Source organism: Marinobacter sp. RI1, from assembly GCF_041155085.1.
GTDB classification, from domain to species: domain Bacteria; phylum Pseudomonadota; class Gammaproteobacteria; order Pseudomonadales; family Oleiphilaceae; genus Marinobacter; species Marinobacter nauticus.
The window spans coordinates 3153634-3268976 of the sequence record NZ_AP031605.1 but is presented as its reverse complement, the minus strand read 5'-3'; the positions used below and the strand labels follow the sequence as shown (position 1 = coordinate 3268976).

The following is a 115343-nucleotide window of genomic DNA, read 5'->3' as shown; positions in this document are numbered from 1 at the left end:
ATCTGCACGACCAATGGCGGTACATGGAAAGAACGGGGCAGTGGCGCTATACGCCGCCGACCCATGTGGTCGCCGCCTTTTTGCAGGCCCTGCGAGAACACGAGGCCGAGGGCGGTGTGGCCGGTCGTCTTGCCCGTTACAGCCGAAACCGCGACCGACTGGTGGCGGGCCTTCGCGAGCTAGGATTCCAGACTCTGCTGGCCGATGAATGGCTGTCTCCAATCATTACGACTTTCCTGTCTCCAGACAGCCCGGATTTCGATTTTCCCCGTTTTTACGAGGCCATCAAGGCCCGAGGTTTCCTGATCTATCCCGGCAAGCTGACGGTCGCGGAGAGCTTCCGGCTTGGCTGTATTGGCCAGCTTCATGATCCGCAGATTGATGCAGTGGTGGCGGCGATTGCCGACGCCTGTCAGTCGCTGGGAATGCCGGTGCCGGTACCTCCTCCGGCTGCTGCGCCAGACAATCTCGAAAACCAATGATCTCACTCTGATCGAAAAAGGAAGAAGCGCTATGCACAGCTACACCCGTCGTTACACCGGTCCTCTGCAAGCGGTGATTATGGACCTTGCCGGAACCTGCGTGGATTTCGGTTCACTGGCACCGATTCAGGCCTTTCTCCAGCTGTTCCGGAACGAGGGCATTGATGTCTCCGAAACCGAAGCCCGGGAGCCCATGGGGACCGAAAAGCGTGAGCATATCCGTTGTTTGCTGGCGATGCCCCGCATTCGGAGCCAATGGCTGGAGGCTCATGGTAAGGCGCCGGAGGCCGCTGATGTCGATCGCCTCTATGAGGCATTTCTGCCCCTTCAGACCGCGGCGATTGCCGAACGGGCAACACTGATTCCGGGTGCTCTGGCGCTTCAGGATCTGCTTCGTGAAAAAGGCATCAGGTTGGGGGTGAACACCGGATATAGCCGAGACATGGTGAACGTTATGCTGCCGGGGCTCGCGGATCAGGGGTTTATGCCGGAAAGCGTGGTTGTGGCGACAGAAGTGCCGGCCGGTAGGCCGGCACCCCACATGAGCCTGAAAAACGCACTCGAACTGGGCATTGGCGCAGTTCAGGCCTGCGTCAAAGTGGACGACACAGGGACGGGTATTGAGGAAGGTCTGAATGCGGGTATGTGGACGGTGGCCGTAGTGGCCTCCGGTAATTCAGTCGGATTGAGTGAAGCTCAGTTTTACGCCCTTCCGGAGAACGATCGCGAAGCGTTGCTGGCCCGTGGTCGCCAGGTGATGGCGAGATCGGCAGCCCACTATGTCATCGATTCGATACAGGACCTGCCGGGCGTTATCCGCGATATCGAGAGGCGTCTGGCAGCGGGAGAGCGCCCCTGAGGGACCGACAAGGAAACGTCATTGATCTGTCACGTCTTTGCAATCAAATGTCCCTAAGGTGGTGGTTAGCGAATCTGGTATAGACCAGAAAGCCTAACCGAACTGATGCCGTAAAAGGAGAGTAGCGTGAAACACCTGAAAAAAGCCCTGGCCCTGACCGCCCTGATGGCGGCCGTTAACGCCAACGCCCAGACCGAACTGACCGTGTACACCGCGGTTGAGGCGGAAGATCTCAAGAAGTATGCCGCCCGATTCAATGAAGACCACCCGGACATAAAGATCAACTGGGTTCGCGACTCCACCGGTGTCATCACCGCGCGACTGCTGGCCGAGAAAGAAAACCCGCAGGCAGATGTCGTTTGGGGGCTGGCGGGAACCAGCCTGCTGTTGCTGAAGAACGAGGGCATGCTGACGCCTTATGCACCGGAAGGGCTGGAAAAACTGTCGCCGAAGTTCCGTGACCGCGATGAGACTCCCTCATGGGTGGGCATGGATGCCTGGATGGCGGCGGTATGCGTCAACACCATCGAGGCTGAGAAGAACAATTTGCCCATGCCCACCAGTTGGCAGGATCTGACCAAGCCGGTGTATCGGGGCCATGTTGTGATGCCGAACCCGAACTCTTCCGGAACCGGTTTTCTGGACGTTTCAGCCTGGCTCCAGTTGATGGGCGAAGACAAAGGCTGGGAGTTCATGGACGGCCTGCATCAGAACATCAGTCGCTATACGCACTCCGGCTCCAAGCCTTGCAAAATGGCTGCTTCGGGTGAGACCTCGATTGGTGTGTCTTTCGCTTTCCGTGGTGCGCGTCTGAAAGAGAAGGGCGCGCCTCTTGAATTGGTGTTCCCGGAAGAAGGGCTGGGCTGGGAAGTTGAAGCGACCGCCATTGTTGACGGCACCGACAAACTGGAAGCCGCCCAGACTCTGGTCGACTGGTCAATCACCCGCCAGGCCATGGAGATGTACAACGAAGGCTACGCCATTGTAGCGATGCCAGGTGTGGCACAGCCGGTGGAACATTTTCCCGCCAACGCGGAAGCGCTGATTATCGACAACGATTTCGGTTGGGCCGCCAGTAATCGCGAAGCCATTCTGACCGAGTGGGCGCGTCGTTACGACGGCAAATCCGAAGCCAAGTAATCCGCTCGGAGCCGGGCGCAGCCCCGGCCTGTGCGACCGGGCACCCGTTCTGGTGTGCCCGGGCAGATATTGGAGAAGCAGGGGGTACCATGATTCAGCATACCCAGGGAAGTCGTCTGGAAGTCCGGGGCGTAAACAAGTTCTTCGGCGAGTTTTGTGCGTTGAAGGATATCAATCTCACCATTGAGCCCGGTGAACTGGTGTGTTTTCTGGGGCCGTCCGGATGTGGCAAGACGACCCTGCTTCGCATTATTGCCGGGCTTGAACAGCAGAGCTGCGGCACGCTCCGACAGGGCGATGTTGATATCTCGCAAAAGCCGCCCCGGGATCGTGACTTCGGCATTGTGTTCCAGTCCTACGCGCTGTTCCCGAACATGACGGTAACCGACAATGTGGCGTACGGACTGCGTAGCATCGGTATGCCCAAGGCCCGGGTTCGTGATCGGGTAGACGAGCTTCTGGCCGTGGTCGGGCTGGAGGATCACGCCCGCAAGTATCCCGCGCAGCTTTCCGGTGGCCAGCAGCAACGGGTGGCGCTTGCCCGAGCCTTGGCGCCATCCCCGGGCCTGCTGCTTCTCGATGAGCCACTCTCAGCTCTGGATGCGAAAGTTCGCCACCACCTTCGCAGCGAGATTCGCAGCCTGCAGAAGCAACTGGGCGTTACCACCATCATGGTAACCCACGATCAGGAAGAAGCCCTGGCCATGGCAGACCGAGTGGTGGTTATGAATAACGGGGTGATTGAACAGGTGGGAACACCCCTGGACATCTACCAACAGCCTGCTTCGGCGTTTGTGGCGTCGTTTATCGGGGCAATGAACTTTTTCGACAGCGCTCCGGTGAACGGGCAGCGTGTTCGCCTCGGCAATCGGGAGCTGGATCTGGTCAGGCCGCTACCGGCCACGCCGGACGGCATTCGTCTGGCGATTCGGCCTGAGGATGTTCATCTCCTGCCGCAGGGCGACGGTGAGTGGGAAGGCCAGGTCCAGGCGATGGATTACCTGGGGGCCTTTATTCGCACCCACGTCCGGCTGCATGGCGTGGAATTGGACCTGGTGGTGGACGTAGACCCGCGCTCTGCCAGACAACTGGAATTGCGGGTGGGCGGTGCAGTCTGTCTCAACCTGCCGTCTGATGCCTTGCATTGCTTCGCAGCCTGAAAGAGGTCGCGAAAACCTGATGCCCTCGTTTCACCCTGGTAAGACCTTCATGATGGATTCCTCTGTACCTCTAACCTCGCCCTCACGCAGGGCAGGGGCCTTGTCGGAACTCCGGCAGCGTGTCACCGGGCGCTGGCTGTTTGCGTTGCTGCTGGTGCTCGGCTGTGCGGTTTTGAGCCTTCTGGTTCTGGCGCCGCTCTATACCCTGTTGTCCAAGAGTGTGGAGAACAAGGCCGGTGACTTTGTCGGGCTCGACAACTTTGCTCATTATCTGAGTTCCGGCGGCATCGAATCGGCCTTTTTCAACTCCCTCTGGGTTGCAGGACTGAGCACCCTGGTGGTGGTCGGTCTGGCCTTTATGGCGGCCTGGGCGTTAACACGAACTCGCCTGCCGATGACCGGCTGGATCCGCGGGGTTCTGGTGCTGCCGATACTGGCGCCCTCTCTGCTGCCGGCAATCAGCCTGGTGTATCTGTTCGGGAATCAGGGTGTCCTGAAAAGCTGGTTGTTCGGTGCCGAAATCTACGGCCCCATCGGTATTATCATGGGGTCCTGTTTCTGGACGTTTCCCCATGCACTGATGATTCTGCTGACGGCAATGGACAATGCCGATGGGCGGCACTATGAGGCCGCGACCGCGTTGAAGGCGAGCCCCTGGCGCACCTTCTGGACCGTGACGGTGCCAGGTGCCCGTTATGGACTGGTCAGCGCCGCGTTTGTGGTTTTCACTCTGGTGATCACTGACTTCGGGGTGCCCAAGGTGATTGGCGGGCAATTCGACGTGTTGGCCACCGACATCTACAAACAGGTGATCGGGCAACAGAAATTTGAAATGGGGGCCGTCGTCAGCGTGCTGCTTTTGCTGCCCGCCATGCTGGCCTTTCTGGCCGACCGCTATGTGCAGCGCAAGCAATCGGCAAGCTTTACCGCGCGTTCGGTACCTTACCGGCCGCGCCGGGACCACAGGAGGGATGTCATCGGTGCTGTTATGCTGGCGCCGACGGTTCTGTTCATCCTGACCATTATCGGTATGGCTGTCTACGCCTCGTTCGTGACTTTCTGGCCGTACAATCTGGAACTGAGCCTGAACAACTATCAGTTCGGCCGTATGGACGGGGGCGGCTGGGGCGCCTACACCAATAGCCTGCAGATGGCCCTGGGCACCATGGTGATCGGGACACTGCTGGTTTTCTTCAATGCCTGGCTGATGGAGCGCACACCCCAGCCGAGGCTGCTGACCGGTGTATTTCAGTTCCTGTCGCTGTTGCCGCTGGCGGTGCCAGGCCTGGTGCTTGGGTTGTCGTATATTTTCTTCTTTAATCATCCGGATAACCCGATCAACGGGATCTACGGCACGCTGTTTATTCTGATTCTGTGTACCGTGAGCCATTTCTACGCGGTGTCCCACCTGACGGCGGTAACGGCGTTAAAACAGCTTGATCAGGAGTTCGAAGCGGTGGGCGAGTCCCTGAAAGCGTCTCGCTGGCGGGTCCTGTTTACCGTGACCTTGCCCTTGTGTCTGCCGGCGATTCTTGACGTTGCGCTCTACCTTTTCGTTAACGCCATGACCACGGTGTCTGCGGTGGTCTTTCTATACGGTCATGATTCACAACTCGCCTCTGTCGCGGTACTGAACATGGATGAGGCGGGAGACATTGCGCCCGCCGCCGCCATGGCGATCCTGATAACCACCACTTGTGCTGCCGCGAAGCTCATTCAGGGTGGCCTGCGCTTCTGGGTGGATCGGTCCACGCGGGCCTGGCGCCAGGGCACCGAATGAACGGCCCGGCAGTGATCCTATGACACCAACCGCGATTGTTATTGTACTGGTGTCGGCGCTGGCCCATGCGGGCTGGAACCTGTTTGGCAAAAAAGTCAGTCCCACTGGTGCTTTCTTCTGGTATAGCACCTTCTGGGGCGCCTTTCTGACATTGCCAGTCTTACTGTATTACCACCGGATGTTGCCGGAACTGGACGCAGGGATCTGGTGGCTGGTGGTCGCGACCGGTTTCTTTCAGGCTACCTACCTGAGCAGTCTGGCGGCAGCATACCGACACGGGGAATTGTCGGTGGTTTACCCGCTGGCCCGTTCTTCGCCGCTGATCATCCTGTTAGTGGGAACGTTGTTCCTTGGCACCGCGGAGGCAATCACCACTGCTGCGGTTATAGGGATCAGTCTGATTGTGGCTGGCTGTATTGTTCTGCCAATGCAGAGATTCCGCGACTTCACGCTGGCGAACTACCGTAACCTGGCCACGTTGTTTGCGCTGTTGGCCGCAGCCAGCACGGCCGGTTACTCCATGGTTGATGATCTGGCCACCGAGCGGATGCGGGCGCTATTGGCGGGACTGGCGCAGGACGCCGAGGTGGCACTCGTGTTCGTGATTCTCCAGGCCTGGTCGGCGCTGTGCTGGCTCAGTCTTGGTCTGTGGTTACAATCCGAAGAGCGACGACTGTTGAGGGAGCTGGCCGCAAATTGGCGCAGCACCATGGCGGCTGGCATCCTGATTCTGGGCACCTACGCGTTGGTGGTTTGGGCTATGGCCTATGCGGACGACGTGAGTTACGTTGTCGCGTTCCGGCAAATCAGTATTCCCATGGGCGTAGCCCTGGGCTGGTATTTCCTGGGCGAGGCCTTGCATGGGCCGAAGGTCGTGGGGGTCCTGACCATCCTGGCCGGCTTGCTGCTTGTGGTTTTGGGATAACCGGGGAAGGGGCGGCGGGCGGCCCGATCGCCGGCGCCGCAAGACATGCCCGGGCCATAGCCAGGTGTCGTAGCATCATGGCAGGGCCGCAGAATCTGTCAGGATCTGCCAGCCGTGTTTCTGGGCGTGTTGTCTCAGCCTCGGGTCCGGGTTGACCGCAACAGGGAAATCAACTCGTTCCAATAGCGGCAGATCGTTATGGGAGTCGGAATAGAACCAGGTCTTTTCCGGTGTTACCTGGTCCCTCCCCAGCCATTCGCGCAGGGCGGCCACCTTTCCTTCCTGGAAGGGGCGCCTTGGCCCGATCTGTCCTGTCAGGCTTCCGTCGCGCCATTCCACTTCCACGCCGATGCCTTCCTCAATGCCCAGATGCTGAGCAATGGGTTTGACCAGATGTTCGCCGGTGGCCGATATGATCAACACCCGGTGCCCCTGGGCCTTATGCCACGCAACACGCTCGCGGCCGGTCGGTAACACCCGTGACGCAATGACACGATCAATAAACCGGCTGACGAGGGTGTTGAGTTGTTCCCGGTGCCAGCCCTGTAGCGGTGCCAGGCTGAATTCCATATACGCCTGAAGGTTCAGTCGGCCTTGCTGGTAGTCCGACATGAAATCCCGGTCTTTGTCGAGGGCATCGTCAGTGCGCTCGATCTCTTGTGCCCGAAGGAACTCGGTGAACAATTGAGAGCTGTCCCCCTGAATCAGGGTCTCGTCGAGATCAAATATGGCAAGCATTGTTAACTCCTTTGGTATACACCAGATTGTGCTTCAGGCGTGTTACGGTTGTGTGACGACGACGGGCTGAGCGGTGGGATTCCGGCGGCCGGCTTGATGCTGGCGGTTTTGCTGTCTACGCTGACCGCTATGGACAGCGAGCAGGGCAGACCGATATGAAGTTTCCCTCCAGCGCAGCGTTCGCGCTCCTGGGCGCGGGGTTGATTGCGATCAGCTTCGGTCTTGCGCGCTTCGCCTTCGGTCTGTTTGTTCCGCCCATTCGTGCGGATCTGTCTTTGTCGCCCCATGTGATCGGTATCATCGGTGCACTCCCTCTGATCAGTTTTGCACTGGCGTCGGTGGTGGCGCCCTGGTGTGCCGACCGTCTCGGCGCCCGGAATACGGCGATGGCCTCCGGCGTTTTTGGGGTAGTCGGACTGGCTTTGATCAGTCAATCGGCCGGTGCCCTGTCACTGGGGCTGGGTGTATTTGCCTGTGGTATCTGCACGGGCCTGATGATGCCTGCACTGACAGCGGCCATGCAGGCACTGGTGCGGCGCTCGATGCATGGCCGGGTCAGCTCGGTAATGAATGCTGGTACCAGCGTGGGTGTGATGGTCGCGGTGCCCACGGTTCTTTTTCTGGCCGGGGCCTGGCGCTATACCTACGCGTCTTTTGCCATTCTTGCCCTGATCGGGGTGTTTGCCACCTGGTTTTTCCTGCCTTCGGTTTCACGGGTGATGCCATCTAACGCAGCGCCACCGCCGGCGATCACGGCTTTGCAGTGGTGGCGCCTGTTACGGCTCTCGATCTTTGGCTTCATGATGGGGTTTGTCTCGGCGGCCTACTGGATTTTCGCGCCCGACCTGGTGGTGAACCTGGGTGAAATGAGTTCCGATTCCACCGCCTGGCTGTGGCTGGGCGTTGGGGTTGCTGGCCTGGGTGGTGCCGTGGTTGCCGATCTGGCAGACCGCAATAACCCGCCGATCACCCAGGCATTGATGTTGATGATGCTTGCGGCGAGCCTGGCTGTGTTGGCTGCCAGTCCAGACAACCTGCCGCTGGCAGCGTTTTCAGCCTTGGTGTTCGGGCTGGCCTATATGAGTCTGACCGGGCTGTACCTGATGACAGGGATTCGTTTGTTGCCGGGGCGGCTGTCCATGGGGCCGGTGCTGCCATTCATGGCGGTGTCTCTGGGACAGGCAGCGGGCTCGCCTGTGGTCGGTATGCTGGTGGGGCAGGTGGGCTATGCCGATGCGTTTGGGTTCTTCTGCGCCATTGGTATTGTCGTGGCCATGTTTTCACCTCTATACCCGCGCTATCTGGAGCAGGAACCGGAGGAGGAGACGGAAGACGAAACCGGGCTCCAGGCCGCCTACGATTATCAACTTCAGAATGAAGAGGGTGAGCCCTACCGGTACAAGCGTATGAGCAAGCATTAGGTTTCACAGATAGCAGAAACCCGGCCTTGGCCGGGTTTCCTGGGGTTGGGCGGTATTCGATTATTGCTTCAGTCCCATTTCCTCAATCGAGATTTCCCGCATCTTGAACTTCTGGATCTTGCCGGTCACGGTCATCGGGAATGCATCCACAAACTTGTAGTTTTTGGGAATCTTGAAGTGGGCGATCTTGCCCTTGCAGAAGGCCTGCAGGTCCTCTGCGGTTACCGGGTCTGCATCGGGCCGCAGTTTCACCCAGGCAATCAGCTCTTCACCGTACTTCTCGTCCGGAATACCGGTTACCTGCACCTCTTCAATGGACGGGTGAGTGTAGAGGAACTCTTCGATCTCTTTCGGGTAGATGTTTTCACCACCGCGGATCACCATGTCCTTGATGCGGCCCACGATCTGGATGTAACCATCCTCGTCCATGGTCGCCAGGTCGCCGGTGTGCATCCAGCCGGCATCGTCGATGGCTTCGCGGGTCTTTTCCTCGTTGTTCCAGTACTTCAGCATTACGCTGTAGCCGCGGGTACACAGTTCGCCAATCTCACCGCGGGGCATGACGTTACCGGTGCCCGGGTCGACAATCTTGGTTTCCAGGTGCGGCTGGGTGCGGCCCACGGTGGTGACCTGCTTCTCGAACGGGTCGAGGGAACTGGTCTGGGTGGAAACCGGGCTGGTTTCCGTCATGCCGTAGGCAATCTGCACTTCCTTCATGTGCATTTTGCCGTTGACCTTCTTCATTACTTCGGCGGGGCAGATGGAACCTGCCATGATGCCGGTGCGCAGGGTGGAAAGGTCGTAGCTGTCGAACTCCGGGTCGGCCAGTTCGGCGATGAACATGGTGGGCACACCGTACAAGGCCGTGGCTTTTTCCTGGTGGACGGCCTGGAGTACGGTTTTCGGGTCAAAGCCTTCGCTCGGGTAGATCATGGCGGTGCCATGGGTGATGCAGCCCAGGTTGCCCATCACCATGCCGAAGCAATGGTAGAGCGGCACTGGAATCACCAGCCGGTCGTTCTCGGTCAGGCGCTGGCTTTCACCAACAAAATAGCCGTTGTTCAGAATGTTGTGGTGGGTGAGCGTGGCGCCTTTCGGGTTGCCGGTGGTACCGGAGGTGAACTGGATATTGATGGGGTCGTCGAACTGCAGCTCATCCTGACGCTTGGCAAGGTCTGCCTCTGATACGTCGCCGGCAAAGCCGAGGAAATCCTGCCAGGTCCACATACCCTCGTGGTTATCCGGGTGTACGTTAATGACCGCCCGAAGATCGGGGACGTTGTCAGCTTTGAGTTTGCCGGGTGCGCTGCGCTTCAGTTCCGGGGCCAGCTCGTAGATCATTTCCCGGTAGTTGGAGGTTTTGAAGCTGTCGGCGGTAACCAGAACGCTGATGCCGGCCAGATTCATGGCGTACTTCAGCTCGTGCACACCGTAGGCCGGGTTGATGTTTACCAGAATGGCGCCTACTTTCGCAGTCGCAAACTGGGTAACGGTCCATTCGTAACGGTTGGGTGACCAGATGCCCACGCGGTCGCCACGATTGACGCCGATGGCCATGAACGCCCGGGCCGCCTCGTTCACCTTGTCGACGAACTCTTTGTAAGTCCAGCGAATGTCCTGGTGCAGGCACACCAGAGCCTCGTTGTCGGGAAACTGTTGGGCGGTGCGGTCCAGCATATCGCCGATGGTCATGCCCAGCAGTGGCTTTTCTGCGATACCACTGGTGTAACTTGGGAGAGTCTTGCTCATGTCTCTGCCTCCATTGTTTTTGTAGTTGAGGGCTGGAAAGTTACTGGCACAGGCCCCCGAGTGCCTGGCCCACTTTAGAGCCGTTATGACGTTTCAGTTGCGTGCAGATCCAGTCGCCGGTTTTCACCAGCTTGTCCAGATCCACGCCGGTATCGATGCCCAGGCCGTTAAGCAGGTATAGCACGTCTTCGGTGGCTACGTTGCCAGATGCCCCTTTGGCATAAGGGCAGCCGCCCAGACCGGCCACAGATGCGTCAATCACGCTTACGCCCTCTTCCAGTACTGCGTACAGGTTGGCCAGGGCCTGGCCATAGGTGTCGTGGAAATGCGCCGCCAGTTTGTCCATGGGCACATGGGCGGCCACGGCTTCGAGCATGCGCTTGGCTTTCAGGGGCGTACCCACGCCGATGGTGTCGCCCAGGGATATTTCGTGACAGCCCATGTCGTACAGGGCCTTGGCCACGGTGGCCACTTGTGCCGGTTGGATATCGCCCTCGTACGGGCAGCCCATCACGGTAGACACGTAACCGCGTACGGGAATGCCGTGTTTGCGGGCTTCTTCAACCACCGGTGCAAAGCGCTCCAGGCTTTCAGCAATCGTGCAGTTGATGTTCTTTTGGGTGAAGGACTCCGATGCCGCACCGAATACCGCTACTTCGTCGGCCCCGGCCGCCAGGGCGCCCTCGAATCCTTTCAGGTTCGGGGTGAGGGCCGAGTAGCGAACGCCGGGTTTACGGGTGATGCCGGCCATCACTGCGGCCGCGTCGCCCATTTGCGGCACCCATTTGGGTGATACGAAGCTGGCGGCCTCGATGTGACTGAGACCGCAATCGGCCAGCCGGTCGATCAGGCCGGTTTTGACCTCGGTGGCGATCACATCGCCGGGCTCATTCTGAAGCCCGTCCCTGGGGCTCATTTCCACCAACCGAGCCTGCTTCGGAAAGGCCATTATTCTGCCTCCCCGGTGTCGATGGCGATGAGTTCCGCACCCTCGGCCACCTGGTCACCCTCGGCGTAGAAAATCTCGGAAACCACACCATCGGCGGGCGCCTTGATGGCGTGTTCCATTTTCATGGCTTCCATGATCACCAGCGTCTGGCCGGCCGTTACCTTGTCGCCTACCTGGGCCTGAATCGCCACTACGGAGCCGTTCATGGGCGCCGCCAGGCTGCCTTCGCTGGCCATTTCCTCAAACCCGTAGGTTTCCCGGTATACGGTGCACTTGAAGGTATCGCCCTCGTAGAAGAGCACCAGTTCTTCGGTGTGCAGGTTGCCGTGCACGCTTAGCCGGTGGCCGTTGATCACCGCCTGCAGGTAATCGTCATTCAGTTTGGCGTTCAGGTGGTACACGCTGCCGCCCACGAAGACCTGGTAGCGGTCATCCCGTTCCAAGATCTTGAGCTCGTGCTTATCGTCGCCCACCTGAAGGGTGAGAGGCTGGGCGTATTCGGAGTTCATGCGCCAGCTGTTCTTGCGGCCGAACGGCGACCAGGGATCGCCGGTAACCGGTTCCGCTGATTTGCGTTGCTCCAGAATGAATCCAGCGGCAAGCACCAGTGCCTTGTCCAGATCCAGTCTGGATTTCGGGAACAGCAGGTCGTTGTGAGTGGCAATGAAGTTAGTGGTCAGCTCGGCTTCGCGGAATGGCTGCGCATCCACCGCCGCGTGCAGGAACCGGATATTGGTTTTCAGCCCGGCGATACGGTAGTGCTCCAGGGCCTGAACCATGCGGTTGACCGCCTGTTCGCGGGTCTCGTCCCACACGATGAGTTTGGCAATCATCGGGTCGTAGTGGATGCTGATTTCATCGCCTTCGGTCACGCCGGTATCTACCCGCACGTGGGCAGACTCATCCGGAGTGCTCAGGTAACGCAGGGTTCCGGTGGCTGGCAGGAAGTCCTGATCCGGATCTTCGGCGTAGATACGCGCCTCGATGGCGTGGCCACGGGTCTTTACCTGGTCCTGGGTCAGCGGCAGGGGCTCACCCCAGGCCACTTTCAGTTGCCATTCCACCAGATCCTGGCCGGTGACCATTTCGGTGACCGGGTGTTCTACCTGCAGGCGGGTATTCATTTCCATGAAGAAGAAGGAACCGTCCACGTCGTACAGAAACTCGACGGTGCCGGCGCCCACGTAGTTGATGGCCTGGGCCGCCCGCACCGCGGCTTCGCCCATGGCTTTGCGGGTGTCTTCACTGAGGCCGGGGGCGGGCGCTTCTTCCAGCACTTTCTGGTGCCGGCGCTGTACGGAGCAGTCCCGCTCGGCCAGATAGATGCCGTTGCCGGATTGATCGCAGAACACCTGGATTTCGACATGGCGTGGCTGGGTCAGGTAGCGCTCGATCAGCATGTCCGGGTTGCCGAACGCATTTTTTGCCTCGCGCTGGGCCGCGGCCAGGGCATCGTCGAATTCGGCCATGTTTTCGACCACCCGCATGCCTTTGCCGCCACCGCCGGCAACCGCTTTCAGCAGCAGCGGGAAACCGCATTTTTCGGCTTCAGCCCGCAGCAGGTCCGGCGACTGGTCCTTGCCGTGGTAGCCCGGGACCAGCGGTACACCGGCGTCTTCCATGATCGCTTTTGCCGCGGACTTGGAGCCCATGGCGGCGATGGCGGAAGAGGGCGGGCCGATGAAGACGATACCGTTGGCTTCGCAGGCTTCTGCGAAGTCGGTGTTTTCAGACAGGAAGCCGTACCCCGGGTGGATGGCCTGGGCACCGCTTTCTTTGGCAATCTCGATAATCTTGTCGGCCCGCAGGTAGCTCTCAGAGCTGGGGGCGGGGCCGATGTAGAAGGCCTCATCGGCCATGGCCACGTGCCGGGCGTTGGCGTCGGCTTCGGAATAGACCGCTACGCAACGGATGCCCATTCGATGGGCCGTCTGGATGATCCGGCAGGCGATTTCGCCCCGGTTGGCTATCAGGATCTTGTTAAACATTATTGTGTCTCCGGAATCCAACTGGCCTTTCGTTTGTTCAGGAAAGCGCTGAGCCCTTCCTGGCCTTCTTCGCCCACACGAATATCGGCGATGCGCTGCGCGGTGTCGTCAATCACTTCGGAGGTGATGGTCTTGTGGCTGACCGCAAAGACCAGTTCTTTGGCTGCTTTCATGGCTTCGGGACCGTTCAGCGCAAGTTGCAGTAGCAGCTCGTCGCAACGCTGGTGCATGGCCTGTTCGTCTTCGCACACCAGGTGAACCAGGCCGTAGTGCTGCGCCTCCTGAGCACTGAAGACTTCCGCCGACAGGAAGTAGCGCCGGGCCTGACGTTCGCCGATGGCTCGCACCACATAGGGGCTGATCACGGCCGGAATCAGGCCGAGTTTGACTTCGCTCAGGCAGAAGCTGGCTTTTTCAGTGGCCAGCACGATGTCGCAGCAGGCCGCTAGGCCGACCGCGCCGCCGAAGGCCGCGCCCTGCACCAGGCCGATCACGGGCTTGGACAGGTGGTTCAGGGTGTTCATCAGACGGGCCAGTTCCCGGGAGTCGTCCAGGTTTTCCTGGCGGGTGTTGTCCGCCATGCGGCGCATCCAGCCCAGGTCGGCACCGGCGGAAAAGTGTTTGCCCTCTGAGCGCAGGATAACAATCTGGGTTTGCTCATCCCGGTCCACATGTTCCAGCGCCTGAATCAGCTGCTGGATGATCACGTCGTCGAAGGCATTGCGTTTGTCCGGGCGGTTCAACACCACTTCTGAGACGCCATCGCCCCTTTGGTGCAGCAGAACCGCTGTGTCTTGCTGTGACATGGCTGCGCTCCTTTACATGCGGAACACGCCGAAGCGCGTTGGCTTGGCGGGCCGGTTGAGGGTGGCAGACAGGCTCAGGGCAACCACTTCCCGGGTCTGGGCCGGGTCGATCACGCCGTCATCCCACAGGCGGGCGCTGGCGTAGTACGGGTGGCCCTGGTGTTCGTAGGTTTCGGTAATGGGCTTCTTGAACTCGGCTTCTTCCTCGGCGCTCCAGCTCTGGCCTTTACGCTCCAGGCCTTCCCGGCGTACCTGCGCCAGCACGCCGGCTGCCTGTTCGCCGCCCATGACGGAGATCCGGGCATTCGGCCACATCCACAGGAAGTCCGGGCTGTAGGCGCGGCCACACATGCCGTAGTTGCCGGCACCGTAGCTACCGCCAATCAGAACGGTAATCTTGGGCACGTTGGCACAGGCCACGGCCATCACCATCTTGGCGCCATGTTTGGCGATGCCCTCGGCTTCGTATTTCTGGCCGACCATGAAGCCGGTGATGTTCTGCAGGAACAGCAGGGGTATGTTGCGTTGGCAACACAGTTCAATAAAGTGCGCGCCTTTCTGAGCGGATTCGCTGAACAGGATGCCGTTGTTGGCGATGATGCCCACGGGGTAGCCGTGGATGTGGGCAAACCCGGTTACCAGGGTGGAGCCGTAATAGCGCTTGAATTCGTCGAATTCTGAGCCGTCGACGATGCGGGCGATGACGTCGCGCGCATCAAACTGCTTGCGCAGGTCGGTGCCGACGATGCCGTAGATTTCTTCCTGATCGTACAGCGGGGCGCGGGGCTTCTGGACCTCAACCGGTACTGGTTTGCGACGGTTCAGGTTGGCCACGCAGCGCCGGGCGATTTCCAGGCCGTGGGCATCATTCTCGGCGTAGTGGTCGGCGACACCGGAGATTTTACAATGCACGTCTGCGCCCCCCAGGTCTTCCGCGCTGACCACTTCACCTGTGGCGGCTTTTACCAGCGGTGGGCCGGCCAGGAAGATGGTGCCCTGGTTACGGACGATGATGGATTCGTCGGCCATGGCGGGCACGTAGGCGCCCCCGGCGGTACACAGGCCCATGACGACGGCAATCTGGGGAATGTCGTCTGCGCTCATACGGGCCTGGTTGTAGAAAATGCGGCCGAAGTGGTCGCGGTCGGGGAAGACTTCATCCTGTTGGGGCAGGTTGGCGCCACCGGAATCCACCAGGTAGATGCAGGGCAGGCGGTTGGCCATGGCGATTTCCTGGGCCCGCAGGTGCTTTTTCACGGTCAGCGGGAAGTAGGTGCCGCCTTTGACGGTGGCGTCGTTGGCGATAATCATGCACTCGGTGCCGGAGACGCGGCCGATGCCGGCGATGACGCCAGCGGCGGGCACTTCTTCCTTATAGACGTTGTAGGCGGCGAACTGGCCGATTTCGAGGAAGGGGGAGCCTTCGTCGATGAGGGTGTTGATGCGCTCGCGAGGCAGGAGTTTGCCTCTGTCGGTGTGGCGCTTCTGGTAGTCGGGGCCGCCGCCCTGGTGGATCTTTTCGACTTTTTCCCGGAGGTCGGCGACGGCTTGTTGCATGGCCTGGTGGTTGGCCTGGAATTCGTCGGACCTTGGGTTGATTTTGCTTTGGAGTATCGTCATGTTCCGTGGTCCCTCGGGTTGGGGGCACGGGCCTGGAGGGGTGTCGTTCCGAAAACCGCTACGAGCACATCCATGTGCGCTTCTCTCCGGCCATCCATGGCCTCCGAAATTTTCGGAACGACACCCCTCCAGTCCCTAGTCGTACAATTGGAGCTGGATTCTGTGCGTCGTTACTTGTTCAGGAACAGCTCGCGACCGATCAGCATCCGTCGGATTTCAGACGTTCCAGCGCCGATTTCGTAGAGTTTCGCGTCCCGCAGCAGGCGGCCGGTCGGGTATTCGTTGATGTAGCCGTTGCCGCCCAGCAACTGGATGGCGTCCAGGGCCAGTTTGGTGGCCATTTCGGCGGAGTAGAGGATGGCGCCGGCGGCGTCTTTGCGGGTGGTTTCGCCGCGGTCGGCGGACTGGGCCACCATGTAGACGTAGGATTTCGCGGTGTTCATCCAGGTGTACATGTCGGCGACTTTGCCCTGTACCAGCTCGAATTCACCGATGGCCTGGCCGAATTGTTTGCGCTCTCGGATGTAGGGGACGACCACGTCCATAGCAGCCTGCATGATGCCCAGCGGGCCGCCGGAGAGGACGAGGCGTTCGTAGTCGAGGCCGCTCATGAGGACTTTGGCACCGTTGCCCACGCCGCCCAGGACGTTTTCTTTGGGAACTTTGCAGTCCTGGAACACCAGTTCACAGGTGTTGGAGCCGCGCATGCCGAGTTTGTCGAGTTTCTGGTGACGGCTGAAGCCCGGGTAGTCGCGCTCTACGATAAAGGCGGTGACGCCTTTCGAACCGCCTTTCGGGTCGGTCTTGGCGTAGATAACGTAAGTGTGTGCGTCCGGACCGTTGGTGATCCACATCTTGTTGCCGTTGAGGACGTAGTGGTCGCCTTCGTCGCGGGCGTGGAGTTTCATGGAGATTACGTCGGAGCCGGCGTTGGGCTCGGACATGGCCAGGGCGCCGATGTGTTCACCGGTGACCAGCTTGGGCAGGTATTTCTGCTTTTGTTCTTCGGTGCCGTTGCGGTGAATCTGGTTCACGCACAGGTTGGAGTGGGCACCGTAAGAGAGGCCAACGGAGGCCGAGGCGCGGCTGATTTCTTCCATGGCGATAACGTGGGCCACATAGCCCATGTCGGAGCCGCCGTACTCTTCGCTGACGGTAATGCCCAGCAGGCCCATGTCGCCCAGTTTGCGCCACAGGTCCATGGGGAATTCGTTGTTTTTGTCGATTTCCTCGGCCCGCGGGGCAATTTCGGTGGCGGCGAAGTTATTCACCTGTTCCCGGAGCATGTCCAGGGTCTCGCCGAGGCCGAAATTGAGCTCTGAGTACTGTGATTTCATCGTTTGCTACCTTTTTGTTTTTAACGTCGGGTATCCGTTGGCTGCCAGGTTCTATTTGCTGACAGCGGTTTCTTTGGTGTTCGTCGTCAGGCCCTGCTCTTCCTTTTTCTTCTGCAGTTCGGTCAGGGCCTCGCGGCACCGTGCTTCGGCGGTGTCCATTTCCATCTCTGCCATGGCGATGTCTTCTTTCTGCTGTTCCAGCTGTTCCCGTCTTGCGCTGAGGATTTCCAGCATCTTCAGCAGCTGCTTTTCATTGCCGGTCAGCGTTTCGTCCCAGAGGTCGAACAGTTCTTTCGTTTCGGCCAAGGAAAAGCCCATGCGCTTGCCCCGGAGAATCAGCTTCAAGCGAACGCGGTCCTTGGTGCTGAAGATCCGGGTTTGCCCGCGCCGGGTGGGCTTGAGCAGCCCCTGGTCTTCATAGAACCGGATGCTCCGGGTGGTTACATCGAACTCCTGGGAAAGCTCGCTGATGCTGAAAGTTCGTTTTTCGCTCATGACGGATTTCCTTTTTTCACCAAGGTTAGTTAAAGTTTACGTAAACGTAAAGTGTTTTTGTGGTCCGAATGAATACCCGCGGATCAGACTTCGATCATTGTTAATAAGGAGTACCCGATGGAATTCCAGAATGTGCCGGCAATTGTAACAGGCGGTGCCTCCGGTCTGGGTGAGGGCGCTGCCCGTGCTCTGGCGGCGGCTGGCTGCAAGGTTGCGATTCTTGATGTGAACAAGGAGCAGGGCGAAAAGGTTGCGGCTGAGCTCGGCGGTATCTTTCTGCATTGCGATGTGACTTCGGCCGACAGTGCTGAGGCAGCTGTCTCTGCTGCGCGAGAGGCTCACGGCCCCTGCGGTGTCGCCGTGAACTGCGCGGGTATTGCGCCGGCGGCCAAGATTCTGGGCCGGGAAGGTGTGATGCCGCTGGAAAGCTTTAGCAAGGTGGTCCAGGTTAATCTGATCGGCACCTTCAATATCCTGCGGCTGGCGGCTGCCGATATGGCGCAACGGGAACCGAGCGGTGACGGCGAGCGCGGTGTCATCATCAATACCGCTTCGGTTGCTGCCTACGAAGGCCAGATTGGCCAGGCGGCTTACAGCGCATCCAAAGGCGGCGTGGTGTCCCTGACCCTGCAGGCGGCCCGCGAGCTGGCCCGTGAAGGGATTCGGGTGAATACCATTGCTCCTGGCCTTTTTATGACGCCAATGCTGGCGGGTATGCCCCAGGAAGTGCAGGACAGCCTTGCAGCCACGTTGCCGTTCCCGAAACGCCTCGGTAAGCCGGAAGAGTTCGGGATGATGGTGGACCAGATGGTGCGCAACCCGATTCTGAATGGCGAAGTCATCCGGCTTGATTGTGCCCTGCGGATGGCGCCAAAGTGACATTGGAATAACCTGCCAAAAGCAGGTTTCTGTAATGGTGTTCGCCAAAAGCGAACCGGTAACCACAGGTGAGTGATATGACTAACCCTGTCGATCAGGAAGAACTGGCTCTTTTTCGGGAGTCTGTGATCAAGGCTCTGGAAACCGAAGTGGCCCCGCATTACGAGGCCTGGGAGAAAAGCGGCATTGTGCCACGGGAGCTTTGGAACACTCTGGGCGATGCAGGCATGCTGTGCGTCGATGTGCCGGAAAACTGCGGCGGCTGCGGCGCACCCTTCCAGTACTCGGTCGTGGTGGGTGAGGAGCTTGCCCGGCTGGGATTTGGTGCGCTTTCCACCAACGTGATGGTGCATTCCGACATTGTCGCGCCCTATCTCAGCCATATCGGCAATGAACAGCAGAAACAGCAGTGGCTGCCGAAGATGGTATCAGGTGAGGCGGTGGGCGCCATTGCCATGACCGAACCGGGCGCCGGCAGCGACTTGCAGGCCATGCGCACCAGCGCTGTAAAAGACGGCGACGACTACATCCTCAATGGCTCCAAGACCTTCATCACCAACGGCCAACACGCCGATATGGTGATCGTCGCCGCCAAAACCGATCCCAAAGCCGGAGCCAAGGGGATCAGCCTGTTCCTGGTCGATACGTCGTTGCCAGGATTCAGCAAAGGCCGGAACCTGGACAAGATTGGCCAGCACTCTGGCGATACCTCCGAGCTGTTTTTCTCCGACATGAGCATACCTGCCTCGGCGTTGCTGGGCGAGGAAGGGCAGGGTTTCGTTTACCTGATGCGCGAACTGCCCCGTGAGCGACTGGTGATCGGAGCGCTGGGTGTGGCAGCGGCCCGGGGCTCGCTGGACATGACCATCCAGTATGCCCAGGAGCGTGAGCTGTTTGGCCAAAAGCTCAGCCAGTTGCAGAACACACGCTTCGAAATTGCCCGCATGGAAACGGATTACCGCATCAACAAAGCGTTTGTGGATCAGTGCATTCGGGAATACGAAGAGGGCAAATTGGATGCCCCCACGGCGTCCATGGCCAAGTACAGCGCTACCGAGATGCAGTGTCGTGTTGCTGATGGCTGTTTGCAGCTGTTTGGCGGCTACGGCTACACCACGGAGTACCCGATTTCCAGGAACTTTATTGATGCCCGGGTGCAGCGGATTTATGGCGGCACCTCGGAAGTAATGAAGGAAATCATTGCCCGGTCGGTACTCGGAAGATAGTACCTCCTGAATCCAGCGCTAATTCTTTTTGAAGGCGACTGAAATGTATGGGGTTCGAGCAGGGGGATACCTTTCCGGGACCGTCAAAAGCCATGGATGGCTTTTGTCGAGCGTACAGGGATGTATTCACAGCGTGTCTCGGAAAGGTATCCCCCTGATCGAACCTGACTCCCAACATGGAGACCAGATTCAATGAACAACAATGACATCGTTATAGCAGGCTCCGCCCGAACCCCCATGGGCGGAATGATGGGCTCCCTGAGTACGGTACGTTCACCGGACCTGGGTGCCGTCGCCATTAAGGCAGCCATTGAACGCTCCGGCCTTCAGCCGGCAGACATCCAGGAAGTGATCATGGGCTGCGTGCTGCCCGGTGGCTTGGGCCAGGCGCCGGCGCGTCAGGCCTCGAGGGCCTCTGGCATCCCGGACAGCTCCGGCTGCACCACCATCAACAAAATGTGCGGCTCCGGCATGCAGGCCGTCATCATGGCCCACGACCAGATCAAAGCTGGCACCAACAACATCATGATCGCCGGCGGCATGGAAAACATGAGCCAGGCACCGTACCTGTTGCCGAAAGCCCGCGCCGGCATGCGCATGGGCCATGGCCAGGTACTCGACAGCATGTTCCTGGACGGCCTGGAAGATGCCTACGAGGGTGGCCTGATGGGCGTATTCGCCCAGCGTACGGCAGACAAATTCGACATCACCCGCCAGGCCATGGACGAATTCGCCATCGGCTCCCTGCAAAAATCCCTGGCGGCCATCGAAAACGGCTGGTTCCGAGACGAAATCGTACCGGTAACCGTCCCGGGCCGAGGCGGCGACACCGAAGTGGATACCGATGAACAACCGGGCAACGCCAAACCGGAAAAAATTCCACACCTCAAACCCGCGTTCGCCAAGGACGGTTCTGTCACCGCCGCCAACTCCAGCTCCATCAGTGATGGTGCTTCCGCGCTGGTACTGGCCTCCGCCGCCGAAGCCGATGCCCGGGGCCTGACCCCGCAGGCCCGGGTCGTGGCCCACGCTACCAACGCACGCCTGCCGTCCGAATTCACCATCGCACCGATCGGCTCCATCGAGAAGGTGCTCAAGAAAGCGGGGTGGACGCTGGACGATGTCGATCTGTTCGAGATCAACGAAGCCTTTGCCGTGGTCACCCTGGCGGCGATCAATGAGCTTAAGCTTCCTGCGGAGAAGGTCAACGTGCACGGCGGTGCCTGTGCACTGGGGCATCCGATTGGTTCCTCCGGCTCCCGGATCATCGTCACCCTGATCAATGCGTTGAAACAGCGTGGGCTTAAGCGTGGTGTAGCCTCGCTCTGCATCGGTGGTGGTGAAGCCACGGCTGTGGCTATTGAGCTGATCTGATCGGCTTATATTCCCTGTAGCCTGTCAGCTCTGGGGCGGGCTTGCGGGGTGGCCGGGTTAAAGATCCCGTTCCTGGAATTGTCGCGGTTCGATTTTCAGCTTTTTCAGGCGTGAGGACAGGGTGGTCGGTTTGACACCCAGCAGCGCAGCGGCGCCATCGTCGCCGAACACCCGGCCGCCACTGATTTTCAGGGCTCGTCTCAGGTTGTTTGTCTCAAGCTCCCTGAGTTCGTGCTCTGTCATCAGTTCACCGTCGAAATGCCTGGCTGGCGGCATGGGTTCCAGCGTGTGTCTGGCGGCAGAATCCGGACCCTGCAGGTCCAGATCCAGCCGGCCATCGGCTGTGATCACCTGACGTTCAATAACGTTTTCCAGCTCCCGAACATTGCCTGGCCACGGGTAAGCTTTGAGCGTTTCCACGTCCCGCTCCCGGAGTGCCAGCGGTGGCCGGTTGAATTTCTGGCACGCCCGGTTCAGAAACTCCTGGGCGAGAATGGGAATGTCCTCGATACGTCGGCGCAACGGCACCGACTCAATAGGGAACACATTCAGGCGAAAGTACAGATCCTCCCGGAAGTTCTTGTCCCGGACCTCGGTTTTCAGGTCGCGGTTGGTGGCGGCAATGACACGAACGTCCACGGCTCGGGTGTGGTTTTCCCCCACGCGTTCGAACTGTTGATCCTGCAAGACCCGCAGCAGCTTGCCCTGGAGCTCCAGTGGGATCTCGCCCACTTCATCCAGAAAAAGGGTACCCCCATCGGCGAGCTCGAAGCGGCCAACCCGGTCGCTGACGGCTCCGGTAAAGGCACCCTTTACATGGCCAAAGAATTCACTCTCAAAAAGATCCTTGGGAATCGCTGCGCAGTTTACCCGGATCAGGGGGCGATCCCGTCGGCTGCTTGACTGATGAATGGCCCGGGCAATGAGTTCCTTGCCGGTACCGGATTCCCCGGTGATCAACACGTTGGCATCGGTTGGGGCGACCATTCCGATTCTGCGAACGATGGCTTTGATAGCATCGCTCTGGCCTAAAATTTCGTGAAAGTGGTATTCCGCACTGAGTTCTTCCTGAAGGTAGGCGTTTTCCATTTCCAGGCGGTGTTTCAGGGTTTCCACTTCCTCCAGTGCTTTTTGCAATTCCTTCTGAGTCTCAAGCCGGGCAGAGATATCGCGAAACACCACCACGGCACCAACCGGGTGGCCATTGTCTATAATGGGCGTGCTGGTGTATTCCACCGGAAAGCCGGTGCCATCCTTGCGCCAGAACCAGTCCTCGCCAACCCGTTTTACACTGGCGTCCCGAAACGCGGCATAGATAGGGCATTCTTTCAGGGGGAAGATGCTACCGTCTTCGTGGGAGTGGTGCACCACCCGGTGAATCACCCTTCCCATCAGCTCGTCAATGCGCCAGCCCAGCATGCGTTCCGCTGCCGGGTTGGCAAAGGTCGTCCGTCCCTCGGCATCCACCCCGTAAATGCCTTCGCCCACCGCGTGCAGGATCAACTGGTTTTCCCGCTCCATGTCCTTGAACAGTTCTTCTACCCGCCGCCATTCCAGCAGGCCACCCCGGTGGTAGTGGTTGGCGTCGTGTCGTTCCCGCAGGGTGCGCAGTTGGCGCCGGTCCCGAAGCAGTAGCAGGAGACTCTGGGATTCGGCTTCACCCACTCGTGAGGAAGAAATCTCCAGCTCCACGTTGCGCCCATCCCGATGCTGCAGGATGAAATCCCGGCTCCAGCCATGACTGCGAAACAGGGTTTCCTCGGTAAAGGCGATGAGCTGAGGCCGCTGGTCGGTGAACAGGTGGGTACAGGGAGTGCCAATCAGTGACTGCCTGTCGGTTCCGACCAGTCGCCCCATGGCACTGTTGGCAGCGATGATGAGATCGCGCCCGGCATCCACCAGCAGCGCCGCCTCCGGCAGGTGGTCAATCCAGCTGGTGGTACTGGTGGATGTTATCGCGGCTTTGATTGTCATCGGGTTGTCCTTTCTCTGGCCTGACAGAGACAGAACAAACCTTGTGCCAACTCTGAAATTTCGTAGTGGAGGCTACGAAATATCGTTAATTACGAAAGTTCGTAATTGGCAGGAAGCGCCGAACAAAAATAAAAGCTATATAAAACAAGGTGTTAAATATTTTTTTGGGGTTGGCACAAACCCTGCGATATCTCCTCCAGAACGTGTTGTCGGCCCGGGAGCAGATTCTCTCCGGGAGCCGAGCCACCACTTTACTGCACCGCAAGAGTGCATAAACGACCCGTACTTCAGGAGAGTGCCCCATGACGACAAAGAGCCTTGGTAATCCGTTTGATGGAGACAAATCGCTGATCCACGCCAAAACCTGTGGCTGCCCGGACTGCAAGCCCGGCCAGGACACCCCGGCAATTTCGCTGGACCTAAAATCTTCCGTCAGCAGGCAGGACGCATCGGAGGCGCCACTGAATTCAGAAGAGATGATGGACCGAGCCATCGAGAGCGCCGTTGTCCGCTCTGTATTCGGCCACAACGACCACAGCCGCCGCAGCTTCATGAAAATGATGGGTGCGGGCACCGCCGCTGCGCTGCTGGGCAGCGTGTTCCCCATGGACAAGGCCAAGGCCGCGGTTAAGGAATCCCTCGGCAAGCTTGAGAAGACCAAACTGAACGTTGGCTTTGTACCCATTACCTGCGCCACGCCGATCATCATGGCTCACCCCATGGGCTTCTATGAGCGCTACGGCCTGGACGTGACCGTGACCAAGACCGCGGGCTGGGCGGTGGCCCGTGACAAGTCCCTGGCCGGTGAATACGACGCGTCCCATATGCTCACCCCAATGCCCCTGGCCATGACCATGGGTGCCGGCTCCACACCGGAACCGTTCATCATGCCGGCGGTGGAGAACATCAACGGCCAGGCCATCGTGCTGCACGTGGACCACAAGGACAAGCGAGATCCCAAGCAGTGGAAGGGCTTCAAGTTCGGGGTGCCGTTCGAATATTCCATGCATAACTTCCTGCTGCGTTACTACCTGGCCGAGAACGGTATCGACCCGGACAAGGACGTGCAGATCCGAGTGGTTCCGCCACCCGAGATGGTGGCCAATCTTCGTGCCGGTAACCTCGATGGCTACCTGTCACCGGACCCGTTCAACCAGCGTGCCGTGTGGGAGAAGGTGGGCTTCATTCACATGCTTACCAAGGATATCTGGGAAGGCCACCCCTGCTGCGCCTTCGCCTGCAGCCAGCAGTTTGCGACTCAGAATCCGAATACCTATGGCGCTCTTTTGCGGGCCATCATTGATGCCACCCAGTACTCCAACAATCCGGAAAATCGAAAGGAAATCTCCGAAGCCATCGCGCCCAAGAACTACCTGAACCAGCCGGTCCCGGTCATCCAGCAGGTGCTGACCGGGTACTACGCGGACGGCCTGGGCGAGGTGAAGAATGTGCCGGATCGAATCGATTTCGATCCGTTCCCCTGGCATTCCATGGGCGTGTGGATCCTCACCCAGATGAAGCGCTGGGGCTACATCGAGGGCGACGTGGATTACAAGGGCATCGCCGAGCAGGTCTACCTGGCCGGAGAAACCGGCAAGCTCATGGAGGAGATGGGCTACAGCGCGCCGGACAAGACCTACAAGACCCACACCATCATGGGCAAGACTTTTGATCCGGACAGCGCGGAAGAGTATGCCCGCAGCTTTGCGATCGGGAGGGTGTAACCATGGCTTCCCTGAACATACGGGCAGCGTTGCTGTCGGTGTCGTTCCTGATTGTGGCCCTGGGGCTGTGGGAAATGGCAACCCAGCCGCCGGAAGCCCAGACCGGAATGAGCGAATACGAAATGCTCATGGGTGGCGCCGACCAGGAATCCCGCGTACCGCCCCCATCAGCGGTGATCAAGCTGGCCTGGGCCGAGCTGTCGAATCCGTTCTACGACGCCGGCGCCAACGACAAGGGTATCGGCATCCAGCTGGCCTATTCGGTGTACCGGGTACTTACCGGCTACCTGGCGGCCATGGCCATCGCCTTGCCCCTGGGGTTCCTGATCGGTATGTCTCCGCTGATGTACAAGGCCCTGAACCCCTACATCCAGGTTTTGCGGCCGATTTCGCCGCTGGCCTGGATGCCCCTGGCCCTGTTCATCATCCAGGACTCGGACGCCTCGGCCATCTTCGTGATCTTCATCTGCTCGATCTGGCCGATGCTGCTTAACACCGCCTTTGGTGTGGCCAATGTCCGGCAGGATTGGGTGAACGTGGCCAGAACCCACGAACTGGGGCCGATCAAAACCGCGTTAACCGTGATTCTGCCGGCGGCCGCGCCCACCATCCTGACCGGCATGCGCATCTCCATCGGTATTGCCTGGCTGGTCATCGTGGCGGCGGAAATGCTCGTGGGCGGCACCGGCATTGGCTACTACGTGTGGAACGAGTGGAACAACCTGGATCTGGCCAGTGTGATCTTCTCCATCCTGATGATCGGGGTGGTGGGCATGCTGCTGGACCTGGCCCTGGGCAAGGCCCAGAAACTGGTGGAGTACAAAGAATGAGCGGCCCGGCACCGGCCGCCGATGCCGGCCTCAACCCTCCGAACGGAGACCTGTTATGAGTAAACCATTCCTGGAAGTAGATGGCCTGTCCAAAGTCTATCCGGATGGCCAGGGCGGTGAGCTGACCGTCTTCGAGGATATCCGCTTTGCCCTGGAAAAAGGCGAGTTCGTCTGCATCATCGGCCACTCCGGCTGCGGCAAATCCACCATCCTGAACGTGCTGGCTGGCCTGGACGAAGCCAGCGCCGGCAACGTGGTGATGAACGGCAAGGAAGTAAAGGGCCCGGGCCTGGAGCGCGGCGTGGTGTTTCAGAACTACAGCCTGCTGCCCTGGAAAACCGCCCTGAACAACATCGTATTTGCGGTGAAAGCCCGTTGGCCCGGCTGGTCCAAGGAAAAGGTGAGGGAGCACAGCGAGCGCTACCTGAAAATGGTGGGCCTGGAGCACGCCATGAACCGCAAGCCCTCGCAGCTCTCAGGTGGCATGCGCCAACGGGTGAGCATCGCCCGGGCCTTCGCCACCCAGCCGGAACTCCTGCTGCTGGATGAACCCTTCGGCGCGCTGGATGCCCTTACGCGAGGAGTGATTCAGGATGAACTGGTGAAGATCTGGGAAGAAACCCGCCAGACCGTGTTCATGATCACCCACGATGTTGATGAAGCCATTCTCCTGTCCGACCGCATCTTTCTGATGTCCAACGGCCCCAATGCTCGCATCGCCGAGAGTGTGAAAGTGGACATCCCGCATCCGCGGGCGCGGGCCACCATTTTCCAGAACCCGGCTTACCACAAGACCCGGGACTACCTGGTTGACTTCCTGGTCAACCGAAGCGGCTCGGCCCTGCCGGAACAAGACGGCAGCCCGAAAGTTGTCGAGCCTGCCAAAGGTATCGCTCAGCCGGAACCGGCGGCGGCCGAATCTGAAACCGAATCCGAAACTGCCGCTCGTGCGGTGAATGCCTGACGTTAAAAGTGAAGAGAGGAACCAACCATGATGAACAAAGAACTGATGACCGCAAAAATCCTTGAAGCCAAAGTTGCCAAGGGCATGACCTGGGAAGCGATTGCCGAGGCAGTGGGGCTGTCGCCGGTGTTCACCACCTCTGCGGCTCTCGGGATGAACAGCCTCACCGAGGACAAGGCTTTCGCCCTCTGTGAAACCCTCGGCCTCGACAAGCCGGTAGCCGAAGCCCTGCAGGTCTGCCCCAAAAAAGCGTGGGATGGCGCTGTTCCCCAAGACCCGCTGATCTATCGCCTGTATGAAGTGGTAGGCGTGTATGGCGATACCATGAAAGCGCTGATTCACGAGAAGTTCGGGGATGGCATCATGAGTGCCATTGACTTCACCATGGACATTGAGAAGGAAGAGAATCCGAAGGGCGACCGGGTGGTGGTTACCATGAACGGGAAGTTTCTGCCTTATAAGGCCTGGTAATCGCTGAGCTTTGAGTTTGTCCTTCTCGTAGCCTTCTGGCTGCGGGGCGGGCTTGCGGGGTGGCCGGTGGATTTTTCTTGGAAAAAGAACTCGCTTCGCTCAGACACCTTTTTCCGGCGAAAAATCCACCAACCACCCCGCGCCGACGGGCATTACGGTTATACAGGTGATGCCCGTCGGTGGGGGGTATATCTGTTCTGCACGTCGGTAGGGGGGTATGGGGTGTTTTTCTGACAGGAAAAAGGTGTCTGAGCGAAGCGAGTTCTTTTTCCCGAAGAAAAATACCCCATACCCGCCGTACCTGCCCCACAACTACAAGGCTGCGAGCCCAAGCCCAACTAGGGCAGGTCGGTAACGGCGCCCGTAGATGCAGAGCTCACCACACGGGCATACTTGGCCAGCACTCCCCGGGTAAATCTGGGTTCCGGCGGCGTCCAGGCTTTGCGCCGTTTTTCCATTTCCGCGTCAGAGATTTCCAGCACAATCGAGTTGCTCACGGCATCAATGGTAATGGTGTCGCCGTCTTCCACCAGCGCAATTGGCCCGCCCACGGCGGCCTCAGGTGTGATGTGGCCAACCACAAAACCATGGCTGCCACCGGAGAAGCGGCCGTCTGTAATCAGAGCTACATCACTGCCAAGACCTTTGCCCATAATCGCCGAGGTGGGGCTGAGCATTTCCCGCATGCCGGGCCCGCCTTTGGGGCCTTCGTATCGAATCACCAGCACGTCGCCGGCCACCACGGTGCCATCCAGGATGCGCGCCTGGGCCTCCTCTTCCGAGTGAAAGACACGGGCGCGGCCGGAGAAATGGGTGCCTTCCTTGCCAGTGATTTTCGCCACCGAGCCTTCCGGAGCCAGGTTGCCATAGAGAATGCGTAGATGACTGTCGGCTTTGATCGGGTTGTCGAAGGCGTGGATGATCTGCTGGCCTTCGGGGTAGGGCTCCACGGTCTCGAGGTTCTCTGCCAGGGTCTTGCCGGTCACCGTGAGGCAGTCCCCATGCAGCAGTCCCCGGTCGAGCAGCATCTTCATTAGCGGTTGAATGCCACCAATGGCCACCAGCTCGGACATCATGTAGTGGCCGGAGGGGCGAAGGTCTGCCAGGACCGGTACCTGTTTGCCGATGCGTACGAAATCGTCCAGTGACAGCTCCACTCCCACGGTACTGGCCATACCCAGAAGGTGAAGCACGGCGTTGGTGGAACCACCCAGCGCGATCACCACGGTGATGGCGTTCTCGAACGCTTCCCGGGTCATGATGTCGGAGGGCTTGATATCGGCTTCCAGCAGTTTCAGTACCGCGGCGCCCGCGGCTTCGCAATCCGCCAGTTTGCTGTCGGAAACGGCGTTCTGGGCCGAGCTGCCTGGCAGGCTCATACCCATGGCCTCAATGGCGGAGGCCATGGTGTTGGCGGTGTACATGCCGCCACAGGAGCCTGGCCCGGGAATCGCGGTTTCCTCGATCTGTTTGACTTCGATCAGCTCCATGTTACCGCGGGCATGGGCGCCCACCGCCTCAAACACGGAGATGATGTCGGTATGGTTTTCGCCGGGCATGATGGTGCCGCCGTAAACGAAGACCGAGGGCCGGTTCAGCCGGGCAAGGCCCATCATGCAGCCGGGCATGTTCTTGTCGCAGCCACCGATGGCGACCAGTCCGTCGAAGCCCTCACAACCGGCCACGGTCTCAATGGAATCGGCAATCACCTCGCGCGACACCAGAGAATATTTCATGCCCTCGGTGCCGTTGGCGATGCCATCAGAGATGGTGATGGTGTTGAAGATAAGGCTCTTGCCCCCGGCTCCGTCGGCACCCTTGGCGGCCTCCCGGGCCAGGCCGTCAATGTGCATGTTGCAGGGCGTGAGGTTGCTCCAGGTGGAGGCAATGCCAATCTGAGGTTTTTGAAAATCCTCGTCGGTAAAACCTACCGCCCGGAGCATGGCCCGGCTGGCGGATTTATTGATACCGTCTACCACCGGTGCCGAGTGTCGGCGTCGTTTATCGGTTGTCATGCGTTATCCCTCTCCGTCGTTTCAAGCCGATCGCGACCGTGCCATGGTATCGGAGACCAGTTCAACTCCGGCAACGGTATGCAGTTTCTCCAGCTGAGATTGAAGCATAGCAACTGGCCGGGAACCCTCCAGCGTGAGGGCAATGTCGAGGGTATCGCCAGTTGATTCCATGGCCATCCTGGAAATACGGAAGCCGCGCACCCGTACCACCCGGCACAGCCGCTCCAGAGCTGCCGCTTCCTGGTTCATGCGGCAATTCAGGGTATATCGTTGACTGGCGCTTTCATGATTCGGCTTCATGCTACCTGCTCCTTGCGGCTGTTCGTTTTACGGGGTTCGTCAATCATTTCCTTGTTGCTGGCGCCGGCTTTGACGATGGGCCAGACGTTCTCTTCGCGGCTGATGGCAACGTGCAGCAGCATCGGGCCGTTGTACGCCAGAATGGTCTCGATGCCGCGGCGGATCTGGTCGGTCCGCTCAATGTGCAGGGCCGGGATATCGAACGCCCGGGCCATGGCGACAAAGTCCGGATTGTCGTCCAGATCGATCTGGCTCTCGCGGTTGTTGTAGAACAGTTCCTGTTGCTGACGAACCATGCCCAGGCACTGGTTGTCCAGAATGATCAGCTTCAACGGCAGGTTGTAGCGCCGTATGGTGGCCAGTTCCTGTGCGTTCATCATGAACGAGCCATCACCGGTCACGTTGATGACGGTGCGTGTTCGGTCCGAGAACTGGGCGCCGATGGCCGCCGGAAGCCCGAAGCCCATGGTGCCCAGACCTCCGCTGGTCAGGTGGTGGCGTGGATGGGCGAACTGGTAGTACTGGGCAACCCACATCTGATGCTGGCCAACATCGCAGGCGATGACAGTGTCGTCGCCGGTGATGCCGGAAAGCTGACGGATGAATGCGGGGCCGGTAATGGGGGCCAACGGTTCCTCGTTATCGGCGGCGCGGAAGCCTCCGGTGGTATGCCAGGTGCGGCATTGTTTCTGCCAGGCGTCGATAGCCAGTGGCTCAGCCGCAATGGCATCGGTCATTGCCGCCAGAATGGCGTTCAGATCGCCGCGCAGAGACAGGTCTGCTGGCCGCAGTTTGTTGATCTCGGCGGCATCGGCGTCAATATGGATCATCCGGGCATTAGGCGCGAATCCGTCCAGGTTGCCGGTGGCACGGTCATCCAGCCGGGCGCCGATGACGACCAGGAGGTCGCACTCGTCAACCGCCTTGTTGGCCGCCCGGGAACCGTGCATGCCGAGCATGCCCAGATCATTCGGGTTGTTTCGGCCGGCGTTGCCTATGCCTTTGAGGGTAACTACGCCCGGCAGCCCCGAGACTTCGGCAAAGGTACGAAAACGGTCTTCGGCTCCGGCCAGAGACACACCGCCACCACTGTAGAGCAGGGGCCGCCTGGCTGATTTCAGCATGGCCAGGGCCGGGCCGATCTCCGGGCAATCCGCTGGCGGTGCCTCGGTGCAGGCCGGGGCTGGAGCCTCAATCTCGGACAACAGAATGTCTTTGGGAATATCAATCCATACCGGCCCGGGGCGGCCAGCCTGGGCCAGGTCGATGGCTTCCTCCAGAATGCCCGGCAGGTCTTCGGGGTCATCCACCAGGTAGCTGTGTTTGACGATGCCCAGGGTCATGCCAAGGATGTCGGTTTCCTGAAAGGCGTCGGTGCCAATCAATCCGGAGGGGACCTGCCCGGTGATCACCAGCAGGGGAATGGAATCCATGTAGGCGTTGGCAACGCCAGTGATCAGGTTGGTGGCGCCGGGGCCGGAGGTGGCAATACAAACCCCCAGTTGGCCACTGGCCCGGGCGTAACCGTCTGCCGCCAGGGCGCAGGCCTGCTCGTGGCGGCACAGCACATGCTCCATTCCCACGTCATCCACCAGCGCGTCATACAGGGGCATGATGCAGCCACCCGGATACCCGAAAACCGTGCTGATGTTATGGCGGTGGAACGCTGCAAGAATGTGCTGTGAGCCGTTCATGGTCGTTTTTCCCTTTTTCTTTGCCGCAAAAAAGAAACCCCCGGGACCTTGCGGTGCCGGGGGTTTCTGGTGTCGTTGTCAGGTTGTCGCTATCTCACCCGCTTGTCCACGCAAAAGCCCCCGGACGGTACCACGACCACCAGGACTAGCTTCACAAGGACCATAACTGCGTTGAGATTCATGAAATCGACAATCTGCTCTGAATTGAGTTGAACAATGTGTGTAGAATCTAACCCACGTTTTCAGGCGGATGCAAGGGCTTATTTCCGGAAATTCAACCGGTGCCGGCTTTTTCGCTTTCTCAAACCAAATCTGTTCACGGCGAGTGGTGCATGACAAGAGCAAAATGGAGCTCCCTGGGATTATCCCTTCTGGTCATCGTCTTATTGGTTGTATGGATGGCAACGGGTGAGGTAAAAGTCGCCAGTGAAGAGGCGCCGGAGGCGCCGGCTTCCGAACAGGTATCTGTCACCCGGGTTGAGGTAATACCGGTCAGCGCGCGGGCTTATCAGCCAGCCCTGAAGCTTCAGGGCCAACTGGAACCCTGGCAGTCGGTTCAGGTCAGTGCCCGCGTGGCTGGTACTGTTGAGCAACTGAACGTTGAGCTGGGGCAGCAGGTGAAAGCGGGTACGGTGCTTGCGACCTTGTCGATGGATGGTCGGGACACGGTGGTACAGCGCTGGCAGGCCAGTATTCGCAAGTTGGAAGCGGATCTGGCCGCCGCCCGGAAGCTGCGTTCCAGCAATCTGGCCGCCGAAACTGAAATACTGCGTCTGCAGAGTGAACTCGCCGCGGCTCGAGCAGAACTCGCTGCGGCTGAACTGGCGCTGAATCACCTCAAGCCCATCGCACCGTTTGATGCCACTGTGAATCGTCGCGAAGTGGACGAAGGCAGTCTGGTGCAGGTGGGAACGCCCCTGTTTGAGCTGGTACAGATAGACCGCCTGAAAGCCACCGGACAGATCCCCCAACAATCGGCGGCGCTGGTTCAACCGGGGCAGGCAGTCGATATACAACTGCTGGACGGCTCCCGGCTGGCCGGCGTTGTCAGTTTTGTGGCCAGCGCTGCCAATTCGGACACCCGAAGTTTTGCGGTGGAAGTGGTGGTGGAGAATCCTGAATTGAAGCGGGCTGCGGGCGGCTCTGCCAGCCTGAGTATTCAACTGCCGGAACAACAGGCCACCTTCATATCGCCGGCTTATCTGGGGCTGGATGACGATGGCCGGCCCGGCGTGAAGTATGTCGATGCCGATAATCGAGTGGTGTTTGAGACCGTGCGGCTGCTAAGCGTCTCGACCGACGGTGCCTGGGTTGCCGGCTTGCCGCCTGAGATTCGCCTGATTACCCGAGGGGCCGGATTTGTCTCGCCGGGTGAACAGGTGCGCCCTGTTGATACCTCCGACCAGCGGGGCTGACCGTCATGCGAGCATTGATTGCCGCGGCCATGGACCGAAGCCGCACCACGCTGTTGTTGTTCCTGTTCCTGCTGTTGGGCGGTATGGCGGCCTACCAGGCGATTCCCAAGGAATCCAATCCGGACGTCACCATCCCGATGATCTATGTCTCGATGACGCTTGAAGGCATCAGCCCGGAAGACGGTGAGCGCCTGCTGGTCCGGCCCATGGAGCAGGAGCTGCGCTCGCTGGAAGGCATCAAGGAAATGCGGGGTACCGCCTCAGAAGGCCATGCCTCGGTAATGCTTGAATTCGACGCCGGTTTCGATCCGGACAAGGCGCTGCAGGATGTCCGGGAGAAGGTGGATACCGCCCGCAGCAAGCTACCCCAGGAAGCCGACGAACCCCGGGTCAATGAAATCAACGTGTCGCTGTTTCCGGTGTTGTCGGTAGGCCTGTCCGGTCCGCTGTCGGAACGCGAGCTGATCACCATTGCGCGCCGACTTCAGGATGCCATCGAAGCCATTCCCGAAGTGCTGGAGGTGGAAATTGGCGGCGACCGGGAGGATCTGCTGGAGATCGTGGTGGATCCCCAGGTGCTGGAAAGCTACGGCATCGATTTTGATCAGTTGGCCTCCCTGGTTACCCGGAACAACCAGCTGGTGGCTGCCGGCTCACTGGACACGGGTAATGGTCGGATGGCGCTGAAAGTGCCGGGAGTAATCGAAACCATCGAAGATGTGATGTCGATGCCAGTGAAGGTGGACGGCGACACTGTGGTTACCTTTGGTGATGTGGCCATGCTGCAGCGCACCTTCAAAGACCCGACCGGCTTCGCCCGCATCAACGGGGAGCCAGCCCTGGTACTGGAAGTTTCCAAGCGCTCGGGCGCCAACATTATTGAAACCATTGAGCAGATTCGCACCCTGATTGATGAGTCCCGGCCCCGGTTGCCGGAGACCCTCGATATCCGCTTCATCATGGACCAGTCCGAGGAAGTGCGCGATATCCTCTCGGATCTGCTCAACAACGTGCTGACTGCCATTGTGCTGGTAATCATCGTGGTGATCGCGGCCATGGGCCCACGCTCAGCTGTGCTGGTGGGGCTCACCATCCCCGGGGCGTTTCTGACCGGCATCCTGGTGATCTGGAGCATGGGCCTGACGCTCAATATCGTGGTGCTGTTCAGCCTGATCCTCGTGGCGGGCATGCTGGTGGATGGCGCCATTGTGGTGTCTGAGCTGGCAGACCGGAATCTGTCGGACGGGCAGCCGGTCAAAGCCGCCTGGGTGGAAGCAGCCTCGCGCATGGCCTGGCCGGTTATTGCCTCCACGGCGACGACGCTTGCGGTCTTCGTGCCGCTGTTGTTCTGGCCCGGAGTGGTGGGCGAGTTCATGAAATACCTGCCGATGACCGTGTTGATCTGCCTGATTGCCTCGCTGGCTATGGCGCTGGTCTTTCTCCCGGTTTTGGGTGGCGTGAGCGGCGGTCGCCGGCACTACCAGGATGCCAGTGAAGGGCGTTTCATGCGGGGCTACCGACAGGTGCTGGCCGCTCTTCTGCAGCGCCCGGGCCTGACCTTGCTCGGCACCCTGATGGTGATTGTTGTGATCTACGCCGCCTATGGGCGCTTTAACCATGGTGTCGAGTTTTTCCCGAGTGTCGAGCCCGAGTCGGCCCAGGTTCAGGTACGGGCTCGTGGCGATCTGTCGGTGTGGGAACGTGATGCCATTGTACGTGAAGTGGAGTCTCGGCTGCAGAATATGCCGGAGGTAAAGGCCCTGTATGCGCGCTCCATGGTGACCACCAGCTCCCAGATGGCGCCGGATGTGATCGGCGTTCTGCAGTTCCAGTTCACGGACTGGTACACCCGCCGCACTGCCACGGATATTCTGGAAGACTTTCGGGAACGTACGGCAGATATCGCCGGTATTGAACTGGAGTTCCGCAAGCAGGAGGGCGGCCCGGCTGAAGGCAAGCCCATCGAGCTGCAGGTCAGCAGTATGGACAGCACACAGCTGGATGGCTATGTCGACAGCATTGAGAACCGCATGCGCGAACTCGGTGGTTTTGTCGATATTGAAGACGACCGGAGCCTGCCCGGGATCGAGTGGCGCCTGAATGTGGATCGTGAGGCGGCCGCTCGATTCGGTACCGATGTGTTGAGCATCGGCAGTGCGGTTCGGCTGGTAACCAATGGCCTGGTGCTGGCCACCTACCGGCCGGAAGATGTTCGCGATGAGGTGGACATTGCGGTGCGGGTGCCCAACAACTGGCGGGAGCTGGATCACCTGGAGCGCCAGACACTGAACACCCCCCGCGGTCAGGTGCCGCTGTCGGAATTCGTGGACCTGGAGCCAGGCGACAAGACCGGCTCAATCGTGCGGGTTGATGGCCAGCGCACGATCACCATCAAATCGGATATTGCGCCGGGCAGGCGAATGGACGAGCTGCTGCGGACCCTGCAGGCTGAGATGCCCGAGCCACCGGAAGGGGTGAGCGTGCGCTTTGCCGGCGAAAACGAGGATCAGCAGCAGGCCGCCAACTTCCTGACCTCCGCTTTTCTGGTTGCGGTTGGCCTGATGTTGCTGATTCTGGTGACTCAGTTCAATTCCCTTTACCAGACCCTTCTGATCCTGTCGGCGATTGTATTGTCCACCGCCGGAGTGCTGCTGGGCTTGCTGTTTTCCGGTCAGTCTTTCGGCGTGGTGATGGTGGGCATGGGCATCATTGCGCTGGCGGGTATTGTGGTGAACAACAACATCATCCTGATCGATACCTTCAACCAGATGAAGCGGGAGGGCAAAGCCGCCTACGAAGCCGCCCTGGAGACCGGTTGTCTGCGTTTCCGGCCGGTGTTGCTGACGGCCATCACCACAATCCTTGGGCTTACCCCCATGGTGTTGGGGGTAAATGTGAATCTGTTGGAGCCATCATTGGGACTGGGTGCGCCATCCACTCAGTGGTGGACTCAGCTGTCCAGCGCCATTGCAGGCGGCCTGGCCTTTGCGACGCTGCTCACTCTATTACTGACGCCGGCTTTGCTGGTTCTGGGAGAACGCACCGGCCAGCGGGTCAGGGGGCTGGTCCGGCGCATTTCGCAGCGTGATCAGTAGCGGATTCGCCCAGCCAACTCCTGGGCCTTCCGGGCCATAGCCTCAAGCTCCGGAACCGTGCGCAGGTTCTGCTCTGCGGCATCGTGCATGGCTTCGGAGATTTCGGCCACTTCTGTGACGTTGCGGTTGATGTCCTCGCTGACACTGGTCTGCTCTTCAGCAGCGGTGGCCACCTGCGTTGTGGCGTCGTTTACCTTGATCATCCTCTGGGTGATGTCTGCCAGTGTGGTTCGTACGGCATCCACGGATTCGCTGCTCTCTTTGGCGACCACCTCAGAGGCCTGCATGTACTCTGTGGCGTCCCGGGAGCCATTCTGAATGGAGGCAATGATCTCATCTATTTCCACGGTGGCGTCCTGAGTTTTGGCTGCCAGGTTGCGAACCTCATCGGCAACGACCGCAAAACCCCGCCCGGCTTCTCCAGCTCTGGCAGCCTCTATTGCGGCGTTGAGCGCCAGCAGATTGGTCTGGTCGGCAATTTCCCGGATTACCCGCATGACGTCGCCGACCTGTTGGCCGCTTTTGGCCAGTTCAGCAACGGTGGCCGCGGAACTGCGGATCTGATCGGTCAATCGATTCATGCTGGCAACCGCCTGGTTGATCTGTTCGTCGGCGTGTCGCGTCTGGTTAGCGGTTTCGTCCACCTGGCTGGCAACAGAACTTGCGTGCTGTGCGACGTCCTGAGCGGTGGCTGACATCTCGTTCATCGCCGTGGCTATCTGGTCAATGCGTTGGTGCGCTTTGTCAGACTGAGAGGACACTGCGTCGGCGTTGGACCGAATCATCGCTCCGGTGTCGGCCAGCTGAGACGCGTTGTGTTGCATCATTTCGCCGGTTTCCCGCAGGAACCGGTGCAGGGTTCGGGCGGTGTCCGCCAGTCGACCCAGCTCGTCCGGGCGTTTCAGGGTTACCGGGTCTGTCAGGTCGCCCTCACCAATTCTGCTCAGTTTGGCAATCAGCTCCTGGGTCGGACGTACCACGGATGTCACCAGAACACCAAGACAGGCCAGCGTGCCCATCACGATGGCAGCGAGCAGCAAGCCACCCATCAGCCAGGTGGTTTCCGTTGCGCTGTCCCGCAATTCGCCGGAGTGGGAGACGGCCACGTCACGAATTTTGTTGGCCGCCTGCTCAATCAGTTGCGCGGGTTCACGATCAATCCCGGTCACCGCTTCATCGCCCTCGGTATGATCGTACCCCGAGGCCACGAAATCCTGGTATCCCGTCCGGTACGCTTCGCCCATCCGTTGATGGGCGGCCCTGAACCGGTCCATCAGCGCGCGGGCTTCCTGATCAGCGATTCTTGGGATCAATTGGTCCAGCTGTTGTTGGATACTGGACTCGGTCTTCTGGAACCGTTGCCAGTATTTATCGCGCTGGGCATCGTCGGCGCCGCGAATCAGGACGTTCTTCCATTCCTGAACCTGTGTCTTGAAATCGCTGAGAATGTCTTGCGCTTGCAGGGCCAGGACAATCTCATCACTGATCAGGTGCTCGTATTCATCCTGGCTGGAGAGTGATCGGTTGAAGTAAATGCCTGCAACAATCGCAATCAGAAGGTTGGAGACCACGATGATGGTAAGGATCCGGTTAAGGATGCTTTTGTTGTACCAGCGCATGGGCGGGGTCCTGTAAGATGCTAGGGCTAATGGATTATCGTGGCGGTCTCTGGCGGGCTGCCTGACTGGTTTATCGGCCGACATTTTATATTATGAACCCTCTCACAGAAATTTATCGTGATTCCCAGCTTCTGGTGGTTCACAAACCGGCCGGGTTGCTTATGCATCGCAGCCCGATTGACCGCCATGAGACGGAATTCGCGTTGCAGTACGCCCGTTCTATGAACGGCGGAGCGCATGTCTATCCGGTGCATCGGCTGGACCGGCCGACCTCTGGCATCGTTTTGTTCGCCAGGGATCAGGCAACGGCGAGGGTACTGGGGCTTGCAATGATGGCGGGCGAATTCAAGAAGACCTACCTTGCGTTGGTTCGAGGTTGGGCGCCGGAACAGGGCGTGATCGATCATCCACTCCGGGAAGAGCCCGAAGACCGCCGATTGAAGGGAGAAGAACAGCCCGTCCGGCCGGCCCTTACTCGCTACCGTTGCCTCGCCACCACGGAGTTGCCGGTCTCTATTGAGCGTTACCCCACCAGTCGTTACAGCCTGGTGGAGCTGAAGCCCGAAACCGGCCGGAAACATCAGCTCCGGCGGCACATGAAGCATATTAGTCATCCGATTATCGGGGATGCCAATCACGGGCGTGGCCGGCACAACCGGTATTTTGCTGAACGGTTCGGCTATGGGCGGTTGATGTTAGCGGCCACTGAGCTGGAACTTTCACACCCGGCCACCGGGGAAGTCCTGCGGTTCTCCGCCCCTCCCGAGGAGAGCTTCCGAACTGTGCTGGAAATATTTGAACAGGATACGGTGACGGGTTAAGGGCTGACGCCAGCCAGATCGGACAACTTGTGTAGCTTTTTATGTCAATTTGCGACAAATAGTACTTTCAGCAGACGTTGTCGCTACCTTGGTGCATACTCAGTCGTAAGCTTATAACAAATAACAAGTGCGTTTGACGCCCGAGACTGCTATGCCACGGCTTTTTGTCTTCCTGACGCTGTTCTTTTATTTGGTGCTCCCTTCCATTGCCCATGCAGATGCCGGAGAGTGGGGGCCCTTTTCCAAACGCCTTGAGCTTTCACGGTTCGTCGATTACTGGAAGGAGACAGGGTCGCCATCGGTTGCTGACATACGGAACCTTCCGGACCAGGCCTGGACCCGAAACGGTAGTGACAGTGTCAGTCTGGGGTATGGCGAGGATATCTACTGGTTTCGGGTAAAGCTCACCAACACGCTGAAATCGGAAGCCAGTAATTTTCTGGAGATCGGTTACCCTGTCCTGGACCATATTGAGATCTACCGTGAGGTCAGGGGGAAGCTGCTCGAACCGCTGATCCTTGGGGATAAGCGTCCTTTCTACGATCGGCCGATCCACCATCGCAATTTCATTGTCCCGTTGGTGCTGCCCCCGGAATCGTCCACAACGGTTTATCTTCGGGTGGACACCACCAGCTCTATGCAGGTGCCCATGACGCTCTGGGAGCAGGATGCCTTCTACGCGGCTGAACAGGCTCGTAGCCTGTTTGAGGGGATCTATTACGGCATCGTCCTGGTGATGATGCTTTACAACCTTTTCGTCTTCATGGCTGTGGGAGAGCGCAGTTTTCTCTACTACGTTGGCTATATTGCAGCGATGCCGCTTTTCCTGGCGTCACTGCACGGTGTGGCGTTCCAGTACCTCTGGCCTGAGGCGACCTGGTGGAACGACCAATCCATTATTGTGTTCCTGAATCTGGTGGTGCTGTTCGGGGGAGCCTTCAGTATTCGCTTCATCAGTGTGACAAGAAAAAACCACCCGTGGCTGAACCGGTGGACGATGGCGATGATCATGACGGCCGGTCTGCTTGCCCTGGCGGGCCTTCTGATTCCCTACAGGCTGATGATTCTTCCGACCATTCTGGTTGCCTTTGTGGGATGCTCCACCATGCTTATGCTGAGTGTGGTGCGCTGGCTGAAGCGTGACCCAGCTGCCCGGTATTACACGGTGGCCTGGGTGTTTATGCTGTTCGGGGGCATCGTATTGGCGCTGAGCAAATTTACCATGCTACCCAGGAACCTGCTGACTGAGAATGCCACTCAGGTTGGCTCGGCCCTTGGTGTGATTCTGTTATCACTTGCGCTGGCTGACAGGCTGAACCGGGAGAAGAAGAAGTCGTTTGCGGCCCAGCAGAAGTTATTGCGTGAGGAACGCAAAGCTCGACTGGCCCAGGAAAAATCGTTGCGTGTTCAGCAAGAGGCTAATGCCCTGTTGGAGGAGAGGGTGCAGGAGCGGACCCGTGACCTGGAATCCCTGAACGAACAACTACTGGAACTGAGTGCGACGGATCCCCTTACCGGACTCAAAAACCGGGGGCACTTTGACAAAAAGTTTCAGGCTGACGTGGTCCATGCCTATCGGTTTGAGGAGACGCTGTCGCTGCTGGTGGTAGATATTGATCACTTCAAGAGCTTTAACGATACCTACGGCCATCTGGTGGGCGATGACTGCCTGAAAATGGTCGCCGACTGCATCAAACGGCACGTCACCCGGCCGCAGGATCTGGCCGCGCGATACGGCGGCGAGGAGTTTGTTGTCCTGTTGCCAGACACTCCGGAAGCGGGCGCCGTTCGGGTCGCCGAGAGAATCCGCGAGGAGATTCAGAAAACAGCTTTCCGGGTCTCGGATCAGGTACTTCATCTCACCGTCAGTATTGGTGTTTGCAGCTGCGCGCCCGCCCGGGCGGACGCCACCAAAGCGTTGTTTGCCTGCGCCGATGACGCGCTTTACCAGGCCAAGGCGGAGGGTCGTAACCGGGTAATTGCAAATACCCAGGCCGGGCGGGACCACGCAGTCTGTCAGGCCTGATTTGACCGGGCTGCCTGGTTAAGGGTTGGCCAGGGGTGGTTGGCTTCCAGCGCGTAGGCAATCTCGAGCAGCGTGCGCTCATCGCCATGCCGACCCATAAACTGCACCGAAATAGGCAGGTGCTGACTGCTTTCCCCCATAGGTAAGGCGATAGCCGGAGCACCAGTGGCGTTGGCCAGCGGCGTAAAACTCACATAGCGGGTCAGACGTTCGAACAGGGTATCGAAAGGTACGCCGGGGCTTAGATGGCCCAGCGGCGGTGTGGTATGTCCCAGGACGGGGGTCAGCACCGCGTCATAATCATTCATGTGCCTCTGATAGTCGTGCCAGGAGCGTTTCAGCCGCCAGATGACAGCGGGCAGGCGCCAGAACTGGCGGCGGAACATTTTGTCCAGGCCATTGGTCAGACCGTCCACTCGGGATTTGTCGAAATCCGGGTGATAGAGCTTCTTACCGCGGGCTTTTACACCGAACGCGAGCATCCCCCAGTAAAGCGCAAAGTCATCCGGAAATGAGCTGGCGACCGGCACATCCATGGGCTCGATAATGTGCCCCAGCTTTTCCAGGTAGCGGGCCGTCTGCTCCACGGTTTGCCTGGTTTCCGGGTCGGTGGGGTGGCCGTTGATGGAGTCCAGCACCAGGCCAATGCGCAACTGTCGGCCAGAGGGGCCCTGCACATGCCCGATGGCGGGTAGTTTCCGGTTCCTGAACCAGGACTCGGCGTACGCCAGGAAGCCGGCGGTATCGCGCACTGAACGCGTGACGACACCATCACTGATGATGTTCACGGGCAAATCCCGGGCGGCATCGTTATCCACCACTCGGCCTCGTGTAGGTTTCAGGCCTACCAGCCCGCAACAGGCAGCCGGTATGCGGATAGAGCCGCCACCGTCATTGGCGTGGGCGATGGGCACCACGCCGGCTGCGACCAGGGCGGCAGCACCGCCTGAGGAAGCGCCACAGGAATAGTCCAGGTTCCATGGGTTGCGTGTCGGGTCTCCCTGGGCGGGCTCAGTTGAGGCGTTAAAACCGAATTCCGGCAGTGTGGACTTGCCCAGGCAAATAAAGCCCTGGGCCAGCATCTGTTCGGCAAAAGGGCTGGTTCTTTTCGCCACCCGGGGCGTGACAGCCTGTGAGCCGTGCCCGGTGGGCAAACCCTCAACGTCCGTGTTGTCCTTGATATAGGTAGGCACACCGGCAAAGGGGCCAGTCTGGGCGCCCGGTCGCTGGCTCTGTGTCAGCGCTGGCTGATAACGTTCGGCCACCACACCATTGATCACCGGCGCCGCCAGCTGTGCCCGCTCAATCGCCGCCGCCGCCACTTCCTGCGCCGAAACCTCGCCTGAACGAATCCGTTCAGCAAGTGCGGTAGCGTCGTTGTCGGCCATCGCGTCGTTGCGGAAACAATGGAAGCGGGTACTGGGTGGCTGATTCATGGCGGCTCCTGAAAGCAAAAACAGAGGCTTACTAACATAACCCAGGCTTAAACGTGACGATATGTCATTTCAGGTATGGCGTCACAAAATGGGTGCAAAATATGGCAGCAAAGGATTGATCGGTGTCTCTTTCAATGCAGCCTCAAGCACAGTAAGCTGTTTGCCAACCTACTGAACCAGAATGAATAATGGATCTGATCGAGCCTGCTGTCCGGGTTTTTCTCGGCGTTTTTTTCCTGATGATTGGTCTGCAGTTTGCGGCCCGTACGCTCGGCCTGTATTCACGATTAGGCTTCTCTCACATCAACTATGGCAGGGCCGGTACGGCTACCTGGTGGCATCGCCACACCTTTAACCTGTTCCGGGCTGCGATTCTGCTGGTTTGCCTGGCCAGGATCTGGGTTGATCTGGACGCCTGGCTGGGCGTTTTCCCCCTGCTGTACCACTGGCCGGTGTTACTGGCCGGGGCTGTGCTTCTGCTGGTTTCCTACACCGCCGTGAACTATCTGCAGGCCTACATGCATGAGGACTGGCGTTCCGGCATTGATGACCAGCATGGCAGTGGGCACCTTCTGACCGATGGACCTTTTGGTCGCAGCCGGAACCCGCTGTTTCTGGCGGTGATGACGGGGCAGTTGGGGTTCTTTCTGGCGTTGCCCAGCGTGTTTTCGCTGGTGTGCCTGGTGACTGGCGTGCTGGTGATCATGCGCCAGGCCAGGGAGGAAGAGAAAGCCCTGGCCAGGCGTTTTGATGAACAGTACGAGGCCTATTGCAAACGGGTGCCCCGCTGGTTCTGACTGTCGGGTTCAGGACGCTTTGTTCCGCGCTTCCTTGATCACGTCGTAAGCGTGGCTGATTTCACGGGTTCGTTCTTCCGCCATTTCCCGCATACTTTCGGGCAAGCCGCGTCCGGCGAGTTTGTCCGGGTGGTTTTCACTCATCAGCTTGCGGTAAGCGCGCTTGATCTCGGCGTCTGAGGCCTCTGGCGAGACGCCAAGAACCTTGTAGGCATCATCGATCTGCTGGCTGCTGGAATAATTGCGGGTACCGCCCGCCTGGCCGGCATGGGCACCACGCAGCATAGCTTCAAGCTGGTCGACCTGACTTTCCGGCAGCCCCAGCCCACGGGCGATACGAACCAGCATTTCGTGCTCGGCCGGATGTACCTGCCCGTCTGCGGCAACCGCAGACACCTGTACTTGCAGAAACATCTGCAACAGCACCGGCTGGCGGCCGGAAGCCTGCATGAAGCGCTGGAGTTCGGCGTCCAGGTCGAAGTCCGATGCCTTACCCCGGTTGAACGCTTCCTTGGCCATGGCTTTCTGGGATTCGTTCAGTCGAAAGCGAACGAACATGGCCTCTGCCATCTGGATTTCATCCCGTGAGACCACGCCATCGGCCTTGCACAGGGCGCCCATCACCGCGAACACGGATTCAATGAAACCGGCCTGCAGCCCCTGAAGCTTGCCCAGCAGTCGGCTTTTCATGCGCTGGAACAGGAACGCACCAATGGCTGCGCCAACCAGAAAGCCGGGGAATCGACCAAAGGCATAACCGATCAGACCGCCAAAAATGATTGCGAACAGCATTCTCTATCCTTCGTTGAGTAAACAGTCCTGAGAATATACGTGTTTTTGGTCAGGGCTTCATGAACAGGCTTTCATCCACGGTATCAATCTGCTCGGCCTTCAGGTGCTGGGCACCGTAGCGCCGATAGGTTCCGGAGCGTACGAAGAGCAGGAATACCTCCCGGTCTATATGGCCCTGTCTGGTCATGTTATCCATGATGTTCAGCGCTTCAGACAGTGTCTTGCCCTGCTTGTAAGGGCGATCCACGGCGGTCAGCGCCTCGAAGATGTCAGCCACGGCCATGATTTTCTCGGGAATGCTCATGTCCTCACCGCTCAGGCCGAAGGGGTAGCCCTTGCCGTCCACACGCTCGTGGTGAGTGCCGGCCAGCCGGGGCACACGGGCCAGACGGTCTGGCAGGGGCAGGGCATCCAGCATGCAGATGGTCTGCACGATGTGTTCGTTGATACGGAAGCGCTCTTCTTCCGTCAGGGTGCCGTACTGGATGGTCAGATTGTGGAGTTCTCCCCGGTTGTAGGCATACTCAGGCAGCTTCATGTCAAAGCCCCAGAGATTGCGCGGGTCGTCCCGCTGGACCGGAGGCACCCGGTCGCCCCAGGTGCGAATATGCCAGGGTTTGTCTGCCAGCAGTGGCTCTGTGGCGGGCAGTGCCGCTTCCGGAGAATCCGCCAGGGCTTGCTGCTCATCCCCGGAGAGGCCCAGTCGGTCACTGAAATGGCGTTGCCAGGTCTGGGCTCCGATCTGGCGAATGCGCGCTACATCCTCGTCCGACATGGACTCACTGCCCACATTGGCGTTTGCCAGGAAGCCAAAGTCAGCCTGCAATTGTGCCTGAGCCTCATCTCTGTAACGGGCAGCCTCGGTCGGGTCTTCTCCATTCAGGCAGGCTTGAAGGTAACGGATCTCGGCATCCCGGTGCAGGATTTCAAAGCGGGCCCGGATTTCGTGGATGCGGTTATAGATGGTTTCCAGCTTTACGGCTTTGTCGACCACATATTCCGGGCTGGTGATCTTGCCGCAGTCGTGCAACCAGGCCGCCAGGTGAAATTCGTAACGTTCGTCTTCGTTCATGCGGAAATGGGCAAAAGGCCCTTCCGATGCCTGCTCTGCCACCTCCGTGATCATCTGGGCGAGCTTGGGCACCCGCTCGCAATGGCCGCCGGTGTAGGGCGACTTGGCATCAATGGCGCTGGCCACCAGGCGGATAAACCCATCGAGCAGGGCCTGCTGGCTTTCGATCAGTTCACGGGTTTCGATGGCAACTGCGGCGGAGCCGGCAATTTCATCCACGAAAACAATCAGGTCATCACTGAGGTGGGTGTGGTCGCCCACTTCCATTTCGATGATCAATGCACCAATGAGTTTCTTGCGTCGATTACGCAGGATGGCAAACACCGGGTGGCCGGATATGTGGTTTCTGAGCTGGCGAATGATCTCGTTATCGTCTGCCGCCTGGTTGATGGCTGGCAGGCTGGCGGGCAGTTCAAGTCCGCGGTTAACAGCCAGGTCGAGCTTATGTTCATGGCTGCTGTACAGGTAAATAGCGCCCCGTTCCTGGCTGACGATGGCGATGATCTGATCAAGAATGTCGCGTAACAACTGGTTCAGGTCCTGGCCCCGGTTGAGCACCGTGGCGATGTTCTGGAAGCTTCGGATGGTGCGGGCCATGTCATCCAGGGCAATGCTGAGTTCCGAGGCTTCCCGGATATGGGACTCCGAGCGGATTGGCGTGTCAAAGCGGAAGCGGGAGAGGCTGCTGACCCGGTCGGTCAGGCGTTCAAGGGGTTTGCCCACCTGGCGCCCCATAAACCAGCCAAGTATCAACAGCAGAAGCGCTATGGCGCCGGCGATCGCGGTCTGTCGGGCAAGGGCGGCCCAGACATCGGCCAGCAGTTCATCCGAGGGAATGGCGACAACTACTGAGAGTGATTCATCGGGCAGGGTTCCAAGTTGCTCGGCCATGCCATACCAGTCACGGCCCTGCTGCTGAAAGCGGCGGATTTCCCGGTTGGTGCCCGGCTCAAGCACCTGGCGGATCACGGCATCGGGTTCGGTGTTACCGTCGGCGTCTGCAAGGAGTTCCCCGGAAGCGCTGACAATGGCCAGCCGGCTGCCTGCGGTCTGTTTCAGCTCCGCCAGTTGCGAGCCCAGGTCGGTCACGGTGACATCAACACCCAGCACGGTACCCGGGATACTGGCGGCCCTCTGAGACAGGGTCAGCCCGGTTTCCTGGGTGGTGAAAAACACATAAGGCGCTGATAGCTGGAGCGAATCTCCGGCCCTGGCTGCCTGATACCAGGGGCGCTGGCGGGGATCATAGTCGTAATCCGGCAGCGAGCGGCGTTCGAGCAGTTCCAGGTCGCTGTTATAGAATTGCCAGATGCCCTTGCGCAGGTTGCCCTGGTATTCCAGGCTTTGCAGCAGATAGCGACTGGTTGCGGGGGCGTCCGGAAACTGGAGTGAGCCCGAACTGCGAATCTTACGGAACAGGAAAAAATCGCCATTGTCATAGCCTGCGTATACCGCACTGACAATATCGCTGCTGGTGAGCACATCGGCAATCACCGGAAGGCGTTGTAGTCGTTGCTCAAGGGTGGAACTCTGGGTGAGTGGGTCGTGCCGCAACAAGGCCAGCGCCGTAGCCGGCGGTTGGGTAATGGCATTGATACGATCGTCCACGCTGAGAGCCAGCTGTCGAGCAGTGGCGGCGGCAGCGGTGACCTTGGCCTGTTCCATGCCCCGATAACTCTGGGCCACCAGTGTTATGGCCAGTATCAGCATTCCCAGGGTGATGGCAGACGCAATCAGGAATGCCAGTGATACCCGGGCGGTCTGTTTGTTGTGTGGCGGTTTTGTCTGTCTCACAGCGTCGGGATCCAGCGACGGATGAAGGGTTCTCTAAGTGTAGACGCTCTGCGGGCGTTATTCTGATTTCAGAAGATAAACGGGTGGCTTATGACGCCAGATCTGTTTTCCGGGTTGAATGATCAACCGACAGTGGAAGCCTTTGACGAGGGCGTGGTTGTGCTACGGCGTCATGCCGTGAAGCACCAGCAGGCCTTGATGCGAGATATAGATCAGGTGACGCGACACGCGCCGTTCCGCCATATGAAAACGCCGGGTGGCCATCAGATGTCGGCCGCCATGACCTGTTGCGGCCCCCTGGGGTGGGTGACTGACGAGACAGGGTATCGCTACCAGCCCCAGGATCCGTTATCCGGGCTTCGGTGGCCGGCTATACCCGATAGCTTTGTCTCATTGGCCCGCAAGTCGGCCCGGGAAGCGGGATTTCCCGGCTTTGACCCGGATGCCTGCCTGATTAATCGCTATCAGCCAGGGGCCAAAATGGGACTGCATCAGGATAAGAATGAAAAAGACTTTGCCTGGCCCATTGTGTCGGTGTCCCTGGGGCTGCCCATTGTGTTTCAGTTTGGTGGACTCAAGCGCAACGACCGCCCCGCGCGTATTCTGCTGGAACATGGTGATGTGGTGGTCTGGGGCGGCCCGGCCCGTTTGCGTTACCACGGCGTTCTGACTCTGAAAGCCGGTGAACACCCGGTGACCGGCTCGGCCCGCTACAATCTGACCTTCCGTAAGGCTGGCTGATACCTCATTGCAGCCAGGCGACCAACAGGCCTGCGGCCAGAGATAACACCATCGGGCCAGCCACCAGCAGACCGGTTTGTCGGTTGCCGATACTCCAGGCGATGCCCGATTTCACCAGATTATTCACCGCTGCCGCGATGACAATCCCCAGCACGGCTGCATCCATGCCCAGGCCATCGTTGGACATCCTGGTAAGAGACAGGGTGATGGCATCGACATCCGCCACGCCAGAGGTGGCGGCCAGGGCGTAAATGCCGACATCGCCAAAGGCATTCTTGAGGAATTCCCCCAGTAACAGAATGGCGGTCAGCAAGAAACCGAACACCAGTGCGGAAGAGAGATCCAGCGGGTTCTGGTTCATGGTGGGCTGGCTCACCTGCAGTTGCCGGGCGTTGCGGCGCCAAATGATCAGCGCGGGCACGTAGAGGAGGGTGGTCATCATGGCGACCGGCCAGATCAGGCTGGGCAGCAGTGCCTTGTTGATGACCAGGCAATAAACCAGAATCCGGGGGAACATGGTGCCGCAGGCAATCAGGATGCCGGCAGCAAACTGCGGGCTGAAGTCGGGATTTTTCGCCGATTGCCGGGCGAAGTGCAGGCTCAGGGCGGTAGATGAACTCAGCCCGGCAAACAGGCTGGTGAACAGAATGCCTTTGCGGGCCCCGGCGACCCGGATGGCAAAGTAACCGACAAATGAGATGGAGGCGATCATCACCACCATCCACCAGATTTCCCGGGGGTTGAGCACGCCACCCGGGCCCATGGCCTCGTTTGGCAGCAGAGGTAGCATCACCACCGAGATCAAAAGCAGTTTAAGGGCAGCGTCGAGTTCGCTGGCCTGAAGCTTGTGCACCCAGCCGTGGATTTCTTCCTTGTTGTCCAGAATGATGGCGGTGACCACCGCAGCAGCGGTGGCGATCACCGGATCCACCGCCACGGCAACAGCGCCGAAACAGAAGGTCAGCAACATGCCGACCATGCCGGTAATGCTGAAATTGCGGATGTGTTCCAGGCGCTCGCTGTAGGCCACCAGCCCCATGGCCACTACACTGAGTAGCAATACCGGAAAGGCCCAGGGGGTAATCTGCTCCGACAATACGGCGGCAATACCGCCCAACAGCCCGACCAGTGAGAAGGTGCGGATACCGGCAATGCGTTCCCCGGATTTCTGCTCCCGGGCATCCCAGCCCCGCTCCAGGCCAATGATGGCCCCGAGCAGCAAGGCCACGGCCAGATTGATGGTGGTCTGGTTGGCGTTTAGGAACTGGCTTGCTACATCGTCCATGTACTTGTCACCACAAAGATTATTTAAACGCATTCTAGGCAATTAGCGGCCCCGGCGGCACCCCCGGTCTGTCTGGATGGCCAGTCTGGCCATACTTTCAGGACGGTTTCTGGTACCCTTCGCGGCCCCGATCTGATATCCCCAGGAATTGAAAGCGACACCCCTGACCATGACAAACGCACTCAAGCAGAACTGGTTTTCGAACATCCGTGGCGACTTACTCGCCGGAACCGTGGTTGCGCTGGCACTGATTCCGGAGGCGATTGCCTTCTCTATCATTGCCGGGGTTGACCCGAAAGTGGGCTTGTATGCCTCCTTCTGTATTGCCGTGATTATTGCCTTTGTAGGTGGCCGCCCGGGAATGATCTCGGCGGCCACCGGCGCCATGGCGCTGCTGATGGTGACGCTGGTGAAAGAGCATGGGCTGCAATACCTGCTGGCGGCAACCCTGCTGACCGGTGTGATCCAGATTGCCGCCGGCTACCTGAAACTGGGCGGCTTGATGCGGTTTGTATCCCGTTCAGTGGTGACCGGTTTCGTGAATGCTCTGGCCATCCTGATTTTTATGGCCCAGTTGCCGGAACTCACCAATGTGACCTGGCATGTCTACGCCATGACCGCCGCTGGGCTGGCTATTATCTATCTCTTCCCGCTGATACCCACTGTGGGCAAGTTGATTCCGTCTCCGCTGGTTTGCATCGTCGGTTTGACCATTGTCTCCATGGTTATGGGGCTGGATATTCGTACCGTAGGCGATATGGGTGAATTGCCGGATACCTTGCCGATTTTTCTGTGGCCAGACGTACCGCTGACGCTGGAAACCCTGATGATCATCCTGCCTTATTCACTCGGTCTTGCCGTGGTAGGGCTGCTGGAATCCTTGATGACGGCGACGATTGTCGATGATCTTACGGACACGACCAGCGACCGTAACCGCGAGTGCAAGGGCCAGGGCATTGCCAATATCGGTTCCGGCTTACTGGGCGGCATGGCCGGCTGCGCGATGATCGGTCAGTCCATCATCAACGTGAAATCCGGTGGTCGCACACGTTTATCCACGCTCACGGCCGGTGTCTTTCTGCTGATTCTGGTTCTGGTGCTCGACAAGTGGCTGGTGCAGATTCCGATGGCCGCCCTGGTGGCCGTGATGATTATGGTCTCCATCGGTACCTTTAGCTGGGATTCCATCCGTAATCTCAGGGAGCATCCATTGTCCACCAATATCGTGATGCTGGTTACGGTCATTGTGGTAGTCGCCACCCACAACCTGGCTTTCGGCGTGCTGGCCGGTGTCCTGCTGGCGGCCCTGTTCTTCGCCAACAAGGTTGGCCATTACATGCTGGTTACCTCCGAGCTGGACGAGGCAACAGACACCCGTCGCTATACCGTGGTGGGCCAGGTGTTTTTCAGTTCCTCGGAAAAATTCCTGGAATCCTTTGACTTCAAGGAAGCGGTGGACAATGTTGTGATAGACCTCAGCCGCGCGCACTTCTGGGACATTACCGCCGTTGGCGCGTTGGACAAGGCAGTGATCAAATTCCGCCGTGAGGGTGCGGATGTGGAAGTGATTGGCCTGAATGAGGCCAGTGCCACCATCGTTGACCGCTTCGGGGTGCACGACAAGCCCGACGCCGTTGACCAGCTGATGGGGCACTGATATGACTCAGACCAAAGAAAACTCTGACATTCGCAGCAATAATAACAGCCAGAATCAGGCGCAAGGCGAGGCAGCTATGACGGCAGACAAGTTGAGAATTGTGGCGTGTATTGACGGTTCCCGGGCCGCCCCTGCAGTGTGCGACTTTGCCGCCTGGGCCAGCCGCCACATGGACACGCCGCTGATGCTGCTGCATGTTCTGGATGAAGAACGGTATCCGGCCGAGCCGGATCTGGCTGGCAGCATCGGCCTTGGCAGCCGCGAGCATTTGCTGGATGAGCTGGCGGAGCTGGACCGTAAGCGCTCCAAGCTTGCCCTGGAGCATGGCCACCACATGCTGGACGAAGCAGAGGCCAGGGTAAAAACTGCGGGTATTGGCGAGACGGTCAAGCGCCAGCGCCATGACAACCTGGCCGAGGCCCTGACCGCGCTGGAAAAAGAAACCCGGCTATTTGTGATGGGGTTGCACGGTGAAAGCAGTTCCGATCGCGATGTGCACATCGGTAGCCAGCTTGAGACCGTGATCCGTAGTGTGCATCGTCCAATTCTACTGGTGCCAGATGAATACAGCGAGCCGAAAAGTGCCATGGTGGCCTTTGATGGTTCCGCGACCGCCTTCAAGGGCATTGAGATGATTGCGGCCAGCCCGGTGTTACAGGGCATGCCTTTGCACCTGGTGATGGTTGGAGCCGACACGGCCGATCGTTGGGAGCAACTGAAAAAAGCGGAAAAAATGCTGGAAGGCCTCGGTGTTGAGATCACGCTGGCTATCCGCGCTGGCGATGTGGAGCCCACGCTGCACGCCTATCAGGAAGAGCACGGCATCGACATTCTGGTGATGGGCGCTTACGGCCACTCGCGAATCCGCCAGTTTCTGGTGGGCAGTACAACAACCACCATGCTGAAAACCGCGCACAAGCCGCTGGTTATTCTCAGATAAGGAGCAACCATTGCTCACAGGCAGCCGAGAGGGGAAGCCGATGATCAGAAGGTTATTGACCCTGATATCCCTGGTTGTCCTTGCTGGCTGTGCAGGAGGGATCAAGCCGATGGAACACGGGCCGGCAATACCGGTTGTTTCGGAGCCAGACGCTTTTCTGCAGGCACAGAGCGAAGAGCGGGTCGGCGCCGGGTTGCCGGCGGTAAAACTGCTGAACACCGGCCAGGATGCCTTTCTGGCCCGGGCCGCACTGATCGAGACTGCCAGCCAGCGCATCGACGCCCAGTATTACATCTGGAACGACGATGACAGCGGCCGCTACCTGGCCAGCCGCTTGGTTGCGGCCGCGGATCGCGGAGTGGTGATTCGCCTGCTGTTGGACGATATAAACGTCGCTGGCAAGGAATCCCTGTTCGCCCTGCTGGATGTCCATGCCAATATCCGCGTGCGTATTTTCAACCCATCCCGGTCCCGGGATGGCTTTGGCCGCTGGCTCTCGTTTATCACTGACTTTGATCGCATCAACCGGCGCATGCACAACAAAACCTTTGTGGTGGACGGTCTTGTGGGTATTGCCGGGGGCAGGAACATCGGGGATGAGTACTTCGATCAGCATCCGACACTGAACTTCCGGGATCGCGATGTTCTGGTGCTGGGGCCGTTGGCGGGGGACATGACCGCCAATTTCGAGGCCTACTGGGACAGTCCCTGGACCTTGCCGCTGGCAGAGCTTTATCCCAAGCCTGAACAGGCACAACCGAAGCTCAGCGCCCTGATTGAATCTGTCGCCTCGCGGCATTACCAGATCGAGCCACCAGGAAACCCGCAAACGGCAAGGGGCTATCTGGAAACCCTGTTTGCCAACACCGTGTCCGCACCCGCCGAACTGGTGTTCGATCCGCCTCCCGAAGACCCGGATGCACCGGCAGAGGCTCCCCAGAGAACCGCACAAGCCCTGTATGAACTGGTAGAGGACGCTCGCTCCGAGATTTTGATTGAATCGGCGTATCTGATCCTCACCGACAACCAGCTGAAAGCGGTTGACGGAATTGGCAACGGTCGCCTGGAGGTCGCTGCACTGACCAACTCCCTGGCGACGAATGATCTGGTGACCAATCATTCGGGTTATGCCCGCTGGCGCCGGGCGATGCTGGAACAGGGTATTGAGCTGCACGAATTGCGACCGGATGCCCCTGCCTGCCAACGTTGGGTGGCCGCCAGCGCGGCCTGTGACGGCGGTGAGGTAAGCCTTCATTCCAAAGCGGTGGTGTTTGATCGGGAAACCCTGTTTATCGGTTCCTTTAACGTGAATCTGCGTTCCATTTATCTCAATGGTGAGACGGTGCTGGTGATCAAAAGCCCAGAGCTCGCCGGTGCCGTGGCGGACGATATCCGTTACGCCATGGAGCCCCGGAACAGCTGGCGGGTTGAGCTGAATGGCCAGGATGAACTGGTCTGGCGGTCAGAGGGGCAGGAGGTGCAGCACGAGCCGGAGGTGGGTTTCTGGCGCCGGGCCATGTCGCGGATGCTGTCGTGGTTGCCTATCGAGAAATACCTGTAGCGGGGCTCAGGCCTCGTTGCCGGCAGCGACTCCAGACGCCCAGGCCCACTGGAAATTGTGACCACCCAGGTGCCCGGTCACGTCCACCACTTCGCCAATAAAAAACAGATTCGGCCGGTCCAGAACCGCCATGGTTTTGGACGAGAGCTGGCGCGTATCGACTCCGCCCAAGGTCACTTCTGCGGTTCGATAACCCTCGGTGCCGGCCGGTTTCACCGTCCAGTTGCCCAGAGTGTCGGCAATCTGTTCGATGTCCTGATTGCTGCAGCCCTGCAGTGGGCCATGCCAGCCCTGAAGTTCATTAAATGCCTGGGCAAAACGTTTGGGCAGATGCTGGTTGAGATACTGCGCCGGAGTGGATTGCGGCTTTTGCTTGCGAAGTGCCAGCAGGTCCTCCCGAATTGGCTGGCCCGGTAACAGGTTGATGTGCACCTCATCCCCCGGCCGCCAGTAGCTGGACACCTGCAACATGGCCGGGCCACTCAGCCCCCGGTGCGTCACCAGCATGGGCTCACGGAAGTGCTCGTTATGGCAGTGGGCATCGACCGGACAACTGACCCCCGAGAGTGGCGCCAGTTGCTGTTTCAGCTCCGGTTGCAGGGTAAAGGGCACAAGCCCGGCCCGGGTCGGCAGGACGTTCAACCCGAATGTTCTGGCGAGCTCATAACCGAATCCGGTCGCGCCCATGGTGGGAATGGACAGGCCGCCGCAGGCAACCACCAGAGATTCGCAGCTCAGCACGCCGCTGCCGGTCACAACCTGATAGCCACCGTTCACCTCCCGTACCTTCTGAATCTGGGTCTTCAGCCGGATCTCCGCGCCCGCCCATTCACATTCGGTCAGCAGAACATTGAGGACGTCTTTGGCGCTGTCCCGGCAGAACAACTGACCGGGCGCTTTCTCCTCGTACTCGACGTCGTGGCGATCTACGAGTTCGAGGAAATCCTGGGGTGTGTACCGCTTCAACGCCGAGATACAGTAATGGGGATTATCCGAGAGGAAATTGGCGGGTGTGCTGTTCAGATTGGTGAAATTACAGCGCCCGCCGCCGGACATCAGGATCTTCTTGCCCGGTTTGTTGGCATGGTCCAGTACCAGCACACGCCGGCCCCGGTAGCCAGCGGTTGCCGCACACATCAGCCCTGCTGCGCCGGCGCCGATGATGATTACGTCATACGCTGAGGATGAACCTGCCATGATACTACCCGCCGTTGGTGAAGAACGCCGGGCAGTATACCAGCCTCACGGCAGGTGAACGGAGCCTTCCATGTAGAAGGCTGCCTGGCCAGAAATGGCCACCCGCTCGCCCCGGAGCTCGCAGCGCAGTTCGCCGCCGCGGGCAGAAACCTGGCGAGCCCTGAGTTCGGTTTTACCAAGCTTCTCAGCCCAGTAGGGCACCAACACACTGTGGATGGAGCCGGTCACAGGGTCTTCGTCGATACCGGCGCCGGGAGCAAAATAGCGGCTGACAAAATCACAGTCCGTTCCCGGGGCGGTCACAATCAGGCCCTGGTTGCCCAGCTCGGCCAGCTTGCCGTTATCCGGGTTTGCGTTCCGTACCTCGTCTTCGGAACCCAGTACCACCATGTAATTGGTGTCGTTAGGCACGAAGAAAGACTCGGCCGGCGCCCCGGGCAAAGCCTCCAGAATCAGCGCCGGCGTTGGCCTGTGCTCGAAGGGCAGGTTCGGGAAATCCAGCTCCAGCCAGCCTTCTGCCCGGCGGGTAACGGCCAATGGGCCACTTCTGGAGTGAAAATGCACGGTGTCGGCCGACCAGCTCAGCCGGTTGAACACCACCCACGCCGAGGCCAGTGTGGCATGGCCGCACAGCGGTACTTCCACCGCAGGGGTGAACCAGCGGATGTGGAAATCCGCCGGGTCAGACTCTGGCAACGGCACCAGAAACGCGGTTTCCGACAGGTTGTTCTCCAGTGCGATTGCCTGCATCCGCTCGTCTGGCAGCCATTGGTCCAGCGGCATAACGGCTGCCGGATTACCGCCGAACAGGGTGTTGGTAAAGGCATCGACCTGATAAATCGGTGTGGTGTTCATAGGTTCTCCCTGTTGGAGTTGGTCAGATAATGTCTGGCTCGCGAACGGGCGAAGCGCTGTAATTCCTGCTCACTGTAGCAGTGGACTTCCGGCAGCGGGCGGTTGCCGGTGAGAATCCAGTGGTTGTGGCCGGCCGGGATTACCCGGATGCCATCCCGGGCCAGGCCTTGTATGGTTTTGAGGTGATGACCGTTGCCTGTCGTAGCGCCTGCTCCGGCAAGGTTGAACAGGTCTTTCTGACTGGCTCTGGATCTATCCGGTTGTTGTTTAAAGCGCTCGTCGGTTTTCTGTACCTGTGCCATGGTGAAACTCCTTCTTCAGTGGATGGCTCTATTGTTCGCTTATCCGTGTTGCCATAACAGATTCAGTTAACCAGGCATTGAATCGGTACAGATGATCTATAATCTGAACTGTGCTGGCCGAAAAGTAGCCAATCTGTACTGCCTGAATTGGCGCCGGATCTGCTGCAATAGACCTCGATTGGCCACTGCAAACAGGGAGAAGACCATGGGTGTGCTTTATAACCAGGTAGCAGATCAGCTGCAGGGGCTGATCCGTGATGGCGTTTACCGGGAGGGTGAGCGTTTGCCCGGGGTTCGGGTGCTCAGCCGTCAGTTTGGTGTCAGCATTTCCACGGTGCTTCAGGCCCACCAGACGCTGGAAGCCCGTGGCTATCTGCAGGCCAGGGAGCGTAGTGGCTATTTCGTAAGGTTGCCTGCCAGGGACGTGCCGGAACCCAGAATGTCGGAACAACGTAGCCAACCGCTGCCGGTGTCTGCCCGGGAAATGACACTGGATCTGTGCGCGGACGAGCAAAAGCGCATGGTGCCGTTGGCAACCGCCATACCACACCCGGATTACCTGCCGCTGCGGCAGATCCAGCAGAGCACCCTGTGGGCTGCCCGGCGGGGCCTGGAAACCCTGGACTACGCCTTCCCCGGCAAGGAATCCTTTCGCCGGCAGATTGCCCAGCGCATGGCGAGCCTCGGCGTGCCGATCTCGCCAGACGATGTACTAGCCACCAACGGTGCCCAGGAGGCCATCATCCTGGCCCTGCGAGCGGTCACCCAGCCCGGCGACATTGTGGCCGTGGAATCGCCTTCCTTTCCGGGAATCCTGCAGGCGCTGGAAGTGGTGGGGCTCCGGGTGATTGAGATTCCGACCCATCCCTCCGATGGTATCAGCCTGGAGGGGCTTCAGCTGGCCCTGGAGCAGTGGCCTCTGAAAGCCTGCGTGGTGGTGCCGAATCACAGTAATCCTATGGGTGCCAGGATGACGGACGAGCGCAAGCAACAACTGGTGGCCATGCTGGCGGCCGCCAATGTGCCGTTGATTGAAGACGATATCTATGGCGATCTGTACCACACGGGTGAGCGCCCGCGGCCGGCCAAGGCTTTTGATCGTGCAGACAACGTGATCTACTGCAGTTCCTTCTCCAAAACCATTTCACCGGGCCTGAGACTGGGCTGGATGATCCCCGGTCGACACATGGCCAGTGCCCGCCAGCACAAATATTTTGTCAACCTGGCAACCTCGTCCATTCCACAGCTGGCGGTGGCGCATTTTCTGGAGCAGGGCGGTTACGATCGTTATTTGCGCGCTGCCCGCCAACATTACCGTGAGGCGACCGAACGACTGCGTTCGTCCGTGGCCCGGTCGTTCCCGGAGGGCACGGCGGTCAGCCGGCCACAGGGAGGGTTTGTGCTCTGGGTGCAGCTGCCGGACGGTGTGTCCGGTACTGAAGTGTATCGGCGCGCCCGGGCCGAAAACATCAACGTGGCACCGGGGCTGATGTTCTCAACCACCAACAAGTTCGAGAACTGCCTGCGACTGAACGGTGGCAATCCCTGGACAGACCGGCTGGAGACCGCGGTGATACGACTTGGCTCCCTGGCCCACGAAGTCCAGCGTCATTCTGGCTGAGCGGGCTGCCTGAGTTCGAGGGGGTTCAACAGACCCGCGGCAATGGCCAGGCCGGTCACGTCTGGCAGACGCTCTGCACCAAGGCGCTTCATCACCCGGGCCCGGTACAGGTCGATGGTCTTGACGCTGACATCCAGCTGCTCGGCAATTTCCTTGCTGGTGTAACCCTGGGCCAGGGGCAGGAATACATCCTTTTCCCGGCGGGTCATGCTGGCAATCAATGCTTCGGTACTGGCAGCAGGCGTTGCGTTTGGTACAGGATCGTCGGCGTCCTGAAGGGCTTGTTGCACACTGTCCAGCAACAATTGTTCGTTGAATGGTTTTTCGATGAAGTCAAAAGCCCCGGACTTGAAGGCCCTTACCACAATGGGCACGTCGGCGTGGCCGGAAACAAAGATGATCGGCACGTCCAGGCCTCGTTTCTGCAACTCTTCCTGTACGTTCAATCCCCCCAGCCCCGGCATACGGATATCGAGAACCACGCAGCCAGGGCGCTGGTCTTCCACCGCATCCAGAAACTGGCGGCCATCGCTGTAGGCTTTCACCTGCAGCCCCACTGATTCCAGTAGCCACTGGGTGGATTCAAGCATGCCGGCGTCGTCGTCGACCACGTAGACCGTGTTGTGCGTGTCTGGCATCAGGGTTTTTCTCCTGGCGGATGTGCGAAATCTGCGGTGCGATTTGGGGCGAGTCGGTGCTGGTTAGGCGGGAATCGACAGATCAATGACAGCCCGCCGGTTTCGGCGGGTATGGCGTCGAGAAAGCCGCCAAAACCTTCGATAATCGAACGGCTCATGGAAAGCCCGAGCCCCAGGCCTTTGGGTTTGCTGGTGAAAAACGGCTGAAACATCTGGCGTATGCCTTCGTCATCCAGGCCCGTGCCCTCGTCGGTGACCTGGATCAGGGTTTCGCGCTGATCGTTGATGCAGGTGGTCACCACGATATGGGACAGCCGGCCGGTTTCGCCACGGGCTTCGACATTGGCTTCTATGCCGTTACGGACCAGATTGATCAATACCTGCTCCAGCAGAACCGGGTCTGCGGTAATCACGGGAGAATCGGCGGCCAGATACTCCTGTAACCGGACCCCGTTTTTTTCAGCTTCCCACTGGCACAGTTTCACCACGTCGCTGATAACGGCATTGAGCGAGACTGGAGCCATGCGCTTCTGGCCCTTGCGCAGGAAAGCTCGCAGCCGTTTGATGACCTCTGAGGCCCGGTTGGCATGATGCACGATCTTCTGCAGACCGTCGTCCACTTTCAGCAGACGGTCCGGATGTTTGTCCGCTTCCTTGAGAAAACGCTGGCTGGCGCTGGCGAAATTGACGATGGAGGCCAGCGGCTGGTTCATTTCATGAGCAATGCTCGAGGCGAGCTCGCCCAGGGTGGCCAGGCGGGCGGTATGGGCCAGCTCGTCTGCCAGTCGGCGGTTCTGCTCTTCCGATTCTACCCGGGCCGTAATATCACGGGAGACACTGATCACTTCGACTACGGCACCGGTGTATGTCTCGCGGATGGCCCGGCTGGCAATTTCGAACCAGCGGCGGCTGCCGTCCCGGTGATGGAGTTCCAGAGTGAGGGTGGCGTAGCCGTCTTCCCGCAGGCGGTGGCGGGTTTGTGCCAGCTCTTCGGCCAGATTCTCCCCCTGGAAAACGTCTTCCAGGGCTTTGCCGCGCAGCTCTTCGGGCCAGTATCCCAGCAGCCGCCAGGAGGCGGGCGTGGCGTCGATAAAACGGCCATCCGGGGCATGCCGGGAGATCAGGTCGGTGGTGTTTTCAGTGATCAGGCGGTAAAGCCGGTTGGAGCGGACCGCCTGCTCCTGATCCCGAATGTCGTTGGTGGCATCACGCCCGCGCACCAGAACCTGCGTGCCCTCTGGCAGGGGAATAAAGCTCCACAGAACGATTCGATCACTGAACCGTGACTCCACATCCTCAATGGCCCGGCCCTGGCCGATGGCCGCCTGCACCAGCGCCTGAGTGTTTACCGGTAACAAAGCATCTGGTGTAGGTGCTTTACTGATAGTGAGCAACTCACGGGTGGCACGGTTGTAGTCGGATACCGTTGCGTCGGCTGCCAGAATCAGCGTGGGTTGCGGGTCGCTGTCCAGTAGGAGATTGATTTGTCGAGAATTGTTGGGATCTGTCATGTTTTATAGAAGTATTCCCATAATACCATGGTAGAGTTTCTAGTAGTTTTGCTGTGGTCTACCATTTTCGGCAATGCTGAGTATAGCTGCTTTAGCGATTCTTCTGAATACGCCATAAGAACAACATCCGAGTTAGAGGACCACGCCAATGACGTCGATTTTTGACCAGGGCCTAGAGCCCAGGGACGCGAACTACGCTGTTCAATCCCCCATAGATTTTATCGAGCGCACGGCCAGTGTGTATCCGGATTACCCGGCCATCATCCACGGTGCTATCCGCCGCACCTGGGCTGAAACCTACGACCGCTGTCTGCGCCTGGCATCTGCCCTGAAAGGCCGTGGAATCGGCCGGGGCGACACCGTTGCCGTGATGCTGCCGAACATTCCGGCCATGGTGGAGTGCCATTTCGGCATCCCTATGATCGGTGCCGTGCTTAATACCCTGAACGTTCGCCTGGATGCCGAAGCCATCGCCTTCATGCTGGAGCATGGCGAAGCCAAGGTGGTGATTGCTGACCGGGAGTTCGGTCAGGTGATCAAGGACGCGGTGCGCCATCTGGAGCACAAGCCGCTGGTGATTGACGTGGATGACCCGGAATATGGTGAGGGCGTTCAGGTCAGCGATCTGGATTACGAGGCCTTCCTGCAGGAAGGGGACCCGCAGTTTCAGTGGAGTTTCCCGGATAATGAGTGGGATGCCATTTCCCTGAACTACACCTCCGGCACCACCGGTAATCCCAAAGGCGTGGTGTACCATCACCGCGGTGCCTACATCAACGCGCTGGGCAACCAGACGGTGTGGTCCATGGACATGCACCCGGTGTACCTGTGGACGCTGCCGATGTTTCACTGCAATGGCTGGTGTTTCCCCTGGACCATTACCGCCATGGCCGGTACCCACGTGTGCCTGCGCCGGGTAGACCCGGAGAAGATTTTGCAGCTGATTCGTGACCATCAGGTTACCCACATGTGTGGTGCCCCGATCGTCCTCAATGCCTTGCTGAATGCCTCACCGGAAGCCAAGGCGGGCATCGACCACGAAGTGAAGTCCATGACTGCCGGCGCTGCGCCCCCTGCCCAGGTGATTGGCTCCATCGAAGAAATGGGCATCAAGGTTACGCACGTGTATGGCCTGACCGAAGTCTATGGACCGGTCACTGTGTGTGCCTGGAAATCCGAGTGGGACGAGCTGCCTCTGCATGATCGCGCCAAGATCAAAGCCCGCCAGGGTGTGCGTTACCACACGCTGGGCGGCACCATGGTGGCTGATCCCAACACCATGCAGCCAGTCCCCAAGGACGGCAAAACCATCGGTGAGATCTTCCTGCGTGGTAACACCGTGATGAAGGGGTACCTTAAAAACCCGACCGCCACGGAAGAGGCGTTCCGTGGTGGCTGGTTCCACACTGGCGACCTGGCGGTGTGGCACGAAGACGGCTACATGGAAATCAAGGATCGCCTGAAGGACATCATCATCTCCGGTGGCGAGAACATCTCCACCATCGAGGTGGAAGATACCCTCTATCGTCATCCGGCCGTACTGGAAGCGGCGGTGGTTGCCCGGCCTGATGAGAAGTGGGGCGAAACCCCCTGTGCCTTCATCACCCTGAAGCCGGAAGCCGGGGATGTGTCTGAAGACGACATCATCAACTTCTGCCGCGAGCACCTGGCCCGCTTCAAGGTGCCCAAGACCGTGGTCTTCACGGAGCTGCCGAAAACCTCAACCGGCAAGATCCAGAAGTTCGTACTGAGGGACCAGGCCAAAGACCTGAACTGAATCCTTTAACGGCTGCGCCTGCCGGCGCAGTCATACCTCTCCACAAAAACAACACTGGCTGGCGCCTGAAACACGGTGTCTGGAGGTTTCTTTATGCAAATGTTCCACAGAAAAAATGGTGAAGAGCAGCCGTACTGGCCTGCTGGTCCCTTCAAGGTTCGTCTTCCGTTTGTGCATTACCGCTGGGAATTCGCGGAGATGGTGCAGGCGTTGATCATGTTTGTGGTCAGTCTGGCCATGATTCCGCTGCTGGAAAAATATCTCGGTGTTCCCTATGACGTGGCCCTGGCCTACGTAGTGATCTGCGGTATTGGTTTTATGCTGCCAGCCTTGCTGGGTGTGCCTCTGGTGCCCGGCTGGATTACCCCGGGTATTCCGGTGGTGCTGCTGTTCCTTTCCGATTATGAACCCGGCCCTGAGGCCATCCAGGCGCTGTTTGCATTGCAGTTCCTGGTGTTCCTGATCTTCCTGATTCTGGGTGTGACCCGGCTGGGCAGTAAACTGGTTAACTGGATTCCGCGCTCCATGAAGGGCGGTATCATTATCGGTGCCGGTATTGCGGCATTGATGGGTGAAATCGAGGCCGGCGGCCGCCTGGCCAACACGCCGATCTCCCTGATCGTGGGTGGTCTGGTGTGTCTGTATCTGATGTTCTCGATCTCGTTCAAAGGCTTTGTCGACAAGAACGTGCTGGCCCGCAAGATTGCCAACTACGGCATGGTGCCGGGCATGGTGGTGGCCATTCTGGTGGGCTTTGCCACCGGCGAATACGATGTCCCGAACGTGGAGTGGGGGATCACCAAGCCAGCGTTCGACCAGCTATGGAACTACCTGCCGTTTAGCGTTGGTTTTCCGGATCTGAATGTATTCCTGTATGCGATTCCGACCGCAGTCATTGCCTACGTCATTGCCTTCGGTGACATCGTGGTGGGTCAGTCCCTGATGAACCGTGTCGACCACCTGCGCAAAGACGAAGACATCGACAACAGCGTGGACCGTGTACACCTGGTGACCGCTATCCGTAATGGCGGCCACGCATTCTTCGCGCCTTACCCTGGCCTGGCTGGCCCGATCTGGACGGCGGTGACCGCCACCATGGCCGAGCGCTACAAGTATGGCCGTAATGCCATGGATTCCATCTACAGCGGTGGCGGCACCTTCTGGATTACAGGCTTCATCGCACTGTTTGTGCTGCCGCTCGTGAGCTTCTTCCAGCCGGTGCTGCCGATTGCCCTGTCGCTGACATTGCTGCTGACTGGCTACATCTGTCTGATGGTGGGCCTGGAGCAACTGGAAAACAACACCGAACGTGGTATTGCTGGCACCATGGGCGTAGTACTCGCGGTTTACGGCGCGGGCTGGGGCCTGGCCACTGGTGCGGTGTTGTACTTCCTGATCGAGCGCACTCATATTCTCGGCTTTACCCCCGACCCGGAAGCACCGGGCGCGGAGCCGGTCAACGAGCACTGAACCTGATGCCGCCGTGTTCGGCGGCGGCATCTACCCACTGTGTGTCCTTGGGAGGCCTGAGCGCCTCCCTTTTTTGTTTCTGTCAGGGTTTCTGACAAGTTGTCATATTGTGACAAAGCGTCTTTTTTTCTTGAGGTATGCCTTTCGGTTTGCAGTTACGTGGGGGTAAACTGATCCCGTTGATTAAAAATTATCCGCAGTCAAACTCCCGATAACAACAAACAGACCACAGGAGGCTGCCATGACGATCAGCTCCACCCCCGATGGTGTCACGGTCAAACCCCGGCACCTGCGGTTCGATGTTCGTACCGAACTGAGAACGCTCTGGCATGGCAACGATGCCTTTCGAACGGCCTTTTTCAATGCCTTGTCCCTGCAGTTTCCGGATGGCGAGCAACAGTTTATCAACGCAGTCCGGCTCTACCGGGATCAGATTACCGATCCCAAGTTGAAGGAGGAGATCAAGGGCTTTATCGGCCAGGAGGCTCTGCATAGCCGCGAGCACAAGGAATACAACGAGGCTCTGAAAGCCCGGGGCTACGATATTGATGCCCTGGACGAACGGTTCCGCAAACACATGGAGTGGGTCGGGCGCCTGCCGCCGAGTCGGCAACTGGCCGGGACTTGTGGTGCTGAGCACTACACGGCCGTTCTGGCCAACGCAATTCTCAGTCACCCGGAGTGGATGGAAGGGGCGACTCCAACCATGAAGAGGCTGTGGCGCTGGCATGCCATTGAGGAAACCGAACACAAGTCGGTGGCTTTCGACGTATACCGTGCCTGTATTGGCAACGACAAGCTTCGCCGGATCGTGTTCCTGTTCGTAACCTGGAATTTCTTCCGCTACACCTTCCTTAATACCTGCAGCCTTCTGAAAACCGACGGCAAGCTCTGGAGCCTGAGAACCTGGTTGGGCGGGCTGAATTTCCTGTGGGGCAAGCCGGGGGTTCTGCGCAAGTGCCTGCCGGATTTTCTGGCCTATTTCCGGCGGGATTTTCATCCGTGGCAGCAGGACAATCGCGGTTTGCTGGAAGCCAATCTGAGGGAACTGGAAGCCTGATCCGGTTCCCGGGTTGCTGAAATTTTCATCAGCCTGTGTAACACTGGGGCGCTGCAAAATAATCATAAGAAAGGGCGTACCCGCCAGAGGACGCGCCCGAACCCGGAGACATTCAGCATGCGAGTTGGTCTGATCGTTGATAGCGCCTGTGATCTACCCTATGAATTCGCCCGCAAACACGACCTGTTTGTGCTGCCCGTCACGGCCATAATTGATGGCCAGACCTACATCGATAACCACGATCCTGTCCGTACCCAGGAGTTCTATCAGAGCGGCCTGCTCGATAAGGGGCACCAGGCGGAAACGGAGGCGTTCAGCGCCGAGCAGATTCATGATCTTTTCATGGAAAAAATTGTCACCGAATTTGATGTCGCCATCTGCGAAACTGTTACCCGCAGCCGGAGCCTGATTTACCAGAACGCATCTGAAGCCATGAACTCTGTGATGGCGCATTATGAAGAGGCGCGCAAGGCTGCAGGCCGGGATGGCAAATTTTCCATGCGGGTGATCGACAGCAAACAGATATTTGCCGGCCAGGGGCTGCTGGCGGCTCACACGCTGAAGCTGATTGGGCAGAAAGTATCGAAGAATGCGCTTCGCCATGAAGTGGAAACCTTCACCGACAAAATCTACACCTGTGTCATTCCCCGGGATCTGCATTACATCCGTGAACGCGCCCGGCGCCGAGGTGACAAAAGCGTGTCTGCGGTGGCGGCTTTCCTGGGTAAGGCGCTGAACATCATCCCGGTGATTTTCGGGCAGGGTGTGGAAGGCAAACCGGTTGCCAAGACCCGTAACTTCGACATGGCTGTGGAGAAGGTGATGAATTACGCGGTCGCCCGGGTGGAAGCGGGTTTGCTGACGCCGTATGTCAGCCTTTCCTGTGGCCTGAGCTGGACCGAGATCGAGGATCTGCCGGGCCTGAATCGCCTTCGGGACGCGTGTGAGCAGAACGGCGTTGAGCTGTTGTTGTCCCAGATGGGTATTACCAGTGCCATTTATGTGGGGCCGGGCAGTATCTGCCTGGCTTTGGCCGCCGAGCCTCACGAGTTCAGTGATTTTCAGTAAATCGAACGGGCCGGTCGCCAGACTGGCCCTGTATCACGCCTGATGGTGTAGTTCGGGCAAACCCGCCATACGCCGGAACGTGTTAGCCTCTTTGCCAGACAAGAAAACCTGGCAAAGGAAAACAGGCTTATGACCGAGACCACCTCAACCCTGGCGGACCAATTACTTGAAGCCCACGTTCGGCACGAGCTGAATGCCCTGAAAGGCGCCAAACTGAAAAAGTTCCTGCATCAGGAAGTGGACGAACTGCTGGAGTATGCCAATAGCGTGACCCTGGAGCGTGTGGTTAGTGCCGAGCAGATTATGGGCCTGATCCGGCGGGTGGTGGTGAGCATGGAGCTGGACGCCGGCATTCCGGAGCTGGCAGCGGACCTGGCAACCGAAGTGTTGAAGGCCCCGGTTCAGAGCCAGACCAGGCTGGGCGATATTCTGTCCCGGGAGCAGGCCAGTGCGTTTGTTGAGGAAGCCCTGGAGTTGCGCCACCAGCGGGAACGGGTGATCAGTGAGATTATGGCGCACCCGGTTTATCAGGAGCTGGTGTCGAATGTGGTCTATCACGGCCTGGTGAACTACCTCTACGAGGATAATCTGATTACCCGCTCAGTACCCGGGGTGGGCTCGATGATGAAATTCGGCAAGAAAATGGCTAACAAGGCCGTGCCGGGACTGGATGAGACCTTTGAACGCCGCATCAAGGCCTGGCTTTCGGACAGCCTGCCGAGCCTGATTGCCCGAAGTGAGCAGTTCCTGCACAAGGCTTTGAGTGATGACGAACTGCGTGACACAGTCATGGCGGCCTGGGTGTCTCTCGAAGACCGAACCATCGAGGATCTGCAGGACGGACTGGGTGATGTTCAGCTGCAGGAATTTGTGGTGCTGGGCTATGACTTCTGGCTGCATTTCCGCCAGACACCGTATTTTGAGGGCTGTGTTCAGGCAGTAGTGGAGGGATTGTATGCCCGTTATGGTAACCAACCAGTGATGAACCTGCTCGCGGATATCGGCGTCACGCGGCAAGTGATTGTCACGGAACTTGAAGCGGTGGGCTTGCCGCTGGTGGATCTGCTCCGGCAGGAGGGCTACCTGGAGGCGTTGTTGCGGCGCAGGCTGGAACCGTTCTATCGTTCGGCGGCGACGAAAAAGCTGCTGGCGGCCGCTGGCTGAAACGCATCAGGGCCAAACACAAAAAAGGCCGGAGGTGATGCCTCCGGCCTTTTTGTTTGCGCGCGGCCTGGTCTCAGCGCTCCAGGTACTTGAGTTTGTCGGGCTTACCGTCCCACTCTTCGGCATCTGGCAGTGGGTCTTTCTTTTCAGTGATGTTGGGCCACTTGCCGGCCAGCTCTGCGTTGATTTCAACAAAGGCTTCCTGGCCTGCCGGTAGCTCGTCTTCCGAGAAGATGGCCTCGGCCGGGCACTCTGGCTCGCACAGGGCGCAGTCAATGCACTCGTCCGGGTCGATCACCAGAAAGTTGGGGCCTTCGTAGAAGCAGTCCACGGGGCAGACTTCCACGCAGTCGGTGTATTTACACTTGATGCAGTTATCAGTAACGATAAACGCCATAGTCAGATCCCTGGTTCGTAGAAGATTCAGTCTCATCAGGAGCCTGTCAGTTACCCGGCCCCGTTTATAATTTGGAGCGATATTGTAGGGAGCCCCCCACACTGCCGCAAGCGTTGGCCTGCTATATCGTTATTACCCAGATCAAGTTTGGCGCAGAATGCTGTTATTTTGCCAGTAACCCCTTGAGTTCATAAAGCTGGTTCAGCGCGTCTCTTGGGGTAATGCCGTCCAGATCGAGCTTTTCCAGGGCCTGTTCCACCACGCTCGGCTCGGCCATGGCAAACATATCGCCCTGGTACACCGCCTCCACACTGGCGGCCTTTGTCGCAGTTGGTGCAGCCGGTTTCGGCTCGTTAACGCTCACGGGTGCTGGCGACGGGGTGCTGCCTGCTTCCAGGCCTTCCAGATGCGCCAGCTGGGTCTTGGCGTTGCGGATCACATCCTGGGGTACACCGGCCAGTTTTGCCACCTGCAGCCCGTAACTCTGGCTTGCCGGGCCATCGTGCACATTGTGCAGAAACACGATGGAATCGTCGTGCTCGGTGGCGGTCAGATGCACGTTAACCGCATGTTCCAGGTCATCGGCCAGCTGGGTCAGCTCGAAGTAGTGGGTGGCGAACAGGGTGTAACACCGGATGTTCTTCGCCAGGTGCTCGGCCGTGGCCCAGGCCAGCGAAAGGCCATCGAAGGTGCTGGTGCCGCGGCCCACTTCATCCATCAACACCAGGCTGTGTTCGGTGGCATTGTGCAGGATATTGGCGGTTTCGGTCATTTCCACCATGAAGGTGGAGCGGCCACCGGCAATGTCATCCGAGGAGCCCATGCGGGTGAAGATCCGGTCCACCGGGCCAAGCACGGCGCGGTTGGCGGGCACGAAACTGCCGGTGTAGGCCAGCAGGGCAATCAGGGCGGCCTGGCGCATGTAGGTGGACTTACCGCCCATGTTCGGGCCGGTGATCACCAGCATGCGGCGTTTGGTATCCATCAACAGGTTGTTGGGCACAAAAGGCTCGTCGAGCAGCTGCTCCACCACCGGGTGCCGACCTTCCTCCACATCAAATCCTGGCTGGTCGGTAAATTCCGGCGCGGTGAAGCGCAGGGACGTGGCTCGTTCGGCGAAGTTGCTCAGCACGTCGAGTTCGGCCAGGGCCTGGGCGGCGTCCTGCAGCGGGGCCAGCTGTTCGGCCACGGTTTCCAGGACGTCGTCGTACAGGCCTTTTTCCCGGGCCAGGGCACGGCTTTTGGCGCTCAGTGCCTTGTCCTCAAACTCTTTCAGTTCCGGGGTGATGAAGCGTTCGGCGTTTTTCAGGGTCTGGCGGCGGATATAGTCCACGGGTGCCTGGTCAGACTGCGCCCGGCTGATTTCGATGTAGTAACCATGCACCCGGTTGTAGCCCACTTTCAGGGTGGAAATGCCGGTGCGTTCACGCTCCCGGGTTTCCACATCCAGCAGGTACTGGCCGGCGTTTTCACTGATGTTGCGGAGTTCATCCAATTCTTCGTCGAAGCCTTCGGCAATCACACCGCCATCACGAATCACCACGGGCGGGTTGTCGATGATGGCGCGTTCCAGAAGGTCGGCCAGTTCCGGGTATTCGCCGATGACGGTGGCCAGCTTCACGACATGGTGTGAGTTGACCGGTTTCAGTGCCTCCTGCAGTTCTGGCAGGGCATGAAAAGCGTCGCGCAGGCGCGCAAGGTCCCTGGGGCGGGCAGAACGCAGGGCAACCCGGGCCAGAATCCGTTCGATATCACCCACCCGTTTCAGCAGATCGTGCACTGGCTCATAGTGGAAACCGTCCAGCAGCGCAGATACTGCCTGCTGGCGCTGGCGCACGCGCTCAACATCCCGAAGTGGACGGTTCAGCCAGCGTCGGAGCTCCCGGGCTCCCATGGCGGTGGCGGTGCGGTCCATCACCCAGGCCAGGGTGTGTTGTTGGCCACCCATCAGGTTGGTGTCGATTTCCAGGTTCCGGCGGCTGGCGGCATCCAGTATCACGGCGTCTTCCCGGCGTTCGCGGGTCAGTTTTCGGATATGTGGCAGTGCCGTGCGCTGGGTCTCCTTGGCGTATTGCAGCAGGCAGCCGGCAGCGCAAACGGCCAGGGTCAGGTCTTCGCAGCCAAAGCCGGTGAGATCGCGTACCTGCAACTGCTGGGTGATCACCCGGAGGGCGGTGTCCGATTCAAACAGCCAGGGGCCCTGGCGGCGTACGCCGGTGAAACCCTCAAGGATGTCGGTATAGGGAAAATCCTCGCTGATCAGGATTTCAGCGGGTCGCAGGCGCTGAAGCTCACCCTGCAGGGCTTCAAGGCTCTCCAGTTCCGACACCGCGAACCGGCCGCTGGAAATATCCAGTGAGGCAAAACCGAACTGCTCTTTGTGATGGTAGATGGCTGCCAGCAGGTTATCGCGGCGGTCTTCCAGAAACGCCTCGTCACTCAGTGTGCCGGGAGTGACAATGCGCACGACCTTGCGTTCCACCGGGCCCTTGCTGGTGGCAGGATCTCCAATCTGCTCGCAGATAGCGATGGACTGGCCCGCGCGAACCATGCGGGCAATGTAGCCTTCGGCCGAATGGAAGGGTACCCCTGCCATGGGAATCGGATTACCTCCGGACTGGCCACGTGCGGTCAAGGTAATGTCCAGCAACTCTGCGGCTTTTTTAGCGTCGTCGTAAAACAGCTCGTAGAAGTCCCCCATGCGGTAGAACACCATCTCGTTCGGGTGTTCTCCCTTGATTTTCAGGTACTGCTGCATCATCGGGGTGTGCTTGGACAGGTCCGTCATAGTTCCTCAATTCTTCCGGGTAAACATCGGCAAGGGTGGTGGCACGCCGTTCAGGATACCAAAACCCGCGATGGTACCATGGTCCGGAGGTGTCGGCAGCCGGTCAGTCACTCAGGGCATCATCAGTCCGGGATAGTCTGTCGCCAGCCTTTGCAGGTCAGCCGGTTCGTCGACGTCGTTCAGGGTTTCGCTCTCCGCCAGCCGCCACCCCAGGGCCGCCAGACGCTGTCGGGTGATGGCGGCCACCTGTTCGGTACTCCAGGGTATATCCGTGAAGAGGGCCGGGCTGAAACGCCGGAGCCCCAGCAGGGCATAGCCGCCGTCGGCGACCGGGCACAGGCAGGCATCGTGGTTCAGGAGGTCGCCGGCCATTTGCTTCAGTCGGTTGGCGTCAAGATCCGGGCAGTCCGTTCCGATCAGGATCACCGGTAAGCCGGCTGTCAGGGCATGTCTGGCGGCTTCCGCCATGCGATGGCCCAGGTCACCTTCAGCCTGGGAAGACAGGATGGCTCGGTCACCAGGGTCCAACTGTTGCCAGTATTCTGCCGCAGGATCCGGGCTGACACAGAGCTCCACCGGGCCGATATTGGCGTCGAGGGCCTGCGCCAGAGTGTGCCGCAGCATGCGGTCTGCCAGCCGGGCGGCACCGGCCTCGCCCAACGCCGGGATCAGGCGGGTTTTTACCTTTCCGGGCCGGGGTTCTTTGGCGATAACAATAATACGTGTCGGGTTCATCGGTAACGGGCTGCCAGTTGGTCTGCGGGAACGCCGCGCCAATAGGCCCAGCGCAACTGCCACATTAAAAAGATCGTCCGCCAGCCGCCGCGCTGGTCCCAGCGCCGGCCGGAGGTGACCACTCTGTCACTCAGACACACCGGGGGCGTGATGTGTTTCAGGCGTTTGCAGATTTCCACATCTTCCATCAGTGGTTGTTCCGGAAAGCCTCCGACCTGCTCGAACAGGGTTCGAGTCATAAACAGGGCCTGATCGCCCGTGGCGATGCCGGTCAGTCTCGAGCGCAGATTCATCATGGCGCCAACGATCGGCAACAGGCGGGAGCGGCCGTCGATACGAACATCAAAACGGCCCCAGCTGGTTTCTGAGCGTGCCAGGTGAGTCATTACTTGCGTGTCCGCATGCTCCGGCAACCGGGTGTCCGAGTGCAGGAATATCAGGAAAGGCGATTGGCTGCTGCGTGCTCCAGCATTCATCTGGGTTGCGCGTCCGCGGGCAGAGCGAATCAGGGGAAACCCCCTCGCTTCAATGAGACTGTCCGATTTGTCGTCGCTGCCGCCATCCACCACAATGATTTCGGCGCCCCGCTGACGCCAGATTTCCAGGTGGCTCAGCAGTGATTCGATACCGTCGATCTCGTTGAGAACGGGGACGATGATCGCCATCCGGGGATCTTCTTCGCGTATTGGGTGTCGCAACATGGATTTTGGTGGCCTCCTGAGAGGAGCATATCAGAGCTCGGGGTGGTGAGCATGGCAGGCGGGAGATGAGGTTATGAAACGACTGGTTTTGCTGGGTGCCGGCCACGCTCACATGGTGGCGTTGCGTCAGTTCGCGCGCGAGCCGTTGCCGGAAACTGAGCTGGTGGTGGTGTCACCGTCACGGTGGCAGTACTACTCCGGGATGATCCCGGGCTGGCTGGCCGGGCACTATCGCCTCGATCAGTGTCGTGTCCTGGTCGAGCCCACGGTGATCGCCGCCGGTGGCAGGCTGGTGCTCGATCGGGCTGTTGAATTGCGGGCAACCGAGCAGGAGGTCGTGTTGGCAAGTGGTGAGCGGGTGCCCTACGATCTGCTCTCTGTCGATGTTGGATCGGCCAGTGACAGTGCCGTGCTGAACGAGCCGGACAGCATGATCCTCGGTGTTAAGCCCGTCGAACGATTTGCTGAAGACTGGCCGGCAACCGAGCGATCCCTGCGCGCCAGAGCGCGCCCGCGTATTGTTGTTCTTGGTGGAGGCGCGGGAGGTGCGGAGATCGCTATGGCCCTGGCCCGGCGATCAGCGGACTGCGACCAGGCGGGCGTTGTTCTGGTGGCCGGCAGCAATGGTGTGGTCCCGGGCTTTCGTCCCCGCTTTCGCCGCCTGGTGCGGCGGGCGCTGATGCGCTGCGGTGTCGAGATTGTTGAGGAGTATGGAGAGCCGGTGGTTGACGGGGTTCGGTTGGCCGGTGGGCGACGATTGCGGGCTGATGCGGTTCTGGTATCTACCGGTGGCAGGGCTCTGCCCTTTCTGGAAGCCAGCGGCCTGGCGGTAGACGAAGCCGGTTTTGTCAGGGTAGACGCCAGCCATCGCAGTACGTCTCACCACAATGTATTTGTGGCCGGAGACGCCTGTAGCCGGGTTGACCAACGGCTGGACCGTTCCGGGGTACACGCGGTTCGTGCCGGGCCGATACTGGCCCGTAATCTTGCTGCTGCGATATCGGGTAAACCGTTGGCGCGTTTCTATCCGCGAAGGTTTTCGTTGTACCTGTTGGCGGCGGGAGACTGCACGGCGATTGGTAGTTATGGCCCTTTGACGTTTTCGGGGGCCTGGGTCTGGAAGTGGAAAGACCGCATTGATCGCGGATTTGTTGACAGTTTTCCCGGAGCCTGAGACTGGCGACGGGCATTACAGGAAACGGGAGAACAATATGAATGTGACCGACGGACAATTGGCCAAGGCTGGTGACGCGCTGGCGGTGGCGCTTGAGCGTAAGGGGATGACCATCGCCACCGCTGAAAGCTGCACCGGTGGCTGGGTGGCCAAGGTGCTGACTGACCGGGCGGGGTCGTCCGCCTATATTATGGCGGGTCTGGTGACCTACAGTAACGCCGCCAAGCAGGCCATCCTTGGCGTACAGGCTGATACTCTGGAGCAGTGCGGGGCGGTCAGTGAACCGGTGGTGCGACAGATGGTGACAGGTGCCATACGTGCCACAGGCGTGGATATTGCTGTCGCTATCAGCGGTGTTGCCGGGCCGGGTGGGGGTAGTGCAGACAAGCCGGTTGGTACGGTCTGGTTTGCCTGGGGCAGCCGGGCTGGCAACATCGAAGCCCGGGTAGCGCATTTCGATGGCGATCGGGATCAGGTGCGCCGGCAGTCGGTTTTGTATGTATTAGAAGGAGTTACCGGATTTGTCGAAACCCTGTGAGGATTTTCACCTTTCCGGGGGTTGGTCTCCTTCTGGCCATATGTTTTAATACTGTTCAAATATACAGGAAAACACTGGATGGCTATTCAGGTTTTCTCCGGATTCTGCCGCATTGGCCAACAAGGTTGAGCGGCCCTGGTAACGAGGGTTTGCAAGAATGGAAGATAACCGCAAGAAAGCACTCGGCGCAGCGTTGAGCCAGATCGAACGCCAGTTCGGTAAAGGTGCCGTAATGAAGATGGGCGACCAGCCCCGTGAGGCGATTCCTGCCGTATCCACCGGCTCTCTTGGGCTGGATGTTGCTCTGGGTATTGGTGGTCTTCCTTACGGCCGGATCGTTGAGATTTACGGCCCGGAGAGCTCCGGTAAAACCACGCTGACTTTGCAGGTTATCGCGGAAGCGCAAAAACAGGGTAAAACCTGTGCCTTTGTGGATGCCGAGCACGCTCTGGACCCGGTTTATGCGGAAAAGCTGGGTGTTAACGTTGATGAGCTGCTGGTTTCCCAGCCGGATACCGGTGAGCAGGCGCTGGAAATCGCCGACATGCTCGTGCGCTCGAACGCGGTGGACGTGATTATTGTCGATTCGGTTGCGGCGCTGACCCCGAAAGCGGAAATTGAAGGCGAAATGGGCGACAGCCACGTGGGTCTTCAGGCTCGCCTGATGTCACAGGCACTGCGCAAGCTTACCGGTAATGTGAAGCACGCCAATTGCCTGATGGTGTTCATCAACCAGATCCGTATGAAGATTGGCGTTATGTTCGGTAGCCCCGAGACTACCACCGGTGGTAACGCCCTGAAATTCTACTCCTCTGTGCGCCTTGATATTCGCCGTATCGGTTCGGTGAAAGACGGCGACGAGGTGGTGGGCAACGAAACCCGCGTAAAAGTCGTCAAGAACAAGGTATCGCCGCCGTTCCGGCAGGCAGAATTCCAGATCATGTACGGCAAGGGCATCTACCACATGGCGGAAGTGCTCGATATGGGCGTGAAAGAAGGCTTTGTGGACAAGTCCGGTGCCTGGTACGCCTATAACGGCGACAAGATCGGTCAGGGCAAAGCAAACGCTTGTAAGTTCCTGGAAGAGAACCTGGATATCGCCAATGAAATCGAGGCCAAGGTGCGTGACAAGCTGATGCCCAAGCCGGTCAAGAAAGAAACGGCGGAGGCTCCTGCTGAAGCCAATGGCGAACTGCTGTAAATTTTAAAAAGAGAAAGATAAGGAGGCGTGACATGAAGCGACTGCTGATTGTGGCCCATGCCCCGTCTCCGAATACCCTGGGATTACGGAGTGCCATTGAAAATGGCGCCCGTAATCCGGACATCGAAGCGGTAGAGGTGGTGGTAAAGGCGCCTCTCGAAGCTGGCCCCGAAGACATCCTCGCATGCGACGTCATTATCCTGGGCACCACGGAAAACCTCGGCTACATGTCTGGCGCGCTGAAAGACTTTTTCGACCGCAGCTACTATCCCTGCCTGGAGAAAACCCAGGGCCTGCCTTTTGCCTTTTATATCCGTGCCGGCCATGATGGTACCGGAACCCGCCGAGCTATTGAGGCCATAACCACAGGGCTGCGCTGGAAGCTGGTGCAGGATGCACTGGTATGCCGGGGTGAATTCCGGCCCGAGTTTGAAGAGCAGTGTTACGAGTTGGGTATGACAGTGGCGGCCAGCCTTGACGCCGGCCTGATCTGATCAACTGGCGTAGCGGTTGTAGAAGCCTTCAATACGGGACAGTGCGTTGTCCATCGTTCGTGAGTAGGCATTTTTATCCAGGCAATAGGCAAACTGCAGGCTGACCCGATATCCCGCCTGGTAGGGCTGGCAGGCGATAACCCGGGCGCCGACCCGGGATTCACTGATGTACTTGCCCTCGATATCAAGAAACAGTCGCACACCTACATCCACTGGCCGGGGGCAGAGAACCGCCATACCATAGCGGTTCATGTCCAGGCAGGTAACTGCCACAGGCTGTTTGCCACGGCCGAAGAAACCGCGCTCACGCAGTTGAACCCTCAGGCAGGACGCCGGAAAACGATCCTTGATACGGCGATCTGCGGAATTATTCGTCATGTTTTCAGTCATCACGTGTCTTGTACTTGTTGTGGCCGGATTCCGTCCGGGAGATGAAGTGTAGTAATCGACGGCTTGCATGAAAAATGACCACGGTCGGATTTGTGACCAAGTTGGCACTTGCTGTCGGCTCTGGCCCCTTTCGATAAAACCGGACGAGGTACGCGACAGACCCGGCCCCAGGCACTACAATGGCGGGCCTGAAATCCGACAAAACTGACCGTTACGGGAAGCCAATTTGAAGTCTCTGCCCCTGCATCAGCTGTATAAAGCCTGCGTCCTCAAAGACCTGCCATTCAAGACCACAAGGCAACTTGAGCCCCTGGCCGAAATCGTGGGCCAGAACCGTGCCCAGGAGGCCGTGCGCTTTGCCCTGGCCATGCCCCATGGCGGCTACAACGTCTATGCCGTGGGGCGGAATGGGCTGGGCAAGCGAACCATGATGCTGCGTTACCTTGAGCATCATGTGGACACGCTGCAGCAAAGCCATGACTGGTGTTATGTCGCCAACTTCGAGGAACCGCGTAATCCCAAGCTGTTGCAGCTGCCGGGAGGTATGGGTACCCAGTTGAAGCAGGACATGGAAAAGCTGATGACCCGGCTGGTGAAGACGATCCCCCAGACTTTCGACAGCGACAGTTTTCTGGAACGCTCGGAGCAGTTGAAGAATGATTACGGCAAGAGGCAGGAAGATGAGCTGGCCAAAGTGGCCGCCCAGGCCAAACGGAAAAAGGTAAGCCTGACGGTAACCACCCCCGGTGGCTATCGCCTGGTCGCCATGAATGGCGACGAGCCTCACACCGCGGAAAGCTTCCAGGCTCTGACCGAGGAGCAGCGGGACAAGTTTGAGGACTCGATCAACAAGCTCGAGAAGAAGCTGCGCCAGGCGTTGCGGAAGATGGCGGACTGGGAACAGGAATATGCCGACAAACAGCAGGCTCTGAACCAGGAGACCCTGGAGGGTATTTCCGGCCATCAGATTGACGAGCTGGTAGAGAAATATCGTGAACAGCCCGATGTGGTTACTTACCTGGAGGCCGTTCGCAAAGACCTGGTGGATAACCTGGATATCTTCCTGGAAGACGACGAGGAGCAGGCTGCCATTGCCTGGGCCGCACTGGACAAGAGAATGCCCCGGCGCTACCTCATCAATGTGCTGGTGCATCAGAAAACCAATGAAGTACCGGTGGTGGTGGAAGATAATCCCACCTATCACAATCTGTTCGGCTATGTGGAAAACGTGACCTACAAGGGCACGGTCTTTACCGACTTCTCTCTGATTCGGGCCGGAAGCCTGCACAGGGCCAACGGTGGCTATCTGCTGATGGACGCCATCAAGGTGCTGGAGCAGCCGTTCGTATGGGATGGTCTGAAGCGCGCATTGCGATCAAAGTCGATCCAGATCAACTCCCTGGAGCGGGAGCTGACCCTCTCCGGCACCATTTCCATCGAGCCGGAGGCGGTTCCCCTGAACGTCAAGATTGTGTTGTTCGGCGATCGGGAAACCTGGATGCTGCTGCAGGAATACGATTCCGAGTTTGCCGAGCTGTTCCGGGTAACGGCGGATTTCGAAAACGAGATGTACCGCACCGAAGAGAGCCAGTTGCTGTACGCCAAGTTCATCTCCAGCCTTGTGGTTGAGAAGAAGCTGTTGCATTGCACCAACAAGGCGGTGGCTCGCATTATCGAGCATAGTGCCCGCATGGCCGACCATCAGGACAGGCTGTCGTTGCATGCTGCCGACATCGCCAACCTGTTGCGAGAGTCGGATTTCTGGGCCCGCCAGGCTGGTGCCAAGCTGATTTCCGAGGTACATGTGGAACGTGCGCTGGAGAGCGCCCGTTACCGCAGCAGTCGCATCCGAGATCAGTTCTATGATTCCATCCGGGACGGTTCCACTCTGGTGACCACCACCGGCACCTGCGTAGGTCAGGTTAACGCGCTTTCGGTATTGTCCACCGGTGGCTTCGAGTTTGGTTTGTCCAATCGCGTGACCGCAAGCTGCTACTATGGAGATGGCGGAGTTATGGACATTGAGCGCGATGTGAAGCTGGGCGGCAATATCCACTCCAAGGGCGTGATGATTCTGAGTTCCTGGCTGGCCTCTCATTTTGCCGTGAACGATCCCATGCACCTGTCTGCCAGCCTGACCTTTGAGCAAAACTATGGCGAGGTGGATGGCGACAGTGCCTCATTGGCGGAACTCTGTGCGCTGATTTCGGCCTTGTCCGGCATTCCGGTGCGGCAGGATCTGGCCATTACCGGCTCTGTTAATCAGTTTGGCGAGGTTCAGCCGATTGGTGGTGTGAACGAAAAGGTGGAAGGCTTCTATGCCACCTGTGAGCTTAAAGGTGGTCTGACCGGCAGCCAGGGTGTCATCATTCCAACCACCAATGTCCAGAACCTGATGTTGGACAGCGAAGTGGTGCAGGCGGCCCGGGCAGGGCGGTTTGCCGTGTACCCGGTTGCCCGGGTGGAAGAGGCGATTACACTGTTGCTGGGCAAGCCGGCGGGCAAAGCCGATGAGAAAGGCAGGTACCCCAAGCAGAGTGTTTTTGGCATTATTCAGCAACGGCTCGAAAAAATGCGCGAGCATGAGCGTCAGGAGCACGCCCGGGACGATCATAAAGATCCGTCCATTCACTGACCGGCACCATAATAAAACGGACAGGAGAGTACAGATCCATGACTGAGATCCAGCAAACTGTGTACGTGGTAGAGGACGATGAAGCCGTTCGTGATTCACTGGAGTTGTTGCTGAAATCCGATAGCAAGCCGGTGAAAACCTACGAAAGCGCCAATGCCTTTCTGAAGGACTATTCCGACAAGATGGCCGGCTGCATCGTGCTGGATATCCGTATGCCCGGGATGGATGGCATGGAGCTTCAGAAGAAGCTTAACGACAAGCATTCGATCCTGCCCATCATCTTTGTGACCGGCCATGGCGATGTGCCGATGGCGGTGGACGCCATGAAAGAGGGCGCCGTGGATTTCATCCAGAAGCCCTACCGTGAAGAGGCCCTGCTGGAGAAGATCGAGGCGGCCCTGGAGCAGGATCAGGAACAGCGTAAATCCCTGGACGAAAAACAGGAAATCATCCGCCGGGTGAAGAGCCTGACGCCCCGCGAGCGGGAAATCATGGACCGCATGATTGCCGGCCAGGCCAACAAGGTCATTGCCATTGAGCTGGAAATCAGCCAGCGTACCGTGGAGATTCACCGTTCCCGCGTAATGCACAAAATGGGCACTCATTCCCTGGCCCATCTGGTACGTATGGTCCTGTCCGTAAAGGACCTTATCGACTAGGACGGCCGGCACCGTCATCATGTCCGAACGTTTTTAACCGGCCGTATTTCTATGACTGAAACTGTCAGTGAGAACTCCGAGGTGACGGTTCTGTTGGTGGACGACAACCCGCAGAACCTGAAGGTCCTCTACGAGACCCTGAAAGACAAAGGCTACCGTTTGCTGATCGCCAACGAAGGTGAGAAAGCACTGGACCTTGCCCACCGACACCACCCTGAAGTCATCCTTCTGGATATCATGATGCCGGAAATGGACGGCTATGAGGTTTGCGAGCGCCTGAAAGCCGACCCGCAAACGGCCGACTGTGCGGTGGTGTTTCTGTCGGCACTGGATGATCTGCAGGCCAAGGTAAAAGGTTTTTCTCTTGGCGGCGCGGATTACATTTCCAAGCCGTTTCAGTCCCAGGAAGTGATTGCGCGGGTGAAAACCCATGCCCAGGTGATTCGCCTTGAGCGTGAATTGCAGGCCCGGAACCGCGAGCTTCAGGGTGATCAGACCCGGATTCTCAATTCCATCAGCGAGGGCATCTACGGCCTCGACGAGAATGGCATCATTGAATTCGCCAATCCCGCTGCGGGTATGATCATGGGTTGCCCGGTTGAAGACCTGATCGGCAAGAGCTTTTTTGATCTGCATTTTTCCACCGCGTCAGATTCGGAAGACAACCTGCCGGTGATGGCTACCTGCCGGCAAGGCGTGGCCGAAAACCAGCGCGATATCCGCATGCTGCGGGCCGACGGTTCCGGTTTCCCCGCGGAATATCGCTCAACGCCAAAACTGGATGACGAAGAACTCCACGGTGCGGTGGTGGTGTTCCGGGATATCACCACCGAGCTGGAAAACGAGCAGGCACTGGAGGATGCCCGGGCCATGGTTCAGGAGCAGCGGGATCAGCTGGCCCACACCTCACGTTTGAGCACCATGGGTGAGATGGCGGCGGGATTTGCTCATGAGGTCAATCAGCCACTGACGGCAATCACCAATTACGCCCGTGTGGCCAAGCGTATGATGGGCAAGGAGCAACCGGATCTCGGTTTGCTGCAGGAAACCCTGGACAAGGTCGAGGCTCAGTCCCATCGCGCCAGCGAAATCATCCGCCGGATCCGGCGATTCATGAAAAAGCCCGCCACCGGTAAGGAAATACTCTCGGTTCCCGGTTTGCTGGAGGATACCCGCCAGTTTGCCGAAGTCGACATGCGCAACAACGAAGGTGGCATCGAGGTGCAGGTAGAGGATTCGCTGCCGGATGTGCTGGCGGACCCCATACAGGTGCAGCAGGTCGCCCTGAACCTGATACGCAATGCCCTGGAAGCCACCCGCAGTGCCGGCGCGGCAACGCCGGTTGAAGTGAGTGCCCGCCGTTGTGGCGACCACTGTGTCCGGGTCCAGGTGCGGGACCATGGCATCGGAGTCGCCGAAGAAGCCGAAGAGAAACTGTTTCATCCGTTTCATACCACCAAAGACGAGGGTATGGGTATCGGATTGGCCACCTGCCGCTCCCTGATTCAGGCTCAGGGCGGCGAAATCGGATACGAGCGACCGGACGACGGCGGCGCTTGTTTCTGGTTCACCCTGCCTGTTTCCGGAGCCGAAGGAGGGCTCTGCGCTCCGGAGGAATAAGCGCTACAGCCAGTCGATGCGCCCGGTCAGATGCGGGGCATCGCCTTTCGCATTCAGTAACTGGAAATCCCAGCCATCCTCTCCTGTCTGCCAGTTCAGCATCGCGTTTCCCGGCAGCAGCAGGGGTTTCTTGAACTGGCAACTGGCCCGCACCGGGCCATCCTTCCAGCCCTTCTGGTTCTCCAGCAGCGCCAGTGCCCTTGCTTTGCTCCACATGCCATGGGCAATGGCCCGTGGAAAACCGAAGGCTCTGGCGCTCAGGGCGTGCATGTGGATCGGGTTTCGATCCCCCGAGACTTTGGCGTATTGCCGGCCCAGGTTTTCCGGGGCCTTGATCGCTTCGGAGAATGGGTAGGTTTCCAGCTCCGGTTTCGGTTTGGTGCTGGTTTTACCGGGGCCGTTGGTTATCCGGAACAGGTTGGTACTGACTTCCTCCCAGATCAGGCGTCCTGAGGCTCTCGCTTCCGTAACCAGGTCAAATTCCAGGCCCCGGTCGGTGCGTTTCTGGTTGTCGAGGATAACCTTGAGATCCAGATTTTCGCCTGAGGCCAGAGGGCGATGCTGGGTGATGCTGTTTCGCAGATGGACCAACCCCAGCAACGGCAGCGGGAATGCGGGTTCGGTGAGCAGTTTAAGCTGCAGGGGGAACGCCAGGATATGTGGCCAGGTCACTGGCAGGCGGGTTCCCGGCTGAAAACTGCAGACTTTCATATAATCGCGGAGTGCGGGAATGTCCGTTGTAACGCCCAGAAGACTGGCCTCCAGCCTCGGAATCTGCACCGCTTCCGGGTCGTTCTTTCCGGATTTCGGCAGCAGTGCCTTACCGTACAGAGGCAAGAGGGCAGGGGGCGTGTGGTGATAAACCAGTGGCGCGGACATCGTAGCGTTCTCCTTGGTCGGCCCCGGGGCCGGCATCCATGTGCATGTCTTGATGGCAATGTGATTTTATATTGGGCGTTGCCAATTTCTGGTACAACTGTGCGTATGTGGCCTGATATGCTCTAATGTACGACGAAAGTCTGGCAAACCCGGCCAGATCTGGCATTGACCTGGCGTGCTCCGGGCCCTGTCCGGCGGGTCAAAGTAGTAACCAATAAATAAAAAAGCGGGATACTATGCAGGAACTACGTGATGCAGGCGTGATGCTGCGCCTGATATACGAGGCGATGAAGCGAAGAGGTATTGATACCGACGCCATCTTCAGCCGCCTTGGCGTTAATGAGCAGTACGTATACACGGATCAGCTAAGGACTCCCCACAGCGCCCAGCTCTATTTCTGGCAGGCGGTGGAGGATGTATCCGGTGACCCTGATGTTGGTTTACACCTTGGGCCATTGCTCCCCGCCTACAAGGGGCAGGTACTGGAATACCTGTTCCTGAGCAGTCCGACGTTCGGCGAGGGCTTGCGCCGCGCCCAGAATTATCAGCGCTTGCTCAGCGATGCCGCCAACACGGATTTTTTCGTGGCTGGCGATGAAGCCTGCATGGTTCTGGACACCGCCTCAGACGATGTTCGCCGTCTCAAGCACTTCAATGAGTGTTTTGTTCAAGGCCTGATAACCTTTTTCAAATCCATTACCGACGGCAATTTCTACCCATCCCGGATCGAGTTCGAGCATGATCGGGAGCAGGGTCAGGATCATGTTCGTGAGGTGTTGGGGTGTGAGGTGGTGTTCGGTGCGGAGGAGAACCGGCTTTATTTCCCCGCCGAATTGCTGTCCCATGCATCGCCTCATGCGGAACCCGAATTGTTGGCCCTGCATGAACGCTTCGCCAGTGAGCAGGTGGCCCGGCTCGAGAAGAAGGACATTGTTGGCCAGGTGGAGCGCATCATCGCGGAATTGCTCGATAGCGGCGAAGTCACGCTTGATGCCGTGGCTGAGCGTTTGGGGATCAAGCCCCGGACCCTGCGAACCCGGCTGACCGAAGCCGAAACCAGTTTTAATCAGGTATTGGCGGATTTCCGCTACCGTCTTGCACGGCAGCTGCTGGCCACCACCGATGAATCCATTGATGAAATTGTCTACCTGACCGGCTTTTCAGAACCCAGTACGTTTTATCGGGCGTTCAAGCGCTGGTCTGGCATGACACCGATTGAATACCGCAAGACCGCCCAGGGCAAGGATGCAATGGTTGATGCCATGTAAGTGGCGATTCAGGTAAATCTGAAAAAAGTTTGGGAAAATCGTTGACATAAACGAGGGCCTCTATATAATGCGCCCTCGTTGTCACAGAGCAGTCGCAAGACAGCTCAGGCAGCTACGCGGAGCGGTAGTTCAGTTGGTTAGAATACCGGCCTGTCACGCCGGGGGTCGCGGGTTCGAGTCCCGTCCGCTCCGCCATTTTTATCTCTCCTGAAGTCTTCTCAGTTTTTCCTAATCCTAAGAATCTTTCGATGTTCACCCGGGCTGATGCCATACCATCGCTGGTATGCCTTGTGAAATGCCGGTGGGTTGGCAAAACCGAGCAGCCAGGCAATTTCTGCCAGCGAGCTGTCGGTTTCCTTCAAGTAATCCCAGGCCAGTTGTTGGCGGGTATTGTCCAGCAATTGCCGGAATCCACTGCCTTCTTCGGCCAGCTGTCGTTGCAGTGTCCAGGGCGTCAGGCCCATTTTTGTGGCCAGAACTTCCACCGACACCTTGCCACCCACCAGTAATGGCGCCATGTGATGGCGGGCGCGATCGGTAATTCTCCACCCTCGCTGGATTCGCTGCAGTTCCTGTTCGCACAGGCTCACCAGTTTTTCATTCATGCCTCTCTGGGCCTGTGCCGGTACCAGTTCCCAGATTGCATCCTTGATCCGGATATCGTTTGCCGGAGCCCCGAATTCCACAGGGCATCGGAACCAGCTCTCGAACAGGTCGTCCTGGCCAATGGATGGGTACTCAATCCGGACACGCTCCAGTACATCGTAGCGGCCGGTCATGTGTCGAATCAGTTGGGTCCAGGCGGCCAGCACAGAATCCACGACAAAATAGTTGTATTGGTTGTAGGGGCGAATGGAATAGAAGCTCACGGTTTTCATTGCGCGCTGAAAGCTGGGAGCCCCGCGGGAATTATGGCTGGTGAGGAGTGAATATCGCACCAGCAATTCAAGTGCCCCGGCGACTGTCCCGGCGGTTTCGGCGGCGAGCCCCGCCATGCCGGCGTCGACCGGGCGTGACAGCGCCCCCATGCGCAGCCCCAGCGCCGGATTCCCCGTGGCTTTGATAGCGGCGTGGCCCAGTCGCATGAATCTGGGGATGCTGATACGGGCATCGACGGCCGCCTGTTCCGGAGCGCTCAGATGGAACCGTGCTTTCAGCTGTTCCGCATCTCCACCTTCGGCAGCAACGGCCCGCAGTAGTACGGACACGTAGAGCAGGCTGATATCGCCCAGAGCATTCCGGGCCGGCGTTCGGGATTTGATCATGGGTCTATTATTGATGTTGTTCAAGGATAATCAAATGTTATTTTTGGATATTGTTGGCGTCGAGCATGGTCGGTAGTGTTATGCCCATAACAAATGGGCGGATGTCCCGATACCTGATCAGATGAGGAGAATTTCATGACCACTGCTTCCGGCGAGAGCAAATACCCGAATCTTCTGAAGCCTCTTGATCTGGGCTTTACCACGTTACGCAACCGTACCCTGATGGGGTCCATGCACACCGGCCTTGAGGAAGTGAAAAACGGTTTTGAGCGCCTGGCTGCTTTCTACGCTGAGCGCGCCCGTGGCGGCGTTGGTCTTATCGTGACTGGTGGTATAGGCCCGAATACGGAAGGTGCGGTATTTCAGCATGCGGCCAAGATGAATACCGAGGAAGAGTCCGACAAGCACAAGGTCATCACCAAGGCGGTTCACGACGAAGGTGGCAAGATCTGTATGCAGATTCTGCATGCTGGCCGCTACGCCTACTCTCCGGAGCTGGTGGCGCCCTCTGCTATTCAAGCGCCTATCAACCCTTTCAAACCCAGGGAGCTGGACGAAGCTGGTATCCAGAAGCAGATCGACGATTACGTGAATTGCGCCGCTCTCGCGCAGCGGGCCGGCTATGACGGCGTCGAGATCATGGGGTCTGAAGGTTACTTCATCAACCAGTTTATCGTCGCTCACACCAACCACCGCACCGACCAGTGGGGCGGCAGCTACGAGAACCGTATCCGTCTGCCGCTGGAGATTGTGCGCCGGGTGCGTGAGCGGGTGGGTGAGAACTTTATTATTGTCTACCGGTTGTCCATGCTGGACCTGATTGAAGACGGCAGCACCTGGGAAGAAGTGGTTCACCTGGCCAAGGAAATCGAGAAAGCCGGAGCCACCATTATCAACACCGGTATCGGTTGGCACGAAGCCCGTGTTCCGACCATTGCCACTTCGGTGCCCCGGGCTGCATTTACCAAAGTAACAGCGCGCCTGAAGGGCGAGGTCAGCATTCCCCTGGTGACCACCAACCGGATTAACATGCCGGATGTCGCCGAGAAAGTCCTGGCGGACGGCGATGCCGACATGGTCTCCATGGCCCGGCCGTTCCTGGCCGATGCTGAGCTGGTGCTGAAGGCGGAGCAGGATCGTGCCGACGAGATCAATACCTGCATCGGCTGTAACCAGGCTTGCCTGGACCATACCTTCAGCGGCAAGCTGACCTCCTGCCTGGTCAACCCGCGGGCCTGCCATGAAACCGAGCTGGCTTACGTTAAAACGGCGCAGCCCAAGTCCATCGCGGTAGTCGGTGCCGGCCCTGCGGGCCTGGCGTTTGCCACCGTGGCCGCGGAGCGTGGTCACAAGGTGACCCTGTTTGATGCCGGCAGCGAAGTCGGTGGCCAGTTCAACGTGGCCAAGCGTATTCCGGGCAAGGAGGAATTCTACGAAACCCTGCGTTATTTCCGGAAAATGCTCGACAAGACCGGGGTCGAGGTACGTCTGAATACCCGGGTTTCCGCCGAGGAACTCAAAGCGGGTGGTTTCGATGAAGTGGTTCTGGCTACTGGTGTGGAACCCCGTACTCCGGATATCGAGGGCATTGATCGCCCGAACGTTATCGGTTACCTCGACGCCCTGTTGGAGCGCAAGCCGGTGGGCCAGCGAGTGGCGGTGATCGGTGCCGGTGGTATCGGTTTTGATGTGTCCGAGTTTATTGTCCACAAGGGCGATTCTCCCTCGCTGAATACCGAACACTTCATGAAGGAGTGGGGCGTGGACCTGTCGGTAGAGCATCGTGGCGGTATACAGGGCGTTACAGCGGAAGTGCCGGCGCCGGCTCGCGAGGTCTATCTGCTGCAGCGTAAGGCCTCCAAAGTGGGCAAGAACCTGGGCAAGACCACGGGCTGGATTCACAGAACCTCGCTGAAGAATCGCCATGTTCAGATGGTGCCGGGGGTGACTTATCGCAAGATCGACGATGAAGGTCTGCACATCACGGTTACGCCGAAAGGCTCGGAGCAGGGTGAGGACAAGATCCTGCCGGTGGATACCATCATTGTATGTGCTGGTCAGGAGCCGCTTCGCGAGCTGCAGGCCGGTGTTGAGGCAGCGGGCATTCCGGTACACCTGATTGGTGGCGCCGATGTGGCGGCAGAGCTGGATGCCAAGCGGGCCATTAACCAGGGTAGCCGGCTCGCTGCGGAGATTTGATCACAAATCGTTGCAGTTTTTCTCTGTGCTTCGGCACTTGTCTGGCTAGACTATGTCGGAAAGTGTTTGAATTGGAACCAAAGGGCGCTGGCGAGCGTCCGGAACTGAGATTCCCGGGGCACGGAGAAGGTTGATGGTAAATGCCAGCCAGGCCGCTGAAGGTTATTCGGCGGTATTTTTTATGGACGGTAGCCAGGTTGCCCGGCAGATGAGGCTGTCGGAATTTGGCGCTTTCCTGGATGGCTATGTCGGTCTGTCAGACCTGGCCGAAACTGATGTCCGGGCGGTTCTCGTCAATCTCAGCTCCGATCTGAATGTGCGTTCTCTGGTGTTCTTCCGCATCTGGTTTGATGAGGAGGGGCGCGCAGACAGCCACTGGAATGTCCCCATTGAAGCTCTGGCAGAGCAGGGCGCCAAAGGCCCCAACATGGGGGGCGGCCCTATCAGGCTGGTGTGTCGTAGTCAGTGTCCGGATCCGGAGTTTGCCAATGAACTCTGGGACCCGGACATGACCCCCGGAAACAACCATTTTCAGGCCATTCGCAAGGCGGTTGACGCCAATACTCTCCGTTTTCAGAAGATCGAGCCCGAAGAAGAGAATATCCCGGTACTCACGGCCCCGACCCCGCAATCGAATAGTGACGATGGTAGCCGTGACCGCGCGCGTCTGGCTCAGGTCCTCCGCGAGCAACGGCTCAGAATCAAGACGCTCCAGAGCGTCCATCGGGATTCACTGGCTGACCTTCAGCGTGAGCATCGCAATGAAATGCAGGGGCTGCGCAGTGAGCTGGCGGACCTGGAGCAGCGACACGAACGCCTGAAACTGACCAACGAGCAGTTGAAAAAACGCCTGTCCCAGCGCAATGAGCAATACCTGAGCATGCAGGAAAAAATGGCGGAGGGCAGTGCCGAGCAAGGCAGGGAAGATGCCAATGCCAATGCCGAGACGGTGTTGTTGAGGGAGCAGTTGGAACGCAAACAGCGGGAGCTGGAATTGCGAGACGACAAGATCGTGGCTCTGGAGCAGGAGAACCATGAACTCCGCCATCGCCAGCCTCCGGAAGATTCCCTGCTGGAGCAGCTGCGCACCCAGGCGGTATTCCTGGTGGCCTATCACCCTGGTGTCGGGCATATTACTTTGCCCTACGAAGACATCGACACTTACTTCGGAAACCCGCTGGCCTATGCCGCAGAGCGCTGTGGTATGAATGAGCCTGCCTATCGGGAATGGCTTGCCCACTACGAACACCCCGTATGCAAACATGTTGATGACGAAGGCAAAGCCTGTGGCGAGCCCATCATGCGCGTGACCCAGCCTGCCGAATTTGAGCCCGGACAGGACGACCGCTGCGACCAGCACAAGGCCTGATCGGTATCTTTTTTCAGAATCTGCCCGAGTTTCGTTAAACTGTTTCCTGTTTCATTCAGAGACCACGGGACACTTCATGGACCAGTTCAGGAATATCGGCATCGTCGGGCGCATGGGCAGCGTCAAGGTGGTGGAGTCTTTACGGCAGCTCAAGCAGTACCTTACCGCCAACAATTACCATGTGATCATCGAGGAAGACACTTCCACCATGATTCCTGGTCATGGTCTGCAGGTGGCCAGCAAGAAGCTCCTGGGTGAGATCTGTGATCTGGTGATCGTGGTCGGGGGTGATGGTAGCCTGCTGGGCGCCGCCAGGGAGTTGGCCAAGTCCAAGATTCCGATTCTTGGCGTGAACCGCGGTCGACTGGGATTTCTGACCGATATCTCGCCGTCAGATCTTGAAGAGCGCCTGGCCCGGGTTCTTGAGGGCGATTACATCGAAGAATCCCGGTTTTTGCTGGATGGCCATGTTGAGCGTAATGGCCAGCCATTGGGGTATGGCTCGGCATTGAACGACGTGGTTCTGCACCCGGGTAAATCTACGCGGATGATTGGCTTTGACCTGTTTATCGACGGTCATTTCGTCTACAGCCAGCGTTCAGATGGTTTGATTGTGGCGACGCCCACCGGCTCCACGGCCTATTCGCTGTCGGCTGGTGGCCCGATCATGCACCCGAAGCTGGATGCGGTGGTGCTGGTGCCCATGTTCCCCCACACCCTGAGCAGTCGACCGATCGTGGTGGATGGCAAAAGCGAAATCAAGCTGGTGATTGGCGAAACCAATGAAACCTATCCACAGGTCAGCTTCGATGGTCAGATGAACATTGCCTGTGCCCCGGGAGACATCATCCGAATCACCAAAAAACCATTCAAGATCCGTCTGATTCATCCCACCGATCACAATTTTTACGCGACCTGCCGGGACAAGCTGGGCTGGGCAAGCGAAATAGCAGCGAGTTGATCATGGCGGCAATCAAGACAACGGCACATCGCGGCTACGACGTTATTGGTGACATCCACGGCTGCGCCCATACCCTGGAGCGATTGCTGGAGCAGATGGGGTATCGGAAGCGGAACGGCATATACCAGCACCCCAGCCGACAGGCCATTTTTATCGGCGATATTATTGATCGTGGGCCGAGAATACGGGAAGCGTTGCATCTGGTGCGTGACATGGTGGAGCACGGCTTTGCCCGAATTGTCATGGGCAACCACGAGTACAACGCACTGGGTTACTGCACCCGGGCACGGCCAGGCAGCGGCAAGAAGTTTCTGAGGGAACACAATGCCCGCCACGATCGGCTGATCAAGGAAACCCTTGAGCAGTTTGATGCGTATCCACATGAATGGAACGAATTTCTGGAGTGGTTTTACAGCATTCCGCTGTTCATTGATGAGGAAGGCTTTCGCGTGGTGCATGCCTGCTGGGATCAGACCCTGATTGATCAGTTCCGCCAGAGCCAGGGCGGCGCCTGTATCGACGAAGATTTCCTGCACGCCTCGGCGGCCATCGAATCCTTCGCCGGGCAGGTGATGGATACCCTGTTGCGCGGAACCGACCTGCGCCTGCCGGAAGGGATGTCCATTACGGGCCGGGATGGCTACGTCCGGCAGTTCTTCCGTACCAAGTTCTGGGCAGACGACCCGCAAACCTATGCAGATGTGGTGTTTCAGCCGGATCCGCTGCCGCCGGAGGTGGCCAGCAGGACTTTGCGCGAGGAGGAGCGCAAGCAGCTGATTACCTATCCACTGGACGCGCCGCCGGTGTTTGTCGGGCATTACTGGATGGAGGGTGCCCCCGCTCCGCTCAAGCACAATGTGGCGTGTATTGATTTCAGCGCCGTGAAGTATGGCAAATTGGTGGCCTATCGGTTTGATGGGGAAAAAGTGCTCTCTTCGGACAAATTTGTCTGGGTTGATGTTGACCGGCCGGAGCAGCCCGATTACCCGACCAGCGAAGATAGTGTCGCCCGCTAACACCAGAGAGGTAGTTTTGGATAGTCCGTCGTCTTCCCCGATCACTCCTGGCGGCCGCTGGCAGCCGGCGCCCCGCCATGCTCCTTTTGTCATTGGCGTCATCGTGGTTGCCGTGGTGATGGTATGGCTGACCGGCATGGGGCAGAGCAATTTTGCCGCCGCTATGATGATTGTCGACCCCCGGCCGTTCAGCTGGGATACCTTCAGCACACTGGCCGGGCGCCTGGAAGCGCTCTCTATGACCCTTTCGGGAGGCCAGGTCTGGAGGCTGCTGACGCCGGATTTCCTGCATTTCAGCTGGACCCATATCATCTTCAACTCGGTGATGCTCTGGTTCCTGGGCAGTCAGATCGAATGGATGGACGGCCGGGCACGGCTGGTAGGACTGTTTCTGGCCACCAGTCTGGCGTCCAATCTTCTACAGTATCTGGTGTCCGGCCCGCTGTTCGGCGGGCTCTCGGGGGTGGTGTACGGCATCCTCGGTTATTGCTGGTTGAGCCAGCGAAGACTGCCGCGTTTCCAATTCCCGCCGGCACTCGTGACCTTTGCGCTGGTGTGGATGATCATTGGCTTTACGCCAGTGCCGGAGATGATTGGCGTGGGTCGCATGGCCAATGAGGCACACCTGGGCGGCTTTCTGGCCGGGTTGGCGATGGCGGCGATCATGCCTCCTCGTCGATACCGAGGCTGAAACAAAAAAAAGCCCCACCAAAAGGTGAGGCTGTTAAAAGAGCTTTTAGCTCCTGATGAGAGAGACCAAATGATACGACCGTTGTCATTTGGTGAATTAATGATAATCGTTATCATTTTTAATTGTCAAACGGTCTTGGCATTTTTTTATATGAAGAAACGTTCAGGAGGCGGGAATGACATACGAAGAACTGATTGAGCGGCTGGACCCGACGGTTTACCGCAACCTGAAACGGGCCATTGAGCTTGGTAAATGGCCAGATGGTCGCGCGCTGACCCGTGAGCAGCGCGCTATCAGCCTGGAAGCGGTGATTTATTATGAAGAAAAGCACAACATCCCGGAAGAACAGCGAGTGGGATACCTGGACCGTGGCGAGAAAGCCGGTACCGCTTGCGATCCGTCTGTGCAGTTCCGCAAAGATCGCCAGGGCAACAACGATGTGGACCCCGATCAGTTTGTTGAGGTCAAGGTTTGAGCGAATCCATTGATGTAACCGGTCGGCTTCGTAAGATGCCGGCCGAGGCCGGCGACCCGGTGGCCTATAACCTGGCTGTCGGCGACAAACGCATTACCCTGAATGACCTTATTGGTCATAAGGTGCGGCTGAATTTTGATGGCGTGATTCGCTGTATTCATTGCGATCGCACGACCAAAAAGAGTTTCAATCAGGGCTACTGCTATCCGTGTTTCCGAAAGCTGGCCGCCTGCGACAGCTGCATCATGAGCCCGGAAAAATGCCACTATCACCTGGGTACCTGCCGGGAGCCGGAGTGGGGCGAGGCCAACTGCATGGTTGAACATGTCGTGTATCTGGCCAATTCCAGCGGCTTGAAAGTGGGTATAACCCGGGCCACCCAGGTACCGACCCGCTGGATTGATCAGGGGGCGGTAACGGCGATACCGATGCTGCGGGTCGCCAGCCGTTACCTGTCTGGTCTGGTGGAAGTGGCGTGCAAGAACCACGTGGCTGACCGCACCAACTGGCGAGCCATGCTAAAGGGTGATGTGCCGGAGCTGGATCTGGTGCAGGAGCGTGAGCGGCTGTTGGACTTGATCGCAGACGACCTGGCGCAATTGCGGGCGCAGCATGGTGAAGACAGCATACGAATTGTGGACGAAGCCACACTTGGGCTGGGTTATCCGGTTCAGGTATGGCCGGCCAAGGTGAAAACCCATAATCTGGACAAAACGCCGGAAGTGGAGGGTTTGCTGGAAGGTATCAAAGGCCAGTATCTGATGCTCGACACCGGTGTAATCAATATCCGCAAATTTACCGGCTATGAAGTCCGGTTCCGGGTTCTTGACTGAATCCGCCATGTCTTTTCTCTGGAGAGTATGAATGCGAACCAACCAGCCACAAACCATTTACCTGAGTGAATACAAGGTTCCTGCGTATCTGGTTGATCAGGTGGATCTGCGTTTTGAATTATTTGAAGACGGCGCCCGTGTGCACAGTACCCTGACTGTGCGCCGCAACCCGGATTCCGGGGAGAGCGCTGCCCCTCTGTTTCTGCACGGTGATAGTCTGCAACTGGAATCGGTTTCCCTGAATGGCTCGCCTCTGGGCACTGGTGAGTTCGAAGACCGTGGCGATGCGCTGGTCGTGCCCTCGGTGCCGGAAGAATTCGAGCTGCAGGTAGTCACCTGGATCGAACCTCAGAACAACACCCGGCTGGAAGGTTTGTACAAGTCCTCCGGTATGTTCTGCACTCAGTGCGAGGCGGAAGGATTTCGCTGCATTACCTTCTATCCGGACCGGCCGGATGTCATGGCGCGCTTCCGTACCCGTATCGAGGCAGGCAAAAGCGCCTATCCCGTGCTGCTCTCCAATGGTAACCCGGTGGATAAGGGTGAGCTGGAAAATGGTCGCCATTTTGTCACTTGGGAAGACCCGTTCCCCAAGCCGGCTTACCTCTTTGCCCTGGTAGCCGGAGACCTGGTGGAGAAAAAAGACACCTTCACCACCTGTTCCGGCCGCAACATTGATCTGCGCATGTATGTCGAGCCCCGCAACGCGAAGAAGTGTGATTTCGCGATGGATGCCCTCAAGCGTTCCATGCGCTGGGACGAAGAGGTCTATGGGCGGGAGTACGACCTGGATATCTTCATGATCGTGGCGGTGGACGACTTCAATATGGGCGCCATGGAGAACAAAGGGCTGAATATTTTCAACTCTTCCTGTGTCCTGGCCAGTCAGGAGACTGCTACGGACGCCGCCTTCCAGCGCATCGAGGCCATCGTCGCCCACGAATACTTCCATAACTGGTCCGGCAACCGGGTAACCTGCCGCGACTGGTTTCAGCTGAGCCTGAAAGAGGGTTTTACGGTGTTCCGGGATTCCCAGTTCTCTGCCGATATGGGATCGCCGACTGTGAAACGAATAGAGGATGCCACCCTGTTGCGCACAGCACAGTTTGCCGAGGATGCCGGCCCCATGGCCCACCCGGTGCGCCCGGCGTCTTACATGGAAATCTCCAACTTCTATACCCTGACCATCTACGAAAAGGGTGCCGAAGTGGTTCGGATGATCCACAACCTCCTTGGTGACGAGATGTTCCGTAAGGGCAGCGATCTGTACTTCCAGCGCCATGACGGGCAGGCGGTCACCACCGATGATTTTGTTCGCGCTATGGAAGACGCGTCCGGGCGGGACCTGGCCCAGTTCCGGCTATGGTATGAGCAGGCCGGCACGCCGGTGGTTTCGGTGTCTGATGAGTACGACGAGTCGCGCGGTGTCTATCGGCTTACCGTGCGCCAGAGTATTCCTGACACGCCGGGCCAGACCGACAAGAAGCCGCAGCATATTCCGTTTGCGCTCGGGCTTCTGGGCGCTGACGGCCAGCCTCTGCCCTTGCAACTGAGTGGTGAGAGTGGCGAAGCTCCTCTGGAGCGGGTGCTGGAGCTGACTCAGGCGGAACAGTGCTTTGAGTTTGAGGGCCTGTCAGAGTGCCCGATACCTTCTCTGCTGAGAGATTTTTCTGCCCCCGTGCGGGTGCACTACCCCTGGACGCGGGAACAACTACTGTTCCTGATGAGCCATGATCCGGACGGTTTTAACCGCTGGGACGCAGGCCAGCGCCTGGCCGTGGATGTGATTCAGTCTCTGGTGGGAGAGTTTGAGTCTGCCGAGGTGGAGCCGCGCCTCGTGGATGCCTATCGGTCGTTGCTGCAGGACAGCGAGCTGGATCAGGCTCTGATGGCAAAGATGCTGCAGTTGCCTTCCGAGGCCTATCTCATTGAGCTGGCGGAGCAGGCTGATGTTGCTGCCATTCACCAGGCCCGTGAAAAGGTGCTTGGTTATTTGGCTGAAGGCCTGCGGGATGAACTCATGGCCTGTTATCAGCGTAACGCCGGGCAGGGCGATTACCAGCTGACGCCCGAGGCCATTGCCCGCCGCAGTCTCCGTAACACCGCGCTGGGCTGGTTGCTGCATATTGGTGATCAGGAAGCGCTGGCGCTGGCCAAAGAGCAGTTCCGGGGTGCTGATAACATGACTGACCGGCTCGGCGCACTGCGAGCGTTGGTGAATTCTGATTTCGCGGAAGATCGCACACAGGCCCTGGAAGCCTTTTACAAGCGATTCAGCGACGACCCGCAAGTGGTGGAGCTGTGGTTCTCGGTGCAGGCCTCCAGCGATCGTGCAGGTCAGCTGCCGCAGATACGGCAGTTGCTCGATCACCCGGCGTTTGACTGGAAGAATCCGAACAAGGTGCGCTCTGTCGTGGGTGCCTTTGCGGCCCAGAACCTGGCGGCATTCCACAATCCTGACGGCAGCGGGTATGAATTCCTTGCCGAGCAGGTATGCCGACTGGATGACAGCAATCCCCAGATTGCGGCGCGACTGGTGGCACCGCTGACCCGTTGGCGGAGGTTCGCTCCCGGGTATAGCAAACAGATGAAATCGGCACTGGAGCGGATTCGCGATAAAGCCGAGTTGTCCCGAGACGTGTATGAAGTAGTGCACAAGAGCCTGGCAGACTGACGCCGGAGCCTGGCCCCGCGACTGATGCCGTGGGGCCCTTTGTCTGGCTGTGATTGTAAAGCCGTCGTCACAGCCGGATACAAAATCGCACTTTCGGTCGATAGACAATGTTGCCGGATCGGCTAATCTGTCAGAAAGTCTGCGATTGCATCAGACGATAACAAAAAGGCCCACAGAGGCTTCCAGACGGATTTAAGGTTGCACAATGAGATACAACAAAAACGTTTTGTTTGGCGGGTTGCTGGCTCTGTCCTTTGCTGCTTCGCCACTTCAGGCGGCAGTGTCTTCATCCGAGGCAGCGCGCCTTGGCCAGGATCTCACCCCGTTCGGTTCACCCAAGGCCGGTAACGATGCCGGCACCATTCCGGCGTGGGATGGCGGGCTGACGGAGCCGCCGGCTGGCTACGAGGGCAGCGGGCAGCACCATATCAATCCATTCCCCGACGACGAAGTGCTGTTTACCATTACAGCCTCCAACATGGATCAGTACAGCGAGTATCTGACCGATGGCGTCCGGGCGATGCTGGAAACCTACCCGACCACCTTCCGCATACCCGTGTATCAGTCCCGGCGCACCCACGCGGTGCCCGAATGGGTGGCTGAAAACACCCGTAAGAACGCGGTAAATGCCGAGATTGTGGGTGAGGCAGAGGGTATTGAGGGTGCCTTTGGTGGCTATCCTTTCCCGATTCTTCACGGCAATAATGAAGAAAAGGCCTGGCAGGTAATCTGGAACCACCTGACCCGTTGGCGCGGTGTGTCTGTCACCCGGCGCTCCAGTGAGGTGGCGGTTCAGACCAATGGCGACTACAGCCTGGTGACCTCTCAGCAGGAAGCGTTCTTCAACTTCTACAACCCTGAGGGTGGTGAAGAAGATCTGGACAACGTGATCTTCTACTATCTCTCGTTCACTCAGTCGCCACCCCGTCTTGCCGGTGGCGCCATTCTGATTCACGAAACCCTGAACCAGATCATCAATCCGCGCAATGGCTGGGGCTATAACGCTGGTCAACGTCGTGTCCGCCGTGCTCCGAACCTGGGCTACGACTCACCGATTGCGGCCTCCGATAACCTGCGTACCGCTGATGACACCGATATCTTCAACGGTGCCATGGATCGCTATAACTGGGATTACGAAGGTGTTCGGGAAATCTACATTCCCTACAACAACTACCGGATCGGTGAGAAGGGAACGCCTTACTCTGAAATTCTGGGTATGTCCCACTTGAATCCTGATCTGACCCGCTGGGAGCTGCACCGCGTGCACGTGGTCGAAGCGACCCTCAAGGAAGGCGAGCGTCACATCTACGGTAAGCGCCGCTTCTATGTGGATGAAGACAGCTGGAACACCGTATTGCTCGACCAGTATGACGGTCGCGGCAATCTCTGGCGTGTGACCATGGGTATTCCCAAGAACTACTACGAGTTGCCGGGGGTTTGGACGGTGCTTGATGTGTATCACGATCTCCAGGCGCGTCGATATCACGTGTTGGGTCTGGATACCGAAGAGCCGAATACCCGTGTATTTACCAATGATGTACCAAACACACGGTACTTCTCGCCAGCTTCTTTGCGCAGGCGAAGCGTACGCTGAGGCTTCGGCGCCGGTTTGATCCGGCGCCTGAGGCCACAAGCAGGATGTCGACCGGCGGCCCAGGGGGCTGCCGGTTTGTTTGCGAAGGCTGCTGCCAGTCGTGCAGCAGGCGCATCAGGATTTAACCAACGTAAAGGCAATCTGAATGGCTAAAAGGTTCATGTGCGAGACACTGGGAACTGCCTGCCTTGGCCTCTCTATGGCACTGGCAGCTCCAGCGGCATTTGCACTCGCGGATATAATCGAGACACCGGCGAGGCCAACAGAACTGGCTCCCCAGTCACTACTGACCGACGCAACCCGCGCAGGCGATCGAATCGTGTCAGTGGGTGAGCGTGGGCACGTAATCTATTCCGACGATCAGGGCCAGTCGTGGACGCAGGCCGAGGTGCCGGTGGCGGTCACGTTGACCGCCGTTGATTTTGGCACCGAGCAGCATGGCTGGGTGGTTGGCCACAGCGGTGTTGTGCTGCATTCCAGCGATTCCGGGGAGACCTGGGAGCTGCAGCTCGATGGTATTCAGGCCGCCGAGCTGGTGATTGCCAGCAAGGAAGACCAGATTGCTGAGCTGGAAGAGCGCATTGAACAGGCTCCGGAAGAAGAGAAGGCTGACCTGGAGTGGGCGCTTGACGATCTGTTCTTCGCCCTCGAAAACACCCAGGCAGATATGGAAATCGGGCCGGTTAACCCGTTCCTTGATGTCTGGTTCGAAGACGAGAACCACGGTTTTGTGGTGGGTGCCTATGGCATGATTCTGCGAACCCAGGATGGTGGGCAGACCTGGGAAGACTGGGCGCCGAAACTCGATAACCCAACCAACTTCCACTACAACAGCATCACCGAGGTAGCGGGTGGCGCGCTGGTGGTGGTCGGTGAAGCTGGTCAGATTCACGTTTCTGTTGACGGCGGCGAATCCTGGGAGAAGCGGGAAAGCCCATACGATGGCTCCCTGTTTGGCGTCACCGGAACCGGACGGGTGAACGAGGTGCTGGCGTTCGGCTTGCGGGGCAACACTCTGCTGTCGACCGATCTTGGCCGTAGCTGGACCATGGTGCCCAATGAGGGCGGCGCCACCCTGAATAACGCGGCGGTGGCCGAGGATGGACGCATTACCCTGGTGGGAAATGGCGGCGCAGTGCTGATGAGCACCAACAATGGTGAAAGCTTCCGCCCCTACTTCCGCAATGACCGGGAAGGTGTCATGGGTGTGGTTCCATTGCCGGGAACCAATCTATTGCTGGTCGGCGAAGGCGGTGTTGAGATTACCGACGCTCGCGGCCGGAACCTGAATTAACGCCCTGGTGTGGCATCAACGGATTAATGGATAGAGGGGTTTTTTAATGTCTGACCCGATGCATGACAGGGGTGAACATTACCTGACAACGCCCAAGGCGGAACCGTTCCTTGAGCGTTTACTTTTCAACAACCGGGCGCTGATCCTGGTCGCCTTTTTTGTGCTGACGCTGTTTCTTGGCTACAACGCCATCAAAATTCAGCCGGATGCCAGTTTTGAGCGGATGATTCCGCTGGAACATCCGTACATCGTCAATATGCTGGATCACCGGGACGACCTGGACAACCTGGGTAACTTTGTCCGGATTGCGGTTGCCGTGGAAGAAGGCGACATCTTTACTGCCGAATACATGGAAACCCTCAAGCAGATCACCGATGAGGTGTTCTATCTGAATGGGGTGGACCGTTCCGGCCTGAAAACCTTGTGGACATCGAACGTTCGCTGGGTAGAGGTTACCGAGCAGGGCTTCCAGGGCGGTACGGTTATTCCGGATGGCTACGATGGCTCCCGGGAGAGCCTGGAGCAGTTGCGCCAGAACGTATTGCGTTCGAACGAAGTGGGCCGTCTGATTTCAGACAACTTCAAATCCACGATTGTGTATGCGCCACTGTATGAGAAAAATCCGGAAACCGGCGAGGCTCTGGATTACGCAGCATTCTCCCGTGAGCTGGAAGAGAAGATCCGGGAGAAGTACGAAGCACAGAATCCGAACGTCAATATCCACATTGTTGGTTTCGCCAAGAAAGTCGGGGACCTGATTGAAGGCATCGGCTCCATTGCCTGGTTTGCCGGCATTACCATTCTGCTGACCACGCTGCTGCTGTTCTGGTATTCCCGCTGCATCGCCGGAACACTGGTGCCGATCTTTACCTCAATCATTGCCGTGTTCTGGCAGTTGGGGGCCCTGCGGCTGCTGGGCTATGGCCTGGATCCATACTCGGTACTGGTGCCGTTTCTGGTGTTCGCGATCGGTATCAGTCATGGTGTTCAGATCGTTAATGCCATGGCGGTTGAGTCGGCCAAAGGTTTCGATGCCGTCACCTCAGCACGTCTGGCGTTCCGGGCTCTTTATATTCCGGGCATGCTGGCGCTGATTTCTGATGCTGTCGGCTTCCTCACGTTGGTGTTTATTGAAATCGACGTTATTCGTGATCTGGCTGTGGCGGCCGGTCTGGGTGTGGCGTTCGTCATTATCACCAACCTGGTGCTGCACGTTCTGATCATGTCTTACATCGGCATCTCCAAAGGCGGTGTCCAGCATGTTCAGAATCATGGTGAAAAGCAGGACCGCAAGTGGCGGGTCATGTCCTACTTCTCCCATCCGGGGGTTGCGCCGATTTCCCTGCTGATCGCGGTGATCGGCCTGGGGCTGGGCATGTACTACAAGCAGGACCTGAAAGTGGGGGACCTGGACCAGGGTGCGCCCGAATTGCGCCCGGATTCCCGCTACAACAAGGATAACGCCTACATCATCAACAATTATTCCACCAGTGCTGACGTGCTTGTGGTGATGGTGAAGACCCCGGAAGAACAATGTACCCAGTACAACGTACTCCGGGCCATGGACAGTCTGCAGTGGGAACTGCAGAACACCCCGGGTGTGCAGAGCTCCGCCTCCCTGGCTGATGTCTCCAAGCTGGTTACCAAGGCTCTGAACGAGGGTAACTGGAAGTGGTACGAGATTTCCCGCAACCAGACCATCATCAATGCCTCCATTCGTGACGCGCCGGCAGGTTTGATCAATACCAACTGCAGCCTCACGCCGGTTCTGGTGTTCCTGGAAGACCACAAGGCGGAAACTCTGGAAACGGTAGTCGAGCGGGTCGAACAGTTCGCCGATGCCAACAGCAACGAGGAGCATACCTTCCTGTTGGCAGCTGGTAACGCCGGTATCGAAGCGGCGACCAACGAGGTGATCTCGAACGCCAAGGACATGATGCTGCTGCTGGTGTATGGCGTAGTGAGTTTGCTCTGCTTCCTGACCTTCCGCTCCATCCGGGCTGTGGCCTGTATTGTGATTCCGCTGGGCCTGACCTCCATCCTGTGTGAGGCGATCATGGCGGTGTCCGGTATCGGCATCAAGGTGGCCACGCTGCCGGTGATTGCGTTGGGTGTGGGTATCGGTGTGGACTACGGTATCTATATCTACAGCAAACTTGAAAAGTTCCTGCTGGAGGGCAAGACGCTGCAGGAGGCGTACTATGAAACCCTGCGCTCCACCGGTAAGGCCGTTATCTTTACCGGTGTGACTCTGGGTCTTGGTGTTGTGACCTGGATATTCTCTCCGATCAAGTTCCAGGCGGACATGGGCTTCCTGCTGTTCTTCATGTTCCTGTGGAACATGGTAGGGGCAATCTGGCTGCTGCCGGCCCTGGCGAGATTCCTGCTTCGCCCGGACAAGATGCTGGCGAAAGCACGGGCTGCGAAGTCCTGAAAATCGCCCTGAACCAGCAAAAAAGCCCGCCTGTGCGGGCTTTTTTGTTGATAGGTCAGCTGGTTAGCGTGCTAATCCTTCCTTTATTTATGGCCAGAAGTGTTCTATGTTCTAGAACGAACCGGATGTTTGCCCGTATACCCGTGCGGGTAATCGACTATAACTATCAAGAAAAGGAAGAGCACACATGACACTGAAACTCAAAGCGTCCGCTTTTGCCGTTGCAGCCGCCGTGAGCCTGGGTGCCGCGTCCTCTGCGGTTTCCGCGCAGGAACAGCGCTTCGTGACCATCGGTACCGGTGGTGTTACCGGCGTTTATTATCCGGCGGGTGGCGCTATCTGTCGCCTGGTGAATATGGATCGCAAGGAGCATGGTATCCGTTGCTCGGTTGAGAGTACCGGTGGCTCCGTTTACAACCTGAACGCCATTCGCCAGGGCGAGCTGGATCTGGCTGTTGCCCAGTCCGACTGGCAATACCACGCCTACAATGGCACCAGCCAGTTTGAAGATGCGGGCAAAAACGAGAAGCTGCGTGCGGTCTTCTCTCTGCACCCTGAGCCGTTCACCGTGGTAGCCAGCAAAGGTTCCGGCATCAAGGCCTTTGAAGACCTGGAAGGCAAGCGCGTGTCTGTGGGTAATCCGGGTTCTGGCCAACGCGCCACAGCAGAAGTGCTGATGGATGAAATGGGCTGGACCATGGATAAGTTCTCGCTGGCGGCTGAGATCAAGGCTGCCGAGCAGTCCCAGGCGCTGTGCGATGGCAACATTGACGCTTTCTTCTACACCGTTGGCCACCCCTCCGGTGCCATCAAGGAAGCCACCACGTCCTGTGACAGTGTAATTGTTGCCGTTGACAACAAGGCGACGGAAGCGTTGATCAAGGAAAACCCCTACTACCGTAAGGCAGTGATTCCGGGTGGTATGTACCGTGGTTCCGACGAAGATGTAACTACCTTCGGTGTGGCTGCTACGTTCGTTTCCTCAACTGACGTTCCGGAAGATGTCGTGTACGAAGTGGTCAAGGCCGTGTTCGAGAACTTCGACAGCTTCAAGCGTCTGCACCCTGCCTTCGGCAACCTGAAGAAAGAAGAAATGGTCTCTGATGCCCTGAGTGCGCCGCTGCACCCGGGCGCGGCCAAGTACTATCGCGAGGCTGGCCTAATCGACTGATCGGCCAGGAATATCAACAGAGCGGGCTGAGGCCCGCTCTGTTGATTCAGTAAGGTTATTTCCCATCACAGGAACATTCTATGGCAAAGAATGACCCCGGTACCGGGGCGGGAGTGGATGCCAGCAAGGTAGAACAGGTATTGCAGACCGAAACCGGAGGCCGGGCGCTGACCGGGCCTGCAGCGGTCATCCTGTTCATCGTTCCGGTGTGCTGGTCGTTGTTCCAGCTCTGGATTGCATCACCCCTGCCGTTCATTCTGAATTTCGGAATATTCAATTCCACCGAAGCGCGCTCAATCCATCTGGCGTTTGCGGTGTTTCTTGCATTCTCGGCATTCCCGATGATCAAGGGGGTGCATGCCAACAAGGTGCCCATATATGACTGGGTGTTGGCTTTGGCTGCTGCATTTGCGGCTTCCTATCTTTATGTTTTTTATGATGCTCTTTCGCAGAGGCCGGGGGCACCAACCACCATGGATCTCTGGGTGGCGTTGGGTGGCCTGGTATTGCTGCTGGAAGCTACCCGGAGGGCCCTTGGGCTCCCGCTGACTATTGTTGCGGCGGTATTTATTGCCTACTCACTGGCCGGCCCTTACATGCCGGATGTGATTTCTCATAAAGGCGTGAGCCTGAACAAGCTGGCTTCCCACCAATGGCTCGGAACCGAGGGGGTATTCGGGGTTGCTCTTGGGGTGTCTACCAGCTTTGTTTTCCTGTTTGTGTTGTTCGGTGCCTTGCTTGAGCGGGCGGGAGCCGGTAACTACTTTATCAAGGTGGCTTACGCCATGCTGGGGCATATGCGCGGAGGCCCGGCCAAGGCGGCGGTGGTTTCCAGTGGCCTGAGTGGAGTGATTTCCGGATCCTCCATCGCCAATGTGGTGACCACCGGTACCTTCACCATTCCCCTGATGAAACGGGTCGGTTTCCCGGCAACCAAAGCCGGCGCGGTTGAAGTGGCTGCGTCCACCAACGGCCAGCTTACCCCGCCAATCATGGGGGCCGCGGCCTTCCTGATGGTCGAGTACGTGGGGATTTCCTATCTCGAGGTGATCAAGCACGCCATTCTGCCGGCACTGATTTCCTATGTTGCCCTGATTTACATCGTCCATCTGGAAGCCTGCAAGCTGAAGATGGAAGGGGTAGAGCGGCTGAATCGTCCAACCCTGGCCCAGCGCATGCTGAACTGGGTGGTCATTCTGATTGGCCTGATCGTACTGACCTTCGCGGTTTATTACGGGGTTGGCTGGACCAAAGGGGTGCTGGGTGAGGCTGCGCCCTGGGTGCTCGGGCCAATTCTGGTTCTGATCTATGCGGGACTGGTTGGATACGCCACCCGATTCCCGGAGCTGGAGGAAGACGATCCCAACAAAGAGATGACCGAGTTGCCGGAGGTGGGGCCCACGGTTAAAACCGGGCTCTACTATCTGCTGCCGGTGGTGGTGCTGGTCTGGTGTCTGACGGTTGAACGCTTTTCGCCCCAGCTGTCTGCCTTCTGGGCGACCTTGTTCATGATCTTTATCGTTATTACCCAGCGGCCACTGAAGGCCTTTTTCCGCAAGCATGGCGGATTGGTTTCTGAGTTCACCGGCGGCATCAGTGATTTGTTCCATTCGCTGGCGACCGGCGCCAGGAACATGGTGGGTATCGGCGTTGCGACAGCAACGGCCGGCATCGTAGTTGGTACGGTGACGCTGACCGGTATCGGCCTGGTGATGACTCAGTTCGTGGAATTCCTGTCTGGCGGAAATCTGCTGCTGATGCTCATCTTCACTGCTGTGATCAGTCTGATTCTGGGGATGGGATTGCCGACAACCGCCAACTACATTGTGGTTTCCACCTTGATGGCGCCGGTTATCGTAACCCTGGGGGCCCAGAATGGCCTGATCGTTCCGCTGATTGCGGTGCACCTGTTCGTGTTCTATTTCGGGATACTGGCGGATGATACGCCGCCCGTGGGGTTGGCCGCCTACGCGGCGGCCGCAATCTCAGGGGCAGACCCGATCCGAACGGGTGTCCAGGGTTTTACCTACGATATTCGAACCGCCATCCTGCCGTTCATGTTCATCTTCAATACGCAGCTGTTGTTGATTGGCCTGACTGGCTGGTTTGATCTGCTGGTTACGGTGTTCAGTGCCGTCACGGCCATGCTGGTGTTCTCGGCGGCAACTCAGGGCTTCTGGTTCACCCGGAGCCGGAAGTGGGAAACCCTGTTGTTGTTGCTGATTACCTTCACCATGTTCCGGCCCGGTTTCTGGTGGGACATGATCTATCCGCCGAACGAAGAACGGCCGGGGACAGCCGTTATGGAATATGTGGCGGATGTGCCTGCTGACGGTGAGGTGGTGCTGAAGGTGTCAGGCATGGCGCTGGATGGCAGTGATGTCACCACCTACGTCGAGCTTGAGATCCCTGAAGGTGAAACCGCGCAGGAGCGCCTGGCGGGTGCAGGCCTGGAAGTGTCAGAGCAGGGCGGTGATCTGGTGGTGGATTTCGTCAACTTTGGCAGTGCCGCGGAAGATGCCGGTATCCAGTTTGGCTGGACCATTGATGCAGTACAGATTGAGCTGGAGCGGCCACCAAAAGAGTTGATGTTTATCCCGGCACTTTTACTGTTGGGCCTGGTCGCTTTCGGACAGCTCAGGCGCAAGGCACGGGAGGATGCCCAACCCCAGCCGGCCTGATTGGCTTCGGCTCCGTAAAAACCCGGCGTTGCTGCCGGGTTTTTTTCTGTTAGACTCGCCCTCAAATCCGGCTCGCGGTTTGTGTCGCGCAGCCCGGCAACCAAGTGATCTTTGGTATAGATCACCGCTGAGAAACCACGAGGAGATCATCATGCCCGTCATTACCCTGCCAGATGGCAGTCATCGCAGTTTTGCTGAACCCGTAACCGTACACGACGTTGCCGCAGACATTGGCGCGGGCCTGGCCAAAGCGGCCCTGGCCGGAAAGGTTAACGGAAAGCTTGTGGATACCAGCCACCTGATTGAAAACGATACAGAGCTGGCGATTGTGACGGAGCGTGATGAAGACGGCGTGGATATTATTCGCCACTCCACTGCTCACCTGATGGCCATGGCGGTTCAGGAGCTGTTCCCTGGCGCCCAGGTCACCATCGGTCCGGTAATCGAGAACGGCTTCTACTACGACTTCAAATATGAGCGCCCGTTTACCAATGAAGACATGGCGCGCATTGAAAAGCGTATGGAAGAACTCGCGAAACAGGATCTGCCGGTTTCCCGCTCCATTATGTCCCGGGACGAAGCGATCAAGCTGTTTAACGAGATGGGCGAGGAGTACAAGGTTCGCATCATCGAAGACATTCCGGGAGAGGAAGACCTGTCATTCTATCGTCAGGGCGACTTCATCGATCTGTGTCGTGGTCCTCACGTGCCCAGCACCGGTAAGCTCAAGGCCTTCAAGCTGACCAAGGTGGCCGGTGCCTATTGGCGTGGCGATACCAGTAATGAGCAGCTGCAGCGTATCTACGGTACTGCCTGGGGTAACAAGAAAGACCTCAAGGCCTACCTGCACCGCCTGGAAGAAGCTGAAAAAAGGGATCATCGCAAGATTGGCAAGAAGCTGGGCCTGTTCCACATGCAGGAAGAAGCCCCGGGTATGGTGTTCTGGCATCCGGATGGCTGGTCCCTCTATCAGGAGGTGGAACAGTACATGCGTGCCCAGCAGCATAAGCATGGCTACAAGGAGATCAAGACACCTCAGGTGGTGTCGCGGACCCTGTGGGAAAAGTCCGGCCACTGGGACAAGTTCAAGGACGACATGTTTACCACTGAGTCCGAGAAGCACGATTACGCCATCAAACCCATGAACTGTCCGTGTCACGTGCAGGTGTTTAATCAGGGCCTGAAGAGCTACAAGGATCTGCCGCTGCGCCTGGCCGAGTTTGGCTCCTGCCACCGGAATGAAGCTTCTGGCGCGTTGCATGGACTGATGCGGGTGCGTGGTTTTACCCAGGATGATGCCCATATCTTCTGTGAGGAAGATGCTATCCAGGAAGAAGTGTCTGCATTTATTGCCATGTTGCACGAGATATATGCGGACTTCGGCTTCAGTGAAATCCTTTACAAGCTGTCCACCCGCCCTGAAAAGCGGGTCGGGTCGGACGAAGTCTGGGACAAATCCGAGGCAGCGCTCGAGCAGGCGCTGAACCGTGAAGGGGTTGACTGGGAGCTGTTGCCGGGCGAAGGTGCCTTCTACGGCCCGAAGATCGAGTTTTCTCTGAAAGATTGCCTCGGTCGGGTGTGGCAGTGTGGTACCATCCAGGTCGACTTCTCGATGCCGGGTCGTCTGGGGGCGCAGTATGTGGCCGACAATTCCGAGCGCAAAACGCCGGTTATGCTGCATCGGGCTGTACTGGGTTCCTTTGAGCGCTTCATCGGTATCCTGATCGAGGAGTACGAGGGTGCTTTCCCAACCTGGCTGGCACCGACACAGGTTGCTGTCCTGAATATTACCGATAAACAGCGTGATTACTGTCAGAATCTGGCCAAAAAACTGGATTCTTTAGGCTATCGGGTTAATGCTGACTTGAGAAACGAGAAGATCGGCTTTAAAATCCGCGAGCATACTCTAAATAAGGTTCCCTATCTGGTTGTTGTTGGCGATAAAGAAATCGAGAACAACGCCGTTGCCGTCCGGACACGTAAGGGCGAAGACCTGGGAACCATGTCGGTCGACGATTTTGAAAAGCTGCTTGCAGCCGACGTCGAGCGCAAAGGTAGAACCAAAACGGAGATCTGATTATTAAACAGCGAGCGAATCGGGGTGGGCGCGCACCCAAGGCGCCTATCAATGAGAATATTGACGCAACTGAAGTCCGACTGATTGATGCCGAAGGCAATCAGGTCGGGATTGTTCCGATCGAAGACGCCCTGCGTATGGCGGAAGAGGCGACCCTGGATCTGGTACAGGTTACGGATTCCGATCCGATCGTCTGTAAGATAATGGACTACGGCAAGAAGATCTTTGAAGAGAAAAAGGCCAAGGCGGCTGCCAAGAAAAAGCAGAAGCAGACGCAGGTCAAAGAGCTGAAGTTCCGACCAGGAACGGAAGAAGGGGATTATCAGGTCAAACTACGCAACCTGGTACGTTTCCTTGAGAACGGGGACCGCGGCAAGATCACAATCCGGTTCCGTGGACGTGAGATGGCACACCAGGAAATTGGTATGAAGCTCATGCAGCGGATTGAGGAAGATGTGGCAGAAATAGCCCAGGTTGAGATGCGGCCGAAAATGGAAGGCCGGCAGATGACCATGGTTATCGCACCCCGCAAGAAGAAGTGAACCTGATCCCGTGACGGGTCCCCCGCATTAGCGGGGGATTTGTCGTTCAGGGGCACAATTGTTTATCCAAAATAGAATGCGGAGTTTTAAAAATGCCGAAGATGAAAACCAAGAGCGGAGCTACCAAGCGGTTCAAGAAGACCGCCACTGGCTTCAAGCACAAGCAGTCCTTCACCAGCCACATCCTGACCAAGAAGAGCCCGAAGCGTAAGCGTCAGCTGCGCGGTACCAAGCTCATCGCCAAGTCGGACGTAGCGTCTATCAAGCGCATGACCGCGTGCTGATTCAGCCGCGCGAATCATTCCTTAGAAAGTAAAGGTAGAAGGATTAAAGTATGGCTCGTGTAAAGCGTGGCGTGGTAGCACGTCGTCGTCACAAGAAGATTCTCAATCAGGCCAAAGGTTACTACGGTGCCCGTAGCCGTGTTTACCGCGTTGCCAAGCAAGCGGTTATCAAGGCTGGTCAGTATGCATACCGTGACCGTCGCAACCGTAAGCGTGCATTCCGCGCTCTGTGGATTGCCCGTATCAACGCTGGCGCCCGTGCAAACGGTCTGTCTTACAGCCGTCTGATCGCTGGTCTGAAGAAGGCGAATGTTGAAATCGATCGTAAGGTTCTGGCCGATCTGGCCATGAACGAACAGCAGGCGTTTGCCGCTGTTGTTGAGAAGGCCAAAGCGTCCCTGTGATCGCTTAAGCTCTTTCATCGATTGCTGATCGATCCGGGCGCCCCATGTTTCATGACGGCGCCTTCTGATAGGGGAAGGGCACGCTCTTCCCCTATTTTTGTTTTAACCTACCCCATTTCTGGTTTGGAGCAGGGTCAATGGAAAACCTGGAGCAACTGGTTCAGGACGGGTTGAATGCCGTAGAAAAGGCCGACAACCTGCAGGCGCTTGATCAAATTCGTGTGGAATACCTCGGCAAAAAGGGTGTGATTACCCAGCAGGCAAAAACTCTGGGCAAGCTCTCTGCGGAGGAGCGCCCGGCGGCCGGCCAGAAGATCAATGAAGCCAAGGGGCAGGTGGAGCAAGCCATCAACGCACGGCGGGCAGACCTTGAGAAAGCGGCCATTGAAGCCAGGCTTGCGGCGGAATCCATTGACGTAACACTGCCGGGACGGGGGCAGGACCTGGGTGGTTTGCATCCGGTAACCCGCACCCTGCAGCGCATTGAGGAAATCTTTGCCCGTGCCGGTTATAGCGTAGAGCAGGGGCCTGAAATCGAAGACGATTACCACAACTTCGAAGCTCTGAATATTCCCGGGCACCACCCGGCTCGTGCCATGCACGATACTTTCTATTTCAATCCGGGTACCTTGCTCCGAACCCACACCTCACCGGTACAGATTCGGACCATGGAGGCAGGCAAGCCACCGTTCCGCATGATCTGCCCCGGACGGGTCTATCGTTGTGATTCCGATATGACTCACACCCCTATGTTCCATCAGGTGGAAGGTCTGCTGGTGGAGAAGAATGTCAGCTTCGCGGACCTGAAAAGTACCGTGGAGGAATTTCTCAGGGTGTTCTTTGAGCGGGATCTGAAAGTTCGCTTCCGTCCCTCCTACTTCCCGTTCACCGAGCCATCGGCGGAAGTGGATATTGAATGGGGACGTGAGCCGGATGGCAGCATCAAGTGGCTGGAAGTGATGGGCTGCGGCATGGTGCATCCGAAAGTGTTCGAATATTGCGGTATTGATTCCGAGGAATATCGCGGGTTTGCTTTTGGTCTGGGTGTCGAGCGCCTGGCCATGCTTCGTTATGGAGTAAAAGACCTGCGTATGTTCTTCGAAAACGACCTGCGTTTCCTTCGTCAGTTCCGTTGATACGACACCAGGAATTGGCGTAACAGGCTCAGAATCAACCGAATCAGGACAGGACCAGGATAATGAAATTCAGTGAACAGTGGCTGCGCGAGTGGGTAAACCCGAACATTGGCTCTCAGGAGTTGATGGACCAGATCACCATGGCCGGGCTGGAAGTCGACGGCTTTGAGGCCGTGGCTGGCGAATTTTCCGGGGTGGTTGTGGGTGAGGTTATTTCCGTTGCGCCCCATCCGGATGCCGACAAGCTGCGGGTGTGTCAGGTGAGCAATGGCGAGCAGACCGTGCAGGTGGTCTGTGGTGCCCCCAATGTTCGCGACGGGCTGAAGGTGCCTTTTGCCGAGGTGGGCGCTGTACTGCCCGGCAATTTCAAGATCAAGAAAGCCAAGCTCCGGGGCCAGCCCTCCGAGGGTATGCTGTGTTCGGAATCCGAGCTGGGCTTGTCCGATAACCATGACGGCCTGATGGAGCTCCCGGAGGATGCCCCGGTTGGGCAGCCGGCGGCTGACTATCTGAAGCTCAATGACATCACCATTGATGTGGATCTGACCCCGAATCGCAGCGACTGTCTGTCCATCAAGGGCCTGGCCCGGGAAGTGGGCGTGTTGAACAGCCTGGTCACCAATGCGCCTTCCATTCCGCCTGTGGAAGCGGTGCACTCGGAAGTGCCTGATATCCGGGTGGAAGCCCCTGAGGGTTGCCCCCGTTATCTGGGGCGTGTTCTGCGCAACGTCAATCTGCAGGCAGAAACGCCGCTCTGGATGCAGGAGAAGCTGCGTCGTTCCGGTATCCGTTCCATTGATGCGGCGGTGGATGTCACCAACTACGTCATGCTGGAACTGGGCCAGCCCATGCATGCCTTTGACCGGGATGAGATCAAAGGTGGGATTGTTGTGCGTATGGCTGGCTCGGGCGAAAAACTGGTACTGCTGGACGGTCAGGAGGTCGAGCTTACTCCGCAAACGCTGGTGATTGCCGACCACGAGAAGCCAGTGGCCATTGCCGGTGTGATGGGGGGCGAGCATTCCGGGGTGAGTGAGAAAACCCGGGATCTGGTGCTTGAATCCGCCTATTTTGCCCCGATCACGCTGGCCGGCAAGGCTCGTCAATATGGCTTGCATACAGATGCCTCCCACCGTTTTGAGCGGGGCGTGGATTATGAGGTGGCACGGGATGCCATGGAGCGGGCAACCGGTCTGCTGATGGCTATTGTCGGGGGTGAGCCCGGCGAAATTGTCGAGGTCGCCAGCAAGGATCACCTGCCAAAGGCGCGGGTGATTGATCTGCGTGAGCAGCGCCTGGCGGATGTGTTGGGGCTTAGAATTGACCGCACTACCGTTGAAGAGATTCTCAGCCGGCTTGGTCTGCACATCGACAAGCTGTTGAAAGACGGCTGGCGTATCAGTGTGCCCAGCTTCCGGCCGGATATTTCCATCGAAGAAGACCTGATCGAAGAGGTCGGTCGCATTTTTGGTTACAACAATCTTCCGGTCACCGAGCCAACCGGCTCGCTTGGGCTGCGGGCCCGGGAAGAAGCGGTTCGGCCGTTGTCTGTCGTGCGTAACTTTTTCGTCGCCCAGGGCTACCAGGAAGCGGTGACCTACAGCTTTGTTGATCCCAAGGTTCAACAGTTGGTGGATCCGGAACGTGAGGGGATTGCGTTGGCCAATCCCATCTCGTCGGATCTTTCGGTGATGCGCACGACGCTGTGGAGCGGCCTGCTTAAAACCGTGGGCTACAACCAGAACCGGCAGCAGCCCCGTATTCGTCTGTTTGAGACCGGTTTGCGATTCGTTCAGGATGCCGATGGCATCAGTCAGCAGCCGATGCTGGCAGGGGTGGTGGTTGGTAACCAGAATCCCGAAAACTGGGTAAACGGTCGCAGAACCACGGATTTCTTTGATGTAAAAGGGGAATTGGAAAGCCTGTTCCGACTGCTTGGCATCGAGGTTGATTTTATTGCCAGCCAGCACCCTGCGCTGCATCCGGGCCAGACGGCGGAACTGTTGAGGGATGGCGAGCATGTGGGCTGGCTGGGTGCACTGCATCCACAAGTTCAGAAAAATCTTGAACTTAATGGCACGATCCTGATGTTTGAGCTATTCTTGAATTCGATCGTTGCCGGTTATGTGCCTAATTTCAAAGATATTTCAAAATTCCCGGAAGTTCGCCGGGATTTGGCTATCATTATCGGGAGCGATGTGGCGTTCGCCCAGGTAGAACATGTGGCCCGTAAACATGCTGGCGAGCACCTCACGGCGTTGCGTGTGTTTGATGTCTATGAAGGTGAAAGCCTGGGTGAGGGTAACCGAAGCCTGGCTCTGAGCCTGTTCTGGCAGCATCCTGAACGCACGCTTAACGAGGACGAAGTGCATTCGCTCTTCAACGGGGTTATCGATGCCCTGAAAGAAGAGTTGGGGGCAACACTGAGGAGTTGACAGATGGCGGCTTTGACGAAAGCGGACATGGCGGAGCGCTTGTACGAGGAGTTGGGGCTTAACAAGCGGGAAGCCAAGGAAATGGTGGAAGCTTTCTTCGACGAAATCAGAGGCGCACTCAGCCACAACGAGCAGGTGAAGTTGTCGGGTTTCGGCAACTTCGATCTCAGGGACAAGAAGCAGCGACCGGGACGGAACCCGAAAACGGGTGAGGAAATTCCCATCAGTGCACGGCGCGTAGTTACGTTTCGACCAGGTCAGAAACTGAAGCAGAAAGTAGAAGCGTATGCTGGAACCCAGTCATAACAATGAGCTCCCGGTTATTCCGGGGAAGCGTTATTTCACCATTGGTGAAGTAGCCGAGCTATGTGCGGTCAAGGCGCATGTGTTGCGCTATTGGGAGCAGGAATTCCCGCAGCTGTCGCCGGTCAAGCGCCGGGGCAATCGCCGTTACTATCAACGCGCGGATGTGATCACCATCCGCCAGATCCGCAGCCTGCTGTACGATCAGGGCTACACCATTGGTGGTGCCAAACAGAAGCTCAGCAGCAGCGAAGTGAAGGATGATACCTCACAGTACAAGCAGTTGATCCGTCAGATGATCACCGAGCTTGAGGAAGTGCTGGATGTGCTGAACACGCCGGTGCGTTGAGGCAGCCGTAAGCCTGTCTGCATTGAAGAACGACAAAAGGCCAGAGTGGCGCGAGCTGCTCTGGCCTTTGTGTTTCTGGAGCTTGCAGGCCTATTTTGTTTTGCAGGTCTTGATGCCGAGCAGGGAATAGGCAGGGCAGTTACCCACCAGTGCTGTGGCCAGCGGTACAATGCCAATCCAGCCCCAGGGTGTCTGAGGGCCAACAAAGACCAGGGCCAGCAGGACAACACCCACGATGGCACGAATAATACGATCAGCGGAACCCATGTTTACCGTCATCTTGGTCTCTCCTGTGTGATGTCGGATGATGGTTTGACTATAGGCCTGTTATTGGCCGGGTTCAGTGATAAAGTCACACAGGCAGACGACTTTCGATACAAGGCAATGCGGAATGGCCAGGCACAGTATTCTCGACACACTACACGACTCCCTGCGCAAAGATGTCCTGGAGGGTCTCCAGGCCATGCGTTTCCCTCCCGGGCAGGTGCTGTTCAGTGCCGGAGAACATTGCCGGGGGCTTCCCCTGGTGCTGGATGGCAGTATCAAGGTGCAGATGACCGGAGCATCTGGCCACAGCATCGTGCTCTACCGTATGGGCGCTGACGATATCTGCACGTTGTCCATTGGCTGTCTGATGACGGGGCGTGGCTACCGGGCTGAAGCCATCGTTGAAGATGAGGCAGAAGCCGCCATTATCCCGCGCGGATTATTCGATCGGCTGATGGATCAGTCGGCAGAGTTCCGGCTGGGGATTATGGAGTCCTATGGCCGTCGTCTTGACGATCTGATGTTGTTGGTTGAAGAAGTAGCGTTTCACCGCATGGATGAGCGTCTGGAGGAGTGGCTTCAGGTCCGTGCGGCTGCTGGTCAGAGTGTACTGAATATTACCCATCAGGAGCTGGCCGTGGAGCTGGGAACGGCCAGGGAAGTGGTCAGCCGACTGCTTAAAGAGCTTGAACGCCGGGGCCAGGTTCGTTTGGCCCGCGGCCGGGTAGAACTCACCGGATTACGGAAAACCGCTTCACCTGCGTGATAAACTGTGCGCCAGGCGCGCCAGCTGTTCTGAAGACTTCTCGAGGTTCGCTTCTGCCCGGCCATAGGCTTCCGTCAGGGTGATGGGCGCGGGGGTGATCGAGAAAGCCGCTGTTAACCCAACGCTATGGAGCGGAGCCAGTTCAGCCCCTAATTTTCCACACAGGCCAATCACTGGTACACCGCAGGCATGTGCCAGTCTGGACACGCCGGCCGGCGTTTTTCCAAAGGCGCTTTGAGCATCGATGGCACCTTCCGCGGTGATCACCAGATCCGCGTTGCGGATATGCTGCTCCAGTTTGACGGCTTCCATCACCAGCTCTATTCCCGGTTGGAGTCGGGCGCCCAGAATACCCTTGACCGTGCCACCGATACCCCCGGCCGCGCCACTGCCGGGAAAGCTGGCAATGTCCAGGCCCTGCGCCTTAACCAGACGGGAAAAATGCGCAAGACTGGCGTCCAGCTGACGAACGTCGTCTTCATTGGCGCCTTTCTGTGGCCCGAAAACCGCTGCCGCTCCCTCCGGGCCCAGCAACGGATTGGTGACATCGCAGGCCACAATCAACTGGATGCCGTTGAGTCTGCGAATCGCAGGTTCAAGGTCTGCCGTGGCCAGTCGTGCCAGGCCCGCACCGCCGGGCCCGATTTCCTCGCCCTGGTTATCCAGCAGGCGCGCCCCCAGAGCCTGTAACATACCAGCGCCGCCATCCGTTGTGGCGCTTCCTCCCAGGCCCATGATCAATGTTTTCGGCCGGTGTTTCAGGGCTGCCAGAATCAAGTCTCCAGTACCACGGCTGGTTGCCCGGAGCGCATCACGGGCCCCGGCGGGTACACAATGCAAGCCACTGGCTTCAGCTACCTCGATGACGGCGGTTTCGTTGTTATTGGCCAGGCCAAAGCGGGCTTCGATACGCTCACCCAGCGGGCCCGTGACGGCCACCGTATGCAGTTGCCCGCCCAGAGCCTCTGTCAGTGCCACTGTGGTTCCTTCACCCCCATCGGCGAGGGGGATTTCTACAATCTTATCCGCCGGGGCAGCGTTGCGCCATCCACGGGCGATGGCAGAGGCAACCTGCTGCGCTGAGAGACATTCCTTGAAAGAGTCGGGGGCAACAACGATCCGCATCTTACTGTCCTCGGTCTTTAACGTTTTCCATCACGACAAAGGTGCTGGTCTGGAGTACATGGGGCAGACTGGAGATCTGTTCTCCCAGAACCTGGCGGTATTCAGCCATGTTGCGGGTACGTATTTTCAGAAGATAGTCGAAATTCGCGGCCATCATATGGCATTGCTCCACCGCGGAGATTTGTCGGACGGCCTCATTGAACGCCGCCAGTGCCTTGCTGCTGGTGTCATTCAGGGTGACCTGGGCGAACGCAACATGAGAGAGCCCCAGCTTGGTCTGATTCACCATGGCGCTGTAGCCGGTAATGTATCCCTGATCTTCCAGCCGTTTCATTCGTACCTGACAGGGAGTCTTTGATAAACCGACCCGGGAAGCAAGGTCTGTCACGGTAATACGGCCGTTCTTCTGCAGTTCCCGGATGATGGAAAGATCGATTCTGTCGAGATCTGCCATGACTGCTATCCTTTGAGATAGTGGATGAATTTTTTTAAAAGGCCGAAACGTCCAATATTAGCGAAAGTGCAGGCTTATAGATAATTTTTAGGGTACTAAAAAAGGAAAATAATAATCTATTTTGATGCTGAACAGGCTAATTGCATGTACCTGCTTCGCTAAAATGCGGTCAGTATTCAAACAATCAGGAGGGTACACCATGAGTCTTCAGCAATCTGTGGCACCGGAACTTAACGACATTCGCCAGGCGATCCGTGCAAACTACCTGGCAGATGAACATGAAGTGATTCACCGGCTGATTGCTGAGGCCCAGTTGTCGGATGAAACCCGAAAGGCGATCTCGGCCCGGGCGGCAGAGCTGGTGCGGGATGTCCGCAACAGCGCACGCCCGACCATCATGGAAAAGTTTCTCGCCGAATATGGGCTGACCACCAAAGAAGGTGTGGCTCTCATGTGCCTGGCGGAGGCTTTGTTGCGGGTACCCGACAACCTCACCATCCAGGACCTGATCGAAGACAAGATCACCTCTGGCAACTGGGGCGCCCACGTGGGCAAAGCCAAATCCGGAATGATCAACTCGGCCACCCTGGCCCTGCTGATGACCAGCAACCTGCTGAAAGATTCCGAGCGCCAGAGTGTGGGTGATACCTTGCGTAAGCTGGTAAAGCGCCTGGGCGAACCGGTTGTGCGCACCGTGGCGGGCCAGGCCATGAAGGAAATGGGGCGCCAGTTTGTACTGGGTCGTACCATTGAAGAGGCGCAGGACCGCGGCAAGTCCCAGGAAGAGCGGGGCTATACCTATTCCTATGACATGCTGGGCGAAGCGGCGCGCACCGATGCCGATGCTCAGCGTTATTACCAGGCGTACTCTGATGCCATTGACAGCATCAGCAAGCGCTGCAAAGGCGATGTAAGAACGAATCCGGGTATCTCGGTGAAGCTGTCAGCGCTGCTGGCACGCTATGAGTACGGGCATAAAGAGCGGGTGATGAATGAACTCATGCCCCGGGCACTCAAGCTCGCCAGAAAGGCAGCAGCGGCCAACATGGGCTTCAATATTGATGCCGAAGAGCAGGATCGTCTTGATCTTTCCCTGGATGTGATTGAGGCCATCCTGTCCGACCCGGAACTGAAAGACTGGCAAGGTTTTGGTGTTGTGGTCCAGGCGTTCGGCAAGCGCGCCTCGCAGACCCTCGACTGGCTCTATGCGCTTTCTGAAAAACTGGATCGCCGCATCATGGTGCGGCTGGTTAAAGGTGCTTACTGGGATGCCGAGATCAAGCGTGCCCAGGTGATGGGCCTGTCAGACTTTCCGGTCTTCACCCGCAAGGCCTGCAGCGACGTCGCTTACCTGGCCGGTGCTCGCAAGCTTCTGGGCATGACCGACCGTATCTACCCGCAGTTCGCCACCCACAATGCCCATTCGGTGTCAGCGGTGCTGGAACTGGCCAAGGATCTGAGTCGGGATAAATTCGAATTCCAGCGCCTGCATGGTATGGGGGAATCCCTGCACGATCAGGTTCTGGAGGACAGTGGTGTGCCTTGCCGGATCTACGCGCCGGTGGGCGCCCACAAAGACCTGCTGGCTTACCTGGTTCGCCGGTTGCTGGAGAACGGTGCCAACAGTTCCTTTGTTAACCAGATTGTGGATACCAGCATCACCCCGGAAGAAATCGCCAAAGACCCTATTGACGTGGTGGTGGGCCTTGGCCAAAACCTGTCCAGCAAAGCGATTGTCCACCCGTCGAAAATCTTTGGTGAGCAGCGTCGAAACTCCAAAGGATGGGATATTACGGATCCGGTGACGGTGGCCGAGATTGATGAAGGTCGTAACCGTTACAAGAGCCATCAGTGGAAGGGCGGCCCGGTGCTGGCGGTAGATTCCGTGAGTGATGAGGTGGTCGAAGTACGGAATCCGGCAAACCCGGACGACCTGGTTGGCCACATCACCTATACCTCAGAGGCGGATATTTCGTCGGCTCTGGACGCCGCTCAGGAGGGCTTCAAACAGTGGTCTGCTGTACCGGCGGAAGAGCGTGCGGCCATGATCCGTAAGGTCGGTGACCTTTACGAAGAGAACGTGCACGAGCTGTTTGCGTTGACCACCCGAGAAGCAGGCAAATCCCTGCTGGATGCCGTGGCCGAGATTCGTGAGGCCGTGGATTTTGCCATGTTCTATGCCAATGAAGGCATTCGTTACAAGAATGATGGCGAAGCCCGTGGTGTGATGTGCTGCATCTCGCCCTGGAACTTCCCGCTGGCGATCTTTACTGGCCAGATTCTGGCGAACCTGGCGGCCGGTAACGCGGTGGTGGCCAAGCCGGCAGAACAAACCTCGCTGCTGGCCTTCCGGGCCGTGGAGCTGATGCATCAGGCGGGCATCCCCCGGGCTGCGATCCAGCTATTGCCTGGTACCGGCGCCACCGTGGGTTCCGGACTGACCTCAGATGCCCGGGTGACCGGCGTGTGTTTCACGGGTTCAACCGCCACGGCGCAGCGGATCAACAAGGCCATGACTGAACACATGGAGCCGGATGCACCGCTGGTGGCAGAAACCGGTGGCCTGAACGCCATGATCGTGGATTCCACCGCGTTGCCGGAGCAGGTGGTGCGTGACGTGCTGGCATCCTCCTTCCAGAGTGCCGGTCAGCGCTGTTCTGCACTTCGTATGCTGTATGTGCAGAAGGACATTGCCGATAATCTGCTGGAAATGCTCTACGGTGCCATGGAGGAACTGGGTATTGGTGATCCGTGGCAGTTGTCGACCGATGTGGGCCCGGTGATCGACGAAAATGCCCGCAAGAAGATTACCGACCATTGCCAGAAATTCGAGCAGCAGGGCAAGCTGCTCAAGAAACTGAACGTACCGGAAAAGGGCCTGTTTGTATCGCCGGCAGTGCTTCAGGTGAGCGGAATTGAAGAACTGGAAGAGGAGATTTTCGGCCCGGTTCTGCATGTGGCCACGTTTGAAGCCAAGGACATCGACAAGGTGATTGATGCCGTCAACGCCAAGGGCTACGGCCTGACCTTCGGTATCCACAGTCGCGTTGACCGCCGGATCGAGCACATTGCCAGCCGCATCAAGGTGGGCAACACCTACGTGAACCGTAACCAGATCGGCGCCATCGTCGGTTCCCAGCCATTCGGTGGCGAGGGATTGTCGGGTACCGGGCCGAAAGCCGGTGGCCCGCAGTACGTGCGCCGCTTCCTGCGGGGTGAGGTGGTTGAAAAGCCTGCTCAGTCCAGTGACAAGGTGCTCAGTACCGACAAGGCCCAGAAGCTGATCGACAAGCTGGCCAAAGTAGCGGTACCGGAGGCGGAAGGTCGTCAGACGTTGCTGGAGCCCTTCTTCGGCAAGGTGCCGGCGCCTCTGGACGAAGGCTACGAGGAGATGCCGGGGCCGACGGGCGAGCAGAACCATCTGTCCTGCCATGGTCGCGGCCTGGTACTGTGCCTTGGCCCAGACGCCGAGTCTGCCGTTGAGCAGGCCGGCACCGCCCTGTCGCAGGGTAACAAGGTGGTGGTGATTGCACCGGGCGCCGAGAAGGCACTGGCGGATGCCATCAAGGCGGGCCTTCCGGTTGTTGCCAGCGATGGCATGCTGGATCCGGACGCTCTGAGCCATCTGACCGGCTTTGAAGCGGTGGTGAGCGTAGCCGAGAAGCCGCTGCTCAAGCAGTATCGCATGGCGCTGAGTAAGCGTGATGGCGCGCTGTTGCCGGTGATCACAGAACACAAGCTGGATCAACGCTACGTGATTGAGCGGCATCTGTGTATCGACACCACAGCGGCCGGCGGTAACGCCAGCCTGATTGCGTCGGCTGAATAAAGCCGGTTTGGGCCGGGGGATGGCTTCCCCCGGCTTTTCCTTTCCTCGCGTTTCTGTTGCGAGCCATTCGCGTTACCATAGCCCGTTTTAGCTACATCATTCGAATCGGGCATCCACTTGCAAAGCAACCATTCCAGCCACCGTGACTCTTCCGGGGGAGCCTCTGAGGCCTCGCAAAATTTCTTCGCGGTCTGTCTGTCACTGACGCTGTGTTTTGTCGTCTACTCAATGCTGATTGTGGCAGTGCCTGTGTATGGGCTTCAGCTTGGCGCGTCTCCTCTCGTTCTGGGTGCAGTGTTAAGCGCCCAGTATCTGCTACCGCTGGTGCTAGCCATTCCCCTGGGAGGCATCGTGAGCCGGTTTGGTGGCAGGGCCACGCTGCTGGCCGGGGCGGGCATTATGGTGGCAGGCTTGTTGTCGATGCATGCGTGGTATGGCTATGCGGGCCTCGTGACTGGTCAGTTGCTGGTGGGGCTGGCTCACCTCCAGATGGTTCTGGCTGCCCAAACCATCATTTCCAACCTGGGCACCGGGCCGAGGCTGGAGCAGTACTTTGGCTGGTATGCCACCTGGCTGTCGGGCGGGCAGGTTATCGGCCCCCTGTTGGCCGGTGCTGTGCTGA

The 115343-nt window shown here is 58.4% G+C and carries 93 protein-coding genes and 1 tRNA gene (2 of these 94 only partly in view); 62 read left to right on the top strand and 32 right to left on the bottom strand.

Annotated features, from left to right (window positions below):
• From ACAM27_RS14740 to ACAM27_RS14715, 6 genes are all read left to right on the top strand, one after another.
• Positions 1-482, top strand: the 3' end of a protein-coding gene (locus tag ACAM27_RS14740) for a 2-aminoethylphosphonate--pyruvate transaminase (RefSeq protein WP_014420917.1). It extends 670 nt beyond the left edge of the window; only the last 482 of its 1152 coding nucleotides appear in the window; its start codon lies off the left edge, out of view; its stop codon occupies positions 480-482.
• A 31-nt stretch (positions 483-513) separates the two neighbouring features.
• Complete coding sequence (gene phnX / locus ACAM27_RS14735) at positions 514-1341, top strand: phosphonoacetaldehyde hydrolase (protein WP_014420918.1); 828 nt, start codon at positions 514-516, stop codon at positions 1339-1341.
• Between the two features lie 135 nt (positions 1342-1476).
• Positions 1477-2481, top strand: coding sequence for a putative 2-aminoethylphosphonate ABC transporter substrate-binding protein (locus tag ACAM27_RS14730; protein WP_228703063.1), 1005 nt, complete (start codon positions 1477-1479; stop codon positions 2479-2481).
• Positions 2482-2570: 89 nt separating this feature from the next.
• Positions 2571-3641, top strand: coding sequence for a putative 2-aminoethylphosphonate ABC transporter ATP-binding protein (locus ACAM27_RS14725; protein ID WP_014420920.1), 1071 nt, complete (start codon positions 2571-2573; stop codon positions 3639-3641).
• Positions 3642-3690: 49 nt separating this feature from the next.
• Complete coding sequence (locus ACAM27_RS14720; protein WP_369612200.1) at positions 3691-5421, top strand: putative 2-aminoethylphosphonate ABC transporter permease subunit; 1731 nt, start codon at positions 3691-3693, stop codon at positions 5419-5421.
• A 19-nt stretch (positions 5422-5440) separates the two neighbouring features.
• Positions 5441-6346 (top strand): EamA family transporter, encoded by a 906-nt coding sequence (locus ACAM27_RS14715; protein ID WP_278801434.1) that lies wholly within the window; start codon positions 5441-5443, stop codon positions 6344-6346.
• Between the two features lie 75 nt (positions 6347-6421).
• On the opposite strand, the gene ACAM27_RS14710 is transcribed toward ACAM27_RS14715, so the two are convergent.
• The gene (locus ACAM27_RS14710; protein WP_369612199.1) at positions 6422-7084 is read right to left on the bottom strand and encodes an HAD family hydrolase; all 663 of its coding nucleotides are present in this window, start codon (positions 7082-7084) and stop codon (positions 6422-6424) included.
• Positions 7085-7239: 155 nt separating this feature from the next.
• Here ACAM27_RS14710 and ACAM27_RS14705 point away from each other — a divergent pair, with 155 nt between their 5' ends.
• Complete coding sequence (locus ACAM27_RS14705) at positions 7240-8505, top strand: MFS transporter (RefSeq protein ID WP_369612198.1); 1266 nt, start codon at positions 7240-7242, stop codon at positions 8503-8505.
• 60 nt (positions 8506-8565) lie between these two features.
• Here ACAM27_RS14705 and ACAM27_RS14700 read toward each other — a convergent pair whose 3' ends face one another.
• The 7 genes from ACAM27_RS14700 to ACAM27_RS14670 all read right to left on the bottom strand — a co-directional run bounded on the left by ACAM27_RS14700 (position 8566) and on the right by ACAM27_RS14670 (position 17449).
• Complete coding sequence (locus tag ACAM27_RS14700) at positions 8566-10254, bottom strand: AMP-binding protein (RefSeq protein ID WP_369612197.1); 1689 nt, start codon at positions 10252-10254, stop codon at positions 8566-8568.
• A 40-nt stretch (positions 10255-10294) separates the two neighbouring features.
• Positions 10295-11203, bottom strand: a complete 909-nt coding sequence (locus tag ACAM27_RS14695) for a hydroxymethylglutaryl-CoA lyase (RefSeq protein WP_369612196.1) — start codon at positions 11201-11203, stop codon at positions 10295-10297.
• Positions 11203-13191 (bottom strand): acetyl-CoA carboxylase biotin carboxylase subunit, encoded by a 1989-nt coding sequence (locus ACAM27_RS14690; protein WP_369612195.1) that lies wholly within the window; start codon positions 13189-13191, stop codon positions 11203-11205. The genes ACAM27_RS14695 and ACAM27_RS14690 overlap by 1 nt, the downstream gene beginning before the upstream one ends.
• Positions 13191-13997 (bottom strand): enoyl-CoA hydratase-related protein, encoded by an 807-nt coding sequence (locus ACAM27_RS14685; RefSeq protein WP_014420928.1) that lies wholly within the window; start codon positions 13995-13997, stop codon positions 13191-13193. Before ACAM27_RS14685 ends, ACAM27_RS14690 begins: the two co-directional genes overlap by 1 nt.
• A 12-nt stretch (positions 13998-14009) precedes the next feature.
• A complete protein-coding gene (locus tag ACAM27_RS14680) occupies positions 14010-15617 on the bottom strand; it encodes a carboxyl transferase domain-containing protein (protein WP_014420929.1) in 1608 nt (535 codons plus the stop codon).
• Positions 15618-15787: 170 nt separating this feature from the next.
• A complete protein-coding gene (locus tag ACAM27_RS14675; RefSeq protein ID WP_014420930.1) occupies positions 15788-16954 on the bottom strand; it encodes an isovaleryl-CoA dehydrogenase in 1167 nt (388 codons plus the stop codon).
• A 51-nt stretch (positions 16955-17005) separates the two neighbouring features.
• Positions 17006-17449: a MerR family DNA-binding transcriptional regulator gene (locus tag ACAM27_RS14670; protein WP_011785591.1), complete on the bottom strand. Its 444-nt coding sequence runs from the start codon at positions 17447-17449 to the stop codon at positions 17006-17008.
• Between the two features lie 117 nt (positions 17450-17566).
• On the opposite strand from ACAM27_RS14670, the gene ACAM27_RS14665 reads away from it, so the two are divergent.
• The 3 genes from ACAM27_RS14665 (at position 17567) to ACAM27_RS14655 (ending at position 20928) form a co-directional block, all read left to right on the top strand.
• The gene (locus tag ACAM27_RS14665) at positions 17567-18328 is read left to right on the top strand and encodes an SDR family NAD(P)-dependent oxidoreductase (RefSeq protein ID WP_369612194.1); all 762 of its coding nucleotides are present in this window, start codon (positions 17567-17569) and stop codon (positions 18326-18328) included.
• Positions 18329-18405: 77 nt separating this feature from the next.
• On the top strand, positions 18406-19554 hold the full coding sequence (locus ACAM27_RS14660) for an acyl-CoA dehydrogenase family protein (protein WP_369612193.1): 1149 nt from the start codon (positions 18406-18408) through the stop codon (positions 19552-19554).
• Between the two features lie 192 nt (positions 19555-19746).
• The gene (locus ACAM27_RS14655; protein WP_014420933.1) at positions 19747-20928 is read left to right on the top strand and encodes an acetyl-CoA C-acyltransferase; all 1182 of its coding nucleotides are present in this window, start codon (positions 19747-19749) and stop codon (positions 20926-20928) included.
• A 57-nt stretch (positions 20929-20985) separates the two neighbouring features.
• On the opposite strand, the gene ACAM27_RS14650 is transcribed toward ACAM27_RS14655, so the two are convergent.
• Complete coding sequence (locus ACAM27_RS14650; protein WP_014420934.1) at positions 20986-22902, bottom strand: sigma 54-interacting transcriptional regulator; 1917 nt, start codon at positions 22900-22902, stop codon at positions 20986-20988.
• A 302-nt stretch (positions 22903-23204) separates the two neighbouring features.
• Between ACAM27_RS14650 and ACAM27_RS14645 the strand changes: the two genes are divergently transcribed.
• From ACAM27_RS14645 to cynS, 4 genes are read left to right on the top strand one after another with little or no spacing between them, the layout of a single operon-like run.
• On the top strand, positions 23205-24626 hold the full coding sequence (locus ACAM27_RS14645) for an ABC transporter substrate-binding protein (protein ID WP_369612192.1): 1422 nt from the start codon (positions 23205-23207) through the stop codon (positions 24624-24626).
• A 2-nt stretch (positions 24627-24628) separates the two neighbouring features.
• Complete coding sequence (ntrB, locus tag ACAM27_RS14640) at positions 24629-25456, top strand: nitrate ABC transporter permease (protein WP_014420936.1); 828 nt, start codon at positions 24629-24631, stop codon at positions 25454-25456.
• 55 nt (positions 25457-25511) lie between these two features.
• A complete protein-coding gene (locus ACAM27_RS14635) occupies positions 25512-26420 on the top strand; it encodes an ABC transporter ATP-binding protein (RefSeq protein WP_226611004.1) in 909 nt (302 codons plus the stop codon).
• 27 nt (positions 26421-26447) lie between these two features.
• On the top strand, positions 26448-26891 hold the full coding sequence (gene cynS / locus ACAM27_RS14630; protein ID WP_014420938.1) for a cyanase: 444 nt from the start codon (positions 26448-26450) through the stop codon (positions 26889-26891).
• Positions 26892-27229: 338 nt separating this feature from the next.
• Here cynS and ilvD read toward each other — a convergent pair whose 3' ends face one another.
• From ilvD to ilvG, 3 genes are read right to left on the bottom strand one after another with little or no spacing between them, the layout of a single operon-like run.
• On the bottom strand, positions 27230-28906 hold the full coding sequence (gene ilvD, locus ACAM27_RS14625) for a dihydroxy-acid dehydratase (RefSeq protein ID WP_369612191.1): 1677 nt from the start codon (positions 28904-28906) through the stop codon (positions 27230-27232).
• Between the two features lie 21 nt (positions 28907-28927).
• Positions 28928-29206, bottom strand: a complete 279-nt coding sequence (locus ACAM27_RS14620) for an ACT domain-containing protein (protein WP_011785586.1) — start codon at positions 29204-29206, stop codon at positions 28928-28930.
• Positions 29203-30900 (bottom strand): acetolactate synthase 2 catalytic subunit, encoded by a 1698-nt coding sequence (gene ilvG / locus ACAM27_RS14615; RefSeq protein ID WP_014420940.1) that lies wholly within the window; start codon positions 30898-30900, stop codon positions 29203-29205. The genes ACAM27_RS14620 and ilvG overlap by 4 nt, the downstream gene beginning before the upstream one ends.
• Before the next feature lie 332 nt (positions 30901-31232).
• Between ilvG and ACAM27_RS14610 the strand changes: the two genes are divergently transcribed.
• The gene (locus tag ACAM27_RS14610; RefSeq protein WP_369612190.1) at positions 31233-32315 is read left to right on the top strand and encodes an efflux RND transporter periplasmic adaptor subunit; all 1083 of its coding nucleotides are present in this window, start codon (positions 31233-31235) and stop codon (positions 32313-32315) included.
• A 5-nt stretch (positions 32316-32320) separates the two neighbouring features.
• Entirely contained in the window at positions 32321-35410 is a 3090-nt protein-coding gene (locus ACAM27_RS14605; protein WP_369612189.1) for an efflux RND transporter permease subunit, read from the top strand.
• Here the strand turns inward: ACAM27_RS14605 and ACAM27_RS14600 are convergent.
• Positions 35404-37029, bottom strand: coding sequence for a methyl-accepting chemotaxis protein (locus ACAM27_RS14600; protein WP_023009347.1), 1626 nt, complete (start codon positions 37027-37029; stop codon positions 35404-35406). The two genes, ACAM27_RS14605 and ACAM27_RS14600, sit on opposite strands and share 7 nt — an antisense overlap.
• 92 nt (positions 37030-37121) lie before the next feature.
• On the opposite strand from ACAM27_RS14600, the gene ACAM27_RS14595 reads away from it, so the two are divergent.
• Both ACAM27_RS14595 and ACAM27_RS14590 read left to right on the top strand, forming a co-directional pair.
• The gene (locus ACAM27_RS14595; protein WP_222179931.1) at positions 37122-37850 is read left to right on the top strand and encodes a pseudouridine synthase; all 729 of its coding nucleotides are present in this window, start codon (positions 37122-37124) and stop codon (positions 37848-37850) included.
• Positions 37851-38001: 151 nt separating this feature from the next.
• Positions 38002-39876 (top strand): diguanylate cyclase, encoded by a 1875-nt coding sequence (locus ACAM27_RS14590; protein WP_369612188.1) that lies wholly within the window; start codon positions 38002-38004, stop codon positions 39874-39876.
• Here ACAM27_RS14590 and ACAM27_RS14585 read toward each other — a convergent pair.
• Positions 39867-41312 (bottom strand): amidase, encoded by a 1446-nt coding sequence (locus ACAM27_RS14585; RefSeq protein WP_369612187.1) that lies wholly within the window; start codon positions 41310-41312, stop codon positions 39867-39869. The genes ACAM27_RS14590 and ACAM27_RS14585 overlap by 10 nt on opposite strands.
• Positions 41313-41500: 188 nt before the next feature.
• Between ACAM27_RS14585 and ACAM27_RS14580 the strand changes: the two genes are divergently transcribed.
• Positions 41501-42109, top strand: coding sequence for an isoprenylcysteine carboxylmethyltransferase family protein (locus ACAM27_RS14580; protein WP_023009343.1), 609 nt, complete (start codon positions 41501-41503; stop codon positions 42107-42109).
• A 9-nt stretch (positions 42110-42118) separates the two neighbouring features.
• On the opposite strand, the gene djlA is transcribed toward ACAM27_RS14580, so the two are convergent.
• Complete coding sequence (gene djlA, locus ACAM27_RS14575; RefSeq protein WP_011785578.1) at positions 42119-42901, bottom strand: co-chaperone DjlA; 783 nt, start codon at positions 42899-42901, stop codon at positions 42119-42121.
• A 49-nt stretch (positions 42902-42950) separates the two neighbouring features.
• Positions 42951-45767 carry an HD domain-containing phosphohydrolase gene (locus ACAM27_RS14570; RefSeq protein WP_226611020.1) on the bottom strand — a complete coding sequence of 939 codons (2817 nt, stop codon included), beginning with the start codon at positions 45765-45767 and terminating at the stop codon, positions 42951-42953.
• Positions 45768-45857: 90 nt separating this feature from the next.
• Between ACAM27_RS14570 and alkB the strand changes: the two genes are divergently transcribed.
• Positions 45858-46508 carry a DNA oxidative demethylase AlkB gene (gene alkB, locus ACAM27_RS14565; RefSeq protein WP_369612186.1) on the top strand — a complete coding sequence of 217 codons (651 nt, stop codon included), beginning with the start codon at positions 45858-45860 and terminating at the stop codon, positions 46506-46508.
• Between the two features lie 4 nt (positions 46509-46512).
• Here alkB and ACAM27_RS14560 read toward each other — a convergent pair whose 3' ends face one another.
• Positions 46513-47793: an MgtC/SapB family protein gene (locus ACAM27_RS14560; protein ID WP_183579290.1), complete on the bottom strand. Its 1281-nt coding sequence runs from the start codon at positions 47791-47793 to the stop codon at positions 46513-46515.
• A gap of 169 nt (positions 47794-47962) precedes the next feature.
• Between ACAM27_RS14560 and ACAM27_RS14555 the strand changes: the two genes are divergently transcribed.
• The 3 genes from ACAM27_RS14555 to ACAM27_RS14545 all read left to right on the top strand — a co-directional run bounded on the left by ACAM27_RS14555 (position 47963) and on the right by ACAM27_RS14545 (position 51951).
• The gene (locus tag ACAM27_RS14555; protein WP_011785574.1) at positions 47963-49450 is read left to right on the top strand and encodes a SulP family inorganic anion transporter; all 1488 of its coding nucleotides are present in this window, start codon (positions 47963-47965) and stop codon (positions 49448-49450) included.
• A 1-nt stretch (position 49451) separates the two neighbouring features.
• Positions 49452-50390: a universal stress protein gene (locus ACAM27_RS14550; protein WP_369612185.1), complete on the top strand. Its 939-nt coding sequence runs from the start codon at positions 49452-49454 to the stop codon at positions 50388-50390.
• A 109-nt stretch (positions 50391-50499) separates the two neighbouring features.
• Complete coding sequence (locus ACAM27_RS14545) at positions 50500-51951, top strand: phospholipase D family protein (protein WP_369612184.1); 1452 nt, start codon at positions 50500-50502, stop codon at positions 51949-51951.
• Between the two features lie 6 nt (positions 51952-51957).
• Here the strand turns inward: ACAM27_RS14545 and ACAM27_RS14540 are convergent, their stop codons facing one another.
• From ACAM27_RS14540 to ACAM27_RS14530, 3 genes are read right to left on the bottom strand one after another with little or no spacing between them, the layout of a single operon-like run.
• Positions 51958-53148 carry an NAD(P)/FAD-dependent oxidoreductase gene (locus ACAM27_RS14540; protein ID WP_369612183.1) on the bottom strand — a complete coding sequence of 397 codons (1191 nt, stop codon included), beginning with the start codon at positions 53146-53148 and terminating at the stop codon, positions 51958-51960.
• A gap of 45 nt (positions 53149-53193) precedes the next feature.
• On the bottom strand, positions 53194-54003 hold the full coding sequence (locus ACAM27_RS14535) for a PhzF family phenazine biosynthesis protein (RefSeq protein WP_369612182.1): 810 nt from the start codon (positions 54001-54003) through the stop codon (positions 53194-53196).
• Positions 54000-54305, bottom strand: coding sequence for a hypothetical protein (locus ACAM27_RS14530; RefSeq protein ID WP_226611025.1), 306 nt, complete (start codon positions 54303-54305; stop codon positions 54000-54002). The genes ACAM27_RS14535 and ACAM27_RS14530 overlap by 4 nt, the downstream gene beginning before the upstream one ends.
• Positions 54306-54510: 205 nt before the next feature.
• On the opposite strand from ACAM27_RS14530, the gene ACAM27_RS14525 reads away from it, so the two are divergent.
• Entirely contained in the window at positions 54511-55926 is a 1416-nt protein-coding gene (locus ACAM27_RS14525; protein WP_023009334.1) for a PLP-dependent aminotransferase family protein, read from the top strand.
• Here ACAM27_RS14525 and ACAM27_RS14520 read toward each other — a convergent pair.
• Both ACAM27_RS14520 and ACAM27_RS14515 read right to left on the bottom strand, forming a co-directional pair.
• Entirely contained in the window at positions 55914-56564 is a 651-nt protein-coding gene (locus ACAM27_RS14520) for a response regulator transcription factor (RefSeq protein ID WP_369612181.1), read from the bottom strand. The genes ACAM27_RS14525 and ACAM27_RS14520 overlap by 13 nt on opposite strands.
• Complete coding sequence (locus tag ACAM27_RS14515; protein WP_222534524.1) at positions 56564-58075, bottom strand: PAS domain S-box protein; 1512 nt, start codon at positions 58073-58075, stop codon at positions 56564-56566. Before ACAM27_RS14515 ends, ACAM27_RS14520 begins: the two co-directional genes overlap by 1 nt.
• A 148-nt stretch (positions 58076-58223) precedes the next feature.
• Between ACAM27_RS14515 and ACAM27_RS14510 the strand changes: the two genes are divergently transcribed.
• The 5 genes from ACAM27_RS14510 to ACAM27_RS14490 all read left to right on the top strand — a co-directional run bounded on the left by ACAM27_RS14510 (position 58224) and on the right by ACAM27_RS14490 (position 64614).
• Entirely contained in the window at positions 58224-59852 is a 1629-nt protein-coding gene (locus ACAM27_RS14510) for an acyl-CoA synthetase (protein ID WP_014420961.1), read from the top strand.
• 93 nt (positions 59853-59945) lie between these two features.
• Positions 59946-61322, top strand: a complete 1377-nt coding sequence (locus ACAM27_RS14505) for a solute carrier family 23 protein (RefSeq protein WP_369612180.1) — start codon at positions 59946-59948, stop codon at positions 61320-61322.
• Positions 61323-61563: 241 nt separating this feature from the next.
• Positions 61564-62382, top strand: coding sequence for a metal-dependent hydrolase (locus ACAM27_RS14500; protein ID WP_011785563.1), 819 nt, complete (start codon positions 61564-61566; stop codon positions 62380-62382).
• 117 nt (positions 62383-62499) lie between these two features.
• On the top strand, positions 62500-63450 hold the full coding sequence (locus tag ACAM27_RS14495) for a DegV family protein (protein WP_011785562.1): 951 nt from the start codon (positions 62500-62502) through the stop codon (positions 63448-63450).
• 129 nt (positions 63451-63579) lie between these two features.
• Positions 63580-64614, top strand: coding sequence for a hypothetical protein (locus ACAM27_RS14490; protein ID WP_369612179.1), 1035 nt, complete (start codon positions 63580-63582; stop codon positions 64612-64614).
• Positions 64615-64687: 73 nt separating this feature from the next.
• On the opposite strand, the gene fdxA is transcribed toward ACAM27_RS14490, so the two are convergent.
• The 4 genes from fdxA to ACAM27_RS14470 all read right to left on the bottom strand — a co-directional run bounded on the left by fdxA (position 64688) and on the right by ACAM27_RS14470 (position 69235).
• Positions 64688-65011, bottom strand: coding sequence for a ferredoxin FdxA (gene fdxA / locus ACAM27_RS14485; protein ID WP_011785560.1), 324 nt, complete (start codon positions 65009-65011; stop codon positions 64688-64690).
• A gap of 163 nt (positions 65012-65174) precedes the next feature.
• Positions 65175-67799, bottom strand: coding sequence for a DNA mismatch repair protein MutS (mutS, locus tag ACAM27_RS14480; RefSeq protein ID WP_011785559.1), 2625 nt, complete (start codon positions 67797-67799; stop codon positions 65175-65177).
• Positions 67800-67910: 111 nt separating this feature from the next.
• Positions 67911-68534, bottom strand: a complete 624-nt coding sequence (locus tag ACAM27_RS14475) for a TIGR04282 family arsenosugar biosynthesis glycosyltransferase (protein ID WP_369612178.1) — start codon at positions 68532-68534, stop codon at positions 67911-67913.
• Positions 68531-69235 (bottom strand): TIGR04283 family arsenosugar biosynthesis glycosyltransferase, encoded by a 705-nt coding sequence (locus ACAM27_RS14470; protein ID WP_014420965.1) that lies wholly within the window; start codon positions 69233-69235, stop codon positions 68531-68533. The genes ACAM27_RS14475 and ACAM27_RS14470 overlap by 4 nt, the downstream gene beginning before the upstream one ends.
• A gap of 73 nt (positions 69236-69308) precedes the next feature.
• Here ACAM27_RS14470 and ACAM27_RS14465 point away from each other — a divergent pair, with 73 nt between their 5' ends.
• The 4 genes from ACAM27_RS14465 (at position 69309) to ACAM27_RS14450 (ending at position 72642) form a co-directional block, all read left to right on the top strand.
• A complete protein-coding gene (locus ACAM27_RS14465; protein WP_114433479.1) occupies positions 69309-70409 on the top strand; it encodes an FAD-dependent oxidoreductase in 1101 nt (366 codons plus the stop codon).
• A 37-nt stretch (positions 70410-70446) separates the two neighbouring features.
• Entirely contained in the window at positions 70447-70947 is a 501-nt protein-coding gene (locus ACAM27_RS14460; RefSeq protein ID WP_023009325.1) for a nicotinamide-nucleotide amidohydrolase family protein, read from the top strand.
• A gap of 157 nt (positions 70948-71104) precedes the next feature.
• Positions 71105-72148: a recombinase RecA gene (recA, locus tag ACAM27_RS14455; protein ID WP_011785554.1), complete on the top strand. Its 1044-nt coding sequence runs from the start codon at positions 71105-71107 to the stop codon at positions 72146-72148.
• A 32-nt stretch (positions 72149-72180) separates the two neighbouring features.
• Positions 72181-72642 carry a flavodoxin family protein gene (locus ACAM27_RS14450; protein WP_369612177.1) on the top strand — a complete coding sequence of 154 codons (462 nt, stop codon included), beginning with the start codon at positions 72181-72183 and terminating at the stop codon, positions 72640-72642.
• On the opposite strand, the gene ACAM27_RS14445 is transcribed toward ACAM27_RS14450, so the two are convergent.
• Complete coding sequence (locus ACAM27_RS14445; protein WP_031210250.1) at positions 72643-73020, bottom strand: PilZ domain-containing protein; 378 nt, start codon at positions 73018-73020, stop codon at positions 72643-72645.
• Positions 73021-73258: 238 nt separating this feature from the next.
• Here ACAM27_RS14445 and ACAM27_RS14440 point away from each other — a divergent pair, with 238 nt between their 5' ends.
• Genes ACAM27_RS14440 through ACAM27_RS14430 form a run of 3 tightly spaced genes read left to right on the top strand, consistent with a single transcriptional unit; the run spans position 73259 to position 77946 of the window.
• Positions 73259-75667: a Lon protease family protein gene (locus ACAM27_RS14440; protein ID WP_011785551.1), complete on the top strand. Its 2409-nt coding sequence runs from the start codon at positions 73259-73261 to the stop codon at positions 75665-75667.
• A 38-nt stretch (positions 75668-75705) separates the two neighbouring features.
• Positions 75706-76326, top strand: a complete 621-nt coding sequence (fixJ, locus tag ACAM27_RS14435) for a response regulator FixJ (protein ID WP_014420970.1) — start codon at positions 75706-75708, stop codon at positions 76324-76326.
• Positions 76327-76377: 51 nt separating this feature from the next.
• On the top strand, positions 76378-77946 hold the full coding sequence (locus tag ACAM27_RS14430; protein ID WP_222534535.1) for a response regulator: 1569 nt from the start codon (positions 76378-76380) through the stop codon (positions 77944-77946).
• Between the two features lie 3 nt (positions 77947-77949).
• Here the strand turns inward: ACAM27_RS14430 and ACAM27_RS14425 are convergent, their stop codons facing one another.
• The gene (locus ACAM27_RS14425; protein WP_113878884.1) at positions 77950-78825 is read right to left on the bottom strand and encodes a MaoC family dehydratase; all 876 of its coding nucleotides are present in this window, start codon (positions 78823-78825) and stop codon (positions 77950-77952) included.
• Positions 78826-79061: 236 nt separating this feature from the next.
• Here ACAM27_RS14425 and ACAM27_RS14420 point away from each other — a divergent pair, with 236 nt between their 5' ends.
• Positions 79062-80093, top strand: a complete 1032-nt coding sequence (locus ACAM27_RS14420) for an AraC family transcriptional regulator (RefSeq protein ID WP_014420974.1) — start codon at positions 79062-79064, stop codon at positions 80091-80093.
• A gap of 118 nt (positions 80094-80211) precedes the next feature.
• Positions 80212-80288: transfer RNA gene (locus ACAM27_RS14415), tRNA-Asp, on the top strand.
• 23 nt (positions 80289-80311) lie between these two features.
• Here ACAM27_RS14415 and ACAM27_RS14410 read toward each other — a convergent pair.
• A complete protein-coding gene (locus ACAM27_RS14410) occupies positions 80312-81358 on the bottom strand; it encodes an AraC family transcriptional regulator (protein ID WP_023009320.1) in 1047 nt (348 codons plus the stop codon).
• Between the two features lie 135 nt (positions 81359-81493).
• Here ACAM27_RS14410 and ACAM27_RS14405 point away from each other — a divergent pair, with 135 nt between their 5' ends.
• The 21 genes from ACAM27_RS14405 to ACAM27_RS14305 all read left to right on the top strand — a co-directional run bounded on the left by ACAM27_RS14405 (position 81494) and on the right by ACAM27_RS14305 (position 108280).
• The gene (locus ACAM27_RS14405; RefSeq protein ID WP_023009319.1) at positions 81494-83557 is read left to right on the top strand and encodes an NADPH-dependent 2,4-dienoyl-CoA reductase; all 2064 of its coding nucleotides are present in this window, start codon (positions 81494-81496) and stop codon (positions 83555-83557) included.
• Between the two features lie 133 nt (positions 83558-83690).
• Positions 83691-84926, top strand: a complete 1236-nt coding sequence (locus tag ACAM27_RS14400) for a DNA repair protein (RefSeq protein WP_222197288.1) — start codon at positions 83691-83693, stop codon at positions 84924-84926.
• Between the two features lie 76 nt (positions 84927-85002).
• Positions 85003-85887: an NAD(+) kinase gene (locus tag ACAM27_RS14395; protein ID WP_011785545.1), complete on the top strand. Its 885-nt coding sequence runs from the start codon at positions 85003-85005 to the stop codon at positions 85885-85887.
• A 2-nt stretch (positions 85888-85889) separates the two neighbouring features.
• Positions 85890-86903 carry a metallophosphoesterase gene (locus ACAM27_RS14390; protein WP_113878887.1) on the top strand — a complete coding sequence of 338 codons (1014 nt, stop codon included), beginning with the start codon at positions 85890-85892 and terminating at the stop codon, positions 86901-86903.
• 16 nt (positions 86904-86919) lie between these two features.
• Positions 86920-87594, top strand: coding sequence for a rhomboid family intramembrane serine protease (locus tag ACAM27_RS14385; RefSeq protein WP_170155414.1), 675 nt, complete (start codon positions 86920-86922; stop codon positions 87592-87594).
• 175 nt (positions 87595-87769) lie between these two features.
• Positions 87770-88069: a YeaC family protein gene (locus ACAM27_RS14380; RefSeq protein ID WP_121206950.1), complete on the top strand. Its 300-nt coding sequence runs from the start codon at positions 87770-87772 to the stop codon at positions 88067-88069.
• A complete protein-coding gene (locus ACAM27_RS14375) occupies positions 88066-88902 on the top strand; it encodes a DUF2797 domain-containing protein (protein ID WP_369612176.1) in 837 nt (278 codons plus the stop codon). Before ACAM27_RS14380 ends, ACAM27_RS14375 begins: the two co-directional genes overlap by 4 nt.
• A 31-nt stretch (positions 88903-88933) precedes the next feature.
• A complete protein-coding gene (gene pepN, locus ACAM27_RS14370; protein WP_369612175.1) occupies positions 88934-91576 on the top strand; it encodes an aminopeptidase N in 2643 nt (880 codons plus the stop codon).
• 205 nt (positions 91577-91781) lie between these two features.
• A complete protein-coding gene (locus ACAM27_RS14365) occupies positions 91782-93170 on the top strand; it encodes a DUF1329 domain-containing protein (RefSeq protein WP_011785539.1) in 1389 nt (462 codons plus the stop codon).
• A gap of 145 nt (positions 93171-93315) precedes the next feature.
• Positions 93316-94464 carry a YCF48-related protein gene (locus ACAM27_RS14360; protein WP_023010629.1) on the top strand — a complete coding sequence of 383 codons (1149 nt, stop codon included), beginning with the start codon at positions 93316-93318 and terminating at the stop codon, positions 94462-94464.
• Between the two features lie 46 nt (positions 94465-94510).
• Positions 94511-96898 carry an RND family transporter gene (locus tag ACAM27_RS14355; RefSeq protein WP_011785537.1) on the top strand — a complete coding sequence of 796 codons (2388 nt, stop codon included), beginning with the start codon at positions 94511-94513 and terminating at the stop codon, positions 96896-96898.
• Between the two features lie 187 nt (positions 96899-97085).
• Positions 97086-98069, top strand: a complete 984-nt coding sequence (locus ACAM27_RS14350; protein ID WP_222534572.1) for a TAXI family TRAP transporter solute-binding subunit — start codon at positions 97086-97088, stop codon at positions 98067-98069.
• An 80-nt stretch (positions 98070-98149) separates the two neighbouring features.
• A complete protein-coding gene (locus ACAM27_RS14345; protein ID WP_369612174.1) occupies positions 98150-100750 on the top strand; it encodes a TRAP transporter permease in 2601 nt (866 codons plus the stop codon).
• Between the two features lie 151 nt (positions 100751-100901).
• Positions 100902-102827 (top strand): threonine--tRNA ligase, encoded by a 1926-nt coding sequence (gene thrS / locus ACAM27_RS14340; RefSeq protein ID WP_014420984.1) that lies wholly within the window; start codon positions 100902-100904, stop codon positions 102825-102827.
• On the top strand, positions 102824-103369 hold the full coding sequence (infC, locus tag ACAM27_RS14335; RefSeq protein WP_081432078.1) for a translation initiation factor IF-3: 546 nt from the start codon (positions 102824-102826) through the stop codon (positions 103367-103369). Before thrS ends, infC begins: the two co-directional genes overlap by 4 nt.
• Before the next feature lie 92 nt (positions 103370-103461).
• Positions 103462-103653: a 50S ribosomal protein L35 gene (gene rpmI, locus ACAM27_RS14330; RefSeq protein WP_007151842.1), complete on the top strand. Its 192-nt coding sequence runs from the start codon at positions 103462-103464 to the stop codon at positions 103651-103653.
• Between the two features lie 50 nt (positions 103654-103703).
• Positions 103704-104057 (top strand): 50S ribosomal protein L20, encoded by a 354-nt coding sequence (rplT, locus tag ACAM27_RS14325; protein ID WP_011785532.1) that lies wholly within the window; start codon positions 103704-103706, stop codon positions 104055-104057.
• A gap of 137 nt (positions 104058-104194) precedes the next feature.
• Positions 104195-105193 carry a phenylalanine--tRNA ligase subunit alpha gene (pheS, locus tag ACAM27_RS14320; RefSeq protein ID WP_011785531.1) on the top strand — a complete coding sequence of 333 codons (999 nt, stop codon included), beginning with the start codon at positions 104195-104197 and terminating at the stop codon, positions 105191-105193.
• Positions 105194-105255: 62 nt separating this feature from the next.
• Positions 105256-107628 carry a phenylalanine--tRNA ligase subunit beta gene (pheT, locus tag ACAM27_RS14315; RefSeq protein WP_369612173.1) on the top strand — a complete coding sequence of 791 codons (2373 nt, stop codon included), beginning with the start codon at positions 105256-105258 and terminating at the stop codon, positions 107626-107628.
• A 3-nt stretch (positions 107629-107631) separates the two neighbouring features.
• Positions 107632-107934, top strand: a complete 303-nt coding sequence (gene ihfA / locus ACAM27_RS14310; protein ID WP_011785529.1) for an integration host factor subunit alpha — start codon at positions 107632-107634, stop codon at positions 107932-107934.
• Positions 107915-108280, top strand: coding sequence for a MerR family transcriptional regulator (locus tag ACAM27_RS14305; protein WP_011785528.1), 366 nt, complete (start codon positions 107915-107917; stop codon positions 108278-108280). The genes ihfA and ACAM27_RS14305 overlap by 20 nt, the downstream gene beginning before the upstream one ends.
• A 90-nt stretch (positions 108281-108370) precedes the next feature.
• On the opposite strand, the gene ACAM27_RS14300 is transcribed toward ACAM27_RS14305, so the two are convergent.
• Positions 108371-108559, bottom strand: a complete 189-nt coding sequence (locus tag ACAM27_RS14300) for a DUF2892 domain-containing protein (protein ID WP_011785527.1) — start codon at positions 108557-108559, stop codon at positions 108371-108373.
• Between the two features lie 112 nt (positions 108560-108671).
• Between ACAM27_RS14300 and ACAM27_RS14295 the strand changes: the two genes are divergently transcribed.
• Positions 108672-109313: a Crp/Fnr family transcriptional regulator gene (locus ACAM27_RS14295; RefSeq protein ID WP_369612172.1), complete on the top strand. Its 642-nt coding sequence runs from the start codon at positions 108672-108674 to the stop codon at positions 109311-109313.
• Here ACAM27_RS14295 and ACAM27_RS14290 read toward each other — a convergent pair.
• Both ACAM27_RS14290 and ACAM27_RS14285 read right to left on the bottom strand, forming a co-directional pair.
• Positions 109302-110438, bottom strand: coding sequence for a glycerate kinase (locus ACAM27_RS14290; RefSeq protein WP_369612171.1), 1137 nt, complete (start codon positions 110436-110438; stop codon positions 109302-109304). The two genes, ACAM27_RS14295 and ACAM27_RS14290, sit on opposite strands and share 12 nt — an antisense overlap.
• 1 nt (position 110439) lies before the next feature.
• Entirely contained in the window at positions 110440-110892 is a 453-nt protein-coding gene (locus ACAM27_RS14285; protein WP_011785524.1) for a winged helix-turn-helix transcriptional regulator, read from the bottom strand.
• 199 nt (positions 110893-111091) lie between these two features.
• On the opposite strand from ACAM27_RS14285, the gene putA reads away from it, so the two are divergent.
• Both putA and ACAM27_RS14275 read left to right on the top strand, forming a co-directional pair.
• On the top strand, positions 111092-114721 hold the full coding sequence (gene putA, locus ACAM27_RS14280) for a bifunctional proline dehydrogenase/L-glutamate gamma-semialdehyde dehydrogenase PutA (protein ID WP_369612170.1): 3630 nt from the start codon (positions 111092-111094) through the stop codon (positions 114719-114721).
• A gap of 117 nt (positions 114722-114838) precedes the next feature.
• Positions 114839-115343 carry the 5' end (the start) of an MFS transporter gene (locus ACAM27_RS14275; RefSeq protein WP_113878935.1) on the top strand. Its footprint extends 707 nt past the window's final position, so 505 of the gene's 1212 nt are visible here — the first part of the coding sequence; it begins with the start codon at positions 114839-114841; its stop codon lies off the right edge, out of view.

Excerpts from the sequence above, each read along its gene's own strand:
- phnX (WP_014420918.1), top strand. The coding sequence starts at position 514 with ATGCACAGCTACACCCGTCGTTACACCGGTCCTCTGCAAGCGGTGATT.
- ACAM27_RS14725 (WP_014420920.1), top strand. The coding sequence starts at position 2,571 with ATGATTCAGCATACCCAGGGAAGTCGTCTGGAAGTCCGGGGCGTAAAC.
- ACAM27_RS14720 (WP_369612200.1), top strand. The coding sequence starts at position 3,691 with ATGATGGATTCCTCTGTACCTCTAACCTCGCCCTCACGCAGGGCAGGG.
- ACAM27_RS14715 (WP_278801434.1), top strand. The coding sequence starts at position 5,441 with ATGACACCAACCGCGATTGTTATTGTACTGGTGTCGGCGCTGGCCCAT.
- ACAM27_RS14710 (WP_369612199.1), bottom strand. The coding sequence starts at position 7,084 with ATGCTTGCCATATTTGATCTCGACGAGACCCTGATTCAGGGGGACAGC.
- ACAM27_RS14705 (WP_369612198.1), top strand. The coding sequence starts at position 7,240 with ATGAAGTTTCCCTCCAGCGCAGCGTTCGCGCTCCTGGGCGCGGGGTTG.
- ACAM27_RS14700 (WP_369612197.1), bottom strand. The coding sequence starts at position 10,254 with ATGAGCAAGACTCTCCCAAGTTACACCAGTGGTATCGCAGAAAAGCCA.
- ACAM27_RS14695 (WP_369612196.1), bottom strand. The coding sequence starts at position 11,203 with ATGGCCTTTCCGAAGCAGGCTCGGTTGGTGGAAATGAGCCCCAGGGAC.
- ACAM27_RS14690 (WP_369612195.1), bottom strand. The coding sequence starts at position 13,191 with ATGTTTAACAAGATCCTGATAGCCAACCGGGGCGAAATCGCCTGCCGG.
- ACAM27_RS14685 (WP_014420928.1), bottom strand. The coding sequence starts at position 13,997 with ATGTCACAGCAAGACACAGCGGTTCTGCTGCACCAAAGGGGCGATGGC.
- ACAM27_RS14680 (WP_014420929.1), bottom strand. The coding sequence starts at position 15,617 with ATGACGATACTCCAAAGCAAAATCAACCCAAGGTCCGACGAATTCCAG.
- ACAM27_RS14675 (WP_014420930.1), bottom strand. The coding sequence starts at position 16,954 with ATGAAATCACAGTACTCAGAGCTCAATTTCGGCCTCGGCGAGACCCTG.
- ACAM27_RS14670 (WP_011785591.1), bottom strand. The coding sequence starts at position 17,449 with ATGAGCGAAAAACGAACTTTCAGCATCAGCGAGCTTTCCCAGGAGTTC.
- ACAM27_RS14665 (WP_369612194.1), top strand. The coding sequence starts at position 17,567 with ATGGAATTCCAGAATGTGCCGGCAATTGTAACAGGCGGTGCCTCCGGT.
- ACAM27_RS14660 (WP_369612193.1), top strand. The coding sequence starts at position 18,406 with ATGACTAACCCTGTCGATCAGGAAGAACTGGCTCTTTTTCGGGAGTCT.
- ACAM27_RS14655 (WP_014420933.1), top strand. The coding sequence starts at position 19,747 with ATGAACAACAATGACATCGTTATAGCAGGCTCCGCCCGAACCCCCATG.
- ACAM27_RS14650 (WP_014420934.1), bottom strand. The coding sequence starts at position 22,902 with ATGACAATCAAAGCCGCGATAACATCCACCAGTACCACCAGCTGGATT.
- ACAM27_RS14645 (WP_369612192.1), top strand. The coding sequence starts at position 23,205 with ATGACGACAAAGAGCCTTGGTAATCCGTTTGATGGAGACAAATCGCTG.
- ntrB (WP_014420936.1), top strand. The coding sequence starts at position 24,629 with ATGGCTTCCCTGAACATACGGGCAGCGTTGCTGTCGGTGTCGTTCCTG.
- ACAM27_RS14635 (WP_226611004.1), top strand. The coding sequence starts at position 25,512 with ATGAGTAAACCATTCCTGGAAGTAGATGGCCTGTCCAAAGTCTATCCG.
- cynS (WP_014420938.1), top strand. The coding sequence starts at position 26,448 with ATGATGAACAAAGAACTGATGACCGCAAAAATCCTTGAAGCCAAAGTT.
- ilvD (WP_369612191.1), bottom strand. The coding sequence starts at position 28,906 with ATGACAACCGATAAACGACGCCGACACTCGGCACCGGTGGTAGACGGT.
- ACAM27_RS14620 (WP_011785586.1), bottom strand. The coding sequence starts at position 29,206 with ATGAAGCCGAATCATGAAAGCGCCAGTCAACGATATACCCTGAATTGC.
- ilvG (WP_014420940.1), bottom strand. The coding sequence starts at position 30,900 with ATGAACGGCTCACAGCACATTCTTGCAGCGTTCCACCGCCATAACATC.
- ACAM27_RS14610 (WP_369612190.1), top strand. The coding sequence starts at position 31,233 with ATGACAAGAGCAAAATGGAGCTCCCTGGGATTATCCCTTCTGGTCATC.
- ACAM27_RS14605 (WP_369612189.1), top strand. The coding sequence starts at position 32,321 with ATGCGAGCATTGATTGCCGCGGCCATGGACCGAAGCCGCACCACGCTG.
- ACAM27_RS14600 (WP_023009347.1), bottom strand. The coding sequence starts at position 37,029 with ATGCGCTGGTACAACAAAAGCATCCTTAACCGGATCCTTACCATCATC.
- ACAM27_RS14595 (WP_222179931.1), top strand. The coding sequence starts at position 37,122 with ATGAACCCTCTCACAGAAATTTATCGTGATTCCCAGCTTCTGGTGGTT.
- ACAM27_RS14590 (WP_369612188.1), top strand. The coding sequence starts at position 38,002 with ATGCCACGGCTTTTTGTCTTCCTGACGCTGTTCTTTTATTTGGTGCTC.
- ACAM27_RS14585 (WP_369612187.1), bottom strand. The coding sequence starts at position 41,312 with ATGAATCAGCCACCCAGTACCCGCTTCCATTGTTTCCGCAACGACGCG.
- ACAM27_RS14580 (WP_023009343.1), top strand. The coding sequence starts at position 41,501 with ATGGATCTGATCGAGCCTGCTGTCCGGGTTTTTCTCGGCGTTTTTTTC.
- djlA (WP_011785578.1), bottom strand. The coding sequence starts at position 42,901 with ATGCTGTTCGCAATCATTTTTGGCGGTCTGATCGGTTATGCCTTTGGT.
- alkB (WP_369612186.1), top strand. The coding sequence starts at position 45,858 with ATGACGCCAGATCTGTTTTCCGGGTTGAATGATCAACCGACAGTGGAA.
- ACAM27_RS14560 (WP_183579290.1), bottom strand. The coding sequence starts at position 47,793 with ATGGACGATGTAGCAAGCCAGTTCCTAAACGCCAACCAGACCACCATC.
- ACAM27_RS14555 (WP_011785574.1), top strand. The coding sequence starts at position 47,963 with ATGACAAACGCACTCAAGCAGAACTGGTTTTCGAACATCCGTGGCGAC.
- ACAM27_RS14550 (WP_369612185.1), top strand. The coding sequence starts at position 49,452 with ATGACTCAGACCAAAGAAAACTCTGACATTCGCAGCAATAATAACAGC.
- ACAM27_RS14545 (WP_369612184.1), top strand. The coding sequence starts at position 50,500 with ATGGAACACGGGCCGGCAATACCGGTTGTTTCGGAGCCAGACGCTTTT.
- ACAM27_RS14540 (WP_369612183.1), bottom strand. The coding sequence starts at position 53,148 with ATGGCAGGTTCATCCTCAGCGTATGACGTAATCATCATCGGCGCCGGC.
- ACAM27_RS14535 (WP_369612182.1), bottom strand. The coding sequence starts at position 54,003 with ATGAACACCACACCGATTTATCAGGTCGATGCCTTTACCAACACCCTG.
- ACAM27_RS14530 (WP_226611025.1), bottom strand. The coding sequence starts at position 54,305 with ATGGCACAGGTACAGAAAACCGACGAGCGCTTTAAACAACAACCGGAT.
- ACAM27_RS14525 (WP_023009334.1), top strand. The coding sequence starts at position 54,511 with ATGGGTGTGCTTTATAACCAGGTAGCAGATCAGCTGCAGGGGCTGATC.
- ACAM27_RS14520 (WP_369612181.1), bottom strand. The coding sequence starts at position 56,564 with ATGCCAGACACGCACAACACGGTCTACGTGGTCGACGACGACGCCGGC.
- ACAM27_RS14515 (WP_222534524.1), bottom strand. The coding sequence starts at position 58,075 with ATGACAGATCCCAACAATTCTCGACAAATCAATCTCCTACTGGACAGC.
- ACAM27_RS14510 (WP_014420961.1), top strand. The coding sequence starts at position 58,224 with ATGACGTCGATTTTTGACCAGGGCCTAGAGCCCAGGGACGCGAACTAC.
- ACAM27_RS14505 (WP_369612180.1), top strand. The coding sequence starts at position 59,946 with ATGCAAATGTTCCACAGAAAAAATGGTGAAGAGCAGCCGTACTGGCCT.
- ACAM27_RS14500 (WP_011785563.1), top strand. The coding sequence starts at position 61,564 with ATGACGATCAGCTCCACCCCCGATGGTGTCACGGTCAAACCCCGGCAC.
- ACAM27_RS14495 (WP_011785562.1), top strand. The coding sequence starts at position 62,500 with ATGCGAGTTGGTCTGATCGTTGATAGCGCCTGTGATCTACCCTATGAA.
- ACAM27_RS14490 (WP_369612179.1), top strand. The coding sequence starts at position 63,580 with ATGACCGAGACCACCTCAACCCTGGCGGACCAATTACTTGAAGCCCAC.
- fdxA (WP_011785560.1), bottom strand. The coding sequence starts at position 65,011 with ATGGCGTTTATCGTTACTGATAACTGCATCAAGTGTAAATACACCGAC.
- mutS (WP_011785559.1), bottom strand. The coding sequence starts at position 67,799 with ATGACGGACCTGTCCAAGCACACCCCGATGATGCAGCAGTACCTGAAA.
- ACAM27_RS14475 (WP_369612178.1), bottom strand. The coding sequence starts at position 68,534 with ATGAACCCGACACGTATTATTGTTATCGCCAAAGAACCCCGGCCCGGA.
- ACAM27_RS14470 (WP_014420965.1), bottom strand. The coding sequence starts at position 69,235 with ATGTTGCGACACCCAATACGCGAAGAAGATCCCCGGATGGCGATCATC.
- ACAM27_RS14465 (WP_114433479.1), top strand. The coding sequence starts at position 69,309 with ATGAAACGACTGGTTTTGCTGGGTGCCGGCCACGCTCACATGGTGGCG.
- ACAM27_RS14460 (WP_023009325.1), top strand. The coding sequence starts at position 70,447 with ATGAATGTGACCGACGGACAATTGGCCAAGGCTGGTGACGCGCTGGCG.
- recA (WP_011785554.1), top strand. The coding sequence starts at position 71,105 with ATGGAAGATAACCGCAAGAAAGCACTCGGCGCAGCGTTGAGCCAGATC.
- ACAM27_RS14450 (WP_369612177.1), top strand. The coding sequence starts at position 72,181 with ATGAAGCGACTGCTGATTGTGGCCCATGCCCCGTCTCCGAATACCCTG.
- ACAM27_RS14445 (WP_031210250.1), bottom strand. The coding sequence starts at position 73,020 with ATGACGAATAATTCCGCAGATCGCCGTATCAAGGATCGTTTTCCGGCG.
- fixJ (WP_014420970.1), top strand. The coding sequence starts at position 75,706 with ATGACTGAGATCCAGCAAACTGTGTACGTGGTAGAGGACGATGAAGCC.
- ACAM27_RS14430 (WP_222534535.1), top strand. The coding sequence starts at position 76,378 with ATGACTGAAACTGTCAGTGAGAACTCCGAGGTGACGGTTCTGTTGGTG.
- ACAM27_RS14425 (WP_113878884.1), bottom strand. The coding sequence starts at position 78,825 with ATGTCCGCGCCACTGGTTTATCACCACACGCCCCCTGCCCTCTTGCCT.
- ACAM27_RS14420 (WP_014420974.1), top strand. The coding sequence starts at position 79,062 with ATGCAGGAACTACGTGATGCAGGCGTGATGCTGCGCCTGATATACGAG.
- ACAM27_RS14410 (WP_023009320.1), bottom strand. The coding sequence starts at position 81,358 with ATGATCAAATCCCGAACGCCGGCCCGGAATGCTCTGGGCGATATCAGC.
- ACAM27_RS14405 (WP_023009319.1), top strand. The coding sequence starts at position 81,494 with ATGACCACTGCTTCCGGCGAGAGCAAATACCCGAATCTTCTGAAGCCT.
- ACAM27_RS14400 (WP_222197288.1), top strand. The coding sequence starts at position 83,691 with ATGGTAAATGCCAGCCAGGCCGCTGAAGGTTATTCGGCGGTATTTTTT.
- ACAM27_RS14395 (WP_011785545.1), top strand. The coding sequence starts at position 85,003 with ATGGACCAGTTCAGGAATATCGGCATCGTCGGGCGCATGGGCAGCGTC.
- ACAM27_RS14390 (WP_113878887.1), top strand. The coding sequence starts at position 85,890 with ATGGCGGCAATCAAGACAACGGCACATCGCGGCTACGACGTTATTGGT.
- ACAM27_RS14380 (WP_121206950.1), top strand. The coding sequence starts at position 87,770 with ATGACATACGAAGAACTGATTGAGCGGCTGGACCCGACGGTTTACCGC.
- pepN (WP_369612175.1), top strand. The coding sequence starts at position 88,934 with ATGCGAACCAACCAGCCACAAACCATTTACCTGAGTGAATACAAGGTT.
- ACAM27_RS14365 (WP_011785539.1), top strand. The coding sequence starts at position 91,782 with ATGAGATACAACAAAAACGTTTTGTTTGGCGGGTTGCTGGCTCTGTCC.
- ACAM27_RS14360 (WP_023010629.1), top strand. The coding sequence starts at position 93,316 with ATGGCTAAAAGGTTCATGTGCGAGACACTGGGAACTGCCTGCCTTGGC.
- ACAM27_RS14355 (WP_011785537.1), top strand. The coding sequence starts at position 94,511 with ATGTCTGACCCGATGCATGACAGGGGTGAACATTACCTGACAACGCCC.
- ACAM27_RS14350 (WP_222534572.1), top strand. The coding sequence starts at position 97,086 with ATGACACTGAAACTCAAAGCGTCCGCTTTTGCCGTTGCAGCCGCCGTG.
- ACAM27_RS14345 (WP_369612174.1), top strand. The coding sequence starts at position 98,150 with ATGGCAAAGAATGACCCCGGTACCGGGGCGGGAGTGGATGCCAGCAAG.
- thrS (WP_014420984.1), top strand. The coding sequence starts at position 100,902 with ATGCCCGTCATTACCCTGCCAGATGGCAGTCATCGCAGTTTTGCTGAA.
- rpmI (WP_007151842.1), top strand. The coding sequence starts at position 103,462 with ATGCCGAAGATGAAAACCAAGAGCGGAGCTACCAAGCGGTTCAAGAAG.
- rplT (WP_011785532.1), top strand. The coding sequence starts at position 103,704 with ATGGCTCGTGTAAAGCGTGGCGTGGTAGCACGTCGTCGTCACAAGAAG.
- pheS (WP_011785531.1), top strand. The coding sequence starts at position 104,195 with ATGGAAAACCTGGAGCAACTGGTTCAGGACGGGTTGAATGCCGTAGAA.
- pheT (WP_369612173.1), top strand. The coding sequence starts at position 105,256 with ATGAAATTCAGTGAACAGTGGCTGCGCGAGTGGGTAAACCCGAACATT.
- ihfA (WP_011785529.1), top strand. The coding sequence starts at position 107,632 with ATGGCGGCTTTGACGAAAGCGGACATGGCGGAGCGCTTGTACGAGGAG.
- ACAM27_RS14305 (WP_011785528.1), top strand. The coding sequence starts at position 107,915 with ATGCTGGAACCCAGTCATAACAATGAGCTCCCGGTTATTCCGGGGAAG.
- ACAM27_RS14300 (WP_011785527.1), bottom strand. The coding sequence starts at position 108,559 with ATGACGGTAAACATGGGTTCCGCTGATCGTATTATTCGTGCCATCGTG.
- ACAM27_RS14295 (WP_369612172.1), top strand. The coding sequence starts at position 108,672 with ATGGCCAGGCACAGTATTCTCGACACACTACACGACTCCCTGCGCAAA.
- ACAM27_RS14290 (WP_369612171.1), bottom strand. The coding sequence starts at position 110,438 with ATGCGGATCGTTGTTGCCCCCGACTCTTTCAAGGAATGTCTCTCAGCG.
- ACAM27_RS14285 (WP_011785524.1), bottom strand. The coding sequence starts at position 110,892 with ATGGCAGATCTCGACAGAATCGATCTTTCCATCATCCGGGAACTGCAG.
- putA (WP_369612170.1), top strand. The coding sequence starts at position 111,092 with ATGAGTCTTCAGCAATCTGTGGCACCGGAACTTAACGACATTCGCCAG.